Origin of the sequence: Streptomyces sp. CB01373, assembly GCF_002803075.1 — a bacterium.
Classification (GTDB): Bacteria; Actinomycetota; Actinomycetes; order Streptomycetales; family Streptomycetaceae; genus Streptomyces.
Window position 1 is genome coordinate 158,136 of record NZ_NNBK01000009.1, and the last position, 115,039, is coordinate 273,174.

A 115,039-nucleotide genomic window follows, 5' to 3' on the forward strand; every position below is an offset into this window, starting at 1 on the left:
CGGACGGGGTTGGCGGGCCCCGTCGATCCGCCGCCCGGCGTGCGGGTTAGCCTGTTTTGTCCTACGAGTGCGGGAGGCAGTGATGGCGAGGGTTCCTGCGGCAGTGGTCGCCGCGAGCGGGCTGGTCGGTGGGTACGGCGTGGCCCGCTGGACCGGGAAGCGGCAACTGGGCGGGGCCGTGCTGGCCGTCGCCGGGGCCGCGTCCGCGTGGCAGTGGCGGCAGCGGGCCGGCGGGAAGGCGGCAGGGGCGCTCACCGCCGCCTACGTCGCCGCCTTCGCCGGATCGCATCCGCTGGCCAGGAAGATGGGCGCCTGGCCGTCCGTGTTCACCGTCGCGGGCGCGGTCGCCCTCACCTCCTGGGCCGTCGCCGACCGGCGGGACGCCCGGTAGGCCCCGTCGGGAGCACCGGTCGGAGTGGTGGCGGGAATCCGTTGACCCCTGTCACTCCCGCCACTTCTTCAAGATCGGCTGGGTGTCTAGCGTCGGGGCGTGACCAAGTTCCTTCTCGCCGTGCACGTGCTGGCCGCGATCGTCGCCATCGGGCCCGTCACCGTCGCCGCCAGCATGTTTCCGCCCGCCGCGCGCCAGGCCTTGGCCGCGCCCGAGGATCCGCGGGCGGTGCAGACCGTGCTGTTGCTGCTGCGCATCTGCCGGGTCTACGCCGTCGTCGGGGTCGCCGTCCCGGTGTTCGGGTTGGCCACGGCCAAGAACATGGGCGTGCTCGGCGACACCTGGCTGATCGTGTCGATCGCGCTCACCGCGCTCGCCGCCGTCGTCCTCGTCGCGCTGGTGCTGCCCCGGCAGACCGCCATAGCCGAGGCGCTCGACGAGCAACGGCCCGTGGGGCAGGGCGGTGACGAGCGCAGGGCGACGGTTCGGCTCGCCATGTTCACCGGCATGTTCAACCTGCTGTGGGCCGCCGTGACGGTCCTGATGATCGTCAGGCCGGGTTCCACGACAGGAGCCTGACGGCGACCTGCCGGGACAGCACAGCTAGGGCAGCGCCTTCGGCTCCGGTGTCTTCACCGCCGTCAGCGGTGTGGCGATGTCCTCCAGGGAGCGGCGTTCGGCCTTGACCGCGAGGAAGGCGGCGACCAGGCCCGCCGCGCACATCAGCGCCGCGCCGATCTGGAAGGCGAGGACCGTGTCGCCGACCCTGCCGGTGCTGGTGAGGTCGGCGAAGAGGAGCGGGCCGCTGATACCGCCGGCCGCGGTGCCGAGGGCGTAGAAGAAGGCGATGGACATCGCGCGGGTCTCCATCGGGAAGATCTCGGAGACCGTCAGATAGGCGCTGGAGGCGCCGGCCGAGGCGAAGAACAGCACCACGCACCAGCAGGCCGTGAGCGTGCCGGCGTTCAGCGTGCCGCGGCCGAAGAGCCAGGCCGTGCCGAACAGGAGCAGGCCGGACAGCAGGTAGGTGGAGGAGATCATCACCCGGCGGCCGACCGTGTCGAAGAGGCGGCCAAGCAGCAGCGGGCCCATGAAGTTGCCGGCCGCGATGACGGCGAAGTAGTAGCCGGTGCGGTCGGCGGGCACGTGGAAGAACTTGGTCAGGATCGCGCCGAAGCCGAAGGTGATGGCGTTGTAGAGGAACGCCTGGCCGACGAAGAGGGAGAAGCCGAGGGCGGCGCGCCTGCGGTAGGCGGCGAAGACCGTGCGGCCGATCTCGACGAAGCTCACGCTGCGGCGCTGGCGGATGGTGATCTCGCCGTGCGGTGCGGGGAGCGGCTCGCCCCGCTCGGCCGCGATCCGGCGTTCGATGTCGGTCACCACCTCCTCCGCCTCCCGGTCCCTGCCGTGGATCAGCAGCCAGCGCGGGCTCTCCGGGACGTGCCTGCGGACGAGGAGGATCACCAGGGAGAGGACCGCGCCGAGCGCGAACGTCAGCCGCCAGCCCACGTCAGCGGCGAGGATGCCGGTGTTCAGGGCGAGGATCGACAGCAGGGAGCCGCCGACGGCGCCCACCCAGAAGCTGCCGTTGATGATCAGGTCGACGCGGCCCCGGTACGCGGCGGGGATCAGCTCGTCGATCGCGGAGTTGATGGCCGCGTACTCGCCGCCGATGCCGAAGCCGGTCAGGAAGCGGAAGAGGAAGAACCACCAGGCCTCGAAGGAGACGGCGGTCAGGGCGGTGGCCGCCAGATACACCGCGAGGGTGATCATGAAGAGCTTCTTGCGGCCGTAGCGGTCGGTCAGGCGGCCCCAGAAGAGGGCGCCGACGCAGGCGCCCGCCACATAGAGGGCGGCCGCGGTGCCCGTGACCTGTGCGGAGCTGATCGACAGACCGCTGCCGGGCTCCGACAGCCGGCTGGCGATGTTGCCGACGACCGTGACCTCCAGACCGTCGAGGATCCACACGGTGCCGAGACCGACGACGATCGTCCAGTGCCAGCGCGACCATGGGAGGCGGTCCAGGCGGGCGGGGATGTCGGTGGTCACGGTACGGCCGGTCTCGGCCTCGGCGGTGGCCATGGGCTCCCTCCACGACGACGGCGGCACGACGAGCGGAACGCCAAGCGGGTTCCCCCGAACCGCGTGGATCACGCCCCGCGCACGGCCGACCGGCCCAGCGGCAACTCGGCCGACAAGTCCGCAAACGAGCAGAATGGCCCCCCATCGCCGGAGCCCGGCCCTACGCCCCCAAGGCCCGGGTCACCGTGTAGATCAGCACTCCCGCCAGCGAACCCACCACCGTGCCGTTGATGCGGATGAACTGGAGGTCGCGGCCGATGTGGGCCTCGATCTTGCGGGTGGTGTGCTCGGCGTCCCAGCCAGCGACGGTGTCGGTGATCAGGGAGGTGATCTCCTTGCGGTAGGTCGTCACCACGTAGACCGCCGCACCCTCGACCCAGGAGTCGACCTTGCCCTGCGCCTTGGGGTCCTCGGCCATCCGGGCGCCCAGGGACAGCAGCGAGGCGCGGACCCTGAGGCGCAGCTCGCTGCGCTCGTCCTCGGCCGCCGCGACGATCATGGACCGTACGGCCGTCCAGGCGGAGGCGATCAGGTCCTGGACCTCGCCGCGGCGCAGCACCTCGCCCTTGAGCCGCTCGACACGCCCGCGCGTGTCGGTGTCGGACTGGAGGTCGGAGGCGAAGTCGGTGAGGAAGCGGTCGAGCGCGCCGCGCGCCGGATGCGAGGGCATGTCCCGCATCTCGGTGATGAAGCGCAGCAGTTCCTTGTAGACCCGCTCGCCGACCTTCTTGTCGACGAACCTCGGGGTCCAGCCGGGCGCGCCGCCCTGCACCGCGTCCATCACGGAGTCGCTGTGCAGCACCAGCCAGTCGTGCGCGCGGGAGACGACCAGGTCGACGACCCGTTTGTGGCCGCCGTCGGCGACGACCCGCTCCAGCAGCTTGCCGATGCCGGGCGCGATCTCCTGCGTGTTGGCTCTGCGGGTGATCGCCTCACCGACGACGGCCTGGATGTCGGAGTCACGCAGGACGGCCAGGGCGCCGCGCAGCGCGGTCGCCAGTTCCGCGGTCACCCGGTCCGCGTGCTCCGGCTGGGCGAGCCAGGCGCCGAGGCGGCTGCCGATGCCCACGGCGCGCAGCCGCTGCCGTACGACGTCCTCGGAGAGGAAGTTCTCGCCGACGAACTCGCCCAGCGAGACGCCGAGCTGGTCCTTCTTGTTGGGGATGATCGCGGTGTGCGGGATGGGCAGGCCGAGGGGGTGGCGGAAGAGGGCGGTGACCGCGAACCAGTCGGCGAGCGCGCCGACCATGCCGGCCTCGGCGGCCGCGGCGACGTACGACGTCCAGGCGCCGGCGCCGGTGTGCTCGCCCCACTTGGCGAGCACGTACACGACGGCGACGAACAGCAGCAGCCCCGCGGCGGTCAGCTTCATGCGGCGCACCCCGCGTTGCCGCTCCTCGTCGGCGGGGCTGAACACGGTCATCGCGCGGTGGGATACGGCGTCCGCCGTTTCCGGGCCGGCCTGGGTCGTCTGTTCCATCCACTCCACCCGTTCGGTGATACCGCACACAATTGTCCCTTCCTGACCGACTCCTGGAACGGAACAAGAGTTCCCGGCGTCTGTCGGAAGGGGGGTTGGGCAGGATCCTGTCAATTGTTCCCGGGCCCATCCGCCACCATGTGCCCATCAGTTCGGAGCCCGGGGGCTCCGGCCGGCTCCGCCCGAGGAGAGCGTCACCAGCATGACAAGACGGCACGGTTACGCCCTGCTGACCGCGATCGTCGCACTGATCGTCGTCGTTTCCGCCGCCCTCTGCGCCGGCGGCGCCTCCGGCACCGGCCGCCTGGCCGCCGCTCCGGCCACCGGCCACGCGCCGGGCCATTCCGCCGCACCGGCCGCCGCCGGCACCTGGGTCGCCACCTGGGCCGCCTCACCGGCCGCCGCCGAACCCGGCACGGAGACCACGGGCATGGGGGGCCGCTCGGTGCGCAACGTCGTGCACACGAGCGTCGCCGGGACGAGTGCCCGCATCACGCTGTCCAACCTCTACGGCCACTCGCCGCTGCGCGTCACCCACGCCACGATCGCCGTCGCGGCCGGCGACGCCACCGCGGCCGCCGCCACGCGCACCATGCGGCGGCTCACCTTCGCCGGCGCCCTCTCGGTCGTCGTACCGGCCGGCGGGCAGGTGATGAGCGACTCCGTGTCCATCGCCGTACCGCGGGGCGGCGACGTCCTGGTCACCACCTACTCCCCCACCCCGTCGGGCCCGGTCACCTACCACCCGCAAGCCCGCCAGATCTCCTACGTCGCCCAGGGCGACCGCACCGAGGACGTGACCGGGACGCCGTACGCCGAGCAGACGGCGGTCTGGCGCTGGCTGAGCGCGCTGGACGTGTTCAGCGACGAGGCCGACGGCACGGTCGTCGCCCTCGGCGACTCGATCACCGACGGCATCACCTCCACCGTCGGCGCCGACCGCCGCTGGACCGACGTCCTGTCCGGCCGGCTGCGGGCGGCGGTCGAGGCGGGCCGGGACGTGCCGCGCTACAGCGTCGTCAACGAGGGCATCAGCGGCAACCAGGTGCTGGCCGACGGGCTCGGGCGGCCCTCGGACAACCCCAGCGGGCTGAACCGGTTCGAGCGGGACGTGCTGGAGCGGACCGGGGTCAAGGTCGTCGTCATCGACCTCGGCGTCAACGACATCCTGCGCAATCCGGGGCGCGCCGACCCGGAGCTGATCACCGGCGGACTGCGCACCCTGGTGACGCGGGCGCACGCGCGCGGGCTGACGGTCGTCGGGGCGACGCTGATGCCGTTCGAGGGGTACCGCATGTACACGCCCGCCCGGGAGGCGGTACGGCAGCAGGTCAACGCGGAGATCCGGGACGGGCAGGTGTTCGACGCCGTGGTCGACTTCGACCGGGCGCTGCGGGACCCCCGTGATCCGCGGCGGTTGCTCAGCGCGTACGACTGCGGGGACCATCTGCACCCCAGTGACCTGGGGTACCGGACGATGGCGGAGGCGTTCGAGCTGGACCTGCTGAACGGGGCGGGGCAGGCGCAGCTGTAGGGAGCCGGCCGGCCGCGGCTGATCGAGCCTGCGGCAAGCCGTGCGGCCGGGGGCTATTCGAGCCTGCGGCGTTCCGCCCTGCGTTCCAGCTTCTCCTGGCGGCGCTCCTCCTTGAGCCGGCGCCGCTCCGCCTCGGTGTTCTTCCGCCTGATGCTCACGCCGCCCCAGAAGGCCACACCGGTCACGATCACACGCGGGGCCCCCGGCTCGCCCCCCACGCCCTCCTCGCGGTGGTCGAAGCCGCCCATGATGCCGATGCCGCGCACCACGACCTCGACGCCGGGCGGGACGATCACGTCCACACCGCCCATGATCGCGACGCAGTTGATCTCGACCTCATGGTCGGCGAAGTCGGCGTCGCGCAGGTCGACGACGCCGCCGCCCCAGAAGGTGAAGCAGCTGAACTTCTTGGGCATGGTCCAGCGCCCCTTGCGCTCGAACCCGCCCATGATGGCGACGGCCCACGACGAGGTCCCCCCGCCGCCGACCACCCGCGACGCCCAACTGCCGTCCTGTGCGGGCCGCTTGACCATGTTCACCGCCGGTGCGGCCACCCCGGGCACGGGCAGGTCCCGGGTGAGCGGCGTGAGTTCGCCGTAGGTGCGTGCCCGGTACGCCGCGTCCAGTCGCTCCTCGAACTCGCTCATGTCGAGGCGCCCCTCGGCCACGGCGTCCCGCAGTTGCTCGGCGACTCGTTCACGATCGGCGTCGGAGGCGCGAAGCTCCGGCAGGTCCTCGGTCATGGCAGCAGCCTACGAGACCGCTTTCTCGGCGTACATCCTCGCGATGACCGCCTCGATGTCGGGCTCCCTCACCGACAGGTCCACCAGCGGATACTCCGCCGCGATCCGCGCCACCAGAGGCGCCGCCGACTCGGCGGCCGGGAAGGCCAGCCACTGCCGGGGCCCCTCGACCCGCACCACGCGCGCGGACGGCAGCTCGATCGGCGGCAGCTCGCGCTCCAGGTCGACCACCAGGGTGCGCTCGCTCTCGCCCGCCTGGTGCAGACCGGTGAGCGGGCCGTCGTACATCAGGCGCCCGTGGTCGATGACCATCACCCGCGAGCAGAGCTGCTCGATGTCCTGGAGGTCGTGCGTGGTCAGCAGCACCGTCGTACCGCGTTCGGCGTTCAGATCGCGCAGGAACCCACGGACCTTGGCCTTGCTGATGACGTCCAGGCCGATGGTCGGCTCGTCCAGGTAGAGGACCTCCGGATCGTGCAGCAGGGCGGCCGCGATGTCGCCGCGCATCCGCTGGCCCAGCGAGAGCTGCCGTACCGGCACGTCCAACAGGTCGCCGAGTTCGAGGAGTTCGACACAGCGGTCGAGGTTGTCGCGGTAACGGGCGTCGGGGATCCGGTACATGCGGTGCATCAGCCGGTAGGAGTCGATCAGCGGCAGGTCCCACCACAGGGTCGTACGCTGCCCGAACACCACCCCGATGCGCCGGGCGAGCCGGGTCCGCTCGCGGGACGGGTCGATGCCTGCGACCCGCAGCCGGCCGCCGCTCGGCGTCAGGATGCCGGTGAGCATCTTGATCGTCGTCGACTTGCCCGCCCCGTTCGGGCCGATGTAGCCGACCATCTCGCCGCGCGCCACGCTGAAGGAGATCGAGTCGACCGCCCGCACCTGCCGCCGCTCGCGCCTGAGGAACCCGGTCTTCTTCCGTACGTCGAAGACCTTCTCGACCCGGTCGACCTCGATGAGACCACCGCCCGCGCCGGCCGCATCGCCCGCGGTGTCCCTGCCCTCCACGCCGTCCGCCGTCATCGCCATGCGCTTCTACGTCCCTTCACCTTCGTGCCTTCACCTTCGTGCCTTCGCCGTCTCAGTTCCCGGTACTGCGGTACGACCGCAGGCCCACCCGCCAGGCCGCCCCCGCCAGCGCGCAGCACGCCACCGCGACCAGCGGCGGCGTGAACGCCGTCCACCGGGGCAGGTCGAGCGGATAGGGCCGCCCCAGCACGTACAGCGCGGGCAGCCAGTTGACGAAGGCCAGCGGCAGGACGAACGTCACCCCGCGCACCAGCTCCTTGGCGAACACCGTCGGCGGGTACTGGAGCAGCGTGGTCCCGCCGTAGGTGAACGCGTTCTGCACCTCGGAGGCGTCCTGCGCCACGAACTGGAACGCCGCCCCGGCCACGAACACCGCGCAGAAGATCACGCAGCCGCTGATCACCATCACCGGCATCAGCAGCAGCTTCAGCGGCGTCCAGTCGACGTTCAGCCGGGCCAGCGCCCAGCCCAGCACCAGCGCCCCCTGCGTCACCCGGCCCAGCCGGCGCAGCGCGAACCGGTCGGCGGCCACCTGCGCCAGCACCGGCGCCGGCCGGACCAGCAGGGTGTCGAGGGTGCCGTCGCGCACCCGCCGCCCCAGCCGGTCCATGGAGCCGATCGCCAGGTCGGCGAGCCCGAAGGACGTGGCGGACAGCCCGTACAGGAAGGCGATCTCGGGCAGCGCGTACCCGCCGAGCGCGTCCACGCGGGAGAACATCAGCACGATCGCCACGAAGTCCAGCGCGTTCGCGACGAAGCTCCCCGCCGTGGTCATGACGAAGGAGGCCCGGTAGGCCATCGTCGAGCGGATCCACATCGCGGCGATCAGACGGTAGGCGCGCAGCCCCTCCACCAGCCGGTTGCCGGCGGCCCAGGCCGCGGTCGGCTCAGCCACCCTGCACCACCACCCGTCGGGTCGCCGCCGACTGGACCAGCCGCCCCAGCGCCAGCAGCGCCACCGCCCAGGCCCCCTGGAAGGCGTACGTGCCGAGCGGGTCCGCGTGCCCCAGCAGGATGTCCGCGGGCGCCTGGAGCAGCGAGGACCACGGCAGTGCCCGGACCACCTCGCCCAGCGCGCCCGGGAAGACGTTCAGCGGCAGCAGCATCCCCGAGCAGAAGTACCCGGCCAGCACGGCCATCTGCGCCACGCCCGCGCCGTCCAGCAGCCAGAACGCGCTCATCGCCACCAGGAAGCGGATCCCGAAGCCCACCAGCAGCGCCAGCGGCACCGCGCCGAGGAACGCCGCCCAGGTCAGCGGGTCCGACGGCAGGTACACCGGGAAGAACAGCGCGCCGAACAGGAAAGGCAGCACCCCGCGGCCGAGCAACTGGAACATCGCCCGGCCCGCGTCCGCCGACAGCCACCACAGCTGCAGGTCGGCCGGCCGGTACAGATCGACGGCGATGTCACCCGTTCGGATGCGTTCCATCAGCTCGTCCTCGACGCCGCCCCCGCCGATCGCCAGGGCCGCCAGGAACGCCTGACCGAGCCACACGTACGTCACCGCCTGTGCCTGGTCGTAACCGCCGAGGTGCGGCCGGACATCCCACAGCGCGAGGTACGTGTACACCAGGATCAGCCCGAATGCCGTATTGGTGAACACCCCGGCCGCCGTCGCCGCCCGATACGTCGCGTACCGTCTGAATCCCCCCGCCGCGACGGCCGCGTACAACCGTCCAGCGCCCACGTGTGTCTCCTCCCAGGCCAAGACATCGAAAGCGCGAGAGCGTAGTGCGCCCAGACGTGACATGCCACGCATTTTCCGGCCCGGGGCAGTGCCCGGGATGGGGAACGGAACGGTTGCTGCGAGAGTCTTCATCTGGGGGCGCCGATGGCGCATGTGGGCGTACGGGGACGTACGACGTGGATCGTACGGAGACGTACGACGTGAAACAGGAGTCCGAGCACGACATGAGTGACGAGCCGCAGCAGCCGAACCAGGGCGTGGCCGACCACCAGCCACCGGCGGCACCCGAGACCAGGGGCGAGGCGGAGAGCGGGACGGAAAGCGAGACGGAGAGCGGGACGGAAAGCGGGAAAAGGAGCGAGGCGGAGAACGAGGCCAGGGGCGAGACGGCGACCGCGACGGGGAGCGCGCCGATGAGCCGGACGGCGAACGCGACCGGGAGCGCGGCCGCGAACGAGCCCCCGGACCGGACGCCGAACGCGACCGGGAACGCGACGCCGAACCAGAGGGCCTACCCGACCGCGAACACGACGCCGGACCGGACGCCGAACGCGAGCGGGAGCGCGCCGATGAGCCCGACGGCGCACGCGACCGCGGACGCGGCGGGGAGCCCGGCAGCCGACGAGGCGGGGATCGCGACCGCGGACGCGGCGGGCGGCGGGAAGGGCAAACGGCCCCGGCGCACCGGCTGGCGCCGCGCCCTGCCGACCTGGCGGATGGTGCTCGGCGGCTTCCTCACCGCCATGCTGCTGGTCATCGGCGCGTTCCTCCTCGGCTACTCCATGGTGAAGATCCCGCCGGCCAACGCCATGGCCGTCAAGCAGGCCAACGTCTACCTGTACGCCGACGGCTCCGAGATCGCCCGGGACGGCGAGATCAACCGGGAGAACGTCTCGCTCGCCCAGGTCTCCAAGGACGCCCAGCACGCCGTGCTCGCCGCCGAGGACCGCGACTTCTACACCGAGCCCGCCGTCGACCCCAAGGCGATGCTGCGCGCCGGCTGGAACACCGCCCTCGGCAAGGGCAAGCAGTCCGGCTCGACGATCACCCAGCAGTACGTGAAGAACTACTACCTGGGGCAGGAGCAGACGGTCAGCCGCAAGGTGAAGGAGTTCTTCATCTCGATCAAGCTGGACCGCACCCAGTCCAAGGACGAGATCCTGCAGGGCTACCTCAACACCAGCTACTTCGGGCGCAACGCCTACGGCATCCAGGCCGCCGCCCAGGCGTACTACGGCGTCAAGGCCAAGGACCTCGACCCGGCCCGCGCCGCCTACCTGGCCGCGCTGGTCAACGCGCCCAGCGAGTTCGACGTCGTCGCCCACCCGGAGAACAAGTCCGTGGCCCTGGCTCGCTGGAACTACGTCCTTGACGGCATGGTCAAGAAGGGCTGGCTGCCCGCCTCGCAGCGGGCCGGGATGAAGTTCCCGATGCCGAAGGACGCCACCGCCCCCACGGGCATGTCCGGGCAGCGCGGCTACATCGTCCGCGCGGTGAAGGACTACCTGGCCACGAACAAGATCCTGGAAGAGAGCCAGCTCGACGCGGGCGGCTACCAGATCACCACGACCCTGCAGAAGCGCAACCAGGACGCCCTGGTCAAGGCCGTGGACGACCAGGTGATGAACAAGCTCGACCGGAAGAACCGCAAGGTCGACAACTACGTCCGGGCCGGCGCGGCGTCCGTCGACCCGAAGACCGGCGAGCTCGTGGCCATGTACGGCGGCATCGACTACGTCAAGCAGTACACGAACAACGCCACCCGCCGGGACTTCCAGGTCGGCTCCACCTTCAAGCCGTTCGTGTTCACCTCCGCCGTGCAGAACGGCTCCGCCACCCAGGACGGCCGCCCGATCACCCCGAACACCTACTACGACGGCACCAACAAGCGCCCCGTCCAGGGCTGGGGCGGCTCCTACGCCCCCGAGAACGAGGACCAGCGCTCCTACGGCAACATCACCGTCCGCGAGGCCACGGACAAGTCCGTCAACTCGGTGTACGCGCAGATGGCCGCCGACGTCGGCTCCGACAAGGTCAAGGACACCGCCGTCGCCCTCGGCCTGCCGGCCGACACCAAGGACCTGACCGCCACCCCGTCCATCGCGCTCGGAGTGGCCACCGCCAGCGTCGTCGACATGGCCGACGCCTACGCCACGGTCGCCAACCACGGCAAGCACGCCCCGTTCACGATGATCAAGAAGATCACCAAGGACGGCGCCGACACGATCGAGCTGCCCAAGCGCACCGAGTCCCAGGCGGTCAGCCGCGAGGCCGCCGACACCACCACCTCGATACTGCGCAGCGTCGTCCAGAACGGCACCGCCACCGCCGCCCAGGCCGCCGGCCGGCCCGCGGCCGGCAAGACCGGCACCGCCGAGGAGGACAGGGCGGCCTGGTTCGCCGGCTACACGCCCGAGCTCGCCACCGTCGTCTCGGTCATGGGCCAGGACCCGGACACCGCCGGCCACGAGTCGCTCTACGGCGCCATGGGTCTTCCCCGCGTCAACGGCGGCGGCCCGCCCGCCCAGATCTGGGCGCAGTACACCGGGGACGCCCTGAAGAACACCCCCGTCACCGACTTCGACCTCCAGCTCCAGCCGGGTGCCGACCAGATCCAGCCGCCGCCCTCGGAGCCTGGCGACAACCCGGGCGACGGCGGTCCGGACGACGGCAGTACGCCCGGCGCCGACACCGGCGGCCAGGACCAGGGGCAGGACCCGGGCCAGGACCAGGGGCAGAACCAGGGCCAGGGCGACGGTGGCACGGGTGACACCAACGGCGGCGACCCCACCACCGGCGGGGCCGGCGACGGCACCCCGCCGGGCGATCCCACCGGCGGGGAGTCCGGCGACGTCGGAGGCACCCAGCCGGGCGGCCAGGGAGGCGTGCCCGGCGGAGCGGGCGGCACCACCCCGGGCGGGGCCGCGGGTCCCTCCGGCGACGGCGGCGCGAACACCGGCCTGCAGGGCGTGTTCAGTGGCCGGACGTCACCTTGAGCCCCACCACGGCCACGAGCAGCAGACACACGAAGAAGATCCGGGCGGCGGTCGCCGGCTCCCCCAGCACCACCATGCCGACCACCGCCGCACCGGCCGCCCCGATGCCCACCCACACGCCGTAGGCGGTGCCGATGGGCAGGGAACGGGCGGCGTAGGACAGCAGGATCATGCTGGTCACGATCCCGGCGCCGGTGAGCACGCTGGGCAGGGGGCGGGTGAAGCCGTCGGTGAACTTCATACCGATCGACCAGCCCACCTCGAGCAGACCGGCGAGAATGAGCAGGACCCAGGCCATGACGGGCACCTCCGGGACGACGTGAGAACGGAACGGGGGTGCGTCGTCTTTGCGTTCATCCCGGTACGGCGCGTCTCGTCGGGTCGCTCCCGAGGCTAGCAAAGGAACGACAAAGGGGCTGGTGACCATGGTCACCAGCCCCTTGGCGATGTACGTACCGCTACAGATACAGGCCGGTGGAGTCCTCCGAGCCCTCGAAGCGGTCCGCGGCCACCGCGTGCAGATCACGCTCGCGCATGAGCACGTACGCGACTCCGCGCACCTCGACCTCGGCGCGGTCCTCCGGATCGAACAGCACCCGGTCACCCGGCTCGACGGTCCGCACGTTCTGTCCCACCGCGACGACCTCGGCCCAGGCCAGCCGGCGTCCCACCGCCGCTGTCGCGGGAATCAGGATGCCACCGCCCGAACGCCGCTCGCCCTCGCTCTTGTCCTGCCGGACGAGCACCCGGTCGTGCAGCATCCGGATGGGCAGCTTGTCGTCGTGGCTGCTGTGCTCAGTTCTCTTGGCGCTCACGCCTCGAACCTACCTGCCTTGGGCACGTCGTCACGCGGTGGGGCGTCGCGCCGCTCAGCCACGGCGCCGGCGGGAGCCCAGGGCGAGCAGCCCGACCAGGCCGACGGCGACGAGCGCGACCGGTACGACCCGCTCCAGGCGCGGGGCGCCGTCCTCGTCCACGAACTGCGCCCGCACATCGCTCACGACCCGGTTGACCTGTACGTAGGCCCGGCCGAGCGTGTGGTCGATGTTGGAGGCGACCTTGGCCTTGGCGTCCCCGACGATGGTCTTCGGATGCACGCGCACTCCGATCTCGTCGAGCGTCTCGGCCAGCACCTCGCGGCGGCGCCTGATGTCCGCCTCGATCTCAGCCGGGGTTCTGGTGTCCGCGGTGTCCGCCACCGTGCCGCCTCCGAAGTCAACTGATGCCTGTTCGGGACAGTCTGTCAGTTCTCGCTCCGACCGCGCTGTCGGCACCCCCGGTTACCCTCGGAGCGACACGGTATCCGCACGCACGAGGAGACGAGCTTCGATGACCGAGCGACTCCAGCCCGGGGACGTGGCCCCCGCCTTCGCCCTCCCCGACGCCGACGGCAAGGAGGTTTCGCTGGCCGGCCACAAGGGCCGGAAGGTCATCGTCTACTTCTACCCGGCCGCCCTCACCCCCGGCTGCACCAAGCAGGCCTGCGACTTCACCGACAACCTGGACCTGCTGGCGGGCGCGGGGTACGACGTGATCGGCATCTCCCCCGACAAGCCGGAGAAGCTGGCGAAGTTCCGCGACAAGGAGTCCCTCAAGGTCACGCTGCTCGGCGACCCGGACAAGAAGGTCCTCGAGTCCTACGGCGCCTTCGGCGAGAAGAAGCTCTACGGCAAGACCGTCGTCGGCGTCATCCGCTCCACGATCGTCGTCGACGAGGAGGGCAAGGTCGAACGAGCCCTCTACAACGTCAAGGCCACCGGCCACGTGGCCAAGATCATCAAGGACTTGGGCATCTGAGGGCAGCTCGCCCCATCTGTACGGCCCGCACCGGCACGCCCGGCGCGGGCCGTTCCGCATTCGCGTGCGTGACTGTCCGATAACCCGTTCGTTACTCCGTGTGAGCCATGAACATGCGGCCGAGAACGGAGGGAACCATGGGGGCCAGCACATACACCAAGGAGCGCCTGGAGCAGGCGGCGGACCCGTACAGCAAGGACCGGCTTGCGCGGACCGTCGCCGAGGCTCGCAATTGGGCAGACCTGATGAGACGACTCGACCTTCGCGCAAGCGGAGGTCAACGGCGGGTACTTCAAGAGAAGGTCGCCATTCATGGGATCGACACCAGTCACTTCGTCAAACGCAGCCCGTGGCGCAAGTACCCTGACGCCGCCATCGCAGAGGCGGCGTCATCCTCATCCTCACTCCGTGAGGTAGCCCTGAAGCTGGGCGCCACACCGGCCACCGGGACGCTGTCCCACATCCATCGACGAATCAAGGCAGCGGGAATCGACGTCCGCCATTTCCCCGGATTGAACCAACCCGAACCGGACCTTCCCTTCACGCCGGAGGAGTTGGGAGCCGCCGCAGCAACGGCGACGAGTATCCGTGGTGTGGCCCGGGCCTTGGGCCTGCCGGACGACAGTCGCTCACGCGCAACCCTGAGCCGCATGCTGCGCGCCCAGGCCATCAGCACCGAGCACTTCTCCCACCGCCGCGTAGCGATTCCTGAAGACAGACTTCGTGACGCCGTGAAGCACTCAACAAGTTACGCCGACGTGATGCGAAGCCTCGGTCTGGACGTCAACGACACCAACCATCGACGCATCCGACGCACGGCAGCTCGACTCGGGCTTGATACGAGCCACTTCAAACGCCGTTCGTGGGCTCGGCCAGAGCGTCCCGCACCTGCACCCATCGCTCATCGGGTGCTGGTCGTCCTGCCCTTCGACGCCGGGCGGACGAACAGGACTCAACTCCACCGTGCCCTGAACGAGATCGGCGTGCCGTATGCGTGTGAGTCCTGCGGCAATGCCGGGGAGTGGCTGGGGCAGCCCATTACCCTGCAGATCGACCACATCAACGGCGACTGGCGCGACAACCGACGAGAGAATCTGCGGTATCTGTGCCCCAACTGCCACTCGTTGACGGAGACGTGGTGCCGCCAGAAGGTGAGGCCACCTCTCGCCGCGTAACGAGCTCGGCCCGTACACTGAACGCTGCCGGTCGAGCGCGAGGACCGTTTTTGAGCGGCCGTGATGGAATTGGCAGTCATGCTGGGTTTAGATCCCAGTGGGTTCACGCCCGTGTGGGTTCGAATCCCACCGGCCGCACCGCCCCCCACCTTTAAATCGAAGGCGGGGGGCATTTTGCAATCAGTCCAACAGTTCCCGCACCACCGGTACCAGGGCGCGGAACGCCTTGCCGCGGTGGCTGATCGCGTTCTTTTCCTCGGGGGACAGTTCCGCGCAGGTGCGCGCCTCGCCGTCGGGCTGGAGGATCGGGTCGTAGCCGAAGCCGTTCGTGCCCGCGGGCTCGTGGCGCAGGGTGCCGCGGAGTTGGCCCTCCACCACCCGCTCCGTGCCGTCCGGCAGGGCGAGCGCCGCCGCGCAGGCGAAGTGGGCGGCACGGTGGCCGTCAGCGATGTCGGAGAGCTGGGCCAGGAGCAGGTCGAGGTTGGCCTTGTCGTCGCCGTGGCGGCCGGCCCAGCGGGCCGAGAAGATGCCGGGGGCGCCGCCGAGGACGTCGACGCAGAGGCCGGAGTCGTCCGCGACCGCGGGCAGGCCGGTGGCCTGGGCCAGGGCGTGGGCCTTCAGCAGGGCGTTCTCGGCGAAGGTGACGCCGGTCTCCTTGACGTCGGGGACGTCCGGGTAGGCGTCGGTGCCCACGAGTTCGTGGGGCAGGCCGGAGTCGGCCAGGATCGCCCTGAGTTCGACGATCTTGCCGGCGTTGCGGGTGGCGAGGATCAAGCGGGTCATGCGGGGCTGCTCCTCTACTTCGCCAGGGCCGTCTCGAGTGCCGTGCGCTGGATCGCCGTGAGGTCGGCGCAGCCGGCCACGGCGAGGTCGAGGAGGCTGTTCAGCTCCTCGCGGGCGAAGGGCTCGGCCTCCGCGGTGCCCTGGACCTCGACGAAGCGGCCGTCCCCGGTGCAGACGACGTTCATGTCGGTCTCGGCGCGGACGTCCTCCTCGTAGCAGAGGTCGAGCAGCGGCACGCCGCCGACGATGCCGACGGAGACGGCGCTGACCGTGCCGGTGAGCGGCTGGCGGCCGGCCTTGATCAGCTTCTTGCCGCGGGCCCAGGCGACGGCGTCGGCCAGTGCCACGTAGGCGCCCGTGATGGCCGCGGTGCGGGTGCCGCCGTCGGCCTGGAGGACGTCGCAGTCCAGGACGATGGTGTTCTCGCCCAGCGCCTTGTAGTCGACGACCGAGCGCAGGGAGCGGCCGATGAGGCGGGAGATCTCATGGGTGCGGCCGCCGATCCTGCCCTTGACCGATTCGCGGTCGCCGCGGGTGTTGGTGGCGCGCGGCAGCATGGAGTACTCGGCGGTGACCCAGCCCTCGCCGCTGCCCTTGCGCCAGCGCGGGACGCCTTCGGTGACGGAGGCGGTGCAGAAGACCTTGGTGTCGCCGAAGGAGACGAGGACGGAGCCCTCGGCGTGCTTGCTCCACCCGCGTTCGATGGTGACCGGGCGGAGTTGTTCGGGGGTGCGGCCGTCAATACGAGACATGGCGTCGAGCGTAGTCCCCCACGCACAAGGGGCTCCTCCCGCATCGGGAAGAGCCCCTCGAAGGTGAACCGCGGCGGACCGCGGGGTTCACATCATGTCTTCGATCTCCGCGGCGATCGGGTCGGCGTCGGTGCCGATGACGACCTGGATGGCGCTGCCCATCTTGACGACTCCGTGGGCACCGGCGGCCTTGAGGGCGGCCTCGTCGACCAGGGAGGCGTCGTGCACTTCGGTGCGGAGTCGGGTGATGCAGCCCTCGATCTCGTCGATGTTCTGGATGCCGCCGAGCCCGGCGACGATCTTCTCAGCCTTGGTGGCCATGTTCCTTCTCCCCTGATCCGATCCGCTTTGTCGCAGTAACCCACACTTGGACCACCTTTGCGAGCGGTCGTGCTATGTGTGCAGAATGGTGCGCTCACGGCAGCGGAACCGTCGCCAACTGGTCTACACCAGCGTACGCGTGGATCATGCGCGCTCGACGCCCACCGCTCCCTCTCATCACCGACACAGACCTCGAATCCACACGGTGCGTAGTGGTTCGGTCGCGGAATCACGGGTTCCTCGGCCCCCTTCATCGTGCTACAACAGGTCTACACCAGTGAGTGGTGTAGACCACCACCCGATGGAGGACGTCAATGACCACCGCCAGCGCGACACCGACGGCGGCACCCGTGAAGAAGCGGGGTTCCGGCCTGATCCAGGGCCTGCAGAAGGTCGGCCGCAGTCTTCAGCTGCCGATCGCCGTACTGCCTGCCGCGGGCATCCTGCTGCGTCTGGGCCAGAACGACGTGCACGACAAGCTGCACCTGCCCGACAAGGTCACGGCGGTGTTCGCCACAGCCGGCGGCGCGATCTTCGACAACCTGCCGATGCTGTTCTGCCTCGGCGTCGCGATCGGCTTCGCCAAGAAGTCGGACGGCTCCACCGCGCTGGCCGCACTGGTCGGATTCCTGGTCTACAGCAACGTCCTGAAGGCCTTCCCCCTGACCGAGCAGCACATCGAGGGCGGGAAGATAGTCGAGGCCACCTACAACAACCCCGGGGTGCTCGGCGGCATCCTGATGGGTCTGCTGTCGGCGGTGCTGTGGCAGCGCTACCACCGCAAGCAGCTCGTGGACTGGCTCGGCTTCTTCAACGGCCGGCGACTGGTGCCGATCATCATGGCGTTCGTCGGCACCGCGATGGGCGTCATCTTCGGCCTGGTCTGGAAGCCGATCGGTGAGGGGATCTCCGACCTCGGCGAGTGGATCACCGGGCTCGGCGCTCTCGGCGCCGGCCTGTTCGGTCTCATCAACCGCGCGCTGATCCCGGTCGGCATGCACCAGTTCGTGAACACCGTCTCCTGGTTCCAGATCGGCGACTACAAGAACGCGGCCGGTGACATGGTCCACGGCGACCTCAACCGCTTCTTCGCCGGTGACCCGACCGCCGGTCAGTTCATGTCCGGCTTCTTCCCGATCATGATGTTCGGTCTGCCGGCCGCCGCCCTCGCGATCGCCCACTGCGCACGTCCCGAGCGGCGCAAGGTCGTGACGGGCATGATGGTCTCGCTCGCGCTGACCTCCTTCGTGACCGGTGTGACCGAGCCGATCGAGTTCGCGTTCATGTTCATCGCGCCGGTGCTCTACGCGATCCACGCGGTGCTGACCGCCGCCTCCATGGCGATCACCTGGGCGCTCGGCGTGCACGCCGGCTTCACCTTCTCCGCCGGCTTCATCGACTACGCCCTCAACTGGAATCTGGCGACCAAGCCATGGCTGATCATCCCGATCGGCCTGGTCTTCGCGGCCATCTACTACGTGACCTTCCGGTTCGCGATCATCAGGTTCAACCTCCCCACCCCGGGCCGCGAGCCCGAGGAGGAGACCGAGGAACTCACCAAGGCGTGAGCCCGGCCACGGCATGAGAAGGCCCCCGGAGTCCCATGACTCCGGGGGCCTTTCGTTCGCTGGGCGAGGGCCTAGAGGTCGTACGTCACTCCGGGCGCCGCGAGCTCCACCGGGCCGTCGTAGGCAGTGCGGGCGTCGGCGAGGTTGATCTGCGGGTCGGTCCACGGGGGGATGTGGGTGAGGACCAGGCGGCGGACTCCGGCGCGCGCGGCGGTCTCACCTGCCTCGCGGCCGTTGAGGTGCAGATCGGGGATGGTCTCCTTGCCGTCCGTGAAGGCGGCCTCGCACAGGAAGAGGTCGCTGTCCCGGGCGAGATCCTCCAGCGCCTCGCTCACCCCGGTGTCCCCGGAGTACGTCAGCGCGCGCCCCCCGTGCTCGACGCGGATGGCGTAGGCCTCCACGGGGTGGGCCACCCGCTCGGTGTGCACGGTGAAGGGGCCGATCTCGAAGGTGCCGGGCTTGACCGTGTGGAAGTCGAAGACCTCGCTCATCGAGGAGGCGGTGGGGGTGTCGGCGTAGGCCGTGGTCAGCCGGTGCTCGGTGCCCTCGGGCCCGTACACCGGGATCGGCTCGCAGCGGCCTCCGTCGTACCGGTAGTAGCGCGCGACGAAGTAGCCGAGCATGTCGATGCAGTGGTCGGCGTGCAGATGACTCAGGAAGATGGCGTCGAGGTCGTAGAGACCGCAGTGGCGCTGCAGTTCGCCCAGGGCGCCGTTGCCCAGGTCGAGAAGCAGCCGGAAGCCGTCGGCCTCGACGAGGTAGCTCGAGCAGGCCGATTCCGCGGACGGGAACGACCCCGAGCAGCCGACGACGGTGAGCTTCATGAAGCAGAAACCTCCGCTGGCGGGAAAACTTCAAAAAGAGGAAGGTGACGGGGGTCGTGCGGTCCGTCGAGCGTAAGGCGGGATACGTCCGGTCGCTCCTCCGCCAAGGGCTGTTGTGGGCGAACTCACCTGTGGTGTCACCGGTTCGGCTGGACCTGGGGCTCAGGAGGAGCGCTCAAGGGCGCGCACCGAGGGTCGCGCGCCGGTAACGTCATGGTTGTGGACACGTCCTGGTGGCTGGCGCTCGCGGCGGTGGTGCTGCTCGCTCTCGTCGCCACGCTCGTCGACGGCTGGGGGCGGGGCCGCCGGCCGCCTCGCGGGAGGTTGCGTCCCGGTCGCCCGGCGGGCCGCCGAGCCGCGGCGCGTCCGCACCCCGGGGAGATCTGGTGGGCCGACATGCCCCACGGCGAGGGGCCGGGGGTGAAGGACCGGCCGTGTCTGGTGCTGGCGGTGCACGGCAAGCGTGCCCGGGTCGCGGAGATCACCAGCAGGTACCACGACAAGCGCTCCGGAGTGATCCCGCTGCCGCCGGGCTCGGTGGGGGACGCGCAGGGACGGACCAGTTTCGTGGAGACGGCCGAGGTCCGGGAGGTGCCGCTGTGGGACTTCCGCCGCCGGGTGGGCGTCGTGGACCCGGTGCTCTGGGACCAGGTGCGGTACCTGGCGGGCTGACGGGAACGCGCGCGGCCAAGCTGATCGGGACGGCCCGGCGGAACGGGACGCCCTGACTGAACGGGACCGGCGCGCCGCTGCCATGTCCGTGAGCCCAGGCGTACCGGGCTCACGGCCCCGTCACCCGCACGGTGACCGTCCACTGCCGGATGCCCTGGCACGCGGTCCGGCCGTGGCCCGCCGCGCACAGCGGGCGGACGGAGGTCAGCCGGGCCGTTCCGGGCGTGACGGCGTCGAAGGCGGCGACGGCGTCGCCCGGCAGGAGCACGATGCCCGCGTTGGCGGCGCGCAGGGCGGTGCCGCCGGCCCTGACCGGTGTCCAGGGACGGTCCTCGGTGCCTTCGAGGGTGAGCCGTACCTGTCCGCCGACGGTCAGGCAGAGGGTGCGTCCGGAGTCGGCGGCGGTGAGTTCGGCGCGGTCCGTGCAGGCGGGGGCGGATGCGGGCGGGGAGGCCGGCCCGGCCGTCGGCCGGGAGGGGGCGCCGTCCTTGCCGGAGCCCGCGCCGTCGTGCCGCGCGCCGCAGCCGGCGAGGAGCAGGGTCGCCGCCGCGGCGGTGACGATGCCGGCGTGAAGCGTCGAACGGCGCATGGGGGCGGCCGCCTTTCTGCTGAGCCCGGGACACCGATGCCGTGCCCTGTCCCTCTGCCAATGTGACGTACCCGTGTGACGTTTCTCCAGCACATCAGGATCCCGTCCCCCACGCACGCCGGAGCCCCGGCCGATTCGACGGCCGGGGCCCTGTCCGAACACCGAACGAGAGGTCCTACGCCCAGAGCTGCCCCTGGAGGGTCTCGATGGCCTCCTCGGTGGTGGCCGCGGTGTAGACGCCGGTGGACAGGTACTTCCAGCCGCCGTCGGCGACGACGAAAACGATGTCGGCGCTCTCGCCCGCCTTGACCGCCTTCTTCCCGACGCCGATCGCGGCGTGCAGGGCGGCGCCGGTGGAGACTCCGGCGAAGATGCCTTCCTGCTGGAGGAGTTCACGGGTACGGGTGACCGCGTCGGCGGAGCCGACCGAGTAGCGGGTGGTGAGCACGGAGGCGTCGTAGAGCTCGGGGACGAAGCCCTCGTCGAGGTTGCGCAGTCCGTAGACCAGGTCGTCGTAGCGCGGCTCGGCGGCGACGATCCGCACGTCCGGCTTGTGCTCGCGCAGGTAGCGGCCGACGCCCATGAGGGTGCCCGTGGTGCCGAGGCCGGCGACGAAGTGCGTGATCGAGGGCAGGTCGGCGAGGATCTCGGGGCCGGTGGTGGCGTAGTGGGCACCGGCGTTGTCCGGGTTGCCGTACTGGTAGAGCATCACCCAGTCCGGGTGCTCGGCGGCCAGTTCCTTGGCCACGCGTACGGCGGTGTTGGAGCCGCCCGCGGCCGGGGAGGGGATGATCTCCGCTCCCCACATGCCGAGCAGGTCCCGGCGCTCCTGCGAGGTGTTCTCGGGCATCACGCACACCATGCGGTAGCCCTTGAGCTTGGCCGCCATGGCCAGCGAGATGCCGGTGTTGCCCGAGGTGGGTTCGAGGATCGTGCAGCCCGGGGTGAGCCGGCCGTCCTTCTCCGCCTGCTCGATCATGTGCAGGGCGGGCCGGTCCTTGATCGAGCCGGTCGGGTTGCGGTCCTCCAGCTTGGCCCAGAGGCGGACCTCGGCCGACGGCGACAGCCGCGGCAGGCACACCAGGGGGGTGTTGCCCACCGCGGCCAGCGGGGAGTCGTAACGCATCGCTGCTCAGCGGCCGATCAGCGCATGCCGCCGGCCACGGCCGGCAGGATCGTCACGTTGTCGCCGTCGGCGAGCTTGGTGGAGATGCCGTCCAGGAAGCGCACGTCCTCGTCGTTGAGGTAGACGTTGACGAAGCGGCGCAGCTGCGCGCCGTTCGCCTCGTCGACGATGCGTGCCCGGATGCCCGGGTGCCGGGTCTCGAGGTCGGCGAAGAGCTCGGCGAGGGTCTCCCCGTTGCCGTCGACGGCCTTCTGGCCGTCGGTGTACTGGCGGAGGATGGTGGGGATGCGGACCTCGATGGCCATGGTTGCGGGCTCCTGTCGGTAAGGATGTCGTCGGGGTGTGGATCCCCCGGCTCGGACGCGGCCGGGCGCACGATGGGTACCCCCAGGCTTTCGGCACTGGGGAGCGCCGCGGCCCTCACGGCCGTGCGGCGGCGCGGAACGTCAACAGATGGCGCTGTTCAGCCTGCACAGGTCGACGTGCAGCCGCGCCACGAGCAGCATGCCCGGCGTCTTGTCGCTCACGTCGTGGAGAACCATGCGGTCATCGTATCGATTCCCGGTGCGGGACCCGGAGTGCGATCTCGGAACTCGGACACTTTCCATCCACGTCACGAGACGTCCGCGCTCAGTACGCCTCCACCACCTTGACCTCCTCCTCCGTGACCTCGCCGTCGACGATGCGGAAGGAGCGGAACTGGAACTCGCCGAGCCCGTCGGTGTCGGCCGTGGAGACCAGGACGTAGTGCGCGCCGGGCTCGTTGGCGTAGTTGATGTCGGTGCGGGAGGGGTAGGCCTCGGTGGCGGTGTGCGAGTGGTAGACGATCACGGGCTCCTCGTCCCGGTCGTCCATCTCGCGGTAGAGCTTGAGCAGGTCCTGCGAGCCGAACTCGTAGAAGGTGGGCGAGCGGGCCGCGTTCACCATGGGGACGAACCGCTCGGGCCGCCCGGATCCCGCGGGTCCGGCCACCACGCCGCACGCCTCGTCGGGGTGGTCCTTGCGGGCGTGGGCGACGATCTGGTCGTGGAGGGCCTGGGTAAGGGTCAGCATGGCGGCCAGCATAGACAGGCTGGGAAATGCAGGGCCGCGCGATGGGGGTACCCCCGGGCGTTCAGCCCTGGGGGAGCGTCAGGCAGGGTGGTGGCGGGCGACGGGTGGGCCGTTCCGTACCGGAGTCCGGTACGGAACGGCCCACATCGCGGACGTCTTGAGCGGCCGCGGGAGCGGGTTGGGGGCCCGCTCCCGCCGGCGACGTCCGGTCATGGAGATCCGCGGGGTCAGCCGACCTTCTCGAGCTGCTGCTCGCCGCTGTCGGCGACCTGCGGGTTGCGGTTCTTGAGGATCGCCCAGCCGATGGCCAGGGCGGCGGTCCACCCGGCCATCACGTACAGGCAGACACGGGAGTCGGCGTCGTACGCGATCAGGCAGGTGACGAAGAGAAGGAACACGATGGCGACGTAGGAGCACTTGGAGCCGCCGGGGGCGGGGAAGGAGGAGGCGCGCAGCCGGCCCGCCTCGACTCCGCGGCGGTACAGGACGTGGCTGATCAGGATCATCAGCCAGGTCCAGATGCCGGCGGCGGTGGCGACGGAGGTGACGTAGCCGAAGGCCTTCTCCGGGACGATGTAGTTCAGCACCACGCCGATGCCCATGAAGGCGACGGAGACGGTGATGCCGAGCGCCGGGGTCTTGGTGCTGGACAGGCGGCTGAAGAACCGGGGGGCCTCGCCGTTGTCGGCGAGGGTGCGCAGCATGCGGCCGGTGGAGTACATGCCGGAGTTGCAGGAGGACAGGGCCGCGGTGAGCACCACGAAGTTCACGATGCCCGCGCCGGCCGGGATGCCGATGACCGCGAACGCCTTCACGAAGGGGCTGACGCCCGGGGCGAACTCGGTCCACTTCACCACGCACAGGATGACGGTGAGGGCGCCGACGTAGAACAGGGCGATGCGCCAGGGCAGGGTGTTGATCGCCTTGGGGAGGGTCTTCTCCGGGTCCTCGGACTCGCCCGCGGTGACGCCGACCAGTTCGACGGCGAGGTAGGCGAACATCACGCCCTGGAGGGTCATCAGGGAGGAGCCGACGCCCTTGGGGAAGAAGCCGTCGAACGCCCAGAGGTTGCTGACGGCGGCGGTGTCGCCTGCGGCGCTGAAGCCGAAGGTGAGGACGCCGAGACCGATCACGATCATGCCGATGAGGGCGGTGACCTTGACCATCGAGAACCAGAACTCGATCTCGCCGAAGAGCTTCACGGAGATCAGGTTGGCCACGAAGAGGACCACCAGGAACACCAGCGCGGTCACCCACTGCGGGACGGCGGGGAACCAGTAGTGGACGTAGATCGCGGCGGCCGTCAGCTCGGCCATTCCGGTCACCACCCACATCAGCCAGTACGTCCAGCCGGTAAAGAAGCCGAAGAACGGGCCGAGGAACTCGCGGGAGTACTCCGCGAAGGAGCCCGAGACGGGGCGGTACAGCAGGAGCTCGCCGAGCGCCCGCATGATGAAGAAGATGATGAGGCCCGCGAGGGCGTACATGACGATGAGGCTGGGTCCGGCCTTGGCGATGTTCGCCCCCGCGCCCAGGAAGAGTCCGACGCCGATGGCGCCGCCGATGGCGATCATCTGGACCTGGCGGCTGCCGAGACCGCGCTCGTACCCCTCTTCGGGGGCTTCCGTGACCTGCTCTGAGGTCATGTGGTGTGCGCCTTTCTCCATGCCGACCCGGGCCCTAGTTCGGCCCCCGGATCGGGTTTCGATCCCCCCGGATTGATGGAGTGCGTGCCCGGGTCTCCCCGGATCCGCCGTGCCTGGCCGGCTGTTGCCGGCTCGGTGGCGCACCCGGCCGGACATGGGTGGTGTCCGCCGGGCGATCGTGAAGATTTATCACGGCCGCAACACTGATCGACGGGGAACTGTGTGATGCATCCCACGAGAAGAAGCGGACGAAGCGCTTGGGGCGCACCCATACCCGGCCGTCGCAGTGACATGATCGTTATCCCGATTTGAGCGTCCTCTGAGCGAACGCGAAATCCGGATATACCGGGGCGGATCACGGCATGCAGTTATGGCGCATGACTACGGCACGCGAGTGCTCGAATACGCGGCGCGAGGATCGGGGCGCAGCGGGGGACTAGGCCATGAGCGTGGTGACGAGGGTCTCCTGGAGGCCGCCAAGCCAGAGGTAGGCCATCACCATCGGCTTGCGCGGGTCCTCGTCCGGCAGCAGGTAGAAGTCGTCCGTGTCGTCCTCGTCGGTGATCTCCAGCCGGGCACCGATGGCGAGGCGCAGGTCGTTGAGCGCGCCCAGCCACCGCCGGGACTCGGCCGTCGTCAGTTCGAGGACCGCGAGACCCCCTTCACCGGGGGTGAGCGCGTTGAGCGAGTGGATCACCGCGAGGGCGTTCTCGCGCTTGCCGGCCCGCAGGTCGTTCTCGGTGTAGCGGCGGAACTCGGCGGAGTGGGCACGCTGCTCGGCGGCCTCTCGCGGGTTGCCGTCGGTCTGCTCGGGGTCGCGGTAGGCGTCCGGGAAGAGCCGCTTGAGGACGGGGTCGGACGGCGGTTCGCTCGGACCCTCGGCGAACAGCTGGGCGAGCGGGTCGGCGGGGACGTCGTCCTCGGCGGGGCCGGGGCCGATGAGCTCCAGGAGCTGCACCGCCAGCGAGCGGATGATGGAGATCTCGACGTCGTCGAGGGCGACGGACGCGCCGCCGCCGGGGAGCGGTTCGAAGGTTCCGGGCATGGAGGCAGTCGCTACTTCCGGTCCTGCTGGAGGGTGGCCCACAGACCATAGCCGTGCATGGCCTGCACGTCCCGTTCCATCTCCTCACGGGTCCCGCTGGAGACGATCGCCCGGCCTTTGTGGTGGACGTCGAGCATGAGCTTGGTGGCCTTGTCCTTGGAGTAGCCGAAGTACGTCTGGAAGACGTACGTCACATAGCTCATGAGATTGACGGGGTCGTTGTGCACGATCGTCACCCAGGGCACATCGGGTTCGGGTACGGCGAAGACCTCCTCCACCGACTCGGTCTTCTCGATCTCCATGGGTGCGGCTGCCGTCACAGGCCCCATGCTGCCACCCCGAGGGGGTACTCGCATAAACGGTGGGCCAAATCGTCAGTCTGACGAAATGGGAGTACGATTCTTCGCCAGGCATCATCCGGGGACCGCCCCCGGACCCCCGGCCGGGCGTCGGGGGCACCCGCACGACATGGCTAGGAGAGCTTCGGTGGGCGTTGCTGACCTTGGGCTGCCGGTGGACGTTCCCTCGACGGCTCTGTTCACCGATCACTACGAGCTGACGATGCTCCAGGCCGCGCTGAAGTCGGGGACGGCCGGGCGGCGCAGCGTGTTCGAGGTCTTCACCCGGCGGCTGCCCGACGGGCGCCGCTACGGGGTCGTGGGCGGTACCGGGCGGGTGCTGGACGCGGTGGAGAACTTCCGCTTCGACGCGGACGTCCTCAGGTTCCTGCGCGAGCGCCGGGTGGTGGACGAGCAGACCCTGGAGTGGCTCGCCGGCTACCGGTTCGGCGGGGACATCTGGGGCTACCCCGAGGGCGAGGTGTACTTCCCGGGCTCGCCGATCATGCGGGTGGAGGGGTCGTTCGGCGAGTGCGTGCTGCTGGAGACGGTGATCCTGTCGATCCTCAACCACGACTCGGCGATCGCGGCCGCCGCCTCGCGGATGTCCTCGGCCGCCCAGGGACGCCCGCTGATCGAGATGGGCGCCCGCCGCACCCATGAGCTGGCCGCGGTCGCCGCCTCGCGGGCCGCCTACCTCGGCGGCTTCACCTCCACCTCCGACCTGGCCGCCGGCTTCCGCTACAACATCCCGACGGTGGGCACCTCCGCGCACGCCTTCACCCTGCTGCACGACAGCGAGCGGGACGCCTTCCGGGCGCAGGTCGACTCACTCGGCCGGGACACCACGCTGCTGGTGGACACATACGACGTGGCCGAGGCGGTCCGTACGGCCGTCGAGATCGCGGGACCCGAGCTGGGCTCGGTACGCATCGACTCCGGCGACCTGCTGCTGGTCGCGCACCGGGTGCGGCACCAGCTCGACGAGCTGGGCGCCCGGAACACGAGGATCATCGTCACCTCGGACCTGGACGAGTACGCCATCGCCTCGCTGGCGGCGGCGCCGGTGGACGCCTACGGCGTCGGCACCCAGCTGGTCACCGGCTCCGGGCACCCGACGGCGTCCATGGTCTACAAGCTGGTCGCGCGCGCCGGGAGCGGTGACGCCGGGGCGCCGCTGGTGCCGGTGGCGAAGAAGTCCACCGGCGGGAAGACCTCCATCGGCGGCCGCAAGTGGGCGGCGCGCCGGCTGGACGCGTACGGGGTCGCGGAGGCCGAGGTCGTGGGCACCGGTCCGGTGCCGGACGCGCTGACCGGCCGGCAGCTCCTGGTGGAGCTGGTCAAGGGCGGCGAGGTGGTCGCCCGCGAGCCGCTGGACGCGGCCCGGGAGCGGCACGCGGCCGCCCGTGCCAACCTGCCGCTGTCGGCGACCCAGCTGTCCAGGGGGGAACCCGTCCTTCCGACGGAGTACGTGCACCGGGGCTCGGGTAGCTAGTGCTGTGACCGGAAAGGTTCACCGGCTCGCGACGCCCGGCACGGCACCTCGCCGCGTTGTCGCATCACCCGAGTACATCCAGTACACGGGCGATGCTCCGCCTTGCGATGCACCGCACCGGACGCCGCGAGCTTTCCGGCAAACCTTTCCGGTCACAGCACTAGGGGGTGTCTGACACCCCCTGAAGCACGTGCCCCCGCTTCGGTACCCCCCGAAAGGTCCCCTCCCGTCCCAGTGGCGGAGTTCCCGGTCCCATGGCCTCACGACCGGACTCGTGCCTTCTCCGCCCACCAATCCGACAGCCGAAGGACACCGCCCATGCGTCGCGCCTTGATCGTCGTCGATGTGCAGAACGACTTCTGCGAGGGGGGCAGCCTCGCGGTGGCCGGGGGCGCCGACGTCGCCGCCGCCGTCACCGAGCTCATCGGGCATGGGGGTCCCCCCTGCTCGAGCGAAGCCGAGAGCTTGGGGGATCCCGCGGGCTACCGGCACGTGGTGGCGACCCGGGACCACCACATCGCGCCCGGCGGCCACTTCGCCGACAACCCCGACTTCGTCCGCTCCTGGCCGGCGCACTGTGTCGCGGGCACCGAGGGTGTGGGCTTCCATCCGAACTTCGCCCCCGCCGTCGCCTCGGGAGCCGTCGACGCGGTCTTCGACAAGGGCGCGTACTCGGCGGCCTACAGCGGCTTCGAGGGCACCGACGAGAACGGCGAGACGCTGGCCGACTGGCTCAGGGCCCGGCAGATCGACGAGGTGGACGTGGTCGGAATCGCCACGGACCACTGTGTCCGCGCCACCGCCCTGGACGCCGTGAAGGAGGGCTTCCGCACCCAGGTCCTCCTTGACCTCACGGCCGGGGTCTCCCGGTCCACCACGGACCGGGCCCTGGAGGACCTGCGCCAGGCAGGCGTGACCCTCACCGGCGAACCGGTGGTCGCCTAGCCGGTACCAAGGCCTGTCCGGGGCCCGGCTGTCACGAGGGCTGGTGGTGGGCCGGGGGTCTGCGCAGCAGGGCTCTGATCGGGTGCCACAGTTCCGGGGCGCCGACGGTGTCGCCGGGGGACGTGCGCCAGATCAGGCCGTCGGGGTGGTGCAGGACCGCGGTGACCTCGTCCGGGGTCGGCGGGGCCGCGTTGCCCCGCAGGTAGACCGCGCGCAGGCCCAGGTTGCGCAGCCGGGTCAGGGCCCGGGCGCGGTTCTGCGCGTGGACGAGCACGCGCACGCCGCCGGTGCCGTCGACGGCGGGGCTGGGCAGGTTCAGCGCCACCACCACGGTCCCGTTCGGCAGCTTGCAGAAGCCTCCTGCGGCCATGCGGTCACTTCCCCGTTCCGGTCGGTGTCAATAAGCGGGTCACAGAACGCACCTAAACACGATCGGCGGCAACCCGCCAGGGGGGTTGCCGCCGATACGCGCTTGACCTGCGCTGATGCCGATTACTTCAGCGCGCTGCCGACCTCGAGCTCGATCGTGGAGCCGTCCTTGGCCTCCTTGGTGATCTTGATCTTGGTGTTGGTGTCAGTGATCTTGACACCGCCGGCCGGGTTCGCCGGGTCGTAGTAGGTGTTGGTGCGGTCGTTGAAGACCGACACCCCCTTCGACGACTTGATCTTCGTCGCGACGCCCGCCTTGTGCAGCGTGATGCCGTCCGTGCCGTACAGGCTGAACGTCGAGTCGTAGGTCTGGATGCGGTTGCGCATCAGCGTGCCGTCGGACCACCGCAGCGCGTCCGGGTGCGAGTCGACCGGGAGGATCCGGCCGACACCCGGGTGCTTGCTGGTGTTGTTGTCGGCCTGGGAGGTGTCCCACTTCCAGATCAGCAGGCCGTTCTGGTACGCGTAGTGCTCCACCCAGTCCGGACGGTCGGCGAAGCCGAAGTTGTACGGGCCGGTCTCCAGCGTGGTGTCGTACGACACGTACTGGCGGTTCTCGGCTATGTAGTACTGCTTGTAGTCCTTGCTGAAGGACGCGCCGATACGGGAGAAGCCGTTCGCCGTCCACGCCGGGTCCGCGGTCTCGGCGTCGTCCGCGAAGACCACCGAGCCGTCGGCGGTCAGCGTGATCCGGTCGGCCGTGAAGCCCTTCAGCGCCACTCCGCCGTCGGTCTGGTAGCGGAAGCGGAGCAGGACCTTCTGGCCCGCGTAGGCGTCCAGGGAGTACGACAGCTTCTTCCAGCCGTCGACCGAGCCGTGCAGGGCCGGGTTGCCGCTGCCGTCGCGCGGGATCGGCTGCCCGTTCACCGTGCCGTCCAGGGCGGTGTAGTTGGCGCCGCCGTCGGTGGAGACCTCGGTGTAGAGGAAGTCGTAGTTGGCCTCGATGTCGTACCAGCCGTCGAGCGTGAGGGCGGCCGACGTCTTGCCGGTGAGGTCCACGGACCGGGTCAGCGTGTTCTTCAGGTTGTTGGCGCTGCCGCTCCACCACTGCATGGCACCCTGGGCCGGAGTGACGATCGTGGTGGTGACCGCCTTGTCGGGCAGGGAGACCACCACGGCCTGCCGGTGCTTGGTGTTGTACTCGGACAGGCCCAGCTTGTGCGCCGAGTTCACGCCCGCCTTGGCGACGTCGTAGTTGAGCCAGCCGAGCTGGAGCTTGTCCCAGGCGTTCATGTCGCCGGGCAGGTCGCCGATGGCTTCCTTGCCGCGGCCGAGCCAGGAACCGGAGGACATCAGCGTCCAGAAGCCGGTGGAGTTCTCGCCGCCGGCCGTGTCGTACTCGTCCGGCAGGCCGAGGTCGTGGCCGTACTCGTGCGCGTAGACGCCGAGGCCGCCGTTCTCCGGCTGGATGGTGTAGTCGCCGACCCAGATGCCGGTGTTGCCGATCTGCGCGCCGCCGAGCTTGTTGTACTCGGGGCCGGTGGCGCCGGCGTCCGTGCCGAAGGCGTACCAGCGGTGGGCCCAGATCGCGTCGGTGCCCTGGGCGCCGCCGCCGGCGGACTCGTCCTCACCGGCGTGCACGATCTGGAAGTGGTCGATGTAGCCGTCGGGCTCGTTGAAGTTGCCGTCGCCGTTGTAGTCGTAGCGGTCCCACTGGTCGTACTGGGCCAGGTCCGCCTTGATCTGGGCGTCGGTCCGGCCGGCCGCCTTCTGCTGGGCGACCCAGGCGTTCACACCGTCGCTGACGATGTTCCACACACTCGGGCAGTTGGTGGAGCCGCACGCGTTGTTGCCGTAACGGGCCTCGTTCCAGGGCACCTTGACCCAGTCGGAGACCGTGCCGTCGACCGAGTATCGGCCCGAGGACTGGGTCTCGTAGTACTTCTTCACCGACTCGGTGTTCTTGCCGGTGCCGAAGTACAGGTCCTGGAAGTGCTTCTGGTTGTAGTCCTTCTGCCAGGCCGTGGAGTTGTCCTTCTTGCGGTCCGGCGCGGCGATCTCGTTGTGCAGCGGACCGGGGGTGCCGCCGAACTTCGGGTCCGCCTTGTCGCCGAACTCGACCAGGATGGTGAAGATCTTGTCGGTCTTCTCCCGGCCCAGCTCGACGTACTTGGTGTCGCCCTTCTTGCCCTTGAGCTCGACGACCTTGGAGCCCTTGCGGTCCTGCACCTTGGCCTTGCCGGCGATGACCTGGCTCAGGGCCTCCTGGCGCTGGGCCTTCTGCGTCTTGCTCAGCGGGCCGTCCAGGTCGTGCGAGTGCTGCGCCACCGGCTGCGGGTCGTGCCGGTTCACGGAGGCGGAGTCGGCCGTCGTCGCGGCCTCCGCCACGGCGAACGTCGAGAACGTGGCGGTGGCCGCCGCGAGCGCGACACCGATCGCGGTCGTTCTGAACGTCCAGCGTCTACTGGTCACTTGTGGTCCTCCCGTACCGCGTCCGTGCGCGCGCAAGGGGGATCACGGGCCATGGGAAGGTCCGCGCGCGATGGACGGGGTGTAGTCAAGTGACGTCATTCGACTAGACGTTCGTAAGAAAAAACAGTCTTGACTTGAACCCGTCAAACATATTATGCAAGGCGGGCGATCGTTCCGCGGACCCGGACGAGCCAGGGCCGAACGGCCCCCGTGGGCGCGTGCGCCCGTCCACTGGGTGGACGGCATGACTCCGTGCGCCCCCCGTGCACCGGCACCAGGGGTTAGGTCGCGCTTACCAGCGGTTCCTCTCGGGCACACAGGCGAATAGAGTCGATTGACGGACCGCCAGGAAACCGGTGGGAAGCCAGGCCGACACCCGCGTCACACCTGCAGATGCCTGTCCGCACCCTCCCCCGCAGCGAGAGGCACGGGGGGAGACCCCCACTTCCGAGGACCGATTGCCATGCCTCGTCCGACCGCCGCACAGCTCGCCTACGGTTCCTGCACCGTGATCCTCTCGACGCTCGCCATGCTGCTGCTGTCCCGGACGAGTTCGGGCCCGGGGATCGTGGTCATCGCCCTCGCTGCACTCGCGCTGGGGCTCCTGGTCGCCATGACGGTGCCGATGCCGAAGGCACGCGCGACCGAGTCGGCCGGCGCCCGGAAGACCGACGGCCGGCAGGCGCGATCGCAGGCACGGGCCCGGGTGCGGGCGCGGGCACACCGGCAACCCGTCCCGGCCGGAGTCGAGCCGGTACGGGGGCCTACGGCTCCCTGACCACCCCGGCGCCCGAGGTCAACCGGTGCTGACCACCACCGTCTTGGCCGCCTTGTCGTGCAGGCCCTGCTTGTAGGGGCGGTCGAAGAAGCTCCAGCCGCCGCTGATCGCCAGCCACAGGCAGGCGCAGCAGAACCAGAACGGGATCCAGAGCACCGCCGCGCGTGCCAGCGCGGTCGGGACGGACGGGGTGGAACCGTCGTCGAGGTTGGCCACGCGCATGCCCAGCCACTTCTTGCCCAGGGTCTGCCCGTACCGGGAGATCATGAAGGTGTCGTAGGCCATGTAGAGCACGAGGCCGACCGCCGACTGCGCCACGGACTTGCCGACCTCTACGTTCCCGGCGTTGACCGCGTACTCGTTGACCCGCAGGCCCCAGGTGACCAGGGTGACGACGATGCCGACCAGGACCAGGTCGATGATCCGGGCGAGGGTGCGTTTGCCGCTGTCGGCGAGCGGGGGCATACCGGCGAGCGGGTCGCCGCCGTAGGGACCGCCGCCGTAACCGCCGCCCTGAGGGCCGCCTCCGTAGGGACCGCCGCCGTAACCGCCGCCCTGAGGGCCGCCTCCGTAGGGACCGTCTCCGTATCCGCCACCCTGCGGGCCGTAGGGGCCACCGCCGCGCTGCTGCCCACCGCCGTACGGCCCACCGCCGGGAGGCGGCTGCTCGCCGGGGGGCGGGGGTTGCTCGCCGGGAGGCGGGGGCATGGCTGCCGACGGGTCGCCGTAGTACGGGCCGCCACCGGACTTTCCCTCACCCTGACCGCCGCCCCACGCGCCGTCGCCGTGGGGTGGTCGCCGTCCTCCGGGGGAAGGGGGCCGCTGTCCGGAGCCGGGGGGCGGTTCGGTGCTCATGCGCCGAGTGGATCGCGGCCCCGGCGGCCTCGCATCCGGTGCGCGGCCGTACGGATGAGCAGGGAATCCACGGGACCGGCGCGCGGGGTCGGAGTCGCCCCCGCCGGGCCGGTCAGCCCTCAGCCCGCCACGAACGTGTGCGCCGCCTTGTCGTGCCAGCACTGGCGCCACGGGCGGTCGAACAGGCACCACGCCATGCCCACGAGGCCGATGCCGAGCAGCCCCGGGATGCCCCAGACCAGCCACCGGCGCAGGGCCGGGCCGAACGACGGGGGCTCGTGGCCCTCGATGTCCCGCACCTCCAGTCCGCACAGCTTCTTGCCCAGGGTGCGGCCCCACTTGGCGGTGGGCAGCACCTCGTAGACGACGCCGACGAGCAGCAGGACCGCGAGAACGACGGCGAGGTAGGTCCCCGTGGTGCCGTCCAGGAGCCAGACCGTCACCGTGCGGCCGGACAGCTTGGCCTCGTCGATCTTGCCGTTGACGTGGTCGATCGCCTTGGTGCCCAGCGGTACGGCGGCCACGGCGGTCACGCCCCCGAGGACGACTGAGTCGACGAGCCGGGCGGCCAGCCTCTTGCCGAGTCCGGCGGGCCGGGCCGCCGCCTGCCGTCGCGCCGCCGCCTGGAACGGGTCCTCGACCGGCGGCTTCCAGGGCGCGCCGGGCTGCTGCTCACCCGACCCGGCGAGCCGGTGCACCTGCTGCGCCCAGGACGACTGCCCTCCACCGGAACCACTGGACATCGGCGACACACCGGGACCCGACGCACCGGGCGGGACCGACGCGGCCCCCGCTGACGCGACCGAGGCAGAAGCGGAGGCGCCCCCCGGCCCCTGCGCGGCGGCACCACCCGGCCGGGACCCGACCTGCCCCGGCCGCTGACCCAAGGCAGCGCCCGGCCAGGAACCGGCCTCGCCCGCTTCCTGCGCGGAACCGGCCTGACCCGCTGCCTGCGCGGCGGCAGCACCCTGCTGAGGCCCGACCCGCCCCGGCGCCTGACCAGAGGCAGCGCCCGGCCAGGAACCGGCCCGAGCCGGCCCCTCCGAACCAGCGGCACCCGGCGGGGGGCCGACCTGGCCCGGCGCCTGGGCCGAGGCAGCGCCTGGCTGCGAGCCGGCCTGACCAGGCCGGTGCACGGCGGCAGCACCCGGCCGGGGCCCGGCCTGCTCCGACGCCTGACCAGAGGCGGCGCCGGGCCAGGAACCGGCCTGAGCCGACCCCTCCGAACCAGCGGCACCCGGCTGGGGGCCGACCTGGCCCGGCGCCTGGGCCGAGGCAGCGCCTGGCTGCGAGCCGGCCTGACCAGGCCGGTGCACGGCGGCAGCACCCGGCTGCGATCCGGCCTGCTCCGACGCCTGACCAGAGGCGGCGTCCGGCCAGGGACCGGCCTGGCCAGCCCCCTGCGCGGAAGCGGTACCCGGCCGCGAGCCGGCCTGGGCCGCCTCCTGTGCGGCGGCAGTACCCGGCGGGGGTTCGAACCGGCCCGGCGTCCGGGCCGAGGCGGCGGCCGGCCGGGAACCGGCCTGGCCCGGTGCTTGCGCGGCTGCCGCCCGCGCGGCGGCAGCCTTCCCGGCCCCGAAACCGGGGCCGCCGGACGGGACCCCGGACGCGGGCGCGCCCTGGCCGGGGACGCCCGGCGCGCCTGCCGCCGGGGTCCTGGGAGGCACCGTTCGGAAGGTCACCGTGCCCTCGTCGACGGGCGCGCCCGGCCCCGGAACCCCGGGAGCGGCGTCACCCGGGGACCCCGCGGCGTCTCCCGCCGTAGGCCGTCGGAAGACGAACGTGCCGTCGGGGTGGCCGGTGTCGGCGGGGTGGGCCGCGGGGTCCGTCGTGTGGGCGAGCCTCGGGTCGGCCGGGGCCGGGGCGCCCCAGGAGACGCGGTGGTCCTGCTCGCCGAAGCCGGACTGCCGGTTGCGGTCGGCGCCCCACGACGACGCCGGTTCGGACCCGCCTCCCCGCGGTGCCGCGACGGGGTCCTCGTCGAAGAAGTGCGGCCCCGTCTCCTCGACCGCCGGGACCGCCGCGGAGCCCGCGCCGGGCGGCGGGCCGAGCGGCTCGCCGTCGGCCGGCGCCGGGCGGCTGGTGCCCGGCACCCAGGCGGCGCCGTTCCAGTACCGGACGTAGCCAGGGATGGACGGGTCCGGGTAGTAGCCCTCGCGGGGCCTGTCGTCACCGGGTGCCGGGGTTGGGGCGCTCATGTCCGTCGTCCCGTATCTGCTCGGGGGCCGTATTGGGGGCCTCCACATCTATCAGACCGAGGCAGGCGACACGTCCGGTCCGGCCGGACCCACTCCTTTCCGGGCAACCTCGTACACCTGCTTCACGATCACGCGACATTCGGATCGAAAAAGTTCGGGTGACTCGCGTAATGCCCGGTGTCCGGCGCCCTCTCCCTTCACACGGGCCCGCCGAGAGGCCCGTGTGGAGAGAGGAGAGGGCCCATGCGGCACACCGTGGTCGAGCGCGAACTGGAACTGAGAATGATCGTGTCGCCCGAGTACGACGTCCCCGTCCCGGCGCGGCTCGCCTACCGCACCGACGACCCCTACGCCGTGCACGTCGTCTTCCACGTCGGCTCCGAGCACCCCGTGCACTGGACGTTCGCGCGGGACCTGCTCGTGGAGGGGGTGTTCCGGCCGTGCGGGGACGGCGACGTGCGGGTGTGGCCGTCGAAGGCGCTGGGCCGCAGCGTGGTCCTGCTGGCGCTGAGCGCGCCCGACGGCGAGGCCCTGCTGGAGGCGCCCGCCGCGCAGGTGGCGGCCTGGCTGGAGCGCACGCTGCGCCTGGTGCCGCCGGGCAGCGAGGGCGAGCAGCTCGGCATCGACGACGAGCTGGCCGGCCTGCTCGCCCAGTGAGCGCGCGGGCGTCAGAACAGCTTGCCGGGGTTGAGGATGCCCAGCGGGTCGAAGGCGTGTTTGATCGCCCGCTGCATCTCGACCCCGACCGGCCCGATCTCGCGCGCCAGCCACTCCTTCTTCAGTACGCCCACGCCGTGTTCACCGGTGATGGTGCCGCCGAGTTCGAGGCCGAGGGCCATGATCTCGTCGAAGGACTCGCGGGCGCGCCGCGACTCGTCGGGGTCCTGCGCGTCGAAGCAGACGGTCGGGTGGGTGTTGCCGTCGCCCGCGTGCGCGCAGACACCGATGGTGAGCTGGTACTTCTCGGCGATCCGTTCGATGCCTTCGAGCATCTCGCCGAGCCGGGAGCGGGGCACGCACACGTCGTCGATCATCGTCGTGCCCTTGACGGCCTCCAGCGCGGTGAGCGACAGCCGCCGTGCCTGCAGCAGCATCTCGGACTCGGTGGCGTCGTCGGCGGGGACGACCTGGGTGGCGCCGGCCGCCTCGCACAGCTCGGCGACCGCGGCGAGGTCGGCGGCCGGGTCCGGGGTGTCGAAGGCGGCCAGCAGCAGCGCCTCGGTGGTCTCCGGCAGGCCCATGTGGGCGAGGTCGTTGACGGCCTTCACCGTCGTACGGTCCATGAGTTCCAGCAGGGAGGGCACATGCCCTCCCGTCATGATCCGGCACACGGCGTCGCAGGCGGCGGCCGCGGAGGCGAACTCGGCGGCCAGTACGAGCTGCTGCGGCGGCTGCGGCTTGAGCGCAAGGACGGCCCGTACGACGATGCCGAGCGAGCCCTCGGAGCCGACGAACAAACGGGTCAGGTCGTATCCGGCGACGCCCTTGGCGGTGCGGCGGCCGGTGGACATCAGCCGCCCGTCGGCCAGCACGACGTCCAGGCCGAGCACGTACTCGGCGGTGACCCCGTACTTCACGCAGCACAGACCGCCGGAGGCGGTGCCGATGTTGCCGCCGATGGTGCACATCTCCCAGCTGGAGGGGTCCGGCGGGTAGTACAGGCCGTGCTCGTTCACCGCGCGGGAGAGCGCCGCGTTGACGACGCCCGGCTCGACGACCGCGATCCGGTCGACCGGGCTGATCTCCAGGACGCGGTCCATTCTGGTCAGGGACAGCACGATGCAGCCCTCGGAGGCGTTGGCCGCGCCGGACAGGCCGGTGCGGGCGCCCTGCGGCACGACCGGGATCCGCAGTTCGGTGGCGGTGCGCATGATGTGCTGGACCTGCTCCACCGTGCGCGGCAGGACGACGACGGCCGGGACGCCGGACGGGCAGAAGCTCGCCATGTCGTTGGCGTAGGAGGCCGTGACATCGGGATCGATGAGGACAGCCTCGGCCGGAAGGCCCGCGAGGAGCCGATCAGTGAGGAGATTGCCCTGTGCTTCGTCAGGTGCGGCTTCAATGCGGCTCACGATCACAGCCTCGCACCCGCGGCCATCGGTGTGAACCCCGTCGGCCCCGCCCCTCGGCCTGCCGGGTGACGGCCGCCGTCCTGACGCACAGTGTGCGCCATGGAGAACCGTCTGCCGAGCCCGGACACGTCCGTGACCAGCGACCCGCGGCGGTGCCTGTCCCGCCGGGTGCGCCGGGTGCTCCTCACCCTGCTCGTGGCGGCCGGCGCGCTCGGCACGGTGTGGCTGATGCTGCCGGCGCAGCGGGACGGGACGATGGCGCCAGGGCCGCCCCGGCCGCCGGTGCCGGCCCCCGGGGTGGCGCCGGCCGCGGTGGATGCCGGGGTGCCGGCCTCGCTGCCCGGTCCGACGACGCTGATCATCGAGCGGGAACGGCACCTGCGGGCGCGCCCGTCGGACGCCGGGGCGTGGACCGTGCTCGGGGCCGCCCACGTCGAGCGGGGGCGGCGCGCGGCGGGTGTCGCCCCGGCCCGGTGAGCACCGCAACGCGGCCCGCCCGCCGCGCGGGTGTCGCGGCGGGCGGGCGGACGGGGTGCCGGGAGCGCGGCGGACGTGCTCGCGGCGGCGGGCTCAGAGGTTGCCGCGGCGCTCCTGCTCGCGCTCGATCGCCTCGAACAGGGCCTTGAAGTTGCCCTTTCCGAAGCCCATGGAGCCGTGCCGTTCGATGAGCTCGAAGAAGACGGTCGGGCGGTCCTGGACCGGCTTGGTGAAGATCTGCAGCAGGTAGCCGTCCTCGTCGCGGTCGGCGAGGATCTTCAGTTCGCGCAGGGTCTCCACGGGCACGCGGGTGTCGCCGACCCACTGGCCGAGGGTGTCGTAGTAGGAGTCGGGGGTGTCCAGGAACTCGACACCGGCGGCGCGCATCGCGCGTACGGTCTGCACGATGTCGTTGGTGTTGAGCGCGATGTGCTGGACGCCGGCGCCGCCGTAGAACTCCAGGTACTCGTCGATCTGGGACTTCTTCTTGGCGACGGCGGGCTCGTTGATCGGGAATTTGACCTTGAGCGTGCCGTCGGCCACGACCTTCGACATCAGCGCGCTGTACTCGGTGGCGATGTCGTCGCCCACGAACTCCTTCATGTTCGTGAAGCCCATGACCTTGTTGTAGAACTCGACCCACTCGTTCATCCGGCCGAGTTCGACGTTGCCGACGCAGTGGTCCACGGCCTGGAAGAAGCGCTGGGCGGGCGGCTCCACGATGGGGGCGGCGGCCGCGTAGCCGGGCAGGTACGGGCCCTCGTAGCCGGACCGCTCGACCAGGGTGTGGCGGGTCTGCCCGTAGGTGGCGATCGCGGCGAGGACGACGGTGCCGTGCTCGTCCTTCATCTCGTACGGCTCGGTCACCGAGCGGGCGCCGTGCTCGATGGCGTACGAGTACGCGGCACGCGCGTCCGGGACCTCGATGGCGAGGTCGACGACGCCGTCGCCGTGCTCGGCCACGTGCTGGGCGAGGAAGGTGCCCCACTCGGTGGCGGGCTTGACCACCGAGGTGAACACGAACCGGGCGGAGCCGCTCTCCAGGACGTAGCTCGCGGTCTCGCGGCTGCCGTTCTCCGGTCCGGAGTAGGCGACCAGCTTCATGCCGAAGGCGGTGGAGTAGAAGTGCGCCGCCTGCTTGGCGTTGCCCACGGCGAAGACGACCGCGTCCATTCCCTTGACCGGGAAGGGGTCGGCCTGCCGGGCGGTCGCGTCGGGAGTGAGGTGTGTGGTCTGCGTCATAGCGGAAGGGTCACCCGGTCTCGCAAGGTGCGCAATAGTTCGCTCACTCACTGGGCAATGTGCTCAGCGGAAGCGGGGAGCCTTCGGGCTTTCTGTACAGGATGACCATCAGGGAGGCGGAACGTGGCGATCGATCATCTGGACGGCCGCATCATCGTGCTGCTGGCGCGTGAGCCGCGCATCGGCGTGCTGGAGATGTCGCGGCGGCTGGGGGTGGCACGGGGGACGGTCCAGGCGCGTCTCGACCGCCTCCAGGTGCGCGGGGTGATCCGCGGTTTCGGCCCGGAGGTGGACCCGGCGGCGCTCGGCTACCCGGTGACGGCGTTCGCGACGCTGGAGATCCGCCAGGGGCAGGGGGCGGACGTACGGGCGCATCTGGCGGCCGTGCCGGAGGTTCTGGAACTGCACACCACCACCGGCTCGGGGGACATGCTGTGCCGGCTGGTGGCCCGTTCGAACGCCGACCTCCAGCGGGTGATCGACCGGGTGGTGGACTTCGAGGGCATCGACCGGGCGTCGACGGCGATCGTGATGGAGAACCCGGTGCCGCTGCGGATCATCCCGCTGGTGGAGCAGGCCGCGTCGGAGGAGTGAGACCGAGTTACAAAGAACCCGTTGCAAAGCTCTCTTTGCAACGCTATCTTTGCATGCATGGACGAGCCCCCGGACCCTCAGGTCCACCCTCTCGACGCCCGCTCGCTGCGCGGTCTGGCGCATCCGCTGCGTATGCGGCTGCTGACCACGCTGCGGCACGGCGGGCCGGCCACCGCTTCCCAACTCGCCGCGAAACTCGGTGAGTCCAGCGGAGCCACCAGTTACCACCTGCGCCAGCTCGCCACGCACGGCTTCGTCGAGGACGCGCCCGAGCACGGCAAGGGACGGGAGCGCTGGTGGCGGGCGGCCCACGGAGGGGTCAGCTTCGACGAGACGCTGTTGAAGGACCCCGACCCCCAAGTGCGCGGCGCCGCCGACCTGTTCCTGCACGAACTCGCCAACCAGCGCACGCAGGAGCTGTCGACCTGGCTCGGCACCAGGCACGACTGGTCCGAGGCCTGGACCGGCGCCTCGGACATGAGCTCCTGGACCCTGCGCCTGACGCCCGAACTCGCCCTCGGCCTCATCAAGAAGATGCACGAACTCCTGGAGAGCTACCGGGCCCTGGCCCCCGAGGACGGCACCCCGGACGCCGAGGCGGTGCGCATCCACACGCACGTCTTCCCCACCCGCACGGACTGAGAGGCCATCCCATGCATCCCGAGATCCACCTCGCACTGCACCGCACCCGCGCCGCCGAACTCCAGGCCGAGGCGCACCGCCCGGCCGCCCCGGCCGACGCACCCGGCGCCCTGCGCACCCGGCTGGGCTGGACCCTCGTGGAACTCGGCCTGCGCCTGGCCGCCGGGCCGAGGCCGGCCCCGGCTCTCTAGTGCTGTGACCGGAAAGGTTCACCGGCTCGCGACGTCCGGCAAACCTTCCCGGCCACAGCACTAGGGGCGATGGAGGAGCGGCTCTAGCAGCTCGGGACCTTGTCCAGGCCCTTCTCCATGACGACCAGGGCGTCGACCGCGCCCTTGAGGGTGGTCACCGGGACCAGGCGCAGCCCCTTGGGCAGTTCGGCCTTCGCGTCGGCGCACTCGGCCCTCGGGACCAGGAAGACGGTGGCGCCGTCCCGGTGGGCGGCCTGGGTCTTGAGGGCCACACCGCCGACCGCGCCGACCGTGCCGTCGGCGTTGATGGTGCCCGTACCGGCGATGGTGCGGCCGCCGGTGAGGTCACCGCCGTTGCCGTCGCCGTGCAGCTTGTCGATGATGCCGAGGGAGAACAGCAGGCCCGCGCTGGGGCCGCCGACGTCGGCGAGCTTCAGCGTGACCCTGACCTTCTTGTCGCTGACGCCGAGGTACCTCAGAGCGGCCCGGGTGGCCGCGTCCTGGGACTGCCTCATCTGCTGCGCGTTGTGCTGCTCGATCTCCTTGACGCTGTTGCCGCTCGGGTAGACCGCGTCACGCGGCATGACCGCCCGGTCGGTGGCGAACCAGCCGTCGATCACGTCCCCCAGCGAGACGCGCGCGTCCGGGCCGGTGGCCTCGATGGTCGTCATCCGGAGCTGCCCGCTGGTCGTGCGGGTGGGCGCTCCGGAGATGGTGATGACCTGGGTGCCCTTGTTCTCCCCCAGCACGTTCGCCGTCATCCCGGGCTGCGCCACCGAGAACGGCAGCGGCGCGAGCACCGCCGTGGCGATCAGGGCCGCGACGGGCAGCGCACAGACGGCGAGGGCCTGGGAGCGTGTGAGACGAGAGAGCACGGGATCAATCTATCCCCCGCACGAGATCCGGCCAGCGGGCGATGGCTCCCCCCACGACCGCTCCCCCGCGCCCCCTTCGACGACCGCTCCGACGACCGCTCCACCGCGACCGCGAGGAGCCGTGCCGCACAGGCCCGGGGGCGGCGGTCAGCGCAGGGCCTCCGCCACCTCGCGGGCCGCGTGGACGACCCGGGGTCCGACCCGTTCAGGTACGGCGTCCGCCAGCATGACGACCCCGACGCTGCCCTCCAGGCCGGTCACGCCGAGCAGGGGTGCCGCCGCCCCGCAGGCACCGGCCTCCAGCTCGCCGTGGGTCAGGGTGTAGCCGGGTTCCGCGGCCGGCCGGCGCCGGGCCTCGAGGATCGCCTTGCCCGCGGCGCCCCGCTCCAGGGTGTGCCGGAAACCGGCCCGGTAGGCCACGTGGTACTCGGTCCACGTCGGTTCGACCACGGCGACGGCCAGCGCCTCCGCGCCGTCCACCAGCGTCAGATGCGCGGTCGCCCCGATGTCCTCGGCCAGCGACCGCAGCGCCGGCAGCGCCGCCTCCCGTACCAGCGGATGCACCTGGCGGCCCAGCCGCAGCACTCCCAGCCCGACCCGGGCCCGGCCGCCCAGATCACGGCGGACGAGCATGTGCTGCTCCAGAGTGGCGAGCAGCCGGTACACCACCGTCCGGTTGACGCCCAGTCTGATCGACAGCTCGGTGACGGTCAGCCCGTGGTCCGTCTCGGCCAGCAGTTTGAGGACCCTCAGTCCCCGGTCGAGCGTCTGGGAGGTCTCCGCGGTCACGACGCCCACTCCTTAGTGGTGAGGTCGGCGGCCCTCTCCGCGTCGCGCGCGTCACCGGGTCCCGTCGGTGACGCGCAGCGGAGGCCCCCGATCGGCCGACGGTCCGGGCCGCCCGGACTGAAGTCGCTTCACGGCTGCGCTCCGTGGCGGCTCTGCCACGGTGCGTCGGCGTAGCCGGACACTAGCGAAGGAGTTCGCTGAGCGGAAGCCTCCGTCCAGAATCCGGTCACCGACCGGTAGGAAGTGCGGAGTTCATCCCGATATGCACTCGCGGTGGTGCCGGGGGGCCACGCATCAGGAACGCGCGGCCGCACCCCGGGTCACTTCATCCGTGTCGCCCACTCCTGCACCTTGGCGATGCGCTGGCGCAGCTGCCCCGGCGTCGCCTCGGCGCTGGGCGGACCACCGCACACCCGGCGCAGCTCGGTGTGGACGACCCCGTGCGGCTTGCCGCTCTGGTGGACGTACGCGCCGACCATCGTGTTGAGCTGCCGGCGCAGCTCCATCAGCTCCTTGTGCGTCACCACCGGGCGCCGGTCGGCGGGCAGTTCGAGCAGGTCGGCCTCGGTGTCGGGCCGCTTGCGGCTGTGCGCGATCTGCCGGGCCTGCCGCTTCTGGAGCAGCATCTGCACCTGCTCGGGTTCGAGCAGGCCCGGGATGCCGAGGTAGTCCCGCTCCTCGTCGCTGCCCGGGTGTGCCTGCATGCCGAACTCGGCGCCGTCGTAGAGGACCCGGTCGAAGACGGCGTCGGACTCCAGCGCCTCGAAGGGCAGCATGTCCTGCTCACCGGTGTCCTCGCCCTGCTCCCGGTTCGCCTCGTCCATCTCCTTCTCGGACTCGGCGTACGGGTCCTCCTCGCCGTCCTTCTTCGGCTTGTCGAGGGCGTGGTCGCGCTCGACCTCCATCTCGTTGGCGAAGGTCAGCAGGTCCGGGACGGTCGGCAGGAAGACTGAGGCGGTCTCGCCGCGCCTGCGGGACCGTACGAAACGGCCGACGGCCTGGGCGAAGAAGAGCGGGGTGGAGATGGTGGTGGCGTACACGCCGACCGCGAGCCGGGGTACGTCGACGCCCTCGGAGACCATGCGGACGGCGACCATCCAGCGGTCCTCACTGCCGCTGAAGTCGTCGATCCGCTGGGAGGCGCCGGCGTCGTCGGACAGGACGAGGGTCGCGCTGCTGCCCGTGATCTCGCGGATCAGCTTGGCGTAGGCGCGGGCGGACTCCTGGTCGGAGGCGATGACCAGGGCGCCGGCGTCCGGGATGGCCTTGCGGACCTCGGTCAGCCGCTGGTCGGCGGCGCGCAGCACGGCCGGCATCCACTCGCCGCGCGCGTCGAGCGCGGTGCGCCAGGCCTGGCTGACGGCGTCCTTGGTCATCGGCTCGCCGAGCCTGGCCTCGATCTCGTCGCCCGCCTTCGTGCGCCAGCGCATGTTGCCGCTGTAGGAGAGGAAGATGACGGGCCGGACGACGCCGTCGGAGAGGGCGGAGCCGTAGCCGTAGGTGTAGTCGGCGGAGGAACGCCGGATGCCGGCCGAGTCCTCCTCGTACGTGACGAACGGGATGGGGTTGGTGTCCGAGCGGAACGGCGTACCGGTGAGGGCGAGGCGGCGGGTCGCGGGCTCGAAGGCCTCCAGGCACGCCTCGCCCCACGACTTGGAGTCGCCGGCGTGGTGGATCTCGTCGAGGATGACGAGGGTCTTGCGCTGCTCGACGCGGTTGCGGTGCAGCATGGGACGTACGCCGACGCCCGCGTACGTCACGGCGACGCCGTGGTACGACTTGCCGAGCGGGCCCGCGCTGTACTCCGGGTCGAGCTTGATGCCTATCCGCGCGGCGGCCTCGGCCCACTGCTTCTTCAGGTGCTCGGTCGGCGCGACCACGGTCACCTGCTGGACGACGTGGTGGTGCAGCAGCCAGGAGGCCAGCGTCAGTGCGAAGGTCGTCTTTCCGGCGCCGGGGGTGGCCACCGCCAGGAAGTCGCGGGGCTGGTTCTGGACGTACTTCTCCAACGCCCCCTGCTGCCAGGCACGCAGCTTCCCGGCCGTACCCCAGGGGGCGCGACCGGGAAAGGCGGGCGAGAGATGGTGGGAGTGGGACGAGCTGGCAGACATAGGGGTGGGCCCGGAGGGCTCTCCGTTGAGGGTGGTGGCGGGTGACGGGCGGGCAGTAGTCACGGTCTCCGGTTCGCTGTGCTGGGGGTCTCGGCTACGTATGACGACCGGGCCACCCTATCGGTGCCCCCACCCGGCACTCAGGGCAACAACGCCACATCCGGCGCGGGTGCGACAGGCGTCACAGATCAGCGAGCGAAGCGCGGCAGCACACGGTGTCACCGGGGCTCTGTCCGCAGCCGCCGTGTCACCCATGCCCCCGTCAGGGCCACCGCCGCCATCGGGAGGAAGACCACCGCGAACGCCGCCGAGTGGGAGGCGGAGGCCGTGGTGGCGGTGGTGTGGGCCACCGTGCCGCCGCCCAGCGCGGCGAAGGCGGCGCCGCCCGCGGCGAGCAGGACGACGTTGGAGAGGGCGTCGGAGATCTGCAGGGCCGCGGAGTTGGTGCCGGCCTCCTCGGGGGCCGACAGCCGCAGCAGCAGCACGCTGGTGGAGGCGATGACCAGGCCCATGCCGAAGCAGCCGAAGGCCCAGGCGACGGCGACCGTCCAGACCGGGACGGCGGCGATCAGCACACTGGGCGCGGCGGCGATGGCCGCGGCCACCAGCACCATCCCGATGGTCATCAGCCGCTCCCGGTACGGCGCCATCCGCGGCTGCGACTGCACCCACGAGCCCAGCGCCCAGGTGACCCCGCCGGCCGCGAGGGAGAACCCGGCCAGCGTCGGGGACAGCCCCCGCTGGGTGACGAGCATCAGCGGCACGAAGGACTCGGCGGCGATGAAGGAGCCCGCCGCGACCCCGCGCAGCAGCACGACGGACGGCAGCCCGCGCGCCGCCCGGTACGTGCCGCGCGGCAGCAGCCCCCGCACGGCCGGGACCAGCAGCGCGGCCCCGGCCGCTCCGGACAGCAGCGACAGCCAGCGCAGGTCCTGGGCCGCGTACTGGAGCAGCCCGGCGCCCAGGGAGATGCCGAGGGCGAGCCGGATGCGGCGCAGGTCGAAGGAGGACTGCCCGGCGCCCTCGCCGACGCCCTCGCCCACCGGGCCGCCTGCCCGTCGCCGTATCTGCGGCAGGGCGATGGCCAGCGGGAACACCACGAGCACCGGAATGCCGACGAAGACCCAGCGCCAGCCCAGATGCTCGGTCACCGCGCCCGAGGCGAGCGGGCCGACGATCGACGGGACCACCCAGGCCGCCGCGAACGCCGCCATGATCGACGGGCGCAGCCGCTCGGGGTAGGCCCGCCCGACGACGACGTACAGGGCGACGATCACCAGGCCGCCGCCGAGCCCCTGCACGGCGCGCCCGGCGATGAACACCCACATCGTGCTCGCCGTCCCGGCCAGCAGCAGCCCGGCCACGAACGAACCGATCCCCGCGGTCAGCGGGGCCAGGGGACCGCGCCGGTCCGACCACTGTCCGGAAAGCACCATCCCGAACAGGCTGGTGGTGAAGAACCCCGAGAACGCGAACGCGTACAGCGACACCCCGTCCAGCTCCCGCGCCGCCACGGGCATCGCCGTGCCGACGGCCGTCGCCTCGAAGGCGATCAGCAGGACAACGGAAACGATCCCGATGCTCAGCGCCCGGTGGTCGCGGCTCAGCACGGTGCCGGCCGGCACGTCGTGGGGACCGGATCTGTCGGAGATGTCGGCGACCTCAGCGTCGCGCGGTTCCAGGGCGCTCATGGTCGCCAGAGTAAGGTGCGCAGCCTGCTTTGGCCCCTGTCGGGAGTACCCTCACGGCCGGGACCTTGGTCGTACGACCACCGCCCGAGCCCCCATTCATGAACGCCGCATGGCAGTCGCGTTGCGACCCCCGCCCTGCCCTTGAGCCCCGGTCGCCCGCGCCCTACGGTCGATTTCACCGATTCCGGGCCGGCGAAGCCCCTTCCGCCCCGACACGGCCGTGTGCCCGAATGGTTCAGGGACTCGCCTGCAAAGCGAGTTACGCGGGTTCGATTCCCGCCACGGCCTCTCAGTGGGCGTCTGAAATCCGCCGGCGGCGCAGGAGCCAGAAGGTGAAGGCGAGGGTGGAGACGTCCTTGGTGAGGGGGGCCGGCGCGGATTCGGGGCCGGTCCAGGTGAGGACCTCGCCGGTGGTGCCGTCGACCAGCAGGCTGCTGCCGTCGGCGAAACGGCCGAGGCGTATCAACTGGTGAGCGCGGGCGGGGAGTTCGTCGGGCCAGAAGTCGTCGGGGCACTCGTCGGCGCAGAACTCGGCGAGCGTCGGCAGGGGCACGTCGGTGTCGGACTGGAGGAGTACGCCGTCCTCGGGCAGACCCGTGTCGCGCAGGAAGCGGCGGGTGGGCTCGTGGGTGAGAGTGGCGGGAAAGTCGACGTCCTCGTAGCGCGCGATCCGGCCGCGGCCGAACTCACGGTGCAGCAGGTGGGCGCGCAGGTCGAGGGTGAGTCCGGAGGCCGTGCCGGGCCTGACGGCCGGAACCGCCGGGCGGACGCGGGCCGCCGGGCGGACGGGAGCCGCCATCGGGCGGAACGCGAACTCGCCGTAGGAACGGCGCAGTTCGCGGGCCCTCTCGGGCAGGGTGATCACCCTGACAACGGTGTCGGTCATACTCATCGTTCCCCCGTGCGGTTCAGTTCAGGTGCCGGGGCGGACCGCGTCCCGGGCTGGTTCGGGGCCGGGCGCTCCGTCTCGGGCGGCGGCCCTCGTCACCACTGCCCGAAGACTACGCCCCCTCACTGACAACGTCCCAAAACGGAAGACGCCGGGCGGCCGCCCGGCGTTCCTTTCCAGCCTGTCTCACCGCGGGCGGACGCCCCTCACTGCGCGGTCACCACCGCGGCCTGCGGACGGATCGGCAGCCGGTTGACCGGACGGCCCGTGGCGGCGCGTACCGCGGAGGCGACGGCCGCGGGCGAGGTCACCACCGGTACCGCGCTGACCGCCTTGGCGCCGAAGGGGGCGACGACGTCCCGCTCCTCGACCAGTTTCACGATCCGGATGTCCGGCGCGTCCAGGGCGGTGGGCAGGGCGTAGCCGGTGAGGTCGGGGTGGCGGACCAGTCCGCGCGGGGTGCGCAGGTTCTCGGTGAGGGCGATGCCCACGCCCTGGGTGACGCCCCCCTCGATCCGGGCGGCGAGCTGGGCCGGGTTGAGCACCCGGCCCACGTCCTGGGCGAGGGCCATCTCCACGACCCGTACCGAGCCCAGCTCGATGTCCACGTCCACCACCGCGCGCACGGCGCAGAAGGCCAGGCCCACGAAGGCGTCGCCCTGACCCGCACCGTCCAGCGGCTCGGTGGGGTGCGGGCGGCACTGGGCGGTGGCCCACAGCTCCTTGCCGTCCAGCGCCTCCGTGACCGTGGTGGACAGCACGCCGTCGTACGACGTGATCTTGCCGTCGGTGATCTGGAGCAGCTCGGTGGACATGCCGAACTTGTGGGCGAGGGGCTGGAGGAGCTGGGTGCGGACCATCTTGGCCGCGCGTTCCACCGCGCCGCCCGACACCCAGGTGTGGCGGCCCCGGCAGCCGGCGCCGGCCGGCGGCTGGTCGGTGTCGACCGCGGCGACGTGCACCTCGTCGATGCCGAGGGTCTCCTGGACGATCTGCCGGGCGAGCGTCGTGAAGCCCTGGCCGGACTCCACCGCCGCGCACAGCACCGTCGCCACGCCGCCCTGCACCCGCACGGTCGCCGTGGAGACCTCGTCTGCGCCCTCAGCGCCGAGCATGTGCACCATGCCCAGGCCGTAGCCCACGCCCCGGCGCACCGCGCCCGGTTCGCCCGCCCCCTCCAGGCCGCCGGGCAGCAGCCACTCCTCCTCGGGGACGTCCTTGGGCAGCGGCGGCAGCGGGTGGTCCCGTACCGCCTGGAGCAGTTCGGCGACCGGGGCCGGGCACGTCACCGTCTGGCCGGTCGGCAGTACGTCGCCGGTCGCCATGACGTTGCGCAGGCGCACCTCGGCCGGGTCCAGGCCGAGCTTCTTGGCCAGCTTGTCCATCTGCGCCTCGTAGGCGGCGCACACCTGCATCGCGCCCTCGCCGCGGACGTGCCCGGACGGCGGGTTGTTGGTGCGTACGGCCCAGCCCTCGATGAAGGCGTTCGGGACGACGTAGGGGCCGCAGGCGAAGGAAACGGCGGCGGCGAGGGCCTCGGAGGAGGTGTCGGCGTAGGCGCCCGCGTCCAGCAGGATCTGCGCCTCGACCTTGACCAACGCGCCCTCGGCGTCGGCGTGGTGACGGTAGCGCAGGAGCGTGGGGTGGCGGTGCGGGTGACCCAGGAAGGACTCCTCGCGGGTCGCGGTGAGCTTCACCGGGCAGCCGGTCTTCAGCGCCAGCAGGCCGAGCGGGAGCTGGAAGCCCTGGTCCTCGCGGTCGGCCGTGGCGCCGGGCACGCCGGTGACGACGATCTTCACGCGATCGGGTTCCAGGCCGTAGCAGGCGGCGAGCGCGTCACGGTCGGTGTGCGGGTCGGTGGAGGCCAGGTACAGCTCCACGCCGCCGTCGGGGCGGGGCACCGCGAGGCCGGCCTCGGCGCCGATGGGGGCCGGGTCCTGGCGGCCGATGCGGTACAGGCCCTCGACGACGACCTCGCCGGCCGCCTCCGGGTCGCCGTGGCGCAGCGGGATGTGCCGGATCAGATTGCCGTCGGGGTGCAGCGGCTCCGCCTCGAAGGCCTGTTCGGGATCGGTCACCGGGTCGAGCACCTCGTACTCGACGATGACGGCGGCGGCGGCCATCCGGGCGGTGTCCGGGTGGTCGGCGGCCACGGCCGCGATGGGCTCGCCGTGGTGGCGCACGACCTCGGAGGCGAACACCGGGCGGTCGGGCGTGCCGCGGCCGTGGACCTTGCGGCCCGGGACGTCCTCGTGGGTGACGACGGCCCGGACGCCGGGCATCTCGCGCGCGTGTGCCGTGTCGATGGACACGATGCGCGCGTGCGGGTGCGGCGAGCGCAGCACGGCCGCCCACAGCAGGCCCTCGGCCCACAGGTCGGCCGCGTACGGGAAGGTGCCCTCCGTCTTGGCGCGGGCGTCGGCGGCGGGCAGTGAGGAGCCGAGACCGTGCGGCAGCGGTTCGGGTGCCGGGGCGGTCTCCGCGGCGGCGGTGGCGGCTTCGTTGCTCACGCCTGGCCTCCGTCCTGGCCGTAGGGGTCGTGCGGTGCCGGGGTGTCGAACGCGGAGGGGTGGACGCCGCCGGCGCCCGGACCCGCCTGGTGCGGAATGCGCGGCTCGTCGGCGTCCTGCTCGGCCTCGCCCGCCGCGGAGTGCGCCTCGCGTTCGGTGACGACCTCCTTGACTGCCTGGAGGACGCCGCGGTAGCCCGTGCAGCGGCACAGGTTGCCGCACAGCGCCTGGCGGGTCTCCAGCTCCGTCGGGTCCGGGTTGCCCTCCAGCAGGTCGTGCACGGTCATCGCCATGCCGGGCACGCAGAAGCCGCACTGCACCGCGCCGCACCGGGCGAGCGCCCGCTGCACGTCCGAGGGCTGACCGTCCACGGCCAGTCCCTCGACCGTGCGCACCTCGCTGCTCGCCGCGGTGACCGCGGGCACCAGGCAGGAGGCGACCAGGCGTCCGTCGACCTGCACGTTGCAGGCGCCGCACTCGCCCTGCGAGCAGCCGTCCTTGGCGCCCGCGAGCCCGAGCCGCTCGCGCAGCACGTACAGCAGCGACTCGCCGATCCAGGCGTCGGTGACGGGCCGGTCCGCGCCGTTGACGCGCAGCACGTACGAGGCGAGCGGGTGCTCGTCCTGCGGGGCCGCGGAAGGCGGGGCGTCCTGGGTGGCGGCGTCCGCGTCGTCGGGGGTCGCGGAGCCGGAGTCCGTGGCGGGCTCGTCGGCGGCCCCGGAGGGCGGTTGGGCGTCCTCGGCCTGGCCGGGCCGCGCGGGGCGCCCGGTGGGCCCCTCGGCGGCCTTGACGGGCCCTCGGCCGTCCTCGCCCGCGCCGGAAGCCGGGGACTCGGGCCGGGACGACGAGTCCTGAGCGCCTCGCTCCGCTCGGAGTTGGGCCTCCCGCGCCGCCGGGGCACCGCTGCCGTGCCGTTGGGCGGCGTCCGCGCCGGGTCCGGTCACGGCCGGCGGCAACGGTCCGGCCGAGGCGGCCCGCGGCCCGGATCCCCCGGCCGCGCGCCCGCCCTCCGCCGGACGGCCGTCCAGGCGGCCCGCGCCCGACGCCGACGCGCCGTCCCCGTACATGCCTTCCGGCGTCCCGGCACCGTGCCCGCCCTCGCCTGGCCGCCCGGCCGGGAAGGCGCCCCCGGTCGGGCCGCCCGCGGCGGGAGCCCCGGGCATCCGCCCGTCTCCGCGCGTGCCGTACGCCGCGGCCCGGTAGGCCGCTTCAGCCGCCTCGGCGGCAGGCCCGCCGCCGCCCGGACGCCGCGCGTCCGTGGGCGCACCGGCCGCCCCGGCGCCGTGCGCGCCGGCCGGGAAGGCACCCCCGGTCGGGCCGCCCGCGGCGGGAGTCCCGGGCATCCGCCCGTCTCCGCGCGTGCCGTACGCCGCTTCGGCCGGGCCCGCACCGGGTCCGCCCGGGAATCCGGCGTCGGCCGGGCCGTTCTCGTAGGGGCCGGGGTCCCCGGAATCGGGCCGGGGGCGGCTCCAGGCCTGGCCGACCTCCTCCGTTGCCCAGGGGGCGGCCGCGCCGCCGGGGAGGGTGGACGGAGGGGTGCCGCCCCACTGCTGGACCAGCGACGACGTGGTGAACTCGCCCGATTCGTCCGGGATGTCACCCCCGGCGACGGGGATCGACCACTGCCCGGTCACGTCCTGCCCGGAGCCGGGCGGGACCTGGCCCGTCCGGCCCTCGTCGAAGTGCCACTGCTGGGTGGCCTCCGGGCGATAGGTGAACCGGTCGTCCGCGCCCGCGTCCTGCGGCACCGCGTTGGGGTCGGGCCACTGGGCGCCCTGTGCGGGCGCGCCCGGCGCGGCCCAACCGCCGGGCGCCGCCGGGTCGGTGCCGTCCGCCGGGGCGGGCGTGACCGCTATCTGCGGCGGCACGTAGCCGTGGCCGGGCGCCGCGAGCGGACTGTGGGCGGCGAGGAGGGCGTCGATGCCGCCCTCGGGCAGCTTCACGAACGCGGTGGCGCCGTCGTCGTACTCGCCCTGCGGGAGCGGGTCCCATCGGCCGCCGCTGCCCGGCGCGCCCTCCGCGTGCTGATCGTCGGTCACGACAGCGCCCTCCCCAGTGCTCGTCGGGCCAGCGCGGCGACGGTGCGCCGCAGATGCAGTACGGCGGGCGGAAGCTGCTGCACGGAGCCGTCCTCGGCCGGGACCGGATCGGGGATGCAGGCAGCGGCCACGTACTCGCCGAAGGCGGTCTGCGCCTCCGGGACGATCACGCGGCCGGCGTCCCAGTCGATGAGCTGGGCCACCCAGTGCTCGGCGTCCAGCGGCCGCAGCGGCATCGGCGCTATGGCGCCCACCGCGCACCGCACCCCGCGCCGGGCGGGGTCGAGGACCAGCGCCACGGACGCGACCGCGCGGCCCGGTCCGGTACGGCCGGTCGCCTTGAGGAAGACCTGGGGCGCGTGCAGCAGCGGCACGCGCACGAAGCCGATGAGCTCGCCCGCGCGGAGCATCTCCACGCCGGCCAGCAGGTGCGACACCGGGATCTCCCGGCGGGCTCCGCCCGGGCCCGCGATGATCAGGGTCGCCTCCAGGGCGGCCAGCACCGGCAGCGCGTCCCCCGTGGGGGCGGCGGAGGCGATGTTGCCGCCCAGGGTGCCCGCGTTGCGGATGTGCGGCGGGCCCGCGGCGCGCGCGGCGGCGGCCAGCGCCGGGATCAGGGCGGCGAAGTCGGGACGCCCCATGCGCGCGTGGGTGAGTCCGGCGCCGAGCAGCGCGTGGCCGTCCTGGTACTGCCAGCCGCGGATCTCGCTGATCCGGCCGAGCCCGACCAGCGCGGTGGGCCTGAGCTGCCCGGAGTTGACGGCGGTCATGAGGTCGGTACCGCCGGCCACGGGCACCGCCGCGGGCATGGCGGTGAGTGCCGCCACCGCCTCGTTCAGTGTCGTGGGCAGCGTGACGGCCTGCGCCGCCTGAGGTGCGTGCGTGGTCAAAACCGGCTGCCCCTTCCCGCTGCCCCCGCTGGTCCCACCTGTGCTGCCGTACGGTACGTGCTGACAGGCCGGACGTGGCAACTCTGGCACATCTTCGCAGGGCCCGAAGACAGGGGTCCGCTAGGTGGCATTCGCCCACCTCATCGGGGACATGGGCCGATTTGGCACGCCATCACCGGTGCGAGCGAATTCCCACTCTTCGCTGACTCTTGCGGACTTTTTCCGCCACCTGTTCGAGACGGCGGAAGCGGCGAGCGGGGCCGCGGACGGAACCGATCATCCCGCCGCCCCCGCGTACCCCGGCGGCTACCTCGACGGCGGAGGGCCCTCCAGAGGCCGCCCGAGGACGCCGGGGCGCCGCTGCCACGGGCGCGGCCCGGTGGGCGGCCGGTACCCGACTCCCAGGGCGTCCAGACGCCCGTAGTGGGCGGTCATCCGCCGCCCGAAATCCGCGAAGTCCCGTTCCGCCGGGGCGGGCAGGGCGCTCCAGGCGACCTCGGCGAACGCGGCCAGCCTGGGGAAGACCTGGTAGTCCACGCGTGCCTGATCCTCCATCACCTCGGTCCACACGTTGGCCTGCGTGCCCAGCACATGGCGGGCCTGCGCCTCGTCCAGCTCCGGAGGGACCGGCTCGAACCGGTAGACGTCCTCCAGGGTGCGCACGTAGCCGATCGGCACCGGCTCGTCCTCGCCCGGGGCCTGGCGGTGGTCCAGGTACACCTGCTGCTCGGGGCACATGACGACGTCGTGGCCGGCCCGCGCGGCCGCGATCCCGCCCGCGTACCCGCGCCAGGACGACACCGCGGCCCCCGACGCCAGGCCGCCCTCCAGGATCTCGTCCCAGCCGATCATCCTGCGCCCGCGCGCGGCGAGCCAGGCGTCGAAGTGGCCGATGAACCAGGACTGGAGCGCGTCCTCATCGGCCAGCCCGAGTTCCGCGATCCGCGTCTGCGCGGCCGGGGAGGCCCGCCACTGCTCCTTGGGGCACTCGTCGCCGCCGATGTGGAAGAAACTTGAGAACGCCGCGAAACCCGCGGATCCGGTGGAGGCCACAGCGTCCGCGGGGAACAGTTCGAGCAGTTCCTCGAAGACGCCCTCGTAGAAGCGCAGGGTGGCGTCGGTGGGGGCGAGGACGTTCGGGTTGACCCCCCAGTCGTCCCAGACGGTGAGGGCGGAGGTGTCGACGACGTCGGTGTTGCCGAGTTCCGGGTAGGCGGCGATGGCAGCCTGCGAGTGCCCGGGCACGTCGATCTCGGGGACGACGGCGATGTGCCGTTCGGCGGCGTACGCGACGATCTCGCGGATGTCGTCCTGGGTGTAGTGGCCGCCGTGCGGTTTGTCGTCCCACAGCGGGGACGCCCGGTGGCCGAATCTCGTCCGCGCCCGCCAGGAACCGACCTCCGTCAGCCTTGGGCACCGCTTGATCTCGACACGCCAGCCCTGGTCGTCCGTCAGGTGGAAGTGCAGCACGTTGAGTTTGTGCGCGGCCATCAGGTCGAGGTAGCGCAGGACGCCGTCCTTCGGCATGAAGTGGCGGGCCACGTCGAGCATCAGGCCGCGCCAGCGGAAGCGGGGGGCGTCCTCGATCACCCCCGCCGGGACCGCGTGGGCGGCGTCCGGCCGTACGGGGGCGCGCCGGAAGGCGTCGGGGCCGAGCAGCTGGCGCAGAGTCTGCGCACCCCAGAAGACCCCGGCCGGGGAGCCGCCGCGGATCTCGACGCCCCGCCCGGGCACGGCGGCGAGCCGGTACGCCTCGGGCTCCAGGGTGTCGTCCAGGCGCAGCCGTACGGAGTCCGGGTCGTCCTCGGCGCCGGGCGCAAGGGGCAGGCCGAGGGCCGCGCCGAGCGTGCCGCGCAGCCAGCGTTCGGTGCCGCCGGTGCCCTCGGCGGCCCACAGGGTGGTGCCCCGGTCGAGGGGGACGGCGCGGTCCGGGGAGCCGGCCGCGGCGCGCGGGGCCGGAATCACGTCGGTCATGCCCCCATGGGTAGCGCCGGCCGCGACGCGGCGCAACGGGCGTTGCACATGGTGCACAGCCCGGCGACGGCACGGGCCCCCGGGGCGCGCCGGAGCGTGCCTCGGGGGCCCTGAGAGTCTCTGCCGAGCGGGGAGCCGGTTACTTCTTCTTGTCGTCGCCGCCTTCGCCGCCGCCTGTCATGGATTCGTAGATCTCTTTGCACATCGGGCAGACGGGGTACTTCTTCGGGTCGCGGCCAGGCACCCACACCTTGCCGCACAGCGCCACGACGGGCGTGCCGTCGAGGGCGCTCGCCATGATCTTGTCCTTCTGGACGTAGTGGGCGAAGCGCTCGTGGTCGCCGTCGCCGTGGGACACCTGCGGCGTCGGCTCGACGAGGGTCCCCGTACCAGTGCCGCGCTCGGGCTCGAGAGTGCTCATACCGCAAGGGTACTGAAGGCCCCGGGCATCAGTTGAGCGAAGGGTCGTCCGGGTATGTGGCGACCATCGCCAGTTCGCTGCGCTGGCGGCGCAGCACCTCGCGCCAGAGCCTCTCGGGGGCGGGGCAGGACACGTCGCCGGGTTCCGACTCGACGACGTACCAGGCTCCTTCCTCCAGCTCGTCCTCCAGCTGGCCGGGGCCCCAGCCGGCGTATCCGGCGAAGATCCGCAGCGAGCCGAGGGCGGAGGCCAGCAGCTCGGGAGGTGCCTCCAGGTCGACGAGACCGATCGCGCCGTGCACCCGGCGCCAGCCCAGCGGGGCGCCCTCGCCGGAGCCGCCGGGGATGACGGCGACGCCGAGTGCGGAGTCCAGGGACACCGGGCCGCCCTGGAAGACGACGCCGGGTTCCCCGGCGAGGTCGGCCCAGCCCTCCAGGATGTCGCCCACGTCCACCGGCGTGGGACGGTTGAGGACGACACCGAGGGAGCCCTCCTCGTCGTGGTCGAGAAGGAGCACCACCGCGCGGTCGAAGTTCGGGTCCGCCAGGGCGGGCGTGGCCACGAGCAGCCGCCCTGTGAGCGAGGACACCTCGGTCATGCCAGACATGATCCCGCATCTTCCCTTCGCATGGGGAGCCAATCCGGCTACGGGGGTGAGCGCAGCTCACGGGACACGGAAGCGACCGGCGCACGGCGGGGGCGGTGACCGCACGTGCCCGGCGCTCAACGGCGCGTGTCGGTGCGGGATCATGAGCCAACCCCGGGTGCCGCGGACTTTCTGCAGGGGGGCGCACGGCGACTACCCTGTCTCTCCGGCCCCCTCCGCAGTGATCGGCCGGCCACCTGCCCACCTCATCGGAACGCGAGATACATGACCGTCAACGGCACTGACGACGTACTGCTTGTCCATGGCGGAACCCCGCTGGAGGGCGAGATCCGAGTCCGCGGTGCGAAGAACCTCGTACCGAAGGCCATGGTCGCCGCCCTGCTGGGCGGTGAACCAAGTCGCCTGCGCAACGTTCCGGACATCCGTGACGTGCGTGTCGTGCGCGGTCTGCTGCAACTGCACGGCGTGACGGTCCGTCCGGGTGACGAACCGGGCGAGCTGGTGCTCGACCCGACCCGGGTCGAGAGCGCCAACGTCGCCGACATCGACGCCCACGCGGGCTCGTCGCGTATTCCGATCCTGTTCTGCGGGCCGCTGCTGCACCGGCTGGGGCACGCGTTCATCCCCGGCCTGGGCGGCTGCGACATCGGCGGCCGGCCCATCGACTTCCACTTCGACGTGCTGCGGCAGTTCGGCGCGGTCATCGAGAAGCGGGACGACGGGCAGTACCTGGAGGCCCCGCAGCGGCTGCGCGGCACGAAGATCCGGCTGCCGTACCCGTCCGTCGGCGCGACCGAGCAGGTGCTGCTGACGGCCGTGCTGGCCGAGGGTGTCACCGAGCTGTCCAACGCGGCCGTGGAGCCGGAGATCGAGGACCTGATCTGCGTTCTGCAGAAGATGGGCGCGATCATCGCGATGGACACCGACCGGACGATCCGGATCACGGGGGTGGAGAAGCTCGGCGGCTACGACCACCGGGCGCTTTCGGACAGGCTGGAGGCCGCGTCCTGGGCGTCGGCGGCGCTGGCCACCGAGGGCGACATCTACGTCCGCGGCGCGCAGCAGCGGTCGATGATGACCTTCCTGAACACCTACCGGAAGGTGGGCGGCGCGTTCCGGATCGACGACGAGGGCATCCGCTTCTGGCACCCGGGCGGCCAGTTGAAGTCCATAGCGCTGGAGACGGACGTGCACCCCGGTTTCCAGACGGACTGGCAGCAGCCGCTGGTGGTGGCCCTGACCCAGGCCACGGGCCTGTCGATCATCCACGAGACGGTCTACGAGTCGCGTCTGGGCTTCACCTCCGCGCTCAACCAGATGGGCGCGCACATCCAGCTCTACCGCGAGTGCCTGGGCGGCTCCGACTGCCGCTTCGGCCAGCGCAACTTCCTGCACTCCGCGGTGGTGTCGGGGCCGACCCGGCTCCAGGGCGCCGACCTGGTCATCCCGGACCTGCGCGGCGGCTTCTCCTACCTGATCGCGGCCCTGGCGGCCCAGGGCACGTCCCGCGTCCACGGCATCGACCTGATCAACCGCGGCTACGAGAACTTCATGGAGAAGCTCGTGGAGCTCGGCGCCAAGGTGGAACTCCCGGGCCAGGCCCTCGGCTGACCGGGGCTCCCGGCCGGGCCCCGGATGATCCGGTCGGCCCGGCGGGCGCCCGGGAGCGCGTACGACAGTGGGGCGGCCCCTGGTGAGGGGCCGCCCCATTGGCGTTCAGTGGCCTGGAAGGACCGGCCTACAGCGTCTCGTGCGCCGTCCCGCGGCGCACGAGACGGCTGGGTCACTTGCCCTTGGCCGCTTCCTTGAGCTTGCTGCCCGCGGAGACCTTCACGCTGTAGCCGGCCGGGATCTGGATCGGCTCGCCGGTCTGCGGGTTGCGAGCGGTGCGAGCGGCACGGTGGGTGCGCTCGAAGGTCAGGAAACCAGGGATGGTGACCTTCTCGTCCCCCTTGGAGACGATGTCGCCGACGACGTCGGCGAACGCGGCCAGCACGGCGTCGGCGTCCTTGCGGGTCACCTCGGCACGGTCGGCCAGCGCGGCCACCAGCTCACTGCGGTTCATGTTCTTACTCCCGTGTTCTTCTTGCCGTTGCGGCGAGGCCGCATGTTGGGCACAGCGAAGCCGATGCTGCCAGGTTCCTCGGTGAGTCCCCGGACCCGGGTCCGTCGCCGAACCCTCGCGCCCAGGGAGGCATCCTGCCCCCACCTGCGGCGCGAATGCCAATCCGGCACCCATAGGAGTCGTGAGAACACCCTTGGGAGTCACACGAAGAGATGCCCGAGCATGGCCGTCACGATAAGGCTCCGCCGGCGGCGGGGTGCTTCGCGACGCGCCGGTTTCCCGGCACCGTGGCAATCATCACGCCGTCGCCGCCGTCTTCGCGGCCGCCTCCCGGACCGCTCCGGCCACCGCGCCGGCGACCTTGTCGTTGAAGACGCTCGGAATGATGTAGTTCGGGTTCAGCTCGTCCCCGGTGACCACGTCGGCCAGGGCCTGCGCGGCGGCCAGCATCATCTCCGTGTTGACGGTACGGGACTGCGCGTCCAGCAGGCCGCGGAAGACACCCGGGAAGACCAGCACGTTGTTGATCTGGTTGGGGAAGTCGGAGCGGCCGGTGGCCACAACTGCCGCTGTCTGACGGGCGATCGCCGGCTCCACCTCGGGGTCGGGGTTCGCGAGCGCGAACACGATCGCACCCTCCGCCATGGCGGCCACGTCGTCGCCGTCGAGCACGTTGGGCGCCGAGACGCCGATGAAGACGTCCGCGTCGTGCACGGCCTCCTTCAGAGTGCCGGTCAGGCCCTCCGGGTTGGTGTTGTCCGCGATCCAGCGCAGCGGGGAGTCCGGGGCGGCGCCGACGAGGTCCTCACGGCCGGCGTGCACCACGCCGTGGATGTCGGCGACGACGGCGTTCTTCACGCCCGCGGCGAGCAGCAGGCGCAGGATCGCCGTACCGGCGGCGCCGGCGCCGGACATCACCACGCGCACGCTGTCGATCGACTTGCCGACCACGCGCAGCGCGTTGGTCAGCGAGGCGAGCACGACGATCGCGGTGCCGTGCTGGTCGTCGTGGAAGACGGGGATGTCGAGGGCCTCGCGCAGCCGGGCCTCGATCTCGAAGCAGCGGGGCGCGGAGATGTCCTCCAGGTTGATGCCCGCGAAGCCGGGGGCGATCGCCTTGACGATCTCGACGATCGCGTCGCTGTCCTGGGTGTCCAGGCAGATCGGCCAGGCGTCGATGCCGGCGAAGCGCTTGAAGAGGGCCGCCTTGCCCTCCATGACCGGCAGGGCGGCCTTGGGGCCGATGTTGCCCAGGCCGAGGACGGCCGAGCCGTCCGTCACGACCGCAACGGAGTTGCGCTTGATGGTCAGGCGCCGGGCGTCCTCGGGGTTCTCCGCGATCGCCATGCACACGCGGGCCACACCGGGGGTGTAGACCATGGACAGGTCGTCACGGTTGCGGATGGGGTGCTTGGACGCCATCTCGATCTTGCCGCCGAGGTGCATGAGGAACGTACGGTCCGAGACCTTGCCCAGCGTGACGCCCTCGATGCCGCGCAGCTTCTCGACGATCTCCTCGGCGTGGGCCGTCGAGGTGGCCGCGATGGTGACGTCGATACGGAGCCGCTCGTGGCCCGAAGCGGTGACGTCGAGGCCGGTCACCGAGCCTCCGGAGGACTCCACGGCCGTGGTGAGCTGCGATACGGCGGTTCCGCCCGCCGGCACCTCCAGACGGATGGTCATCGAGTAGGAGACGCTGGGCGCCGTTGCCATGGCCGACTTCCTCTGCTTTCACCGTGTCGCGAAGTTCTGCCGTCCGATCGTCGCACCTACCCCTGAGTACGTGGTAGTCGCCCCGGGTTGCGGACGTAGTGTTCACCGGGAGGTGCCGATTTCGGAAACAGAATTTCACCATACGAGAAGTGTCGCGATGGCGAAAGACGCGGGAGCGACAAAAGAGGTCCACGTCACACCGTGACGTGGACCTCTCGGAGGTTTGTGTGACACCGACCCGCCATGCTCGCCTCGCGGCAAGTGGTCGCTCGTAGCGACAAAGGTTGGGCCCGGGGGCTTGGATCGGGCCGGTGCCGTATCCAGGCTAACAAACGGATCCCCGGTGGCCATTCCCGTCGCCGAGGTTCACCCGTTGTTCAGTCCCTCAGCAGATCCGGCACCCCGGCCCCGTCCGGCTCGTCCCGCTCCGCGGAGACCACCGTGAGCTGCTGAGTGGCCCTGGTCAGAGCCACGTACAGGACCCGCAGGCCGGCCGGGGACTCGTCCGCGATCTCCGCGGGCGAGACGACGATCGTCGCGTCGTACTCCAGACCCTTGGCCTCCAGGCTGCCGAGCGCCACCACCCGGTCACCCAGCCCGGCCAGCCAGCGCCGCGCCTCCTCACGCCGGTTCATGGCGACGACCACGCCGACCGTGCCGTCCACCAGGTCGAGGAGCCGTTCCGCCTCCGCCCGCACGCTCTTCTCCAGCGAGCCCCGGACGACGGCGAAGCGCGGCTCCACCCCGGTGGAGCGCACGGCCGTCGGCGCGGTGGAGCCCGGCATGGCCAGGGCGAGGACCTTCGAGGCCAGCTCGGCGATCTCGGCCGGGTTGCGGTAGTTCACGGTCAGCTCGAAGCGGCGGCGCGGCCGGGTGCCCAGGGCCTCGTCGCGGGCCTCGGCCGCCTCGTCCGGGTCGGACCAGGAGGACTGGGCGGGGTCGCCCACGACCGTCCAGGTGGCGTGCCTGCCGCGGCGGCCGACCATCCGCCACTGCATGGGCGTGAGGTCCTGTGCCTCGTCCACGATGACGTGCGCGTACTCGGTGCGCTCCTGCGCGAGGCGTTCCGCCCGCTCCCACTGCGACTCCTCGCGCACCGGCATCAGCTCCTCCAGACCGCTGAGCTGGTCCAGCGGATCCAGTTCACGCTTCCGACGCGGGCGGGCCGGGGTGCCGAGGATCGCCTGGAGCTCGTCGAGCAGGGCGATGTCGTGCACCGAGTGGCCGCCGCGCCGCAGCGAGCGGGCCACCCGGCGCACCTCCCCCGGGTTGAGGATCCGGCGCGCCCAGCGGCCCAGGCGCCGCTCGTCGGCCATGGCGGCGAGCACCGCCGTCGGGGCCAGCTCCGGCCACCAGGCGTCGAGGAAGGCGGCGAAGGAGTCCTCACCGGTGACGTCCTCGTCGAAGGAGGAGCGCAGCTCGGCGGCGAGTTCCGGGTCGGTGTGCCGGCCGGCGGCGCCCGACTTCTCCCACAGGGCGTCAAGGAGCAGCTTGCGGGCGCGCGGGCGCAGCATGTTCACCGGCGCGGTGCCGCCGAGGGCGGTGCGCCGGATGTGGTCGAGTTCCCCGGCCTCCAGCTCCAGCCGGCGGCCGAAGGCGACGACCCGCAGCCGGTCCGGGGTGCCGTTGGACTCCAGCGCGCCCCGCGCCGCCTTGCGCAGCACCTTCAGCATCCGGTACGAGCCCTTGGCCCGGGCCACCGACGGGGAGTCGTACAGCGTCGCCTCGGCGCCGTCGACGAGCGAGCCGATCGCCCGGACGGCGACCTGGCCCTCCTCGCCGAGCGAGGGCAGCACGCCCTCGGTGTAGGCCACGAGCAGCGGTGTCGGGGAGACGATCAGGATGCCGCCCGCGTAGCGGCGGCGGTCCTGGTAGAGCAGGTAGGCCGCCCGGTGCAGGGCGACCGCCGTCTTCCCCGTCCCGGGGCCGCCCTCGACGTACGTCACCGAGGCGGCGGGGGCGCGGATGACCAGGTCCTGCTCGGCCTGGATGGAGGAGACGATGTCCCGCATGGTGTGGCCGCGGGACCGGCCGAGCGCGGCCATCAGCGCGCCGTCGCCGATCGCGGGCAGCTCGTGGCCGTCGAGGTACGCCCTCAGCTCGGGACGCATCAGATCGTCCTCGACGCCGAGCACGCGCCGCCCCTTGGAACGGATGACGCGCCGGCGCACGACCCGGCCGGGGTCGACCGGGGTGGAGCGGTAGAAGGGGGCGGCGGCCGGTGCCCGCCAGTCGATGACCAGCGGGGAGTAGTCCTCGTCGAGGACGCCGATACGGCCGATGTGCAGGGTCTCGGCGATGTCCGCCGTGCCGTCCTCGCGGACCACGCCCTCGGCCGGCTCCACCGCCGTGTACGCGCCGTCCGGGCCCTTCCTGCCGTCCTTGCCGAGCAGCAGGTCGACACGGCCGAAGAGGAAGTCCTCGAACTCGTTGTTCAGCCGATTGAGGTGGATGCCCGCCCGGAACACCTGCGCGTCGCGCTCGGCCAGCGCGCCGGGTGTGCCCACCTGGCCGCGCTGGGCCGCGTCACGCATGAGGAACTCGGCCTCGTGGATCTTCTCCTCGAGGCGGCGGTACACCCGGTCCAGGTGCTGCTGTTCCACACTGATCTCACGGTCCCGTACGGAGTCGTGCGCCGCTTCGTGCGCTGCGCCGTGGACCGATCCGACCGCGGAATCCTGTTGAGCCTGTGCGGCCACCGGGCCCCCTTCTGACGTGCTGGGCAGCCGTCAACCGTACGCGAAAGGGGGCCCTGGGCGGAAGCTAGGACGCGGGTACCTCGACGAGTTGCTTCCCGTCGAAGGTCATCACCTCGAAGTGATCGATCTGGTTCGGCTCCAGGGCCGCGCCGCCACGGACGTAGAGAGGGTTCTTGGCCTGCTCCGTCTTGGCGTTCGGGACGCCGTAGCCCCACTCCGGGACGGACCAGGACGTGACCGTCTCACGTTCGCCGTTCTTGCCGACGGCGATGAGCGAGCACTTCTGCGAGCCGGTGACGTTGCTCAGCTCGAGAACGGCGTTCGTGCCCCAGTCCTTCTTCTCCACGGCGACCGTCGCGGAGACCTTCGTCGTCGGGTCCGTCGCCGTGACCTTCTCGGGCATCGACGCGAACGCGGACTGCGCGGTACTCGCGCCCGCCGTGGTGTTGTCGCCGCCGCCCGAGCCGCTCACCGCGAACACGGCCAGCGGGCTGCCGATGATCAGCGCTGCCGCCGCGGCGACCATGTAGAAGCTGCGCCTGCGCTTCTGGGCGCGGCGCTCGGCGACCTCGTCGACGAGCTTCTCCACCAGGCGCGGGCTCGGCTTGGCCGAAAGGGACTCCCCGACCGCGGGTGTGCCGGAGCCCGGCAGGTCCGCGAGCGCGGCGAACATCGGCTCCATGCCGGCCAGTTCGTCGAGCTGCTGGGCGCACCACTCGCAGCCGGCGAGATGCGCCTCGAAAGCGGTTGCCTCGGTGTCGTCGAGGATCCCGAGGGCGTAGGCGCCGACGGTCTCGTGCTCGTTCGGAGCCGGGGTTCCCTGCATGGCCCCAGACATACCCGCACCACCCGTTCCGAATCCCCCGTACACGCTCATCACGCCGTCACCCCCCGCTCCTCCAGTGCCAGCTTCATCGACCGCAGGGCGTAGAACACCCGTGAGCGGACGGTGCCGCTGGGTATGCCCAGTGTCTCGGCCGCCTCGTTGACGGTACGCCCCTTGAAGTACGTCTCGACGAGCACCTCCCGGTGGGCCGGGGTCAGGTCGTCGAGCGCGTCCGACAGCGTCATCAGCCACAGCGCCTTGTCGATCTCGTCCTCCGCGGGGATGACCTCCAGCGGCGACGGATCGACCTCCTGCGGCCGGGCCTGCCGGCTGCGGTGGCCGTCGATGACGATGCGTCGGGCGACCGTCACCAGCCAGGGGCGTACCGAACCGGTGGCTCGATTGAGCTGACCGGCGTTCTTCCAGGCACGGATGAGCGTCTCCTGCACCACGTCCTCGGCACGCTGCCGGTCGCCGGCCACCAGCCGGAGGACATACGCGAGGAGAGGTCCGGCGTGCTCGCGATAGAGGGCACGCATCAACTCCTCATCAGGTTCCGAGGACTGGGACATGCGATGTCGGGCCCTCGCTCCACGTTCATTGGCCACGGCCGCATCCTTGCGCACGCCCACCTCCGGTGTCCGGGGCTTCCCCCCAGTCGGTCGCTCGCCGACGGGTACGGATCCAGGGCACGCGGCGTTCAAAACAGGCCGACGGTTTTCTGTCGGGTGACGTGACGAGGGAGGACATGGGCGCACATTCCCCCCGCCCGGTCTTCACATTTCCGACACAGTTTTGAAGGCGGGCGCGCTGCCCGCACCCGGAGCGGGCCAAACAATGTGTTACGCAAATCACTTCGGCACGGAACACCCACAACCGGCAAATGGGATGCGGGAGTTGTCGCGTGTGCTTTCTCTAGCTCCTTGAAAGTGCAGCGCGTCGGCGGTGGCGGGCCACCCGTTCGCGGTTCCCGCAGACCTCGCTGGAGCACCAGCGCCTCCGGCGTCCCCGGGACGTGTCCAGGTACACGATCGGGCAGTTGTCGCCCTCGCACTGGCGCAGGGCGGCCCTGGCCACGGGGTCGGTGAGCAGTTCCACGGCGTCCCGGGCGACGGCCGCGAGCAGGGCGGCGCACTCGGGTGGCCCGGCCAACTCGCGCACGAGGGTGCCGTCTTCGGTGGGTACGGCGCGGGGTGCGGGTGGTGCCGTGCGGGCGATGTCGTTGACGCGGGCGAGCGCGAGGTCGTAGGCCCGCGCCTCCTGACCGAGATATCCGCGCACCAACTCGCTCATGTCCCGCCTCAGTTCGCGGAACCCTGAAAGCCAGGGCGCGTCGGCGTGCGTCAGCGGGCAGCCGGGCGGCACCAGCCCCGAGCCGGTGATCCACGCGCGCAGGGGCGGGAGGGAGTCCAGCCGTTCCACGGGGTGGGTGGTGGAGAGGAGATCCAGGCAGACCCGCCCGGCGTCGAACCTCAGCTCGTACGGGACCGTGGCCGCAGCCAGTGCCATGTGCGTGTCACCGCCTAGGCTCACCCCGGCCGGCATCCTCGCCGGGGCATCGTCGGAGGCCGGAAATCCGTTCCCTCCCACAGTGCCCGCCCACCGCCCGGACCGGTAGCCCCCGGACGACGCGGGGGCGGCTGCCTACTGCGGGGGGTGAGGCCCGTTGCCGTAGGGTCCTTGGCCGTACGGGCCCTGGCTGTAAGGGCCTTGGTCGTAGGGACCCTGCCCGTACACCCCCTGCCCATAGGGTCCCTGCCCATACGGTCCGGCCTGCCATGCCGGCCCCGGCCGGTACCGCACCCTCCCGCGCTCCTCCGTCACCGGCACGAACCCGGCGGCCTGCAGCAGTGCCACGGCCCTGGCGTGGCGCCGCCTCAGGGACAGGAACCCGCCGGCGGAGGCGACCAGGAAGAAGACCCACAGCACCCCGATGATGAGGAGGAAGAGCCCGTCCCCCGGGGCCTGCACCGCGCAGTAGGCGCACCCGAAGGTCGCGATCACGCCGACGAGTGCCATGGCTATCTGGTAGCTGTCGCCCGACATGTCGACGTTGATGCGCGCCGTCATCACCTCGAACGCGGCCGGCACGAGCGGCGGCAGCGACACCCCGTCCGCGGCGTTCGGATACCGCGCCCAGCTCTGCGCGGCCCGCGCCTGGGCCTGCGGGCTGGGGTCGGGCGCGAGGACCAACAGCATCTTGTTGTCGCGCACGCGCTCGGCATGCACGTACTCGTACCCGAACTGCTCGGCGAAACAGGCGAGTCCGGCGGCCTTCGCCACGGACGACTTGCTGAGGCGCAGCTCCACGCGTTGCCCCTGCCGCACCTGCTCAAGCACCTTCCGAACCCGCCACCTGTTCACCGCGGCGCCCCCCTGTTTCGGTTGTCCGACTCCTGCTCAGCGGTTCACGGCCTGGATCTCCTGCACCATGACGTCCTGGGTGGCGCCGAAGGTTCCCTCGGGCAGCTCCCCGCCCGCGACGCCGGTACCCGTCCAGTGAATCTTCCAGGTGATGGTGGCCCTCAACCGGTACGAGCCGTCGCCGGACGACCGCAGGTACTTCACCCCGCAGGGCGGCGTCCGGTCGGCCTTCCCCTTGGCGTACGCCTCGCCGATACGGTCACCGACGATCGCGCAGACGCCCGACGCGGGGTAGGTCTCGGCGTCCGCCGTACCGGGGTCGATCCTCAACGAGACCGGCTCGGCGGTGGTCGTCGCGGAAATCCCCAGCACCGGCACGGAAGCCGTCACGGAGACCGGCCGGAACCGCGCCCCGTCCAGCCACGCCCAGGTAGGCAGATTCACCTTCGTCACCCCCGCCGGCGCAAGCGTCACCTCGGTACCGGGGACACGGATCTCGTTGTAGGCGAGTTCCGCGAGGATGCGCGGCGTCACCGCGTTCTCGATGTTCGCGGGTGGAGCAGCGCCCTGGTCGACCCAGAAGATCGGCTCTTCGCACTTGTCCCAACCCGGCGGGAAGTCCTTGTTGACGTACGAGTCCCACCAATAGCCCTTGCCGGCCTTGTCCTTGTTGAAGTCCTTGTACGGGTGGCCGTCGACGTACCGGTCGCGCTGCGCGGCGTCCCACTCGTACCCGGTGGACTCGGCCTCCCAGATCGGCTCCAGGTACTTCTGCAGTTGCTCCGGCGTGTACTTCGGGGCATACCAGCAGGCGGGCGGCGTCCAGGACGAAACCGGGGCGACCGGTCCCGCGGAACGGCCGGTGCCGTTCTTTGAACGATCGAAGACAACGCCACCGGCGGTCGCGGAGATCGTGTCACCGTCGGCGCCACCTGAAGCGCTCGCGTCGCCCCCGCCATTGGTGCTGTCGCCATGGCCGAAGCCCGCCCATGCCTGTGCCGGGCAGAGCAACAGTGCGACTGCGGCGGAGACGACGCACGCGCGTCGCAGATTGCTCACGGCTGACATACGGAGCTCCCCCGCTGCGACGCCAGCTTCTCAGTGACCCAGATGCCTTGCTTGTTGACTCGCAGGCGGCTGCTGTAGACGACGTAGTTGCCCTTCGACTGTGGGGTCACCTCCGTCTTTCCGGTCTTCAAGCTCTTGTTGTACGCCTTGTTCTGGTCTTCGCAGTAGACGAGGCTCGCCGTTCCGCCATCGTTGACCTGGACCTTGGCCGCGTAGAACCGCCTGACGCCGGTGATCCGGTCCTTGTAGTCCACGAATTCCTGGATGAACTTCTGACTTCCCGCCGCCGCCTCGCCCTCCGAGTAGAAGCGATACCCCGCGTCAAGCGGCTTCTGCTCGGCGATCGCCATGTCCACAGCCTTGATGAATTGCTGACTGTCGTAGAGGACGGCGTCCTTGGCCTTGTCCCCTGTCTTGGGCCACTCGAAGGTGTAGATGAGATCCGACGGCAACTCGATCCTCGGTCGCCCCGCCGTCGCGGACGGAGTCGGAGAGGTCGGCGTCTCCGTGCCCGTGTCCGCGCCTGCGATCTTGTCGTTGGCTTTCGAGCCGCCGCCGTCTCCTCCGCCGCAACCGGCGAGGAGCAGGACGGCCGTCGTGCCGGCGACGGCTGTGGTGAGAAGGCGAGTTGGGCGGCGGATCACAGCAGGCTCCCGGTGAGGCAGGTGGGCAGGGCGAAACAGCCGACACGCTACCGAGACCCCCACAACCGCACCAGCGCGACGCTCACGGCTCACCTGCCCCGTGGGCGGGGGCGGTGAGCCGTGAGGGGCGGTGCGTCAGCCGAGGGTCGGCAGGGATCTGCGGGGCGGGACCGCGCGCAGCAGAGTCGCTGCCAGTGACTCGCCGGTGTGCGCGTCGATGTAGTTGACGCGGACCGCCGGGTCGCCAGGGGTGTCCCGGCCGGCCGTGGCGTCCAGGGCGAAGACCACCGACACCGGCCGCGCGTTCTCCCCCGCGCCGTACACACCCGAGTACAGCAGGATCCGCCAGCCGTCCTCCTCCCAGTGGTCCAGCAGACCCGACCGGACCACCGGGAAGGCGGTCTGCCAGGCGAGGGAGTTCTCCAGCAGTTCCACGCTGGCGGCGACCGGCACCCGGTCCCCCGGCTCGCTGCCGAAGAGCGGATGCCCGAAGACACGCAGCCTCAGCCGGCGCAGCGGCAGCAGCCACCACCGGTCGAGATCGACGGACAGCGCCACCAGGACGGCCGCGGCCAGGGTCACGAACACCACTGAGCCACCGGGCCGTTCGGTGAGCGTGGACCACCAGGAGCCGTGCGCCACCGCCGCCGTCGCACCGCCCACGAGCACCAGCGCGGCGCGCGCGAACGCACGCCAGGTGATCGGGGTGTCCTCGTTCGCCGTGCAGCCGCAGGAGGACTCCGGTGCCAGCGCCCGGCCGTAGCCGAGATAGCCGAGGAACCCCGCCCCGAGGACGGCCGTCGCCGCGCCCGGCACCGGGCTCGCCGGCACGGCCAGCAGCGCGGCCGCGAGCAGGAGTTCCACGGCGCCGGTGCCGCGCAGCACCAGCGCCGCCCGCTCGCTGCTGCGCAGCATCCGGGCCAGCGCCGTCTTCGGTGCCTGGCGCACGGTGTCCCGGTCGAAGAGCTTGACCGAGCCGGTCCACCCCAGCAGGCCCGCGAGGACCAGCGGTACGAGGCCCGTTGTCAGTGAGAGCATCCTTCCCTCCCCTTCGTCTCTTCTCCTCCTCGGATCCGGCCGTCAGTGCCCGACGGAGATGCGGACGACGTCCACCGAGTTGTCGGACGGCCGCCAGGCCCCGAGCACTTGGGCGCTCTGCCCGATGCGCAGCCGGGACAGGTCCGAGGTGAGCGCACGGCCCGCGTACGAGGCGTTCGTCGTGTCCTGGTGGACGTGGCCGACGATCTCGTGCTGTCCGTGGGAGAGGTGCACCCGGTTCTTCGCGATGCCGCGGATCGTGGTGTCGAGGTTCACGATGTTCACCCACACCGCGTCGGCCGCGACGGTGCCGTCCGGCATCGGAACGCCCCGCGCGTACAGCCCGTCCCCGATCTCGATGTCGGCGGCGGTGGTCGGCCGGACCTTCCATACGCTGGTGACGTTGGTCATCTGGACCCGGGAGTGGTCTCCGTAGGATCCCGCGACCTCCAGGACGCTGCCGGTGATGCCGGTGATCCGGCCCTCCACGAAGGCCGACTTGGGGATCGCCGGGTCGAGCGACGGCTCGGCGGCGAAGGCCGCGTCGGCGTCGAAGCCGCCGAGGGCGGACGCGCCGACGATGGTGGCGCCGCTCAGCGCGGCCGCGGTGAGGAAGCGCCGGCGGCCCAGGCCGCCGCCGTCGTCCTTCTGACGGTACGTCATGACGAACTCCCCCTCACTCGTAGATGTAGACCGGCAGCTTGCCGGAGCTGAGGTTGCCGATCGCCGAGAAGGCGGCCGGGGTCAGGTCCAGGACGCGGTTGGTGCGGCAGGCGCCGTTGCAGCAGGTGGCCTCGCCGCACCAGTCCTTGGTGCGCGGTCCGCAGTCGGTGATCGTGATGCAGACGGTGGCGCCGGAGCACTGGTGTCTGATGTTCATCACCGCACCGCAGCCGCGTCTGGGGATGTTCTCGCCGCACAGGTCGGGCCGGGTGATGTTCCAGCATGCCTGTGACGCGTTCGGCCAGGCGCCGTGATTCGCGCTGGACTGGCAGTTGCCGCAGGCGCCGCCGCCCGCGCTGCCGCACGGACCCCAGGAGGATCCGCAACAGAACCAGCTCGTTTCACCAGCCCATAGGCTGGTCGATCCGCAAGCCATCGTGCCGTCTCCCTCTGTCGCTGAATGACGCGTATGGATGGGCGCGCATGCACCACGTTTTGACGAGTGCATGACAATTTCAGTGCCAGGGTCGTGCGTGCAGAACACCCCCATGATGCGCCCGTCTACGCGCGTTGGCCAGAAGGCGGCGGATGTTCGGCTGTTCAATTTCGGCACCTCGGAGAGATGCCCGATCCTCACTTTTCAGCCATAGATCACGACAGTTCAGCCTCTGCATCCTCAAAGGATCTTCACGGCTTTGACGTGCTCATGCTATGAATTCCTGCTCCCTCGGCCCACGAGGGACCAAGGCAAAGGAGCAACATGCTTCGCAGACCCTCACGCGTGAGGTGGGGTTCCAGACCGGGCCGCACAGCGGTGCTGCTCGCGTTGGCCATGGCCGCGGAAGCGGGAACCGTGGCGCTGACCTCCGGCCAGGCCTTCGCCGTCCCGACGCAGTCGGCGGCGGCGAGCATCGCGCCACAGGTTCCGAGCAGCTGGGGACTGAGCCCCAGCTCCGTGAACGCGTACAGCGGAGGCCGTTTCACCACCCGGGGCACACCCACGCTGTGGGCCAACGGGGTCGTCGGCGACGGGGGCACGTACAAGGCACAGTTCGAGCTGACCGCCGATCCCGCCTTCGCCGACACGACTTACTCCTACACGGGCACGTCGGCGAGCACCGCCTCCGGTGTGAACGCACTGCTCTCCGTGCCGTCGGCCAACGCCCTGCCGGATGCGAAGCATCTGCGGCTCCGCGCGCGTTCCTACGACGGCACCACCTACAGCGGCTGGACCGCTTACACCGTCTTCGCGGTCGACACGACTCTGCCCGCCGCCCCCGGCATCAGTTGCGCCGGATTCAAGGAGGGCGACTGGAACGCACCTCTGTCGAACGGGGCCACCTGCACGTTCACGACCACGGCGACGGACGGCCAGGGCTACGTCTGGGGCCTGGACGACCCCAACACCCCGCAACGGCTGGACGACCAGACCAACGGCACCGGCGGTGCCGCCAAATCCGTCACCGTGACCGCCGACCTCGGCTGGCACACCCTTTACGCACGGACCGTCGACAAGGCCGGCAACCACTCGGCGAAGGCCACCGCCTACAGCTTCGGCGTCGGCAGCGACGGCGTCGCCCTGACGTCGCCCATGGACGGACAGCGCACCGCGCGCCGCGTCTCGCTCTCGGCGATCGGCAAGTCCGCGTACACCAACGCCGTCTACGAGTACCGGCGCGGTGAGACCGACACGTGGAAGACGATCCCGGCGTCCGACGTCACCGTCTCCTCCAGCGGTGCCGCCGTCACCTGGCCCGTTCCGGTCACGAGCGGTAAGCCGGCCACGCTGGCCTGGAAGACCACCAGCACCCTGGGCGAGGACGGACCGATCGACGTCCGTGCCAAGTTCAGCAACAGCACCGGGAGCGGCTACAGCCAGACCGTCCCCGTCACGGTGGACCGTATCGCCGGCGACGCTCCCAAGGAGGACGTCGGTCCCGGCACTGTGAACCTGCTCACCGGTGACTACTTCCTTTCCGCCGGTGACCTCTCGGTGTTCGGCCTGAGCATTTCCCGGACGGCGTCGTCGCGCCGCCCGGACGCGGGTGCCCAGCAGGAGGGGCAGGTCCCGATCTTCGGCCCCGAGTGGGTGTCCGGTGTCGTCGCCGAGAAGAGCGGCTCGACCTGGAAATACCTGCAACGGACGTCCAGCACCTCCGTCGCGGTCGTGGACGCCGACGGCAACGCGACCGGGTTCGCCGCGACCTCGGGCGGTGGTTGGTCACCGGAGACGGGATCCGGTTCACTCACCCTGACAGGCTCGCTGACCGGCTCGTTCACGCTGTCGGAGACCAGCGGCACCGTCACGACATTCGCGAAGGCGGATGGTTCTTCCTCCGTCTGGAATGTCACCACGGCCTCCCTGCCGACCGACGACTCCACGACGACGGCCGTCTCGGAGACGGTGACCAGCGGTGGCACGACCCTGGCCCGCCCCAAGTACCTGATCGCGCCGAGCGGAGCGGTGTCCGCCGCCACCTGCAGGACAACGCCGTCCGTACAGGGCTGCCGGGTCCTGGAGTTCGTCTACGCGACGTCCACCACGGCCACGTCCTCGGCGCTCGGCGACTACACCGGCCGCCTCTCGCAGATCAGGCTGTGGGCCACCGCTCCCGGTGAGACCGTGTCCAAGGCCACCACCGTCGTGAAGTACCTCTACGACAACTCGGGACGGCTGCGCGAGTCATGGGACGCGCGGCTGAGCACCCCGCTGAAAACCGCGTACAGCTACGACAGCGCGGGGCGCGTCACCACGCTCACCCCGCCCGGAGAGCTGCCGTGGACCTTCGAGTACGGCAAGGCCGGCAACAGTGCCACGGCCGGCACCGGCATGCTTCTGTCCGTGTCCCGCCCGACCCTGGCACCGGGCACCAAGTCGACGGTGAACGGAACCGCGAAGACCGACTTCGTGTACGACGTACCGCTCGGCGGCAGCGCCGCGCCCTATGCGATGGCGTCCGGCGACACCGAAACCTGGGGGCAGTACCAGGGCCCGGCGGACGCCACAGCCGTCTTCCCCGCCGACCAGGTGCCCTCGTCCCACGACGGTGGCTCCCTGACCTCCGGCAACTACAAGCGCGCGACCATCGTCTACATGGACGAGTCCGGACGTGAGGTCGACACGGCCGAGCCCGGCGGGCGCATCAGCAGCACCCAGTACGACCGCTTCGGCAACGTCGTTCGCAAGCTCACCCCGGCCAACCGTTCCCTCGCGCTCGGCCTGACCCCGGCCGACGAGAGGCAACTCTCCGAGCTGGGCATCACCGGGCTGACCAGCGCGCAGCGCGCCGAACTGCTGTCGTCCTACAACTACTACAGCAACAACGGCCTCCGTCTGCTGGAAGAGTTCGGGCCGCTGCATCGTGTGGAGCTGACGAAGGACTTCAAGAACGGCAACAAGGTCCTCCTCCCGGCGGGTACCACCGTGTCGGCCCGCTCCTGGAAGGTCAACGAGTACGACCAGGGACGCCCCACCGACGGTTCCGCCAAGGTCAAGGACCAGCTCACCATCGTCACCTCCGGCCTGCGCGTCGACGGCTACGACTCGATCCTGGCCGACAAGCGGGTCACCGTCACCCAGTACGACTGGGCCAAGGGCCTGCCCACCCTCGTGACCGAGGACGCCGGCGGGCTGGCGTTGAACACCAACAAGGGCTACGACTCCAGTGGCCGGGTCACCGGTGTCATCCTGCCGGGCGGCAACGGCAATGACGCGTCCAGCAAGGTCTACTCGTACTGGAAGGCGACCGGCACGGGATCCTGCCAGGGCCACCCCGAGTGGGAAGGTCTGTTGTGCTGGATGGGTCCGGCCGGTGACATCACCGGGGGCGGGAGCAACCCGAAGACCTCGGTCGACTCCACCATCACGTACGACCTGTTCGGCCAGGTGCTGAAGATGGTCGACACCTCCGGCGACAGCTACCGGACCGCGACCCGCACCTACGACGCGGCGGGCCGCCTGGCCACCTCCCAGGTCACCGGCAACCTCGGCCAGTCCGTGCCCGCGATCACCAACACCTACGACGCCGACTCGGGCCAACTGGTGAAGACCACGTCGTCCGACGGCGGGACCATCACCCACGACTACGACAAGCTCGGCCGTCTCATCTCCTACACCGACGCCGACGGTGGCACGACCACCACGCAGTACGACGACCTGAACCGACCGGTGAAGAGCACGGACACCGCGCCGTCCACCACCACCTTCACCTACGACACATCCTTGGACCCGCGCGGCCTGGTGACCAAGCTGACCGACTCCGTGGCGGGCTCCTTCACGGCGGCCTACGACGCGGACGGCGCGCTCACCAGCGAGAAGCTGCCCGGTGGCTACACGCTCGACCAGGCCGCCGACCCGACCGGCGCGCTCACCAAGCGCACCTACACGCGGGACAGCGACAGCACTCCCGTGTTCGCCGAGTCCGTCGTCCGCTCCGTCCATGACCAGGTCACCAGCCGGGCCTCCAACACCGCGGGCACACAGCACTACGCCTACGACGGTGCGGGCCGACTGAACACGGTCAACGACACCAGCAACAACGGGGTGTGCACCACGCGCACCTACACGATGGACAAGCGGGCCAACCGTGTCGCCCAGGCCACCGCCTCCGCCGCCGCGTACGCCGCCTGCCCGTCCACCGGGTCGGGCGCCACGCACGCCTATGACAGCGGGGACCGGTTGGTCGACTCCGGTTACGTCTATGACGACTTCGGCCGCACCACCAGCCTGCCCGGATCCACGATCGACTACTACTCGACAGACCTGGTCCGCCAGCAGACGACCGGCAACAAGCGCCAGACCTGGACCCTGGACTCCGACTACCGGTTCCGTTCCTGGACCGAGCAGTCGCAGTCCTCGGGCACCTGGTCGACCACCGCCACCAAGGTGAACCACTACGCGAGCGAGGGCGACTCGCCCAAGTGGACCGTAGAGGGCTCCAACGGCGATCTCACCCGCAACGTCCTGGGGATCGTCGTCGGACTGGCGGCGATCACCGGCAAGTCGGGTGACGTGAAGCTCCAGTTCACCAACATCCACGGTGACGTCGCCATGGTGCAACCGCTGACGGCCGGTGCCACGGCGACCGTCCTCAATACGGACGAGTACGGCAACGTCACGTCCGGATCGGTGGGACGCTACGGCTGGCTGGGCGGCTACCAGCGCCCGGCGGACACTCCCTCCGGGCTGCTCCTCATGGGCGTCCGCCTCTACAACACCCAGACCGGCCGCTTCCTGTCCACCGACCCGATCTTCCAAGGCAGCGCCAACGCCTACGAATACTGCTCGGGCGACCCGGTCAACTGCCTGGACCTGGACGGACGCAGCAAGCACAACTACAACGGCCACAAGTGGCACTGGTGGGGCCTTGAGATCGACATGACGCGCAAGCGGACCGTGAGCGTCATCGACCAGCTCTGGAGCAACGCCTCCAAGGCCACGATCCTCGCCGTGCTGTTCGGAGCCATACCCGGCAGCAACATCGGCTCGGTCGTGCTCGGCGCCATCGCCGGCTACTACAGCTGGATCGCCTCGAAACTCCAGCACATGCTGAACATCCAGTCGCACGGCGTCATCCTGGACATATACCTCGGCTACCCGCGCGTGAGGCACGAATGAGGGACGGCGTACCCCCGCTCCGGGGCGGGGGTACGCCCGCTCCAACACCTACAGGAGACGGCAGGACAATGGGAACGTTCGATTCGGCTGTGGTCATCGTGGTCGGCCTGCTCGTGGCCGGGGCCGGGGTACTCGCCGCCGTGACGGGCCAGGCTCCCGGGTGGCTCGAGGGAACAGTCACCCGCCCGCGCGTCTGGGGTGCCGGTATCGCGCTCCTGGGCCTGTTCGCCGTGTCCGTGAGCCGCCCGCTCCTGTCATGGGCACCGGCAGGCGCGGCCATCGGCGAGGTGACCCGGGCCGGCTTGATCCTGATCGGTCTGGCGCTGCTGTGGCGGGGACGGAGCTGAGCACAGCCGGGACCAGACTGATCCGTCGGTGACACGGCCTCACGCGACCTCGTCGGTCCGAACCGCCGCCGGGTCCTGCCTCTCAGTGAGAGGCAGGACCCGGCTTGTCTATCCGCGGTGGGAGGCGGCCCGTCCCTTGGCCGGCTTGCGGGACGAACCGTCCGGCCACAGCTGTGGCTTGCGCTTGGCTGCCACGTCCTCCATCCAGCCGAACCAGACGACGCAGCCGCCGATGAGCAGCCAGCTGAGGCCGAGAAGGGGCCAAGAGCTGCGCAGGAGCCAGGCGAAGTGCTCCTCCAGCACGCCGATGTCCCACAGCCTGTCCCACATGGCGGAGGCGGCGAGGATGCAGACGTTGTGCCACAGGTAGATGGTCACCGCTCGGGAGTTGAGCAGTGTGATCAGCCGGTCGAAGGGGCGCAGCCGGCGGGGCCACTGCGACCAGGACGGGCTGATGTGCAGAAGCAGCAGCACCGCCGCGAAGGACCACAGGCACTGGGCGAACGCGATGTCGTCCATGTCGTGCCCCTCCCTGAAACCGTGCGAGAGCGCGTACCAGAGTCCTAGGCACGCGATCGCCGGAACCACGGACGGGACGATGTAGCGGGGGAGGCGCTGCAGGACGCCTTGCTGGTAGGCCATGCCCAGGATCCAGCAGGCGCCGAAGGTGCTGAAGTCGGTGAGTGCGGTCGTCAGGCGTTCGCCGGGCAGGTGGAGGTGGCCGAACTCGAACGCCGCCGCCAGGGCGATCGGCGAGGCAATGGTCACCCACGGCAGTGCGCGCAGAGCCTTGAGGAAGAGCGGGGACAGCAGGACGAACCAGAGGTAGGCGCGGATGTACCACAGGGGTATGCCGATCTCCGAAGCCCAGTCGTCCCCGAGGAGGCCGTGCAGACCGTCGGCGTACGGCGGATCGCTCAGCGGAACGATCCAGTACGTGAGGTGGAACCACCACCAGCCGGGGTGCCCGTCGCTGTTCGGACCCCAGCCCTGCAGCACCATGCCGCCCACACCGATCGCGCCGAGCAGCCACAGCGGCGGCAGCAGACGGCGCATCCGGCCGCGAATGACCTGGACGGGCGGACGCTTGAGGGAGCGGGCCATGAGGTTGCCCGCCAGGGCGAACATCACTCCCATGGACGGGAAGACCACCGGCAGCCAGGCCCAGCCCATCAGGTGGTAGAGGACGACGCGGAACAACGCGACCGCGCGGAGGAAGTCGAAGTAGCGGTCGCGGGCGGGGCCGCCGGGGGGCTGCTCCGCCGGTGCCGGCCGGGCGGGGTCGTCCGCCGCGTGCGGCAGGGTACGTGCGGTCACGTGCGAGGCTTCCTCGGTCGTCGGCGTCGGAACGGACGACGTCGGCCAGGGCGTCGGAGGAGGCGTCGGCCGCGGAGGCGTCGCCTGGTACTCGAACGGCGGATTCGACATCAGGCCGTCCTTCCGCCCATGGCGGGCTCATGCTGGGCGGCCCCGTTCGGCGGTGTGGACACTCCGCCTGTGCGCCGCAGTTTCTGCCAGCGCAGCCGGCCGCCGGTGAGCGCCGTCATCCAGGACCGCAGCAGGACGATGTACATCAGCTGCCGGTAGAGGATCTGCTGGAGCGGCAGTGAGATGAGGTGGGTCATCCGCTCGCGGTCCAGCCGGAAGGCGTACGCCGCGCAGACCACCTGCACCGCCAGTACGCCGAGCCAGGCACCGATGGTCTTCTCCGTGGGGCCGAACACCAGCCCGTACAGCAGGAACACGTCGATCAGCGGGGCCAGCAGCGGCGCCACCACCATGAACAGGGAGACCAACGGCAGGCCGACACGGCCGAAGCGCCCCGAAGGACCCCGCTCGATGATTGCCCGGCGGTGCTTCCAGATCGCCTGCATGGTGCCGTACGACCAGCGGTAGCGCTGGGACCACAGCTGCTGCACGGACTCCGGGGCCTCGGTCCAGGCGCGGGCGTTCTCCGCGTACACCACCCGCCAGCCGTCGCGGTGCAGTGCCATGGTGACGTCGGTGTCCTCGGCGAGCGTGTCCTCGCTCATGCCGCCCACCCGCTCCAGCGCGCTGCGCCGGAAGGCGCCGACGGCTCCGGGGATCGTCGGCATGCAGCGGAGCATGTCGTACATCCGGCGGTCGAGGTTGAACCCCATCACGTACTCGATGTGCTGCCAGGCACCGATGAGCAGGTCCTTGTTGCCCACCTTCGCGTTGCCGGCGACCGCGCCGACCTTCGGGTCGGCGAAGGGCTGCACCAGCTCACGGACCGTGGACGGCTCGAAGACCGTGTCACCGTCCATCATCACGACGATGTCGTGACGGGCGTTCGCCAGGCCCCGGTTGAGCGCGGCCGGCTTGCCCGCGTTGAGCTGCCGGATCACCCGCACACCCGGCAGGTTCAAGTCCTCGACGATGCGGGCGGTACCGTCGCTGGAGCCGTCGTCGATGACGAGCACCTCGATCGGGTGATCACTGGCGACGAGGGAACGCACCGTGTTCTCGATGCACTTGGCCTCGTTGTACGCCGGGACGAGGACCGACACGGGCTGCGTGATCGGCGCGTCGGGGCCCCAGCGGAAGTTCTTGCGGCGCACCCGGCGGGCGTGCGCGCCGGAGAGCAGGAACATCAGGCCGAAGCGGGCGAGCACGAGAGAGCCGACGACGGCGAGGCCGACGATCAGCACACTGGTGAGCTTGTCCGAGGCCTTGACCAGGAAGATCCAGGCGCGGCCCTTCCACAGCTCGACGCCGGTGACGGGGGTGTGCGCGCTGGGCGCCCCGAGGGCCTCGGTGAGGTTCTGGAACTTGTAGCCCTTGGCCTGGAGTTCGGGCAGGAACCGGTCGAGCGCTTCGAGGGTCTGTTCCCGGTGGGCACCGCCCGAGTCGTGCATCAGGACGATCGCGCCGTCGCCGTTCTTCGGGGTGGCGTTGCGGATGATCTGGTCGACGCCCGGCCTCTTCCAGTCCTCGCTGTCGGTGTTGTTGAGGACCGTGAGGTAGCCGCGGGAGCCGATGTACTTGACGACCGGCCAGGACCTGTTGTCCAACGCGTCCGGGAAGGACGAGTACGGCGGCCGGAACAGCGACGTACGGACACCGGCGGCGCCCTCCAGGGCCAGTTGGTTCTGGGACAGCTGCCAGTCGATGCCGCGCTGCGACTTGTAGGTCAGGTCGGGGTGGTTGAAGGTGTGCAGTCCGATCTCGTGACCCTCGCGCACGATGCGCTTGATCAGGTCCGGGTGCTGCGAGGCCATGGTTCCGGTGATGAAGAACGCCGCGTGCGCGTCGTGCTTCTTGAGCACGTCGAGCACCTTCGGGGTCCAGACGGGGTCGGGCCCGTCGTCGAAGGTGAGGACGAGCCGGTGCTTGGGCAGGCTCAGGCTGGTGGTCTTGCCGTTGCGGGTGTCGATGATCGGGCCGCCCGTGGAGATCTCCTTGGGCACCTTGTCGAAGGCTCCCACGGATCTGATGCGGTAGTCGGCGAGGATCTCGCTGCGCACATAGCCGCGCAGCATCAGCATGGCGGTCATGGCGAGCAGCAGCATGACGGGCAGCACCCAGCGCATGGGCAGCCGGTAGCGCCGCGCGTTGACACGGGCCGGGGCACGACGGGAGCGGCCGTCGGCCCTGCCTGAGCGGCGACGGTTGGAGCTGGAGGCCATCAGAAGGCGTTCTCCGGGGACTTGTGGGATGGGGCACCGGGCCGACCCGCAGCCCGGCCGTGGGAGGCGACCGGAGTCGTGGTGGCGGCTTTCGCGGCGTTGTTGTTGGTGGTGACGGCGGGGTCACCGGACCTGCCGGGGGCGGCCGGCTCCGTGCCCTGTCCGGGGTCGCTGGGCTGTGCGGGCGACGGCGGGTCGGTGTCCGGGGTCGAGGTGCTGCCCCCCGGGGCGGCCGGCGCGGTGCTGCGGTCCGGGGCGGCCTTCTTCGTGGCGGACACGGACGGCTGGGGCTGAGCGGGGACGGCAGGCGTGCTGCCGGGCTGGGCCGGCACTCCCGGTACGGCGGTGGCGCTCACGGACGGAGTCACCGCCGCGGTGTCCGGGGCGCCGGGGGCGGTGGCGGCTCCGGTCGGGCTGTCGGCGGGCGCGGACGGGTCGGCGGACTCCGAAGGCCGCGGGGACTCCTTGACCTTGCTCGCCGGGTGGTCGTCGGCGCCCGGATCCGGGAGCGGCACCCAGGGTGCGGCGGCGTTGCCGGACAGCAGAGTGACGACGATGACGACCGCGTACACCGCGCAGGCGAGACCGACGGCCAGGCCGAGGCGGCGGAAGCGGCGGCTGCGGCGGCCGGACTCGTCGACGAAGACGGGCCGGTCGGCCTCCTTGCCGCCCTCGGAGCCGCCCGTGGCGGCGAATGTGCCGCCCGGCCGCAGGCTCACCGCGTCGAGCTGCACGGTGACCTCGTGCGGGTCGTGGGTCTCCCACGGGTCCTCGACCTGGACCCGAAGGGGGCCGGTGCCCGTGGGGCCGGTACCGGCGGAACCGGTGCCGGCGGAACCGGACGGCTGCGTGCCCGCGCCTGCCCGGCCCCCGGACGCGGCGGCGTTCTCCGTTCCGGCCAGCACCTGGGTCTCCGCCGCGGCCGCGTGTCCAGGGAGCATCCGCGTCTCGGCGGCGGCTGCCGATCCGGGCAGCATCCGCGTCTCGGCGGCGGCCGCGGGGTCGGCCGTCATCCAGGAGTCCGCCTTCGGCCCCGGGCCGGACAGTAGCTGCGTCTCCGCCGCGGCGGCCGGTTCGGCGGGGCGACCCTTGTCGAACCAGGAGCCCGCACCCGGGGCCTGGCCCTCGCCGGCTCCTCGCGGGTGTCTTTGCACACCACCACCAGAACCGCCAGAACCGGCACGACCGGTCGTCGGCCAGGCGGTTTCCGGCCACATGCCCTGGTCACCGAGTTCCGGCGCCACTCCCGAGAGGTGGCCTGATTCCGATTCCGAGCCGAGGGTGTCGCCGGATATGAGCGACTCACTCGGGTCCGCGGCCCCGCCCGTCTCCCGGCCGCCCCCGGACGTGAATCCGGAGCCGCTCGGTTGGGCGTGATCTGGCCATTTGTCGACGCGCACGTACTTCCCCCCCAGGGGCATGACTTCCAGAATCCGGGCCTATGCACTGTCGTCGGACCAGGGCCCCCACCCGGCCCGAGCGTCCCCTTTACCACGGTGCGCCCGGGTCCCCGAATGTATCGCATGTGGCCATGCCGTGGAGATGGGTCTCAGATGTGCGCACCCATCACGATCGCGTCCATGGCCGGAATCCATCCGTCCACCGGCCTGCGCAACCATCCTTCTTCGTGCGTCAGTTCGGTAGCAGAACGCCTGAGCGCATCCAATCCGGGGTGAATCAGCCCTTTCCGCCAGACCAGTGATACAGGAGACAACGGAACGGGGTCGACGAGCGGCCGCAGAACCGTCTGAGGCATGGCCGGAAAGTCGACCACGGCGAGAATCGGATTGCGGTACTTGGCCATGACCCGCCGGAACTCGGCCACACCGATCGCGAGGGGGGCGGGCGGTGCGATGCCGATGCCGCGCCCCTCGAACAGCTCACGCGCGAGGTCGGTCCACTCCGGCGTGCGGGTGTTGCCCGCCCCCGCGTACACGGTCTCCCCGGCGAGGGCGTCGAGCGGCACCTGCTCCAGGTCCGCGAGCCGGTGCCCCTCGGGCAGGATGACGGCCATGGGCTCGTACCGTACGGGCTGGTGCAGCAGTCCCCGCCGGACCGCGGGGTCGAGCCCGGCGAACCGTCCGAACGACGCGTCGAGCCGGCCGGCCAGGATCTCGGCGGCGGCACCGGTCAGGCCGCTCTCGAAGCGGGTCATCAGTTCCAGGTGCGGGACCCGGGAACGCGCCCGGTCCAGCACCCGCTCCCCGAACAGCCCCGGGCTGTTGACGTCGACGAGCAGCGGCCGTTCCGGCTCGCCCCGGCCGAAGGCGTCGAGCAGCGCGCGCTGCGCCTCGAGCACCCGGCGGGCGTACGGCAGGAGTCGGGTGCCCTCCGCGGTCAAGGTGACCTGGCGCGTGGTCCGTACGAACAGCTCGGCGCCCAACTCCCGTTCCAGCCGACGGATGTCGCGGCTGAGGGCCTGCTGAGCGACGTACAGCCGCGCGGCGGCGCGTGTGAAGTGCAGTTCCTCGGCGACGGCGACGAAGGCGCGCAGCAGTCGGGGGGCGATCTCCCCGGCGGGGAGGTACGGCGGTCCGGGTTCGGCAGGCATCGGCCGAACTTACAACCCAGGTGCGTCAATCGCATCCGATCAGGTGTTGGACCGCAGGTCGGTGCGGGGGTGACGGTGACGGCATGCCGAAACCCCCCGCCCGGGACACTACTTCGACCACCGCCCCAGCCGCCGTCTCGGCCGACAGCGCGGCCGCTGCTTCAGCCGCCGGGCCCGGCCACGCCGCGACCGCCGTCCCCGCCGCTGCCCCCGCCGATGCCGACTCCGCGGCCGACACCGCCACTACCTCGGCCGCCGGGTCCGGCCGCACCCCGGCTGCCGTCCCCGCCGCTGCCCCGGCCGCTGCCCCGGCCGACGCCCGGGCCGCCGTGGAAGGCCGTGCCTCCCTCTTCGCCCCCTACCGCCGTCTGTTCGCCCTCCCCGGCACCCGTGCCTTCACCGCCGGGAACCTGATGGCCCGGCTGCCGTCGGGCATGTTCGGCGTGAGCGCGGTCGTCATGATCGCCGGTACGCGCGGCTCGTACGCGCTGGCCGGCGCCGTCACCGCCACCGGCCTCGCGGCGACCGCGGTGACCGCCCCCTGGGTCGCCCGGCTGGTGGACCGGTACGGACAGGCCCGGATCGCCGTGCCCGCCACCGTCTGCGCGGTCCTGGGCAGCCTGGCCCTCCTGCTCTGCGTGCACTACGACGCTCCCGACTGGACCCTGTTCGCCGCGTACGCCGCCACCGCAACCACCCCCAACACCGGGGGCATGTCCCGCGCCCGCTGGGCACATCTGCTGAAGTCCTCCCCGGAGGACCTGCACACCGCCATCTCCTTCGAACAGGCCGCGGACGAGCTGTGCTTCATGCTCGGCCCGGTCCTCGCGGCCTTTCTCACCGGCACGTTCTTCCCGGAGGCCGGCACGCTGGTCGGCGCCGTACTGCTGCTGACCGGCATCCTCCTGTTCACCGCCCAGCGCTCGACCGAGCCGCCACCGAGTCCCCGCACTCCCGCGCGGGCGCCTCTGCGTGCCCCCGGTATGCCGGCCCAGCTTGCCGTGTGCCTCGCCATGGGCGCCGTGTTCGGCGCGATGGAGGTCGTCACGGTGGCGTTCGCGGACGAGCGGGGCCATCGTTCGGTGGCGGGGATCGCACTCGGCCTCCAGGCGGCCGGTTCGTGTGTGGCCGGACTGGTGTACGGGGTGATGAGACCCGCGGGCCCGGCGGGGCGGCGACTGCCGTGGTGCGTGGCGGCGATGACGGTCCTCATGACCCTCCCGCTGCTGGCCGCCGCCCTGACCGGCTCCCTGCTCGCGCTGTCCGTGGCGCTGCTCATCGCCGGTACGGCCACCGCGCCCACCATGGTCACCAATATGACCCTGGTCCAGCAGCGCTCCCCCGAGGGCCGCCTCAACGAGGGCATGACCCTCGCGGTGACCGGCCTGCTCGGCGGCATCGCCTGCGGCAGCGCGACCGGCGGCTGGATGGTCGAACACGTCTCGGCGACGGCGGGCTACGCGGTCCCGGTGACGGCGGCCGCGGTCGCGCTGCTGATCTCAGTGAGCGGCGTACGCGAGGAACTCTGACCAGGTGTCGGCGTCCACCGCGAGGCGCGGGCTGTCGACGCCGAGCTTGGAGTCGCGGACGTGGATGGTGCGGGGGGTGGCGGCGACTTCGAGGCAGGCGCCGCCCTGCGAGTCACTGTAGCTGGACTTGAACCATGCCAACGGTTCGTTCATAGCTCCTTCGCCACCTTCCGGATGAACGCGGCCGACTCCTCAACTCCGAGAGCCTGCATACGAATCATCCCATGCACCTGCATCAGGTCGCTGACCCTGTTTGCGTCAGCGTGGAGCACGCTGGTCTCCGGACCCTCAACGTACGCGAAGCGTTCGCGTTCGTCAGTCTCAAGCAGGATGAACGAGCCGTTGAGCGCGAGGCCGCTGCACTTCCCGAAGGGCAGGATCTGGATGGACACGTTGCGCCACCCGCCGATCTCCGGCAGATGGAGCAGCTGCTGACGCATCACCTCCCGTCCGCCCACCTCCGTGCGGAGCGCGGCCTCATGGATCACGAAGCCGTAGACCACCTTGGTACGACGCGTCAGCGCCTCCTGCCTTTCCAGTCGCGCTCTGACCCGCTCCTCCACTGTCTCGTTGTCCAGCGGTGGACAGCTCTCACCGATCAGTGTCCTCGCGTACTGCTCAATCTGGAGGAGGCCGGGAATCAGCCCGAGCGAGTAGTCGTGCACGGCGATGGCCTCGGCCTCGATCGCCATGTACTCCTGCGACCGCGCGGGGAACGGCTCAGGCTTCAGGAACTCGTGCGCGGCGACCAACTTCCCACCCGCCCGGCACAGTTGATCAGCGACTTGCAAAAGCCGCAGCGTCGGCCGACGGCGACCGCACTCCATCGACTTGACGTACTCGTAGTCGTAGCCTGCCTCTTCGGCGAGGGCCTGCCGGGTGACCTGGGCCTCCTCCCGCCAGAGCTTGATCTGTGCTCCGCAGTAACGCCAGTTCTGCTGCGTCTGCTGGGATTCCCCCGTAGCCACGCGCCCTCACCCGCCTCCCGCCGCCGCACCGTGTACATCACGCTGCGTACCCGACCCGCTACTTCAGAGGCTAGGCACAGGCCACCACCCTTATCCCACCGAACGACGGAGAATCACACGCAAGGAACCAGCCCGTATGCCGACACCGCACCGCTCACCCACCGCGCTCCCCCAGGACATCGAGTTCCGCTCCCCCCGCGACGCGCGGAGCGTGGGCCGGGCCAGGCTGCTCCTGCGCGAACAGGCAATCTCGTGGAAGCTGCCCGACGAGGTGACAGAGACGGCGGTGCTTTTGCTCAGCGAGCTGATGACGAACGCCTACCGCCACGCGAAGGCACCCGGCCGAGAGATCCGGGCGCGCTGCGTACTGAACGACGACGGCAACCTGCGCATCTCGGTCACGGACGCGAACGACGTCCTGCCCACGCCCCGAGAGGCGTCACCGGAGGACGAGTCGGGCCGGGGCCTGGCGCTGGTGGAGGCGCTGGCGGACGGCTGGGGCGCTGAGCCCCGCCCCGGCCGCATCGGCAAGACGGTGTGGTTCGAGCTCGAACTCGATGCGGAAGCAAGGGCAAAGAGGTGACGTCACTGCCGGTCGACGTCGGCTTCGCGCTGCTCTTGGCGGCGCCGTTCCGCCAGGGGCCCCGCCTCACCGACGAGGCACGTGGCGTGGGCCTGCGGCTGTCACCCTGTGTTCTTCCTCCGCTCCCTCATTCTGGTACCGACATAAGCGCCGGATCCGATGGAAGCCAGCGTCATCACAGCCTGACTCGGAAGGCCACCACCGAGCAGCAGGGCCAGAGCGCCTCCTGCAGCCAGGACGCCTACGAAGATGAGCAGATCAGAAAGTTTCATCGTTCCTCTGTAGCCGTCCGCGATGCCTCGGTCGACTTTGAATCCCATCAGGCGGTGCGGAGCCCGAGAAGTGAAAACTTCACGCACCTGCGGGAGAAGGGGCCGCGCTCACGTCAGGCTCGTGCCGCCCGCCTCGTCGTGGACCGCCTTGCTGACATGCGGCTCGAAGACCTTGAGGACGGTCCAGCTGGCGCCATCGTCGAGGCGTTTCCAGGTGGCCGTGGGGCGGGCGTCCATCATCACGGTCGCGGCGTCCCGGTCCGTCGTGATGGAGACGTGGAACCTCACCGGGAGCCTCAGCGATTTCCTGCAGATGAGGGTGAGTTCGCCATGCGTGAATTCCTTGACCTCGTCGATTTCGGGGGCCGGGAGCTGCTTGAGGGCGTACAGCACGCTGTCGGTGAGCTGGTAGGCGGTGATGCCGGGACGTATCGGCACGCGGATCTCCGCGGTACACGGCAAGGGCACGGCCTCGGCGGACAGCGTCAGACCATGGCGCGAGACCGTACGGGCGGCGTGCCACGTGTTCGACGCGGGGAGCACGACGGCCATGAAAGCGCTCAACACGAGGAATCCGAGCGTCCCCTGGAGCAACGCGTCCGCCCAGGCGCTCGGATCCTCCCAGATGATGACACCAGCCATGAAGACGCCCAAGCAGGCGCCGATGATGGCGATGACCACGGCGGCACGGCGTATGGTCGCGAGCCAGTAGCTGAGCATGGGTGAAGCTCCCGATTTTCTGTGTGAGAGGTGAACCGCACAGGAGAGGTGGGGATCTTACTTCTTGCCGAAGCCTGTGATATGGCCGCCGGGAGCAGGCGGGGCTGCTCCCCACTGCGCCACCACGGCCTACAGCCAGCCGCGGCGTTCGGCGATGCGGACGGCGTCGACGAGGGTGCGCGCGTGGAGCTTGCCGACGGCGGACGAGAGCCGGTTGCGTACCGTGCCCAGGCTCAGGAAGAGATCGGCGGCGATCTCACGGGCGTGGGTGCCCGAGGACGCCAGCCGCAGCACCTCGGTCTCCCGCTCGGTCAGAGGGCTCACTTCGCCGGCCCCGCCGTCCCGCATCCGCGGGTCGATCACGCGTCCACCGGCGGCGACCCGGCGAATCGCGTCCACGGTCTCGGCGGGGGTCGCGGACTTGAGGAGGTAGCCGGAGGCTCCCGCCCCCATGGCACGCCCCAGATGCCCGGGCCGGTCCAGCGCCGTGAGCATCAGGGTGCGGCACTCAGGCAGTTGCTCGGCGAGCGCGGAGACGACGGTGATGCCGTCCACGACGGGCAGGTCGATGTCGAGGAGAACCACGTCGGGCCGCAGCCGTTCGGCCTCCGTGAGCGCCGAGGAGCCGTCGGCGACCTCGCCGACGACGCCGATACCCAACTCCCTCGAAAGCAAGGCCACCAGCCCTGACCGCACGACAGCGTGGTCCTCGACCACGAGCACTTCGATCACCGATCAATTATGCCGTGCACGTGTGCGGCGACAGGTCGTGGACGCGAGTGGGTACCACGGAGTCCGGCGGGAACTGGAGGCACATCGCCGTGGATCGTGCAGAGAAGTTCGCTACCGAGAATTACCGGAATCCTCCGACTCCGACCGTCTTACGCTTCGCCGGAGAGTACGAAGCCCCTCGCGCGTGTTGGTGATGTCGAGCAGGGCGAGCACGGCTCTACCGGCAAATTTCAACCCACGAACGGTGACTGAAACTAGATCTTCCATGCTTTCTCCGAATTTCCGTGCAATGCGGATGCCGTCACGAATCCGCCTCGGCGGAAGCAAGGTCGGCCCGGATCTGCAATCCGGGCCGACCTCACACTCCGCAATCATGACACGCAGAGCTGGTGAGGGCTCGAGTTCACCCTAGGTACACTGCCCCCTGCCTCGGTATCCCGTGTATTTACGGCAGACGCTCTGCCGCCCTGCGTGGGGTTGTAGAGGCGTATGCCCATCAGGACCAGGACGGTCAGGGTCTCCGACGAGCGCCGTTTGGCGCCTAGCCAGTTGTAGCGTGTGGGCTCCAGCCCTGGGCGCGGGTTGCCGTACTCGTCCAAGTCCAGGGCGACACAGTCCTGCTACATCGTGGGCTATTCTCCCGATCGCCTCCTTTTCACCCCTTCCCAAATTTCCTTGGCCGCACCCACGGAAATAGCAACCCCCAGGGCAATTTCGAGCGCCCCCCAGACCGGCGACCACCCATCACTGGAAAGCCTGCTCGCTCCACTCACCAGCATGAACGGAACAAAAAAGAGAAGACACGTCAGCTTGTACCTATGCATTACACTTCCAGGATTCATGACATTTCGACCAACGCCCTGACGGGGGACCGACAGATCCGGACCCCCGTCAGATTTTCACTCCGGTCACCAACAACTCGATTTTCCGGTGTACTTTCTACAGACCGAACGGCGGCCGTTCGACGTCAGGGAATCATTCCAATCGTTGCGGAATCGGCGATTGTTGTTCCAGTTGTTGAAGTCATTCACCGCTGTCTGGACTCCCCAGCCAGCTCCAGCGCAGTGAACAGCCCTACTAACGGATTTAGCGCATCGTCTCAGCGTGCCATGCGGACTCTTGGCGGCCCTCCATACATTTCTGGCCGTCTTTACCCGACCGAACGGTGCGACGAGTGCCGCCACGCCGATCGCGAACTTTCCAGAATGATAAATGCCGCGCCAATTAGGGTTGCGTCCCACGCGGTGGCGCTTGTTGTTGAACCGGTTCCACTGCTTCCTCACCCAGCTCGACCGCCCGTCCAGGTCGAATCGGTTGAGCGGGTCGGCGTGGGCGTACTCGTAGGCGTTCAGGTTGCCCCCGTACACCGGATCCACCGACAGGAAGCGGCCGGTCGTGGGGTTGTAGAGGCGTACGCCCATGAGCACGAGGCCTGTGAGGGTCTCGGCGGAGCGCCGCTTGGCGCCCAGCCAGCTGTAGCGGGCCGGGGTCTGGCCCTCACGGGGGTTGCCGTACTCGTCGCTGTCCAGGGCCACTGGCGCCTGCCCCTGGTCCAGCGGGAGCTGGAGTGCCACATCGCCGTGGATCGTGGAGAGTTGGAGCACCGTGCCGCCCGTCTTCGACGTCACGGCCGCGAGGCCGCCGGATGCGCCCTCGACGTTACGGCTCACTGCTCCGGTGGCGGTGTCCTCGACGATCCAGCGCGGGTTGTCGCCGTCGCCGTCGTAGTGGTTGAGCTTGGACGCGTTCTGTGTCCAGGTCGAGCCGCTGCCGGTCTCCACCTTCCACGACCGGAACCGCAGGGCCGCGTCGAGCTGCCAGGTCTGACGCTTTCCGCCGGAGACCTGCTGGTATGCGAGGTCGTTGGCGTAGTAGCCGATGGTGCTGCCCGGCAGGGCGGTGGTGCGGCCGAACGCGTCGTACGTGTGGCCGGCGTCGACGAGGCGGTCGGCACTGTCGTAGGTGTGGTTGGTGGTGGTGCCTCCCGAGGAGGTGCAAACGGCACCGAAGCCGGCGGTGCTCGTGGTCAGGGAGGTGCGGTTGGTGCGCTTGTCGAAGGTGTAGGCGCGTCGGGTACAGACCTCGCCGACGATGTCGTCGACACCGGTCAGCCGGCCCACGCGGTCGTAGCGGTAGGTCTGGCTGGACCAGCCCTGGTGGCTGGTCACCTGCCCGTGGACCGACTCGCTGACCCGGTCGCTGTAGACGGTCGTGCCGTCGCTGTCACGGGTGTAGATCCGCGAGGCGGCGGAGCCGGTGGGGTCCTCGGTGACGGTGAGGGTGTAACCGCCGGGCAGTTTCTCGGTGGCCACCGACCCGTCGGCGTCGTAGGTGGCCGAGAAGGCGCCCGCGACGGAGTCAGTGGTCTTCGTGGCCAGGCCGCGCGGCTCGGCCGCGTGGTCGTAGGTGTACGTGAGGGTGGACGGGACGGAGTCGGTGACCTTGACCGGGCGGTCGAGCAGGTCGTACTCGGTCTTCGTGACACCTCCGTCGGCATCCGTGTAGGAGATCAGGCGGCCGAGCTTGTCGTACGCCTTGGTGATCGTCCCGCCGGTCGGCGAGCTGATCCTGGTCACCGCGCCGGTGGCCGGGTCGTACTCCGTGGTGGTCTCCGGGACCGCCTGGCCGAGACCGCCGGTGATCTTGGAGGAGACGGGACGGCCCGCCGCGTCGTACGTGGTCGTGGTCGTCCGGTACACCCCGCCGACCTCGTCCGTGACGGTGGCCGGGTTGCCCCAGCGGTCGTATTCGGTCGTGGTGTTCACCAGCTTGTTCGGCTGCGAGCCGCCGCCGGTGATGTCACCGGCGGGACCGGTCCAGCACACCTGGTCCGCCCACTCGGGACGGCCCTTGCACCAGCCGGTGCCGGTCGCCGACCAGTACTCGGTGACACGGGTCGCGGCATCGTTGCCCGTCCCGCCCGGGAGCACCTGGTCGGTGACCCGGCCCTGGGAGTCGTACCCCGTCGTGGTGGTGAGGTTCAGACCGCCCGAATCCTTGGTGGTGTACCTGGGCAGACCCTTGGCCCAGTCGTACTGGGTGGTCTCGACCCGCTTCTCGCCCATGACCGAGTAGTAGTCGCGGACCCGGGCGCCGGTGACGGACACGGTGACCTGGTCCTTGACCGTTGCCGTGCCGTCGGTCGGACGGCCCTCGTCGTACTCCTTGACCGTCCACGAGCGGGCCGGGACCGAGGTTCCGGCCTCGACAGGGGATGTCCGCAGCCGCGTCAGGGCTCTTGGGCGTACTCCTGTCGGCTGTCTGCCGGGTCTTCTCCCGGTTGAGTGCCACCGCCTGACCGGTGGTGGCGACCGCCACCGCCGCCTCCGCGGCAAGCACCATCGCGGTCAGGGCCGCGATGTGGGGCAGCAGCCGTCTGCGCCTCTGCGAGGCGACGGCCGACCCCTCCCACTCATCGGTGGGTGGTATTCGCTCTGACACGTTCAGTAACCCTCTGTTGTCGTGAGCATGGGCAGCCGTGATCAAAACAGGGTTGGCGCAGCCGAAGAAGTGAAGGCTTCACCAGTTGGGGAGATTCCGCGAAGCCCCTCAACACCGCAGGCCGGAGCCGCTGTTGCTGCCCTGCGGGTCCGCCCGGCCCTCCCCGGCAGGTCCATAATCGACCGTTGGTGATCAAGACCGGAGCAGGCAGGGATGTGGAGCAAAGCGGTAAAGGGCGTGACGGCTCCACCAGGAGCGCGGGTCGCAGCGGGCGCGCTGGCCGTGGTGGTGATCGGATCACTGGGGCTGGTGGCGCTGGATGTCGCCGCTTCGCCGTTCCACCGGCGCACGGTCACCGCCGGTCTGACCGTGCTGGTGCTGACGCCGGCTGTTCTGCTCGGCCAGTACGCGCCTCCGCCCTACCGGCTGCCGTACCGCTGGAGGTGGGTCCTGCTGCTGGTGCAGGCCGTGCTCACCTACGTGCCCATCGTGGTCTTCCAGCACCGGTGGTTCACTCTGCTCGGCTTCCTCGCCGGCGCCGTGATGCTCACTCTTCCTCCGGCCAACTCCGTTCCCGTCGCCCTGGCGGTCGTCGCCAGCGGACCGCTGCTCATCCACACGGGCGTGGTCGACAGCAGCCGCGGTTCACTGGTCGCTCTGCTCAGTGCGACGATCACGGCGAGCACGGTCTTCGCGGTCACCCATCTCGCCCTGCTCTCCTCGCGGTTGTACGGCAGCAAGGAGCAGACGGCCCGGCTCGCCGAGCAGCGCGCCCAGGCACGTATGCGCCATGACCTGCACGATCTGGTGGGGTCGTCGCTGGTGGCCATCGCGATGCGGGCGGAGAACACCCTGCGCGCGGACGCCTCCGCCGAGTCCGCCAGGGCGGCGCTGACCGAGGTCGTCGAGCTGGCCCGGCGGACACAGGAGGACGTACGGCTCATCAGCAGCCCCGGGGCGCCCCGCTCGCTGGCCGACGAGTTCGCCCGGGCGCAGCGGCTGTTGACCACCTCGGGGATCGGGGTGCACGCCTCGCTGCCACCGCGCCTCGAACTGGACGACGCGGTGACGGAGTGCCTGCGGTCGGTGCTCCACGAGGCGGTGGGCAACCTGCTGGAGCACAGCCGTGCCACGTTCTGCGAGATCGAGCTCCACGCCGACCCGGACGACATCCGCCTGACCGTCCGCAACGACGGCGTCCCCACCGGCTCGCCCCCGCCCTCCGCCGCCCCCGGCCGCGGCACGGGCCTGGCCGGCCTCAGAGGCCGGGTGGTCGCCCTCGGCGGAACCCTCCGCACCACCCCGGAGGACCGAACCTTCTCCGTGACAGCCACCCTGCCCCTGCCCTGACACCACCGCCGGCGCAGGGCCTCACTGCCAGAAGACCTCTTCCACGACGATCTGTGGATCCTCTACGCGCTGCACGAAGGTGTACCTCATCCATCCATGACCGCTGTCGAAGTAGAGGATGCGGGGCCCTTTGGGGTCACTTGACCTCGCGGGTTCGACACGCATGCCCTCGGGCAGGCCGACATCGGCGTCGATGCCTCGGAAGTAGGGGTCCGTCGCCGTGACCAGTTCGGCGCGTGCAGTGTCGATCGCCTTACGGACGTGCTCGGGGAGCGCGTCTCGTGCGGCTTGGGCCTTGAGCGTCCAGTCCATCTGCCACGGCGGTCCCATGAACCCCTCGTGCGTCACTGACCCGGCTCCGTCCGGGCCGCCGAGTAACGGATGTTGGAGGCTTCCTCGAGGAGCGCTCTGGCTTCGGCGGCGTTGGTGCACTCGTGGGCCGCCCGGTGTTCGAGGTCAGTGACGTGCGCGTCCAGTTCCGGGTCACGGGCGATGGCGTACTCGCCCCACCAGCGTGCCATGAACGCCGGCACGGTGGAGACGTCGTAGGCGTCCGCGACGTACCGCTTCCAGTGAGCGTCGAAGTCCGGCAGCAGCTTCGGCGCGTGCTGCGCGATCGCGGCCCGCAGAGCTTTCGGATTCCGGTCCGGCATGGGCGGGACACCCGGCGTGTGTGAGGCGGCTGTCGTCATCGATCCTCCGGAGCAGCGCGAGGCGTACGGGGCGCTATGTCTCACACCGTACCGCCCGAAGCGCCGCCCTCGACGACAAAGGCCCCGCCGCTTGGTAGCGGCGGGGCCTTTCCCGCATGGGTGATGAAGGAGGCTCGGGAGCCTCCCGATCGTGGAGATGGCGGGAATCGAACCCGCGTCCAACGGTGCGGAATCAGGGCTTCTCCGTGCGCAGTCCGCTTCGATTTTCTCGGCCCCGGAGATCACGCGGACAAGTCTCCGACGGGCTCAGTCACTGTTAGGTTTCCCTCTTCACCCCGTGACCGGGATCAAGGTTTAGTCCCCTAGCTGATGCCAGGATCCGGGTCGGGAACAGCCCCGGGCTGACACTCCCTTTGTAGGAGGCTCGCTCTGCTACCTGAGATCAGGCAGCGAGGGCGAAGGCCTGCTGGGAGGAATCGCGCTTGGTGTTGGCGATTATTTTTTCGGCCTGTGGTTTACGAGATCATGGCCGCTTCCTCGACACGCTTCCCCTGCTTCGACAACCGCTGTCGAAACCGATCATCCCCATGTTGATTTTTCAAAACCCCTCTGCGAGGGGATCCGCACCGGCCTCGCGGTGCTGATGTCATCGTACGTGACCAACGCAGGTCCGTGCCAGCGTATTCCCCGCGTCCCGGGCCCGCCGTTACGCCCGCTGCCTGCGGCGCGCCGCCGACACCGCGCGGTCCGTCTCGCGGCGGTCCTGCTTCTCGCGGAGCGTCTGCCGCTTGTCGTACTCCTTCTTGCCCTTCGCCAGCGCGATCTCGACCTTGGCCCGGCCGTCCTTGAAGTACAGCGCCAGGGGGATGATCGTGTGCCCCGTTTCCTGGGACTTCGACTCCAGCTTGTCGATCTCCTCCCGGTGCAGCAGCAGCTTCCGCTTGCGGCGGGCGCTGTGGTTGGTCCAGGTGCCCTGGCTGTACTCGGGCACGTGCACGTTGTGCAGCCACGCCTCGTGCCCGTCGAGCTGCACGAAGCCGTCGACCAGCGACGCCCGCCCCTGACGCAGCGACTTCACCTCGGTCCCCATCAGCACCAGACCGGCCTCGTAGGTGTCGATGATGAGGTAGTCGTGCCGCGCCTTCTTGTTCTGCGCGATCAGCTTGCGCCCTTTTTCCTTAGCCATAGTGCCGTCCATTTTGGCACTACGCGGGGGGTGTGCGGAAAGCGTATTAAGGGGTGTGCCCGCCGGGCCGGGACAGGGACCGGGCCTGGGCTAGGACGCCTCGCCCAGGCCCGTCAGGACCGTCTGCGCGCGCCGCAGCCCGTCCTGCCCGGCATCCAGGTCGGGGGTGATGCCGTGGCCGTCCACGGCGTGCCCGCCGGGGGTGCGGTAGTGCCCGACCGTGAGCTCGGCGACCGAGCCGTCGGGCAGCCGGCTCGGCATCTGCACCGAGCCCTTGCCGAAGGTGCGGGAGCCGACGACGACCGCGCGGCCGCGGTCCTGGAGGGCGCCGGTGAGCAGTTCGGCCGCGCTCATCGTGCCGCCGTCGACGAGCACGACCAGGGCCCGGGCGGTGTCCCCGCCGGAGCCGGCGTGCAGGGCGCGCTGGTCGCCGACGACGTCGTAGGTGGCGACCAGGCCGCCGTCGAGGAAGGCGGAGGCGGTGGTGACGGCCTCGGTGACCAGGCCGCCGGAGTTGCCGCGCAGGTCGAGGACGATCCCGCCGGCGGCCGGGGACCGGCGTACGGCGGTGCGGACCTTCTCGCCCACGCCCTTCGAGAACGCGGCGATCTTGATGACGGTCACGCCGTCCGCCGACCGCCGTACCGTCACCGGGTCCGTCGACAGGCGGGCCCGCAGCAGCGTCCGGCTCCACACGCGCTTGCCGCGTTGCAGGCCCAGGGTCACGGGGGTGCCGGCGGGCGCGTCCTCGGCGTCGCCCCGCAGCAGCGCGACCACCTCGGTGACCGGAAGACCGTCGGTCCGCTCGCCGTCGACGCTGCGCAGCCGGTCGCCCCGGCGGATGCCGGCGGCCGCCGCGGGCGAGCCCGCCTGGACCCTCGCCACCTCGACCCGGCCGTCCCGCCGGCGCCGCGTCGACAGCCCGACGCCGGTGTACTGGCCGTCCAGGGCCTCCTGGAACTCCTCGTACTCGCCTCGGGAGTAGACGGCTCCCCAGCGGTCGCCGCTGCGGCTCACGGCGCGTTCGGCGGCCTGCATGGGGGATTCGCCGTCGGCCATGGCCTCCGCCGCCGCCCGGGTCACTTCCTCGGGCCGGCCGGCGGGCGGGGCCGAACGGAACTGGTCCGGAAGGGACTTGCGGTCGTCATGGCCTGGCAGGGAGCCCGTCACCGCGCCCGCCACCAGCACGCTCGCGAAAACCAATGTCAGGGCGGCCCCGGCGCGGCCGCGGCGGGGCTGGCGAAACAGGTCACGGCCTGACATGGCGGTGAGTCTAGGACAACGCCCGGAGGCCGCACGGTTGCTCGACCGTACGACCTCTTTGGCGTGCGTCACACCTTCAGGTACTTGCGCAGCGCGAAGAACCCGGCCAACGCCGGCATCAGCACGCTCGTCGCGAGGATGAGCGGCAGCTTGGTCAGCACCGCGTCCCAGCCGATGAAGTTGATCAGATTCAGCTTCTCGGACAGGGCGAGACCGTGGTCGATGATGAAGTACCGCGCGGTGACCAGGAATCCGCAGGCGACCCCGCCCCCGATCAGTCCGGCGACCGCCGCCTCCATGATGAACGGCGCCTGGATGTAGAAGCCGGAGGCGCCCACCAGACGCATGATCCCGGTCTCACGCCTGCGGCTGAACGCCGAGACGCGCACGGTGTTGACGATCAGCATCAGCGCCACGACCAGCATGAGTGACATCACCGCGCGCGCGGCCCAGTTCATGCCGTTCAGCAGCCCGAAGAGGTTGTCCAGGATGCCCTTCTGGTCCTGCACGGCGTACACGCCGTCGCGGCCGTTGAAGGCGCTCGCGATGACCTTGTACTGCTCCGGGTTCTTCAGCTTGATCCGGTACGACTCCTGCATCTGGTCCGGCGTGATGGTGTTGGCCAGCGGGGTGTCGCCGAACTGCTCCTGGTAGTGCTTGTACGCCTCGTCCTGGGACTCGTAGGTGACGTCCTCGACCACCGACATCTTCTTCAGGTCGGCCAGGATCGTCTTCTTCTGGTCCTCGGTGACCGCGCCCTTGGCGCAGTTGGCGTCGCTCTGGGCGTTGCTCTTGTTGCAGAAGTAGATCGAGACGTTGATCTTGTCGTACCAGTAGCCCTTCATCTGGTTGACCTGGTCGCTCATGAGGAGCGACCCGCCGAACAGGGCGAGCGACAGGGCGACGGAGACGATGACGGCGAAGGTCATCGTCAGATTGCGACGAAGACCGACACCGATCTCCGACAGGACGAACTGGGCGCGCATGGCGTCTGGTCAAGCCTTTCCGTCGTGGACTGGTCAGTGCTGGTAGCCGTAGACGCCGCGCGCCTGGTCGCGGACGAGACGGCCCTTCTCCAGCTCGATGACGCGCTTGCGCATCTGGTCCACAATGTTCTGGTCGTGGGTCGCCATCACCACGGTGGTGCCCGTCCGGTTGATGCGGTCGAGCAGCTTCATGATGCCGACGGAGGTCTGCGGGTCGAGGTTGCCGGTCGGCTCGTCGCAGATGAGCAGCTTGGGCCGGTTGACGAAGGCGCGCGCGATGGCGACGCGCTGCTGCTCACCACCGGACAGCTCGCCCGGCCTGCGCTCCTCCTTGCCGCCGAGCCCGACGAGGTCGAGCACCTGCGGCACGGACTTGCGGATCTCGCCCTTGGACTTGCCGATGACCTCCTGCGCGAAGGCCACGTTCTCCGCGACCGTCTTGTTGGGCAGGAGGCGGAAGTCCTGGAAGACCGTGCCGAGCTGGCGGCGGATCTGCGGGACCTTCCAGTTGGAGACGCGTGCGAGGTCCTTGCCCAGGACGTGCACCTGACCGTGGCTGCACCGCTCCTCGCGGAGGATCAGCCGCAGGAAGGTGGACTTTCCGGAGCCGGAGGACCCCACGAGGAACACGAACTCACCCTTCTCCACCTCCAGGGTCACTTCCCTGAGGGCTGGGTGGGTCTGCTTGGGGTAGACCTTGGAGACACTGTCGAATCGGATCACGGATGCACCACGGATCGCCGGGGGTAGATGAGCGTGACCTTACGCGAACCGGGGAGGGGTGCGCAGTCGCCGGTCAGGGTTGGGTGTGGGTTGTGTGTTTTTGTGCGGGGCATATTCTCGCGGAGCCGGTACCGCGAGGATTCGGTGCGGGGCCCGTGCGGGGCCCGCGTTTGTGGAGCGACCCGCGCGCCGTCCCGGCGAACCTGGCATTGTGGGGGAGGGAACGTTCACGCGCGCGTGGGCGTTGACTGAGTAGGACCGGTGCAAGGAGGGCGAGCGCATGACGTACGACCGGCTGGTGTGCGCGAACTGCGCGGCGCCCGTGAACGAGGGCCGGTGCCCCGTGTGCCGTGCGAACCGCGAGCGGCTGCAGCAGGAGAACTTCCTCTCGGGGCTGAACCCGATGACGCTGGTCGCGCTGCTGGTGGTACTGATCGCCGCGGTGGCGCTGCTGGCCCACCAGACGGTGTAGGGCGCATCCCGAGGACGCGAGACGCGAAGGGGCCCGGAGCTTGCCGCTCCGGGCCCCTCGTCGTTCACTCAGCCGTACGCGCGTGTGTACCTACCGTGCGTACGTCGCCGACCACGCTCAGGCAGCGGCGCCGCCGCGGCCCTCCATCAGGCGCGGCAGGAACCGGAAGCCGATACCGCCGGCGATCATCGTGGCGGCGCCGACCAGCAGGAACGTGGTCTCCGCCGCACCGGTCTCGGCGAGCTCCTGGCCGTTGCCCTGCGCGGACGGGTTGCTGTCCGAGCCGGTCTCGGTCAGCGCCGAGGAGCCCTGCTCCTGCGGGACGGTGTTGTTGCCGCCGCCGTTGGGGGTGGTGCCGCCGGTGGAGCCGCCGTTGCCGCCGCCGTTACCGCCGGTGGAGCCGCCGTTGCCACCGGTGGAGCCGCCGTTACCGCCGGTGGAACCACCGTTACCGCCGGTGGAACCACCGTTGTTGCCACCGTTGCCACCGGTGGAACCACCGTTGCCGCCGCCGGTCTCATTACCGCCGGTCTCGTTACCCCCGGTCTCGTTACCCCCGGTCTCATTACCGCCGGTCTCGTTACCCCCGGTCTCATTACCGCCGGTCTCATTACCGCCGGTCTCGTTACCCCCGGTCTGGCCGCCGTTCTCGCCCTCACAGACGCCGACGACGTCGCAAGGGTCGGTCGGGTCTTCGTCGCCCACGGACGCGACCGCCTTGATGCCGGTGCCGCCGACGCCGGCGCTGACACCGAGGTCGAGGGCCGAGGCCGCGCCCGCGGCGGTCAGCGAGGCGCCGGCGGCGATCACGGCACCGGCCGCGATGCGCGCGACACGAACCCGCGTCTTCTTCGTCATATGGTTGCTACCCCCAGTAGCTGAATCGTCTTCGAGCGGCGCGCGGGGCAGTGATCGACGGGGGTGGTTGGCGCAGTGCAGATCCCCCCGGTTCACATGCGCCCCAGAAATGCGCATGCCACGCTTCACCTTTGCCGCTTTTTGAAGGACCGTCAAGGTCGTTGCGGGCGCGATGTCCAACTGTGCGCTGTTTGCACGTGGTTGAAGTATGTGAGCGTGACGTAAAACCCGGACATCGGGCAATAGAAAAGGCAACTGCCGCTGGAAGAGCGGCAGTTGCCTTGTCGACAAAGAGTCTGCTTGCGGTGTCCCGGGCTGTTACTTGCCCTGGTCCTGCTGCTTGCGCCAGCGAATCCCGGCCTCCAGGAACCCGTCGATCTCGCCGTTGAACACGGCCTCGGGGTTGCCGACCTCGTGCTCGGTGCGCAGGTCCTTGACCATCTGGTACGGGTGCAGGACGTAGGAGCGCATCTGGTTGCCCCAGGAGTTGCCGCCGTCGCCCTTGAGGGCGTCCATCTTGGCCTGCTCCTCCTGGCGGCGCCGCTCGAGCAGCTTCGCCTGGAGGACGTTCATGGCCGTGGCCTTGTTCTGGATCTGCGAGCGCTCGTTCTGGCAGGAGACCACGATGCCGGTCGGGATGTGCGTGAGGCGGACCGCGGAGTCCGTCGTGTTCACACCCTGGCCGCCGGGGCCGGAGGAGCGGTAGACGTCGACGCGCAGCTCGGACTCGTCGATGTCGATGTGGTCGGTCTGCTCGACGACGGGCAGGATCTCGACACCGGCGAAGGAGGTCTGGCGGCGCCCCTGGTTGTCGAAGGGGGAGATGCGCACCAGGCGGTGGGTGCCCTGCTCGACGGAGAGGGTGCCGTAGGCGTAGGGCACCTGCACGGCGAAGGTGGTCGACTTGATGCCGGCCTCTTCGGCGTACGACGTCTCGTAGATCTCGGTCTTGTAGCCGTGCCGCTCGGCCCAGCGCAGGTACATGCGCTGGAGCCGCTCGGCGAAGTCGGCGGCGTCGACGCCGCCGGCCTCGGCCCGGATGTTCACGAGCGCCTCGCGGGAGTCGTACTCACCGGAGAGCAGCGTCCGGACCTCCATCTCGTCCAGCGCCTTCTTGACGTCGGCGAGCTCGGCCTCGGCCTCGGCGCGGGTGTCCGGGTCGTCCTCGGCCTCGGCGAGCTCGAAGAGCACATCGAGATCGTCGATCCTGCCGCGCAGCGCCTCCGCCTTCCGTACCTCCGCCTGAAGGTGGGAGAGCCGGCTGGTGATCTTCTGCGCCTCGTCCGGGTTGTCCCACAGAGAGGGCGCGGCCGCCTGCTCCTCGAGCACGGCGACGTCTGCCCTCATCTTGTCGAGGTCCAGAACGGCCTCGATCGACTCCATGGTCGAGGAGAGGGACTTCAGCTCTTCGGATACATCGACGACTGCCACGCATCCAGCGTAACGGCTCCGCCAACCGGCAAACGCCGCGCTCCCCCGGTACCTCGGGCCTCAGCGGTCCCTCGGGACCCACCAGCGCCGGGCGTGACCGCCCCCGCGCTCCGCGCCCCGGGGCGCGCTCCCGGAGGCCGCGGCGCCGTCACGGAGACGCCGATCGGCCCGGTGTCCCCGGGGTCCCGTCCGATCCGTCCCCCGACGACGCCCACCACACGCCCGCCCCGAGCACCCCCGCGACCACCACGCCCGCGACGCCCAGCGTCAGCCTTCGCCGCCGCGCCGCGGCCCGGTGGCGGGCGGCGGAGCCGGGGCGGGGCGCACCCGCCGCTCGCGGCACCCGGGCCGTGCCCCGCGCGCCTCCCGCCAGCTCGTCGGGTGCCGGCACCCGCATCGACGTGTGCGTGTCCCGGTTGGAGTCCGGCTTCGCCCCGGGCACCAACGGGACCGCTCCCCGCCGTACCCGCTCTCCGGCCCTGGCAGGCGGCGCCGGCCGGTCGGACGACGCCTCCTCGCCCGCCTCCCGCGAAGCCTCCGCGTCCGGCTCGTCCACGTCCAGCGGCGGCATCCCCGCGAGCATCGGCTGAAGCTCCCTGAGCCGGGCGCCCAGCTCCGAGGCCCGCAGCCGTGACGCCGGCGCCTTGGCCAGGCACTGCACGATCAACCGCCACAGCTCGTCCGGGATGCCCGGCAGCGGCGCCACCGTCTCCGTGACGTGCCGGCGCAGCACCGCGCCCTGATGCCCGCCGCCGAACGGGGTGAAGCCCGCCAGCAGCTCGTACAGGACCGTGGCCAGCGCGTAGATGTCGACGGCCGCCCGCGGGGGCAGGCCCTCCACGATCTCCGGCGCGAGGTAGTCCGGGGTGCCGATGATCTTCGTCGCCCGGGTCCGCTTCGGCGAGTCGATGAGTTTGGCCACACCGAAGTCGGTCAGCAGCGCCGGATGCGCGCCGCCGGGGCCGAGCGGTCCCTGCATGTCCAGCAGCACGTTCTCCGGCTTGACGTCCCGGTGCACGACCCCGGCCGCGTGCGCCGCCGCGAGCCCGTCGGCCACATCGGCCACGATCGCCACGGCCGCCTCGGGCGCCAGCCGCCGCTCCCGCTCCAGCCGGGTGCGCAGATCCGTGCCGCGGACCAGGTCCATGACGAGGGCCAGGTCGTTGCCGTCGACCACCAGGTCGCGTACGGAGACCACATTCGGGTGCTCCAGGCCCAGCAGCGCCGTCCGCTCCTGCACGAAGCGGCCCACGAGTTCCTGGTCGGACGCGAGGTCCTCGCGCAGCAGCTTGACGGCGACGGGGCCGTCGGGTCCTTCGCCGAGCCACACCGTGCCGGCGCTGCCCCGCCCCAGGATCTGGTTGGCGGTGTACCGGCTACCGATCTTCCGTGCCAAGACTGCTCCTACAGACGCGTGTTGCCGACAAAGCTACGCGTCCGGCGAGCCAACCCTCACCAGGGAGCCGGAATTCACCCGCCGCTTGTCGACAAATCCCCAGACTCGCGCCTAGTTGCTGCCGCTCCCGAGGTCCCTGATCCAGCCACCCACAGTGCCGGCCCAGGAGCTCAGTAGGTGCCAGTAGCTCCCACCGGTCCCGAACCAGGTGTGCAGCGGCGTCAGTTCCCAGACGAGCCAGCCGGCCACCACCAGGATGATGATCGTGAACAGGCAGCCCTTGAGGCAGCCGAGTCCGGGGATCTTCATCGGGTTCGCGCTGCGCTGCCGCGGCGGCCTCGGCTCGCGGACCGGCCGCCGGGGCTCCGGCTGGGCGGGGGGCGCGTACCGCTGCGGCTGGGGTGCGTACCGCTGCGGCTGTTGCTGCGGCTGTTGCTGCTGGTAGCCGCGGGGCTGCGCCTGGGGAGCCTGCGACCGCCGCGGCGGCTGCTGCTGAGGCCGGGCGACCTGCCGCTGCGGGCGGCGGCGCAGCGGATCCTCGCCGGGGTCCAGGTACTGGACCTGCGTCTGCTCGTTGCGGTCGCGGGCGGCGCGGAGCTGGTTCTGCCAGGGGTGCGGCTGCTCGGGCTGCTGGTCCCCGTACGGCCCGCCGGCGCCGTTCATGTCGCCGGGCGGCCCCTGCGGCATCGGCGGCATCACGCGCGTGGAGTCGGCGCCGCCGTGGGCGGGCAGCACGGTGGTCGGATCGGCCGCGCCGGGCACGCCCGTGTGCGGCAGGACGCTGGTCGCGCCGTTCGGGTCGTACGACGCCGCGCCCTGCGGCAGCACCTGGGTGGGGTCGGCGGCGCCGGGCACGTCGGGAGCGGGCACGGTCGCGGGTGCCGGGTCCGGCGCCAGCAGCGCGCCCACGGCCTCCGCGGCGGCGATCTGCGCGGCGCCCGCGTGCACGCCCACGCCGTCGGCGACGACCCGCAGGCCCCGGGCGAGGTTCTCGGCGCTGGGCCGTTCGTCGGGGTTCTTGCGCAGGCAGCGCTCGATGACCGTCCACAGCGGGTCCGGGACGGTGGACGGGCGGCGCGGCTCGGCGCTCAGGTGCTGGTGCAGGACCTCGAGCGCCGACCCGCCGGAGAACGGCGGACGGCCGGTGACCAGCTCGTACAGCAGGATTCCCGCGCCGTAGACGTCGACCGCGGAGGTCTGCGGCCGGCCCTCGGCGGACTCGGGCGCGACGTACGCGGGCGTGCCCACGAACTCGTGGGTGCGGGTGAGTCCGGGCGAGTCGGCCAGACGGGCGATGCCGAAGTCGGTGAGCATCGGGTGCATCTGCCCGCCGTCCTGCCGCAGCAGGACGTTGGCCGGCTTCAGGTCGCGGTGCACGACCCCGTCGGCGTGGCTCGCCGCGAGCGCGTCGGCGATCTGGGCGGTGAGCAGCGCGGCGGCCACGGGCGTGAAGGGGCCGTTCTCGCGCAGGTAGCGGTGCAGGTCGGGGCCGTCGACGAGGTCCATGACCAGTGCCAGCAGATCGCCCTCGACCACCAGGTCGCGCACTCGCACGATGTTCGGATGGGTCAGCCGGAGCAGGACGGACCGCTCCCGCAGGAACCGCATCACGATGTCGGAGTCGTTCGCCAGCTCCTCCTTGAGGACCTTGATGGCGACGGTCTCACCGGGCTGCCCGGGCACGGCCGCTTCCGCGCCCGCCGCCTCCCTCCCCCAAGCTCCTGCGACGAGCTCCGGAGCAGGGGGTGCCCCCATGCGGGCTCGCCAGACGGTCCCGGTGGCACCGCGTCCGAGCGGCTCCTCCAGGAAGTACTTGCTGCCTACCGGCCGCACGTCATGTGCTCCCTGCTGCTTGCTTGCCTGAACCCGCGCTCCCGGGGCGTCCCGCGGGTGCCGCGACCCGCCGTGCGGGTGTTCCGACCCACTTTAGGGCCTGCCTCCGCGGTGCCGGGCGGTCAAGCTGACGCGCCCGGTGCCGCGGCCGCGCCGCGCCGGCTCCTTCCACGGCGACGTACGCACGGGGCCCCGTACATGTTCGACGGAAAGACGCTCGGCTCGGGTCGGTTGGTTGCCCCGTACGGTCATGAACGATCTCAAGCAGGCATCGAGCGGACATTCGATGGGCATGGGCCGGGAACTTTTGCGGGCAGAGCCGACCAATCAAGATCACTTGGCGGTGGGCGGCAGGCGCGCTGTCGGTGGTAGGTGCGAGGATGCCTCCAGAACTGGCCGACGTGCTCGTGCGGTGGTGGGGGAAAGTCCGCGGTGGGGGACCGCGGGGCGGTTTCGCCCCACGCCGGTCGCGGGTGCCCGCGCAGAAGGGACCGCTGACGGCGATGCAGATCCGGCTGACCGTCGTAGATCCGCTGGGCCCGCCCTCCCCCACGGTCTCGGCCTCGCAGGAGCGAGGCGGCCACCCACCGGCGCGCGACCTCGCCGCGCGTTGCGACGTACTGGTCACGGCGCCCGCCGGCACCGCCCTGGCCGCGGTGGCGGCGGCGCTGGCCGCGGCGGTCTGCGGCGAGGGGACCTCGGCGTCCGAGCGGGGCGCGTCCGGCGGCCGGGAGCCAGGAGCGGGCCCGGTGGTGCTGTACGCGGGCGCGGAGCGGCTGGACGCGCAGCGCTGCACGCTCGGCGAGCCCCCGCTGCTCGACGGCGCGGTGCTGTCCCTGGGCGCCCCCGCCGACTCCGAGCCGCACCCCGAGCTCGACGACGTGCCGACCCAGCTGCACGTGGTCGCGGGGCCGGACGCGGGCGGGGTGCACCTGCTGCACGGCGGGCAGATCACGGTGGGCCGTTCCGCCGACGCGGACGTGCCGCTGGACGACCCCGACGTCTCGCGCGTGCACTGCGCGGTGACGGTCGCCCCCGACGGCGGCGTCTCGGTCGCCGACCTGGGCTCCACCAACGGCACGGTCCTGGGCGGCAGGCCCGTCGGGTCCCGCCCGGTCCGCTTCGCGCCGGGAGCGCTGCTGCGCATCGGCGAGTCGGCCCTGCGCCTGACACCGGCCGCGGGACCGGACGCCCGCGTACGGACGACACCCGACGGGGAGGGCCATGTGCGGCTCCCCGCCGGGAACACCCCCGCACCCGCCACCACCACTTCCGCACACGCGCGCGTACGGGACGGCGTGGGCGACGGCGACGGCAGCGGTGCTCAGGCGGCGGCCACGCGCGCGTACGGCGACGCCGCGGGCCCGACCGTGACCCACCGGGGAACGTTCGCGCCGCACCCGCCGGAACCCCAGGCGCAGGGGCCCGTCGACCCGACCGTGGTTCCCTCGCAGGCGGGCCCGCCGCGGATCGAGAGCGGTCAAGGCCCGCACGGCTCGGCGCGGCCGCCCGTGCCCTTCGCCATCACGGCCGACGGCGGCACCGGCGTGCCGCAGGTGCTGCGGCGGCGCGGCGGACTCGGGGCGTGGGCGCGGCGGCTGACCGGCGGGCGCGGCGAGCAGGCGTCCGAGCGGCGTGGGACGTACGACGGCGGCGCGGCGAACACGCGCGCGCAGGACGCGCCCGCGTGGTCCGCCGCGCCGCAGCAGCCGGAGACCTGGCCGGACCCGGCTGCCCTGCTGCTCGCGGCGCTGGGCCCGGGGCCGCGGCTGTGGGAGCGCGGGCCGGGGCACCCGGAGGCGCTCACCGTGCGGCTCGGCACGGCCGACCGGCCGGCGCCCGACGGCTCGGGACTGCTGCCCGCGGTCCCCGTCACCGCCGACCTGCGCGAGGTGGGGGCGCTCGGCCTGGCCGGACCGCGCGCCCGTCTGTCGGGGCTGGCCCGCGCGGTGCTCGCCCAGCTCGCCGCGGCGCACTCCCCCGACACCCTTGAGATCGTGCTGATCAGCGCCGACGGCGGCCGCCCGCTGGAGGAGCGCACCGCCGAGTGGTCCTGGCTCGGCTGGCTGCCCCACGTCCGCCCGGCCCACGGCCAGGACTGCCGCCTCCTGCTCGCCCACGACCGCGAGCAGGCCGCGGCCCGCACGGACGAACTCCTGCGGCGCGTCGAGGACCACACGGCGCACCACTCGGACCACACCGCGGACCACTTGGGCGGCGCCCCCGCTTCCGGGACGGACGACGCGCACTCCGGCCCACGGCGGCCCTCCTGGGCGCTGGACGGAGATCCGGCGGGCGAGCAGGGCTTCGCGGGGCCGTACACCGTGGTGGTCGTGGACGGCGACCCCGGCGGCGCCGCGGCGCGCGAGGCGGTGGCTCGCCTGGCGCACGACGGCCCGCGGGCCGGGATACACGTGGTGTGTCTCGCCGAGACGACGCCCGCCTCGCCCGCGTCCCCGGTGACGGACACCTACGAGTCGGCGTGCGCGGTGTCACCGGGGTTCGGGGAGTGCGGGGCCGTCGCGCTGCTCAGCGGTGACGTGGCGACGGCGTTGCGGCTGATGCGCGTCGCGGGGCACCCGCCCGCGGCCCGTCCGGACAGCGGGGCCGAGCGGATCCGGCAGCACCCGGACGACCCCCTTCGCGCCCCGCGCGCGGACGCCGGGGCCCCGGCGGCACGGGCCCCGCACCGCGACCCCATACCCCCCGGCACCGTCGCCGTCGTCGACGCGGTGTCCCTGGCGTGGGCCGAGCGGTTCGCGCGGGCCCTGGCGCCCTTGCGGACGGACGGGCCCGGAACGGACCGGCCGGCCCGGGTGTCGGCGCCGCTGCCCCTGTCGGCGCGGTTGCTCGACGAGCTGGGGCTGGCCCGGGCCACCCCGGCCTCGCTCCAGGCCCGCTGGGCGGACGCGGCCGACGACACGGCGGCCCTGGGCGGGCGCGCCTGGACGATACTGGGCGCCGGTCCGCGTGGGCCGGTCTGCGCCGACCTCGTGGCGGACGGACCGCATCTGCTGATCGAGGGGCCGGCGGGCAGCGGCCGTACGGAACTGCTGCGGTCCGTCGTCGCCTCGCTCGCCGCCGCCGAGCGCCCCGACCGCCTCGGCATCGTGCTGGTGGACGGCCGGGACGGCACCGGCGCGGGCGGCGGGCACGGGGACGGCCTGCGGGTCTGCACGGACGTGCCGCACGTGACCACCCACCTCACCGCCAACGATCCCGTCCGTATGCGGGAGTTCGCCCAGTCGCTGAGCGCCGAGCTGAAACGCCGGGCCGAACTGGTGGGGCTGACGGACTTCGCCGAGTGGCACACCCGCCGCGAGGTCTCCGGCCGCATCGTCCCCCAACGCACACCGGCATCCTCCGGCACACCCGGCCCGACCTCGACCTGCACGGGCGCGGCCGACTCCCACACCACGGGCACCTCGCAGCGAGCGACAACACCCCGCAGCGCGTACGAGCCCGGCCACAGCGGCGCAGGCACGGCTCACACGGCTCTGCCCGGCCCCAGGACGACCGGCACCCCGCAGCCAGGGGCGGCGCCCCGTGGCACGTACGAGCCCGGCCACACCAGCACGGGCACGGCCCACACGGCCCCGCCCGGCCCCAGGACAACGGGCGCTGATGCGGCCGGCTCCCACACCGGCACCTCTCAGCAGGGGACGTCGGCCCGCCGCACGTACGAGCCCGGCCACACCCCCACGGACCCCACCGGCCCAGGCACGGCTCACACGGCTCTGCCCGGCCCCAGGACGACCGGCGCGGACGCGGCCCGGGCCGCCCAGCGCGCGGCGGCCGTCCACGGCGCGTTCCCCCCGGGGCACACCGGCACGAGCCCGACCGGACCGGGCGCCGACGGTGCGGGAGACCTCGACAGCCCGCCCAGTTCGACGATGCGGCTGAGGCCCGCCTCCGCCCGCCGGCAGGCGGAGACCGCGCCGCCGCTGCCCCGGCTGGTGGTGGTCGTCGACGACCTCGACGCCCTGGTCTCCCCCTCGCTCGGTTCGCCCGGCCGGCCCTCGGCCGGGTCGGTCATCCGCGCGCTGGAGGCGGTGGCCCGCGAGGGCGAGCGCCTCGGCGTCCACCTGGTGGCGGCCACCACGCCCGGCGGCCGTACGGCGCAGACCGAACCGGCGCGCCGGGCCGCGCTGCGGGTCACGCTGGACGCGCCGGCCCAGGGGCTGGACGAGCCGGCGCCCGGACGCGGCCGGCTGGCCTGTGCGGACGGCCGGGTGACGGCGTTCCAGGGCGGCCGCGTCACGGGCCGTATCCCCCGCACCGCGACCCAGCGCCCCATGGTCGTCCCCCTGGAGTGGCACCGCATGGGCGACCCGCCCACCCGGCGCTCGGTACGGGAGTTGGGCAACGGGCCGACGGATCTGGCCCTGCTGGCAAGCGCGTTGGAGCGGGCGGCGCGGGAGGTGTCGGCGGCCCGCGTTCCCTCGTTGCTGTAACCGGGCCCCGTTGCCACCGACAGTTCCGTTGCCGTCATCGGCCCCGCCACCGTCACCAGTCCCACGTCACCGGCTTCCGCCACCGTGATCAGTAGCTGACTCTGCGTCACGACGTGGTCACGATCGCCCGGTTGACACCGTGGGCGCCCTTGCCGACTCCCGGACCCCGGCGTACACCAGAGCCCACGGGGCAGCGCTCGGACGTTCGACGAGAAGCGGAGAACGGGGCAGTCATGCGCAGCACGAGCAGCACCATCCTCAGCCACAGGGCCGCCAGGACCGCGGCGGCCGTCGCCGCGGGAGCACTGGCCCTCTCCCTCACCGCGTGCGGCGGCGGAAGCGACGACAAGAAGAGCGGCGACGACCAGAGCATGGGCACGAAGCCCGGCGCCGCCGTCACTCTCCCCAAGCTGGACGGCGCGACTCTGGAGGTCGCCGCCGTGTGGACCGGCGGTGAGCAGAAGAACTTCAAGCAGGTCCTCGCCGAGTTCGAGAAACGCACCGGCGCCAAGGTCACCTTCGTCCCCGCCCAGGACCCGATCATCAACTTCCTCGGCTCCAAGATCGCGGGCGGCCGGCCGCCGGACGTGGCGCTGCTTCCGCAGCCCGGTGCCATCAAACAGGCCGTGGACAAGAAATGGGCCAAGCCGCTGGGCCCGGAGGCACAGGCACAGCTCACCAAGAACTACTCGCAGGGCTGGCAGGACATCGGCAAGGTCGACGGCACGCAGTACGGCGCCTACTACAAGGCCGCCAACAAGTCGCTGATCTGGTACAACGCCAAGGTCTTCGAGGACGCGGGCGCGAGCGAGCCCAAGACCTGGAAGGACCTGCTGAGCGCCGCGCGGCAGGTCTACGACTCCGGGGTCACCCCGTTCTCCGTGGGCGGCGCCGACGGCTGGACCCTCACCGACTGGTTCGAGAACGTCTACCTCTCGCAGGCGGGCCCGGAGAAGTACGACCAGCTCGCCCAGCACAAGATCAAGTGGACGGACCCGTCCGTCAAGGACGCGCTGACCACGCTCGCCCAGATCTGGTCCAAGAAGGACTACATCGCGGGCGGCCCGGACGGCGCGCTCCAGACCGAGTTCCCGGCCTCGGTGACCCAGACCTTCACCGGCGGGGACCAGCCGAAGGCCGGCATGGTCTACGAGGGCGACTTCGCCCAGGTCAACATCGGCGAGACCAAGGCCGAGGTGGGCACGGACGCGAAGGTGTTCCCGTTCCCGGCCGTGGGCTCCACCCCGCCGGTCGTCTCGGGCGGCGACGCGGCCGTGATACTGAAGGACTCCAAGGCGGCCCAGGCCCTGGTCACCTTCCTGGCCTCGGCGGACGCGGCGACGATCCAGGCGAAGCTCGGCGGCTACCTGTCGCCGAACAAGAACGTGCCCGACTCGGCGTATCCGAACGCGGTCCAGCAGAAGATCGCCAAGGCGCTGATCGACTCGGGCGACGACTTCCGCTTCGACATGTCCGACCAGGCCCCGCAGGCCTTCGGCGGCACGCCCGGCAAGGGCGAGTGGAAGGAACTCCAGGACTTCCTGAAGAACCCGTCGGACGTCGCGGGCACCCAGGCGAGGCTGGAGAAGGACGCGGCGGCGGCGTACGGCGGCGGGAGCTGATCCGGCGATGGCGCCGGCCACGGCGGCGGGAGCCCCGACGGGTCCCGCCGCGCCCCGTCGTCGCAAGAGCGTGACCGGCACCCGCAGGACCGTGGCGGCCCTGTTCCTGCTGCCCGCCCTGGTGCTGCTCGGCGCGCTCGTGGTCTACCCCATCGGGTACTCGGTCGTCCGCAGCTTCTACAACGCCTCCGGCGACGGATTCGCCGGATTCGACAACTACAAGGCCCTGTTCACCGACGACGGCATCCGCACCGCGCTGAAGAACAACATCGTGTGGGTGGTGTTCGCGCCCGCGGTCGCCACCGCGCTCGGCCTGGTCTTCGCGGTGCTGACCGAACGGGTGCGCTGGGGAACGGCGTTCAAGCTGGTCGTCTTCATGCCGATGGCGATCTCCATGCTGGCGGCCGGGATCATCTTCCGGCTGGTGTACGACCAGGACCCGGACCGGGGCGTCGCCAACGCGGTGTGGGTCGGTGTGCACGACACCTTCGCGCAGTCCTCGGCGTTCCCGAAGGCCCACCCGGGCCGCGACTCGCCGCTGAGGCCGGACCGGGGCGGCTTCGTCACCTCGGCCACGGTCCGCACCGGCGAGTGGGTGGCCCTGCCCCTCGTCGGCGTCGCCCCCGACCGGATGCCGAAGAGCGCGAAGAAGGCCGTACAGGCCGAGCCGGAGGCCGGGAAGATCACCGGCACGGCCTGGCAGGACTTCACGCGCGGCAAGGGCGTCGGGAGGCTCGGCGCGGTCGACCCGCCGGAGTTCGGCTACGCCGGGATGCGGATCGAGGCGGTCAAGGACGGCAGGGTGGTCGCGTCCACGAAGGCCGCCGACGACGGCACGTTCACACTGCCCGCCCAGGCGGACGGCGCTCGACTGAGGCTTCCGGCCGGCAACTTCAAGGCGCCGTACAACGGCGTGGACTGGCTGGGCCCGACGCTGGTGACCCCGGCCATCATCGGGGCGTACGTGTGGATGTGGGCCGGGTTCGCGATGGTGCTGATCGCCGCCGGGCTCGCGGGCGTGCCCAGGGAGTTGCTGGAGGCGGCCCGGGTCGACGGCGCCAACGAGTGGCAGGTGTTCCGCAGGGTCACCGTGCCGCTGCTGGCGCCCGTGCTCGCGGTCGTCGTGGTCACCCTGATGATCAACGTGCTGAAGATCTTCGACCTGGTCTTCATCATCGCCCCGGGCTCCTCCCAGGACGACGCCAACGTGCTGGCGCTGGAGCTGTACCGCAAGGGCTTCTCGGAGGGTCAACCCGGCATCGCCAGCGCCATCGCGGTGTTCCTGCTGCTGCTGGTCGTCCCGGTGATGCTGTTCAACATGCGGCGGCTGCGGCGGGAGGTACGGCGATGACGGCGCGAGCCGAGAGCCCGGCGGGGACGGCGCCCGTTCCCGAGGCCGTGGCGGCCGAGCGGTCCCTGGGGGCGCGGCTGGCGGAGGCCGTCAGCGGCGGTGCGGTGCGCGTCTTCCTGATCGTGGTGGGCCTGTTCTGGCTGGTTCCCACGATCGGCCTGCTGCTGTCGTCGCTGCGTGCGCCCGAGGACATGAGCGCGAGCGGCTGGTGGACGGTCTTCAGCAAGCCCGCGCAGCTCACCTTCGGCAGTTACCGGAAACTGCTGGAGAACGGCGACATCACCGACTCCCTGGTGAACACGGTGCTGATCACCGTGCCGGCGACGCTCCTGGTGGTCCTCGTCGGCTCGCTGGCGGGCTACGCCTTCGCGTGGATGGAGTTCCCCGGCCGGGACTGGTGGTTCCTGGCCGTGGTCGGCCTGCTGGTCGTGCCGGTACAGGTCGCGCTCATCCCGATCGCCGAACTGTTCGGCAAGCTCGGCCTGTTCGGCACGATCTTCGGGGTGATCCTGTTCCACACGGGCTACGGCCTGCCGTTCGCGGTGTTCCTGCTGCGGAACTTCTTCGCGGAGATCCCCCGCGAGCTGCTGGAGGCGGCCCGTCTCGACGGCGCCGGTGAACTGCGGCTGTTCGCCCGCGTGGTGATGCCGCTCGGCGGGCCCGCGATCGCGAGCCTGGGCATCTTCCAGTTCCTGTGGGTGTGGAACGACATGCTGGTCGCGCTGGTGTTCACCAAGTCCGGCACGCAGCCGATCACGGTCGCCCTCCAGACGCAGGTACGCCAGTTCGGCAACAACATCGACGTCCTGGCGCCCGGGGCGTTCATCTCCATGGTGATCCCGCTGGCCGTGTTCTTCGCCTTCCAGCGGCAGTTCGTCTCGGGCGTGATGGCGGGCGCGGTCAAGTAGCGGCGTGCGAGCGGGACTTGGGGGCGGGCCGGCACCGGCCCGCCCCCGATCCGACACCCGCTCGCAACCGTGTGGCAACCCGCCGGCCGGCAGACCGTCACCCGGAGCCTTTGAACACCGTTTGCTCTTTTGGGAGTCCGTATGCACACAGCGGACCGAATCAACACAAGAAAGAGCAGAATGCCCCGATTCAGCATCGTCGTCCCGTCGCATGACGTCGCGGGCCGGCTGTCCCTGGCGCTGGACTCGGTCCTCGCCCAGTCCTTCGGAGACTTCGAGCTGATCGCGGTGTGCGACGGCCCGGCCGCCCCGGCCGCCGGCGTCGCCGCCGACCACGCGACGCGGGACTCGCGGGTGGTCCTGGTGCACTCGCCCCCGTCCGAGGGCCTCGGCGCGGCGCGCAACGCCGGGGTGCGGGCGGCGAGCGGCCTCTACCTGCTGTTCCTCGACGGCGACGACGTCCTGGCGCCGGGCGCGCTGGCCGCGCTGGCCGCCCGCCTTGAGGAGACGGGCGAGGTCGACGTGCTGTATTTCGAACACGAGCGGAGCCCCTGGTGGGACGGCGAACCCGCCACCACGGCCGGGCCCGCGCCGGTCACCGTCCGCGCACCCGCCTTCTCCCCCGCCGAGGCCCCGCAGCTGACCGGCGTGGCGCTGCCCGCGTGGAGCGCGGCCTACCGGCGCTCCTTCGTCACCGCACACGACCTGACCTTCCCCGACGGGCACTTCACCGATGTCGGCTGGGGCGGCCTGGTCACCGTCGCGGCCGAGCGCGTCGCGGTACTGCGCCGGGTCGTCGTACGGCATCTGCTGCGCCGGCAGGGCAGCCGGCTCGACCTCCCCGGCGAGCACCAGTTCGACCTCCTCGACCAGACCGAGCGGGTGCTCGTCCGGGCCGCCGCCGGGAAACTGCCCACAGAACGGTTCACGCCCCTGTTCGAGCAGCTCTTCGACACGGTGCTGGCGGTGGCCGCGGACCGGGAACGGGTGCCCGCGGGGCGGCGCCGCGCGTTCTTCCGCCGGGCCCACCGCCTGTACCGGCGCCACCGCCCGGCCGGCCACCGCACCCCGCGCGGCCGGTCCGGCGTGCCGCACCGGCTGATGGCGGCCGGTGCGTACACGGCGTTCCGCGTACGGTGCGCGGCCGGCCTCGCGGCCGTGGCCGCCGCCCGGCGCCTGCCGCGCGCGGGCCGACTGCGCACCCGCCTCGCCTACCGCCTGCACCTGCGCCGCCCACTCGACAAGAACCTCGTCGTGTACTGCGCCTACTGGGGCCGGGGATACGCCTGCAACCCGGCCGCCCTGCACGCCAAGGCCCGCGAACTCGCCCCGCACCTGAGTGGTGTGTTCCTGGTGGAGCCCGGCCAGGAACACACCGTCCCCGAGGACGTCGAGTACGCGGTGATCGGCAGCCGCCGCTACTGGAAGGTGCTGGCCCGCGCCAAGTACCTGGTGAACAACGCCAACTTCGCCGACGCCGTCGTCAAACGCCCCGGCAGCGTGCACCTCCAGACCCAGCACGGCACCCCGCTGAAGACGATGGGCTGCGACCAGTCGACGTACCCGGTGGTCGCGGCGCGGTCCGGCAGCTTCACCAAGCTGCTGCGCCGCGTGGACCGGTGGGACTACAACGTCTCCTCCAACCGCCACTCCACCGAGATGTGGGAACGGGCCTTCCCCGGCTCCTACGAGCCCCTGGAGTACGGCTACCCGCGCAACGACGTCTACTGCACGGCCCGCGCCGAGGACGTGGCCCGCGTCCGCCGCGAACTGGGCGTCCCGGAGGGGAAGACGGCCGTCCTGTACGCCCCCACCCACCGCGACCACCACACCGGCTTCGAGCCCGGCCTCGACCTGGAGGCCTTCTGCGCGGCGGCCGGCGAGGACGTCGTCGTCCTGCTGCGCGCCCACTACTTCTACGACCGGGGCGGGCCGCGAAGCAGCGGCCGGATCATCGACGTCACCGCGCACCGCTCCGCGGAGGACGTGTGCCTGGCCGCGGACGCGCTGGTCACCGACTACTCGTCGATCATGTTCGACTACGCCAACCTGGACCGCCCGATCGTCGTGTACGCCGACGACTGGGAGGTCTACCGGGAGATCCGCGGGGTCTGCTTCGGCCTCATGGACACACCACCCGGCCCGGTCGTCCGCACACCGGGGGAACTGGCGGCGGTCTTCCGCGACGGCGGGTACGCGGGCCCGGAGTCGGCGGCGCTGCGCGCCCGGTTCCGGCGGCGGTTCTGCCAGTTCGACGACGGCCTGGCCGCCGAGCGGGTCGTCCGCCGGGTGTTCCTCGGCGAACCGCCCGAAGCGCTCCCGCCCGTGATCCCGCTCGCCGAGCGTGTCCCGGCCCCCGCCGCCACCCACTAAGGAGCTGACGCAGCCGTGCCCCGCCTCAGCATCATCGTCCCCTGCTTCAAGGTGCAGGGGTTCCTGCGCGAATGCCTGGACTCGGTCCTGACGCAGTCCTTCGCCGACGTCGAGGTGATCGCCGTCGACGACTGCTCCCCCGACGGCAGCGGCGCCATCCTCGACGAGTACGCCGCCCGCGACCCGCGCGTCCGGGTGCTGCACCTGCCGGAGAACGTCGGCCTCGGCCGTGCCCGCAACGCCGGAATGCCGCTGGCCACCGGCGACTTCCTGTTCTTCCTCGACAGCGACGACACCCTCACCCCGGGCGCCCTGCGCGCCATCGCCGACCGGCTGGAGGAGACCGGCGACCCGGACGTGCTGGTCTTCGACTACGCCCGCACCTACTGGTGGGGCGGAACGCGGCGCAACGTACTGGCCGCGGTGCTCGCGGAGGCTCGCTCCGGCACCTTCACCGCCGCCGAACACCCGCGGATCCTGGACCTGCTGATGGTGGTGTGGAACAAGGCCTACCGCCGCGGCTTCGTCGAGGAGCACGGGTTCGCCTTCCCGCCCGGCTACTACGAGGACACGCCCTGGACGTTCCCCGTCCTGCTCACCGCCCGGCGGATCGCCACGCTCGACCGGATCTGCCTGTACTACCGCCAGCGCCGGCAGGGCAACATCCTGTCCACCACCAGCCGCAAGCACTTCGACATCCACGACCAGTACGAGCGGGTCCTCGCCCATATCGACTCCCGTCCCGAGCTGGCGAGTTGGCGACCTTTCCTGCACCGGAAGATGGGCGAGCACTGCCTGGACATCCTCGCCAAGCCGGACCGGCTGCCGCCCTCGGACAAGGCCGAGTTCTTCCGCCGTACCGCCCGGATGTTCCGCGCCCACCGGCCCCCGGACGCGGACACGAGCGGTCAGGTGCGGATGCTGGAGGGCGGTTGGGCCGCCTACCGGGTCAGGCGGCAGGCCGGGCGGGCCGGCCGGGAACTCGGGCGCCGGGCACTGCGGGTCCGCCGCGCGGCGGCCGGACGGGTCAAGGGCGGCTGGGCCGCGCTGCACACCCGCCGGACCCTGGACCAGGACCTCGTCCTGTACTCGGCGTTCTCGCACCGGGGCATGCTCGGCGACCCGGCGGCCGTCCACCGCAAGGCACGTGAGATCGCGCCGCATCTGCGCGGGGTGTGGGTGGTCGGCGACCGGGAGCAGGCCGCGCTGCTGCCGCCGGACGTGGAGTACGTCCTGCCCGGCACCCTGCGCCACCGGCAGCTCGCCGCCCGGGCCGCGTTCTTCGTCAACAACGTCAACTGGCCCTCCGTCCCGGCCAAACGGCCCGGCAGCACGCACATCCACACCCATCAGGGCACCCCGCTGAAGTTCATGGCGGCCGACCTGCTGGGCAAGCCGGGCGCCCGGCACGGCGTCGATGTGCCGGGCCTGCTGAAGCGCGCCGACCGCTGGGACCACAGCCTGGTCGCCAACCGCCACTCCGAGCTGGTCTGGGAGCGGGCCTACCCGTGCCGGTTCACCTCCGCGCGCACCGGCAGCCCGCGCAACGACGTGCTCGTCACCGCGCGCGCGGACGACGGCGCCGCCCTCCGCGACCGGCTCGGCATCCCGCCCGGGCACACGATGGTGCTGTACGCGCCGACCCGCCGGGACTACCGGCGCGGCGGCCACGTCGAACGCTTCGACCTGGCCCGGTTCGCCGCGGACCTCGACGAGGGCCACACCCTCGTCGTACGCCTGCATCCCTCGCTGGCCACCGGGCCGGCGCGCGGCCTGGGCCTGGCCGAGCTGCACCGGCGCGGAGTGCTCGTCGACGCGACCGACGAGCCGCACGTGGAGGAGCTCATGCTCGCCTCCGACGTGCTGGTCACCGACTACTCGGCCCTGATGTTCGACTACGCGAACCTGGACCGCCCGATCGTGGTGCACGCCGACGACTGGGACGCGTACACCGCGAGCCGGGGCGCCTACTTCGACATCACCGCCGAACCGCCGGGCCATGTGTCGCGCACTTACGAGGAGTTGGCGCGGCTGTTCACCTCCGGCGACTGGCGGGACGCCGAGTCCGCGCGGCTGCGGACCGGCTTCCGGGAGCGCTTCTGCGAGTTCGACGACGGCTGGGCGGCCGAGCGGGTGGTGCGGACCCTGATCCTCGGGGACAAGGAGTGGACCCCGGATCCGGCGGCGGCGCCCGCGGCCCCCGGAACGGTCGCCCACCTGCCCGCCCAGGCCTCCGGCCGCGATCTGCTGGCGCCCTCGTGAGACGGCCCCGTTGGAAAGCGCGCGCGGGGCGGCCGGGCACCTGGGTGCTGGTCCTGGCCGCCCTGTTCGCGCTGCTCCAGCTCGGCACGGTCACCGGCCGGGACACCCCCGACACCAAGAACTACCTGTCGTACGCGCTGAGTCTGCGCGGCGCGGACAAGCGGGAGGCGGCGGCCGTCACGATCGACTACGCGTGCGCCGGGAAGGCGGCCCGGGCGAGCCGGGCACGGAGCGTGGACGTGCTGCGCTTCCGTGAGCCGAGTCCTGCGGCCCGGGTGGCGGACTCGTGCCGGTCCGGGCTGCGGCGCGAGGTGGAGGCACGGTTGCGGGCCGGGCGGACCAGCGGGCACACCCTGCCGTTCATGCCGGAGCGCTTCATGCGGATCTTCGAGGCGCGCCCGGGCTATCCGGTGTTCCTGATCCCCTTCATCACGGTGTTCGGAGTGACGTGGGGCGTGTGGGCGGCGGGCGTCGTCGTCACCGCGGTGGGCGGCGTCCTCGTCTTCCTGGTGCTGCGTGGCCGGCGTGTGCCCGCGCCCCTGGCGCTGACCGGCCAGGCCCTCTACTACGTGCTGCCGTGCGGCACGACGGCCATGCGCCCGATGACCGAGGGCCTGATGCTGGCGCTGACCCTGGCGGCGCTGTGGGGCTGCTCGCTGGCGCTGGACGGGCGCGTACGGGCCGGCACCGTCCTGGTCGCGGGCGCGCTGCTCGCGCTGTTCACGGTCAAGCACTCCCAGGCGCTGTTCCTCGGCCTGAGCCTGGCTGCCGCGGGCGCGGCCGTCGCCGTACGGCGGTGGACGCGGCGGCGCCCGGCGGGGCGGGGCGTCCTGGCGGTCACCGCGTTGGCCTGCGGAGCCGCCGTCAGCACGGTGCTCCTGGCGCGGGCGCTGCGCTACCCGACCGGGACCGACAGCGTTCAGGACCTGCTCACCGGCCACTACGCCCTGCCAGACCGCGACCGCCCCTGGCCGGAGCTGTTGCGGCTGGAGGGCTCGTTCTGGCTGGAGTGGGTGCGCCGGCAGCTGTGGCAGCCGCTGTTCGCCGCCCTGCTCGCCGCCGGCGCCTGGGGTGCGCTGCGGCGGCGGGGGGCGTTCGGGCTCTTCGTGGTGGCGACGGCGTTCACCGGGTTCCTCACCCAGGCTGCGCATCCCGACATCACCGTGTGGGGCGAACGGCTGATCGTCGTGGCCTGGCTGCTGCCGGTGCTGGGGGTGCCGCTGCTGCTGGAGCGTGCGGCGCTCCGGCCGGCGGCGGACGTCCCCGGCCCGCGTCCCCGCGGCCTGCCGGACGAGCGGAGCCCGGTCACCCGGTGATCCCGAAGAACCCGAAGAACCCGGTGAGGGTGCCGGGGCCGGTTTGGTCCACTTGGCAGGCTCTTGCCGACACCAGGACGCGTATCAGCACATATGCGGCTTTCCATCGGATTACGATCCGCCGTGATGAGTGCCTTCCAGAGCGTGACGCGTCTTCCCGCGCGTCCGTCGACGAGACACCGCCTCCTCGGCCTGACGGCCGCCTGGCTCCTCACGCGCGCCCTGATGCTGTGGCTGCTCGCCCACAACGGACTGCCCCTGCTCGGCCGGGGCTCGGTGGCGCGCGAGGTGTGGAAGCTGTACCAGCACTGGTACGTGCTGCTGTCCCACGGCGCGTTCCCCGCGCACGAC

General features: G+C 71.2%; 98 protein-coding genes, 2 tRNA genes, 1 other RNA gene, 3 pseudogenes and 1 riboswitch (1 of these 105 running past the window's edge). Of the genes and pseudogenes, 33 read left to right on the forward strand and 71 right to left on the reverse strand.

Annotated features, from left to right (window positions below):
• Nucleotides 1–82 precede the first annotated feature (82 nt).
• Nucleotides 83–391, forward strand: coding sequence for a hypothetical protein (locus CG719_RS15885; protein ID WP_100569274.1), 309 nt, complete (start codon nt 83–85; stop codon nt 389–391).
• 99 nt (nt 392–490) lie between these two features.
• On the forward strand, nt 491–970 hold the full coding sequence (locus CG719_RS15890; RefSeq protein ID WP_100569275.1) for a DUF2269 family protein: 480 nt from the start codon (nt 491–493) through the stop codon (nt 968–970).
• Nucleotides 971–994: 24 nt separating this feature from the next.
• Here CG719_RS15890 and CG719_RS15895 read toward each other — a convergent pair whose 3' ends face one another.
• Nucleotides 995–2,473, reverse strand: a complete 1,479-nt coding sequence (locus CG719_RS15895) for an MFS transporter (protein ID WP_100569276.1) — start codon at nt 2,471–2,473, stop codon at nt 995–997.
• A gap of 160 nt (nt 2,474–2,633) precedes the next feature.
• Nucleotides 2,634–3,953, reverse strand: a complete 1,320-nt coding sequence (locus tag CG719_RS15900) for a DUF445 domain-containing protein (protein ID WP_234375604.1) — start codon at nt 3,951–3,953, stop codon at nt 2,634–2,636.
• A gap of 202 nt (nt 3,954–4,155) precedes the next feature.
• Between CG719_RS15900 and CG719_RS15905 the strand changes: the two genes are divergently transcribed.
• Nucleotides 4,156–5,487, forward strand: coding sequence for an SGNH/GDSL hydrolase family protein (locus tag CG719_RS15905; protein WP_100569277.1), 1,332 nt, complete (start codon nt 4,156–4,158; stop codon nt 5,485–5,487).
• A gap of 53 nt (nt 5,488–5,540) precedes the next feature.
• Here CG719_RS15905 and CG719_RS15910 read toward each other — a convergent pair whose 3' ends face one another.
• Genes CG719_RS15910 through CG719_RS15925 form a run of 4 tightly spaced genes read right to left on the reverse strand, consistent with a single transcriptional unit; the run spans nt 5,541 to nt 8,950 of the window.
• On the reverse strand, nt 5,541–6,230 hold the full coding sequence (locus CG719_RS15910; RefSeq protein WP_100569278.1) for a DUF1707 SHOCT-like domain-containing protein: 690 nt from the start codon (nt 6,228–6,230) through the stop codon (nt 5,541–5,543).
• Nucleotides 6,231–6,239: 9 nt separating this feature from the next.
• Nucleotides 6,240–7,256, reverse strand: coding sequence for an ABC transporter ATP-binding protein (locus tag CG719_RS15915; protein ID WP_100569402.1), 1,017 nt, complete (start codon nt 7,254–7,256; stop codon nt 6,240–6,242).
• 58 nt (nt 7,257–7,314) lie between these two features.
• Nucleotides 7,315–8,157, reverse strand: a complete 843-nt coding sequence (locus CG719_RS15920) for an ABC transporter permease (RefSeq protein ID WP_234375605.1) — start codon at nt 8,155–8,157, stop codon at nt 7,315–7,317.
• On the reverse strand, nt 8,150–8,950 hold the full coding sequence (locus CG719_RS15925) for an ABC transporter permease (protein ID WP_234375606.1): 801 nt from the start codon (nt 8,948–8,950) through the stop codon (nt 8,150–8,152). The genes CG719_RS15920 and CG719_RS15925 overlap by 8 nt, the downstream gene beginning before the upstream one ends.
• A gap of 224 nt (nt 8,951–9,174) precedes the next feature.
• Here CG719_RS15925 and CG719_RS15930 point away from each other — a divergent pair, with 224 nt between their 5' ends.
• A complete protein-coding gene (locus CG719_RS15930) occupies nt 9,175–11,946 on the forward strand; it encodes a transglycosylase domain-containing protein (RefSeq protein WP_442802731.1) in 2,772 nt (923 codons plus the stop codon).
• On the opposite strand, the gene CG719_RS15935 is transcribed toward CG719_RS15930, so the two are convergent.
• The 3 genes from CG719_RS15935 to CG719_RS15945 form a co-directional block, all read right to left on the reverse strand.
• The gene (locus CG719_RS15935; RefSeq protein WP_100569280.1) at nt 11,924–12,244 is read right to left on the reverse strand and encodes a DMT family transporter; all 321 of its coding nucleotides are present in this window, start codon (nt 12,242–12,244) and stop codon (nt 11,924–11,926) included. The two genes, CG719_RS15930 and CG719_RS15935, sit on opposite strands and share 23 nt — an antisense overlap.
• Before the next feature lie 37 nt (nt 12,245–12,281).
• Nucleotides 12,282–12,349: riboswitch (guanidine-III (ykkC-III) riboswitch) on the reverse strand.
• Between the two features lie 55 nt (nt 12,350–12,404).
• A complete protein-coding gene (locus CG719_RS15940) occupies nt 12,405–12,761 on the reverse strand; it encodes a GroES family chaperonin (RefSeq protein WP_100569281.1) in 357 nt (118 codons plus the stop codon).
• A 54-nt stretch (nt 12,762–12,815) separates the two neighbouring features.
• Entirely contained in the window at nt 12,816–13,145 is a 330-nt protein-coding gene (locus CG719_RS15945; protein ID WP_100569282.1) for a DUF3618 domain-containing protein, read from the reverse strand.
• A gap of 130 nt (nt 13,146–13,275) precedes the next feature.
• On the opposite strand from CG719_RS15945, the gene bcp reads away from it, so the two are divergent.
• From bcp to CG719_RS15960, 3 genes are all read left to right on the forward strand, one after another.
• A complete protein-coding gene (gene bcp / locus CG719_RS15950) occupies nt 13,276–13,743 on the forward strand; it encodes a thioredoxin-dependent thiol peroxidase (RefSeq protein WP_100569283.1) in 468 nt (155 codons plus the stop codon).
• A 137-nt stretch (nt 13,744–13,880) separates the two neighbouring features.
• Complete coding sequence (locus CG719_RS15955) at nt 13,881–14,918, forward strand: HNH endonuclease signature motif containing protein (RefSeq protein ID WP_100569284.1); 1,038 nt, start codon at nt 13,881–13,883, stop codon at nt 14,916–14,918.
• 54 nt (nt 14,919–14,972) lie between these two features.
• Nucleotides 14,973–15,056: transfer RNA gene (locus CG719_RS15960), tRNA-Leu, on the forward strand.
• A gap of 42 nt (nt 15,057–15,098) precedes the next feature.
• Here CG719_RS15960 and rdgB read toward each other — a convergent pair.
• The 3 genes from rdgB to CG719_RS15975 form a co-directional block, all read right to left on the reverse strand.
• Nucleotides 15,099–15,701, reverse strand: a complete 603-nt coding sequence (gene rdgB / locus CG719_RS15965; RefSeq protein WP_100569285.1) for an RdgB/HAM1 family non-canonical purine NTP pyrophosphatase — start codon at nt 15,699–15,701, stop codon at nt 15,099–15,101.
• A 14-nt stretch (nt 15,702–15,715) separates the two neighbouring features.
• Nucleotides 15,716–16,453 (reverse strand): ribonuclease PH, encoded by a 738-nt coding sequence (rph, locus tag CG719_RS15970; RefSeq protein WP_100569286.1) that lies wholly within the window; start codon nt 16,451–16,453, stop codon nt 15,716–15,718.
• A gap of 87 nt (nt 16,454–16,540) precedes the next feature.
• Nucleotides 16,541–16,774, reverse strand: coding sequence for a glucose PTS transporter subunit EIIB (locus CG719_RS15975; protein WP_100569287.1), 234 nt, complete (start codon nt 16,772–16,774; stop codon nt 16,541–16,543).
• 314 nt (nt 16,775–17,088) lie between these two features.
• On the opposite strand from CG719_RS15975, the gene CG719_RS15980 reads away from it, so the two are divergent.
• Nucleotides 17,089–18,342, forward strand: coding sequence for a PTS transporter subunit EIIC (locus CG719_RS15980; protein ID WP_100569288.1), 1,254 nt, complete (start codon nt 17,089–17,091; stop codon nt 18,340–18,342).
• Nucleotides 18,343–18,413: 71 nt separating this feature from the next.
• Here CG719_RS15980 and CG719_RS15985 read toward each other — a convergent pair whose 3' ends face one another.
• Complete coding sequence (locus CG719_RS15985) at nt 18,414–19,166, reverse strand: MBL fold metallo-hydrolase (RefSeq protein WP_100569289.1); 753 nt, start codon at nt 19,164–19,166, stop codon at nt 18,414–18,416.
• A gap of 219 nt (nt 19,167–19,385) precedes the next feature.
• On the opposite strand from CG719_RS15985, the gene CG719_RS15990 reads away from it, so the two are divergent.
• The gene (locus CG719_RS15990) at nt 19,386–19,838 is read left to right on the forward strand and encodes a type II toxin-antitoxin system PemK/MazF family toxin (protein WP_100569290.1); all 453 of its coding nucleotides are present in this window, start codon (nt 19,386–19,388) and stop codon (nt 19,836–19,838) included.
• A gap of 109 nt (nt 19,839–19,947) precedes the next feature.
• On the opposite strand, the gene CG719_RS15995 is transcribed toward CG719_RS15990, so the two are convergent.
• The 8 genes from CG719_RS15995 to clpS form a co-directional block, all read right to left on the reverse strand.
• The gene (locus tag CG719_RS15995; protein ID WP_100569291.1) at nt 19,948–20,427 is read right to left on the reverse strand and encodes a hypothetical protein; all 480 of its coding nucleotides are present in this window, start codon (nt 20,425–20,427) and stop codon (nt 19,948–19,950) included.
• 175 nt (nt 20,428–20,602) lie between these two features.
• On the reverse strand, nt 20,603–21,553 hold the full coding sequence (locus tag CG719_RS16000; RefSeq protein WP_100569292.1) for a PLP-dependent cysteine synthase family protein: 951 nt from the start codon (nt 21,551–21,553) through the stop codon (nt 20,603–20,605).
• 17 nt (nt 21,554–21,570) lie between these two features.
• Nucleotides 21,571–21,858 carry a MoaD/ThiS family protein gene (locus tag CG719_RS16005; protein WP_100569293.1) on the reverse strand — a complete coding sequence of 96 codons (288 nt, stop codon included), beginning with the start codon at nt 21,856–21,858 and terminating at the stop codon, nt 21,571–21,573.
• A 141-nt stretch (nt 21,859–21,999) separates the two neighbouring features.
• Nucleotides 22,000–22,095 carry a putative leader peptide gene (locus CG719_RS37360; protein WP_322741148.1) on the reverse strand — a complete coding sequence of 32 codons (96 nt, stop codon included), beginning with the start codon at nt 22,093–22,095 and terminating at the stop codon, nt 22,000–22,002.
• 88 nt (nt 22,096–22,183) lie between these two features.
• The gene (locus tag CG719_RS16015) at nt 22,184–22,606 is read right to left on the reverse strand and encodes a Mov34/MPN/PAD-1 family protein (protein WP_100569405.1); all 423 of its coding nucleotides are present in this window, start codon (nt 22,604–22,606) and stop codon (nt 22,184–22,186) included.
• A gap of 227 nt (nt 22,607–22,833) precedes the next feature.
• Entirely contained in the window at nt 22,834–24,252 is a 1,419-nt protein-coding gene (locus CG719_RS16020) for an amino acid permease (protein WP_100569295.1), read from the reverse strand.
• A 436-nt stretch (nt 24,253–24,688) separates the two neighbouring features.
• Nucleotides 24,689–25,297 carry a DUF2017 domain-containing protein gene (locus CG719_RS16030; protein WP_100569296.1) on the reverse strand — a complete coding sequence of 203 codons (609 nt, stop codon included), beginning with the start codon at nt 25,295–25,297 and terminating at the stop codon, nt 24,689–24,691.
• A gap of 11 nt (nt 25,298–25,308) precedes the next feature.
• A complete protein-coding gene (gene clpS, locus CG719_RS16035) occupies nt 25,309–25,626 on the reverse strand; it encodes an ATP-dependent Clp protease adapter ClpS (RefSeq protein ID WP_100569297.1) in 318 nt (105 codons plus the stop codon).
• Between the two features lie 157 nt (nt 25,627–25,783).
• Here clpS and CG719_RS16040 point away from each other — a divergent pair, with 157 nt between their 5' ends.
• Nucleotides 25,784–27,130, forward strand: coding sequence for a nicotinate phosphoribosyltransferase (locus CG719_RS16040; RefSeq protein ID WP_100569298.1), 1,347 nt, complete (start codon nt 25,784–25,786; stop codon nt 27,128–27,130).
• A 318-nt stretch (nt 27,131–27,448) separates the two neighbouring features.
• Entirely contained in the window at nt 27,449–28,075 is a 627-nt protein-coding gene (locus CG719_RS16045) for an isochorismatase family protein (RefSeq protein WP_100569299.1), read from the forward strand.
• Between the two features lie 31 nt (nt 28,076–28,106).
• Here CG719_RS16045 and CG719_RS16050 read toward each other — a convergent pair whose 3' ends face one another.
• Together CG719_RS16050 and CG719_RS16055 are read right to left on the reverse strand one after the other, a co-directional pair.
• Nucleotides 28,107–28,445 carry a hypothetical protein gene (locus CG719_RS16050; protein ID WP_100569300.1) on the reverse strand — a complete coding sequence of 113 codons (339 nt, stop codon included), beginning with the start codon at nt 28,443–28,445 and terminating at the stop codon, nt 28,107–28,109.
• Nucleotides 28,446–28,567: 122 nt separating this feature from the next.
• Nucleotides 28,568–30,916 (reverse strand): immune inhibitor A domain-containing protein, encoded by a 2,349-nt coding sequence (locus CG719_RS16055; RefSeq protein ID WP_100569301.1) that lies wholly within the window; start codon nt 30,914–30,916, stop codon nt 28,568–28,570.
• A 463-nt stretch (nt 30,917–31,379) separates the two neighbouring features.
• On the opposite strand from CG719_RS16055, the gene CG719_RS16060 reads away from it, so the two are divergent.
• The gene (locus tag CG719_RS16060; RefSeq protein WP_100569302.1) at nt 31,380–31,694 is read left to right on the forward strand and encodes a hypothetical protein; all 315 of its coding nucleotides are present in this window, start codon (nt 31,380–31,382) and stop codon (nt 31,692–31,694) included.
• A gap of 18 nt (nt 31,695–31,712) precedes the next feature.
• Here the strand turns inward: CG719_RS16060 and CG719_RS16065 are convergent, their stop codons facing one another.
• The 3 genes and pseudogenes from CG719_RS16065 to CG719_RS37370 all read right to left on the reverse strand — a co-directional run.
• Nucleotides 31,713–32,549 (reverse strand): RDD family protein, encoded by an 837-nt coding sequence (locus CG719_RS16065; protein WP_100569303.1) that lies wholly within the window; start codon nt 32,547–32,549, stop codon nt 31,713–31,715.
• Nucleotides 32,550–32,668: 119 nt separating this feature from the next.
• Nucleotides 32,669–33,295, reverse strand: a pseudogene (locus CG719_RS37365) (RDD family protein); the annotation flags it as partial.
• A gap of 1,356 nt (nt 33,296–34,651) precedes the next feature.
• Nucleotides 34,652–34,795 (reverse strand): annotated as a pseudogene (locus CG719_RS37370) (DUF2510 domain-containing protein); the annotation flags it as partial.
• 195 nt (nt 34,796–34,990) lie between these two features.
• Between CG719_RS37370 and CG719_RS16075 the strand changes: the two are divergent.
• Nucleotides 34,991–35,404, forward strand: coding sequence for an SsgA family sporulation/cell division regulator (locus tag CG719_RS16075; protein WP_100569305.1), 414 nt, complete (start codon nt 34,991–34,993; stop codon nt 35,402–35,404).
• 11 nt (nt 35,405–35,415) lie between these two features.
• On the opposite strand, the gene CG719_RS16080 is transcribed toward CG719_RS16075, so the two are convergent.
• Nucleotides 35,416–36,825, reverse strand: a complete 1,410-nt coding sequence (locus tag CG719_RS16080) for an FAD-binding oxidoreductase (protein ID WP_100569306.1) — start codon at nt 36,823–36,825, stop codon at nt 35,416–35,418.
• Nucleotides 36,826–36,918: 93 nt separating this feature from the next.
• Between CG719_RS16080 and CG719_RS16085 the strand changes: the two genes are divergently transcribed.
• Nucleotides 36,919–37,296 (forward strand): hypothetical protein, encoded by a 378-nt coding sequence (locus CG719_RS16085; protein WP_100569307.1) that lies wholly within the window; start codon nt 36,919–36,921, stop codon nt 37,294–37,296.
• A gap of 93 nt (nt 37,297–37,389) precedes the next feature.
• Here the strand turns inward: CG719_RS16085 and hppD are convergent, their stop codons facing one another.
• A complete protein-coding gene (gene hppD, locus CG719_RS16090) occupies nt 37,390–38,538 on the reverse strand; it encodes a 4-hydroxyphenylpyruvate dioxygenase (protein ID WP_100569308.1) in 1,149 nt (382 codons plus the stop codon).
• Between the two features lie 123 nt (nt 38,539–38,661).
• Here hppD and CG719_RS16095 point away from each other — a divergent pair, with 123 nt between their 5' ends.
• From CG719_RS16095 to CG719_RS16105, 3 genes are read left to right on the forward strand one after another with little or no spacing between them, the layout of a single operon-like run.
• Nucleotides 38,662–39,132 carry an Lrp/AsnC family transcriptional regulator gene (locus tag CG719_RS16095; RefSeq protein WP_100569309.1) on the forward strand — a complete coding sequence of 157 codons (471 nt, stop codon included), beginning with the start codon at nt 38,662–38,664 and terminating at the stop codon, nt 39,130–39,132.
• A 57-nt stretch (nt 39,133–39,189) separates the two neighbouring features.
• Complete coding sequence (locus CG719_RS16100) at nt 39,190–39,774, forward strand: ArsR/SmtB family transcription factor (protein WP_100569310.1); 585 nt, start codon at nt 39,190–39,192, stop codon at nt 39,772–39,774.
• An 11-nt stretch (nt 39,775–39,785) separates the two neighbouring features.
• Nucleotides 39,786–39,965, forward strand: a complete 180-nt coding sequence (locus CG719_RS16105; protein WP_100569311.1) for a hypothetical protein — start codon at nt 39,786–39,788, stop codon at nt 39,963–39,965.
• Between the two features lie 83 nt (nt 39,966–40,048).
• Here the strand turns inward: CG719_RS16105 and CG719_RS16110 are convergent, their stop codons facing one another.
• The 4 genes from CG719_RS16110 to CG719_RS16125 all read right to left on the reverse strand — a co-directional run bounded on the left by CG719_RS16110 (nt 40,049) and on the right by CG719_RS16125 (nt 45,431).
• The gene (locus CG719_RS16110; RefSeq protein WP_100569312.1) at nt 40,049–40,840 is read right to left on the reverse strand and encodes a S16 family serine protease; all 792 of its coding nucleotides are present in this window, start codon (nt 40,838–40,840) and stop codon (nt 40,049–40,051) included.
• Nucleotides 40,841–40,987: 147 nt separating this feature from the next.
• Nucleotides 40,988–41,629, reverse strand: a complete 642-nt coding sequence (locus tag CG719_RS16115) for an IclR family transcriptional regulator (protein ID WP_100569313.1) — start codon at nt 41,627–41,629, stop codon at nt 40,988–40,990.
• A gap of 320 nt (nt 41,630–41,949) precedes the next feature.
• Nucleotides 41,950–43,740: a DEAD/DEAH box helicase gene (locus CG719_RS16120; protein ID WP_100569314.1), complete on the reverse strand. Its 1,791-nt coding sequence runs from the start codon at nt 43,738–43,740 to the stop codon at nt 41,950–41,952.
• A gap of 218 nt (nt 43,741–43,958) precedes the next feature.
• A complete protein-coding gene (locus CG719_RS16125; protein ID WP_100569315.1) occupies nt 43,959–45,431 on the reverse strand; it encodes an MFS transporter in 1,473 nt (490 codons plus the stop codon).
• A gap of 216 nt (nt 45,432–45,647) precedes the next feature.
• Between CG719_RS16125 and CG719_RS16130 the strand changes: the two genes are divergently transcribed.
• Nucleotides 45,648–45,719 (forward strand) — tRNA-Cys (locus tag CG719_RS16130).
• Nucleotide 45,720: 1 nt separating this feature from the next.
• On the opposite strand, the gene CG719_RS16135 is transcribed toward CG719_RS16130, so the two are convergent.
• The 7 genes from CG719_RS16135 to CG719_RS16165 form a co-directional block, all read right to left on the reverse strand.
• The gene (locus CG719_RS16135) at nt 45,721–46,317 is read right to left on the reverse strand and encodes an SUKH-4 family immunity protein (protein ID WP_442802729.1); all 597 of its coding nucleotides are present in this window, start codon (nt 46,315–46,317) and stop codon (nt 45,721–45,723) included.
• A gap of 209 nt (nt 46,318–46,526) precedes the next feature.
• Nucleotides 46,527–48,830 carry a xanthine dehydrogenase family protein molybdopterin-binding subunit gene (locus CG719_RS16140; protein ID WP_100569317.1) on the reverse strand — a complete coding sequence of 768 codons (2,304 nt, stop codon included), beginning with the start codon at nt 48,828–48,830 and terminating at the stop codon, nt 46,527–46,529.
• The gene (locus CG719_RS16145) at nt 48,827–50,869 is read right to left on the reverse strand and encodes a 2Fe-2S iron-sulfur cluster-binding protein (protein ID WP_100569318.1); all 2,043 of its coding nucleotides are present in this window, start codon (nt 50,867–50,869) and stop codon (nt 48,827–48,829) included. Before CG719_RS16145 ends, CG719_RS16140 begins: the two co-directional genes overlap by 4 nt.
• The gene (locus tag CG719_RS16150) at nt 50,866–51,759 is read right to left on the reverse strand and encodes an FAD binding domain-containing protein (protein WP_100569319.1); all 894 of its coding nucleotides are present in this window, start codon (nt 51,757–51,759) and stop codon (nt 50,866–50,868) included. Before CG719_RS16150 ends, CG719_RS16145 begins: the two co-directional genes overlap by 4 nt.
• Nucleotides 51,760–52,065: 306 nt before the next feature.
• On the reverse strand, nt 52,066–53,733 hold the full coding sequence (locus CG719_RS16155) for a beta-N-acetylhexosaminidase (protein ID WP_100569320.1): 1,668 nt from the start codon (nt 53,731–53,733) through the stop codon (nt 52,066–52,068).
• 139 nt (nt 53,734–53,872) lie between these two features.
• The gene (locus tag CG719_RS16160) at nt 53,873–54,154 is read right to left on the reverse strand and encodes a DUF3039 domain-containing protein (protein ID WP_100569321.1); all 282 of its coding nucleotides are present in this window, start codon (nt 54,152–54,154) and stop codon (nt 53,873–53,875) included.
• A gap of 28 nt (nt 54,155–54,182) precedes the next feature.
• On the reverse strand, nt 54,183–54,752 hold the full coding sequence (locus CG719_RS16165) for a YqgE/AlgH family protein (RefSeq protein ID WP_199836654.1): 570 nt from the start codon (nt 54,750–54,752) through the stop codon (nt 54,183–54,185).
• A gap of 273 nt (nt 54,753–55,025) precedes the next feature.
• Between CG719_RS16165 and murA the strand changes: the two genes are divergently transcribed.
• Nucleotides 55,026–56,372, forward strand: coding sequence for a UDP-N-acetylglucosamine 1-carboxyvinyltransferase (murA, locus tag CG719_RS16170; protein WP_100569323.1), 1,347 nt, complete (start codon nt 55,026–55,028; stop codon nt 56,370–56,372).
• Between the two features lie 172 nt (nt 56,373–56,544).
• Here the strand turns inward: murA and CG719_RS16175 are convergent, their stop codons facing one another.
• The 12 genes from CG719_RS16175 to CG719_RS37375 form a co-directional block, all read right to left on the reverse strand.
• Entirely contained in the window at nt 56,545–56,826 is a 282-nt protein-coding gene (locus CG719_RS16175; protein ID WP_003990598.1) for an HU family DNA-binding protein, read from the reverse strand.
• Between the two features lie 297 nt (nt 56,827–57,123).
• Nucleotides 57,124–58,539, reverse strand: a complete 1,416-nt coding sequence (locus tag CG719_RS16180; protein ID WP_100569324.1) for an NAD-dependent malic enzyme — start codon at nt 58,537–58,539, stop codon at nt 57,124–57,126.
• Between the two features lie 377 nt (nt 58,540–58,916).
• Nucleotides 58,917–61,238 (reverse strand): HelD family protein, encoded by a 2,322-nt coding sequence (locus CG719_RS16185; RefSeq protein ID WP_100569325.1) that lies wholly within the window; start codon nt 61,236–61,238, stop codon nt 58,917–58,919.
• 64 nt (nt 61,239–61,302) lie between these two features.
• Complete coding sequence (locus CG719_RS16190) at nt 61,303–62,115, reverse strand: anti-sigma factor family protein (RefSeq protein ID WP_376492241.1); 813 nt, start codon at nt 62,113–62,115, stop codon at nt 61,303–61,305.
• Nucleotides 62,115–62,636 (reverse strand): sigma-70 family RNA polymerase sigma factor, encoded by a 522-nt coding sequence (locus CG719_RS16195; protein ID WP_019056398.1) that lies wholly within the window; start codon nt 62,634–62,636, stop codon nt 62,115–62,117. Before CG719_RS16195 ends, CG719_RS16190 begins: the two co-directional genes overlap by 1 nt.
• 343 nt (nt 62,637–62,979) lie before the next feature.
• Entirely contained in the window at nt 62,980–63,573 is a 594-nt protein-coding gene (locus CG719_RS16200) for a CGNR zinc finger domain-containing protein (RefSeq protein WP_100569328.1), read from the reverse strand.
• A gap of 135 nt (nt 63,574–63,708) precedes the next feature.
• Complete coding sequence (locus CG719_RS16205; RefSeq protein ID WP_234375607.1) at nt 63,709–64,392, reverse strand: hypothetical protein; 684 nt, start codon at nt 64,390–64,392, stop codon at nt 63,709–63,711.
• Between the two features lie 72 nt (nt 64,393–64,464).
• Nucleotides 64,465–65,496, reverse strand: a complete 1,032-nt coding sequence (locus CG719_RS16210) for a hypothetical protein (RefSeq protein WP_199836655.1) — start codon at nt 65,494–65,496, stop codon at nt 64,465–64,467.
• Nucleotides 65,484–66,140, reverse strand: coding sequence for a hypothetical protein (locus tag CG719_RS16215; protein WP_100569330.1), 657 nt, complete (start codon nt 66,138–66,140; stop codon nt 65,484–65,486). The genes CG719_RS16210 and CG719_RS16215 overlap by 13 nt, the downstream gene beginning before the upstream one ends.
• A gap of 135 nt (nt 66,141–66,275) precedes the next feature.
• The gene (locus CG719_RS16220; RefSeq protein ID WP_100569331.1) at nt 66,276–67,178 is read right to left on the reverse strand and encodes a MauE/DoxX family redox-associated membrane protein; all 903 of its coding nucleotides are present in this window, start codon (nt 67,176–67,178) and stop codon (nt 66,276–66,278) included.
• A gap of 42 nt (nt 67,179–67,220) precedes the next feature.
• On the reverse strand, nt 67,221–67,841 hold the full coding sequence (locus CG719_RS16225; protein ID WP_100569332.1) for a cell wall protein: 621 nt from the start codon (nt 67,839–67,841) through the stop codon (nt 67,221–67,223).
• A gap of 13 nt (nt 67,842–67,854) precedes the next feature.
• Nucleotides 67,855–68,058: an RlpA-like double-psi beta-barrel domain-containing protein gene (locus tag CG719_RS37375; protein ID WP_324838204.1), complete on the reverse strand. Its 204-nt coding sequence runs from the start codon at nt 68,056–68,058 to the stop codon at nt 67,855–67,857.
• A gap of 543 nt (nt 68,059–68,601) precedes the next feature.
• Here CG719_RS37375 and CG719_RS16235 point away from each other — a divergent pair.
• Together CG719_RS16235 and CG719_RS16240 are read left to right on the forward strand one after the other, a co-directional pair.
• On the forward strand, nt 68,602–73,458 hold the full coding sequence (locus CG719_RS16235) for an RHS repeat-associated core domain-containing protein (RefSeq protein WP_100569334.1): 4,857 nt from the start codon (nt 68,602–68,604) through the stop codon (nt 73,456–73,458).
• Nucleotides 73,459–73,526: 68 nt separating this feature from the next.
• Nucleotides 73,527–73,805 (forward strand): hypothetical protein, encoded by a 279-nt coding sequence (locus tag CG719_RS16240; protein ID WP_159024887.1) that lies wholly within the window; start codon nt 73,527–73,529, stop codon nt 73,803–73,805.
• A 108-nt stretch (nt 73,806–73,913) separates the two neighbouring features.
• Here the strand turns inward: CG719_RS16240 and CG719_RS16245 are convergent, their stop codons facing one another.
• The 4 genes from CG719_RS16245 to CG719_RS16260 all read right to left on the reverse strand — a co-directional run bounded on the left by CG719_RS16245 (nt 73,914) and on the right by CG719_RS16260 (nt 80,006).
• Entirely contained in the window at nt 73,914–75,122 is a 1,209-nt protein-coding gene (locus tag CG719_RS16245) for an acyltransferase family protein (protein ID WP_234375608.1), read from the reverse strand.
• Nucleotides 75,123–75,232: 110 nt separating this feature from the next.
• The gene (locus CG719_RS16250; protein WP_100569337.1) at nt 75,233–77,455 is read right to left on the reverse strand and encodes a bifunctional polysaccharide deacetylase/glycosyltransferase family 2 protein; all 2,223 of its coding nucleotides are present in this window, start codon (nt 77,453–77,455) and stop codon (nt 75,233–75,235) included.
• On the reverse strand, nt 77,455–78,468 hold the full coding sequence (locus CG719_RS35825; protein WP_199836656.1) for a hypothetical protein: 1,014 nt from the start codon (nt 78,466–78,468) through the stop codon (nt 77,455–77,457). The genes CG719_RS16250 and CG719_RS35825 overlap by 1 nt, the downstream gene beginning before the upstream one ends.
• Before the next feature lie 536 nt (nt 78,469–79,004).
• Nucleotides 79,005–80,006: a LysR family transcriptional regulator gene (locus tag CG719_RS16260; RefSeq protein ID WP_100569338.1), complete on the reverse strand. Its 1,002-nt coding sequence runs from the start codon at nt 80,004–80,006 to the stop codon at nt 79,005–79,007.
• 83 nt (nt 80,007–80,089) lie between these two features.
• Here CG719_RS16260 and CG719_RS16265 point away from each other — a divergent pair, with 83 nt between their 5' ends.
• The gene (locus CG719_RS16265) at nt 80,090–81,535 is read left to right on the forward strand and encodes an MFS transporter (protein ID WP_234375609.1); all 1,446 of its coding nucleotides are present in this window, start codon (nt 80,090–80,092) and stop codon (nt 81,533–81,535) included.
• Here the strand turns inward: CG719_RS16265 and CG719_RS16270 are convergent.
• Together CG719_RS16270 and CG719_RS16275 are read right to left on the reverse strand one after the other, a co-directional pair.
• Nucleotides 81,506–81,688, reverse strand: coding sequence for a DUF397 domain-containing protein (locus CG719_RS16270; RefSeq protein ID WP_100569339.1), 183 nt, complete (start codon nt 81,686–81,688; stop codon nt 81,506–81,508). The two genes, CG719_RS16265 and CG719_RS16270, sit on opposite strands and share 30 nt — an antisense overlap.
• Entirely contained in the window at nt 81,685–82,503 is an 819-nt protein-coding gene (locus CG719_RS16275) for a helix-turn-helix domain-containing protein (RefSeq protein WP_100569340.1), read from the reverse strand. The genes CG719_RS16270 and CG719_RS16275 overlap by 4 nt, the downstream gene beginning before the upstream one ends.
• Nucleotides 82,504–82,639: 136 nt before the next feature.
• On the opposite strand from CG719_RS16275, the gene CG719_RS16280 reads away from it, so the two are divergent.
• The gene (locus tag CG719_RS16280) at nt 82,640–83,086 is read left to right on the forward strand and encodes an ATP-binding protein (RefSeq protein ID WP_100569341.1); all 447 of its coding nucleotides are present in this window, start codon (nt 82,640–82,642) and stop codon (nt 83,084–83,086) included.
• 380 nt (nt 83,087–83,466) lie between these two features.
• Here the strand turns inward: CG719_RS16280 and CG719_RS16285 are convergent, their stop codons facing one another.
• The 3 genes and pseudogenes from CG719_RS16285 to CG719_RS16295 all read right to left on the reverse strand — a co-directional run.
• Entirely contained in the window at nt 83,467–84,078 is a 612-nt protein-coding gene (locus CG719_RS16285; protein ID WP_100569342.1) for a hypothetical protein, read from the reverse strand.
• A gap of 129 nt (nt 84,079–84,207) precedes the next feature.
• The gene (locus tag CG719_RS16290) at nt 84,208–84,810 is read right to left on the reverse strand and encodes a response regulator transcription factor (RefSeq protein WP_100569343.1); all 603 of its coding nucleotides are present in this window, start codon (nt 84,808–84,810) and stop codon (nt 84,208–84,210) included.
• Nucleotides 84,811–85,718: 908 nt separating this feature from the next.
• Nucleotides 85,719–88,028: pseudogene (locus CG719_RS16295) on the reverse strand (RHS repeat-associated core domain-containing protein); the annotation flags it as partial.
• A 460-nt stretch (nt 88,029–88,488) separates the two neighbouring features.
• Here CG719_RS16295 and CG719_RS16300 point away from each other — a divergent pair.
• Nucleotides 88,489–89,601: a sensor histidine kinase gene (locus CG719_RS16300; RefSeq protein WP_234375610.1), complete on the forward strand. Its 1,113-nt coding sequence runs from the start codon at nt 88,489–88,491 to the stop codon at nt 89,599–89,601.
• Between the two features lie 21 nt (nt 89,602–89,622).
• Here the strand turns inward: CG719_RS16300 and CG719_RS16305 are convergent, their stop codons facing one another.
• From CG719_RS16305 to ftsE, 7 genes are all read right to left on the reverse strand, one after another.
• Nucleotides 89,623–89,949 (reverse strand): hypothetical protein, encoded by a 327-nt coding sequence (locus CG719_RS16305; RefSeq protein WP_324838205.1) that lies wholly within the window; start codon nt 89,947–89,949, stop codon nt 89,623–89,625.
• Complete coding sequence (locus CG719_RS16310; protein WP_100569345.1) at nt 89,946–90,254, reverse strand: hypothetical protein; 309 nt, start codon at nt 90,252–90,254, stop codon at nt 89,946–89,948. Before CG719_RS16310 ends, CG719_RS16305 begins: the two co-directional genes overlap by 4 nt.
• A 188-nt stretch (nt 90,255–90,442) precedes the next feature.
• Nucleotides 90,443–90,841: a transfer-messenger RNA gene (ssrA, locus tag CG719_RS16315) on the reverse strand.
• Between the two features lie 119 nt (nt 90,842–90,960).
• Nucleotides 90,961–91,440 carry an SsrA-binding protein SmpB gene (gene smpB, locus CG719_RS16320; protein WP_100569346.1) on the reverse strand — a complete coding sequence of 160 codons (480 nt, stop codon included), beginning with the start codon at nt 91,438–91,440 and terminating at the stop codon, nt 90,961–90,963.
• A gap of 90 nt (nt 91,441–91,530) precedes the next feature.
• Entirely contained in the window at nt 91,531–92,703 is a 1,173-nt protein-coding gene (locus tag CG719_RS16325) for a S41 family peptidase (RefSeq protein ID WP_100569347.1), read from the reverse strand.
• Nucleotides 92,704–92,771: 68 nt separating this feature from the next.
• Nucleotides 92,772–93,689: a permease-like cell division protein FtsX gene (gene ftsX / locus CG719_RS16330; RefSeq protein WP_100569348.1), complete on the reverse strand. Its 918-nt coding sequence runs from the start codon at nt 93,687–93,689 to the stop codon at nt 92,772–92,774.
• Nucleotides 93,690–93,722: 33 nt separating this feature from the next.
• Nucleotides 93,723–94,412: a cell division ATP-binding protein FtsE gene (gene ftsE / locus CG719_RS16335; protein ID WP_100569349.1), complete on the reverse strand. Its 690-nt coding sequence runs from the start codon at nt 94,410–94,412 to the stop codon at nt 93,723–93,725.
• 280 nt (nt 94,413–94,692) lie between these two features.
• On the opposite strand from ftsE, the gene CG719_RS16340 reads away from it, so the two are divergent.
• Complete coding sequence (locus CG719_RS16340; protein WP_100569350.1) at nt 94,693–94,884, forward strand: hypothetical protein; 192 nt, start codon at nt 94,693–94,695, stop codon at nt 94,882–94,884.
• A gap of 117 nt (nt 94,885–95,001) precedes the next feature.
• Here CG719_RS16340 and CG719_RS36450 read toward each other — a convergent pair whose 3' ends face one another.
• The 4 genes from CG719_RS36450 to CG719_RS16360 all read right to left on the reverse strand — a co-directional run bounded on the left by CG719_RS36450 (nt 95,002) and on the right by CG719_RS16360 (nt 100,402).
• Complete coding sequence (locus tag CG719_RS36450) at nt 95,002–95,742, reverse strand: hypothetical protein (RefSeq protein ID WP_234375611.1); 741 nt, start codon at nt 95,740–95,742, stop codon at nt 95,002–95,004.
• Between the two features lie 318 nt (nt 95,743–96,060).
• A complete protein-coding gene (gene prfB / locus CG719_RS16350) occupies nt 96,061–97,173 on the reverse strand; it encodes a peptide chain release factor 2 (RefSeq protein WP_100569352.1) in 1,113 nt (370 codons plus the stop codon).
• A 148-nt stretch (nt 97,174–97,321) separates the two neighbouring features.
• Nucleotides 97,322–98,569: a serine/threonine-protein kinase gene (locus tag CG719_RS16355; protein ID WP_100569353.1), complete on the reverse strand. Its 1,248-nt coding sequence runs from the start codon at nt 98,567–98,569 to the stop codon at nt 97,322–97,324.
• A 111-nt stretch (nt 98,570–98,680) separates the two neighbouring features.
• Nucleotides 98,681–100,402 (reverse strand): serine/threonine-protein kinase, encoded by a 1,722-nt coding sequence (locus CG719_RS16360; RefSeq protein WP_100569354.1) that lies wholly within the window; start codon nt 100,400–100,402, stop codon nt 98,681–98,683.
• Nucleotides 100,403–100,905: 503 nt separating this feature from the next.
• Between CG719_RS16360 and CG719_RS16365 the strand changes: the two genes are divergently transcribed.
• From CG719_RS16365 to CG719_RS16400, 8 genes are all read left to right on the forward strand, one after another.
• On the forward strand, nt 100,906–104,856 hold the full coding sequence (locus CG719_RS16365; RefSeq protein WP_100569409.1) for an FHA domain-containing protein: 3,951 nt from the start codon (nt 100,906–100,908) through the stop codon (nt 104,854–104,856).
• A 233-nt stretch (nt 104,857–105,089) separates the two neighbouring features.
• Complete coding sequence (locus CG719_RS16370; protein WP_100569355.1) at nt 105,090–106,478, forward strand: ABC transporter substrate-binding protein; 1,389 nt, start codon at nt 105,090–105,092, stop codon at nt 106,476–106,478.
• 7 nt (nt 106,479–106,485) lie between these two features.
• Nucleotides 106,486–107,829 carry a carbohydrate ABC transporter permease gene (locus tag CG719_RS16375; protein ID WP_199836658.1) on the forward strand — a complete coding sequence of 448 codons (1,344 nt, stop codon included), beginning with the start codon at nt 106,486–106,488 and terminating at the stop codon, nt 107,827–107,829.
• The gene (locus tag CG719_RS16380; protein ID WP_100569356.1) at nt 107,826–108,737 is read left to right on the forward strand and encodes a carbohydrate ABC transporter permease; all 912 of its coding nucleotides are present in this window, start codon (nt 107,826–107,828) and stop codon (nt 108,735–108,737) included. Before CG719_RS16375 ends, CG719_RS16380 begins: the two co-directional genes overlap by 4 nt.
• A gap of 180 nt (nt 108,738–108,917) precedes the next feature.
• Entirely contained in the window at nt 108,918–111,110 is a 2,193-nt protein-coding gene (locus CG719_RS16385; RefSeq protein WP_100569357.1) for a bifunctional glycosyltransferase/CDP-glycerol:glycerophosphate glycerophosphotransferase, read from the forward strand.
• Nucleotides 111,111–111,125: 15 nt separating this feature from the next.
• Complete coding sequence (locus tag CG719_RS16390; RefSeq protein WP_100569358.1) at nt 111,126–113,372, forward strand: bifunctional glycosyltransferase/CDP-glycerol:glycerophosphate glycerophosphotransferase; 2,247 nt, start codon at nt 111,126–111,128, stop codon at nt 113,370–113,372.
• Nucleotides 113,369–114,688 (forward strand): hypothetical protein, encoded by a 1,320-nt coding sequence (locus CG719_RS16395; RefSeq protein WP_100569359.1) that lies wholly within the window; start codon nt 113,369–113,371, stop codon nt 114,686–114,688. The genes CG719_RS16390 and CG719_RS16395 overlap by 4 nt, the downstream gene beginning before the upstream one ends.
• 126 nt (nt 114,689–114,814) lie before the next feature.
• Nucleotides 114,815–115,039 carry the 5' end (the start) of a glycosyltransferase 87 family protein gene (locus CG719_RS16400; RefSeq protein WP_100569360.1) on the forward strand. The gene runs 1,062 nt beyond the window's last position, so only the first 225 of its 1,287 coding nucleotides appear in the window; its start codon is at nt 114,815–114,817; its stop codon lies off the right edge, out of view.

Bases quoted from the DNA above. Each gene is read 5' to 3' on its own strand.
- CG719_RS16340 (WP_100569350.1), top strand. From the start codon at position 94,693: ATGACGTACGACCGGCTGGTGTGCGCGAACTGCGCGGCGCCCGTGAAC.
- murA (WP_100569323.1), top strand. From the start codon at position 55,026: ATGACCGTCAACGGCACTGACGACGTACTGCTTGTCCATGGCGGAACC.
- CG719_RS15915 (WP_100569402.1), bottom strand. From the start codon at position 7,256: ATGACGGCGGACGGCGTGGAGGGCAGGGACACCGCGGGCGATGCGGCC.
- CG719_RS16195 (WP_019056398.1), bottom strand. From the start codon at position 62,636: ATGTCCCAGTCCTCGGAACCTGATGAGGAGTTGATGCGTGCCCTCTAT.
- CG719_RS16060 (WP_100569302.1), top strand. From the start codon at position 31,380: ATGCCTCGTCCGACCGCCGCACAGCTCGCCTACGGTTCCTGCACCGTG.
- CG719_RS16100 (WP_100569310.1), top strand. From the start codon at position 39,190: ATGGACGAGCCCCCGGACCCTCAGGTCCACCCTCTCGACGCCCGCTCG.
- CG719_RS16190 (WP_376492241.1), bottom strand. From the start codon at position 62,115: ATGAGCGTGTACGGGGGATTCGGAACGGGTGGTGCGGGTATGTCTGGG.
- CG719_RS16165 (WP_199836654.1), bottom strand. From the start codon at position 54,752: ATGACCGAGGTGTCCTCGCTCACAGGGCGGCTGCTCGTGGCCACGCCC.
- CG719_RS16280 (WP_100569341.1), top strand. From the start codon at position 82,640: ATGCCGACACCGCACCGCTCACCCACCGCGCTCCCCCAGGACATCGAG.
- CG719_RS16225 (WP_100569332.1), bottom strand. From the start codon at position 67,841: ATGACGTACCGTCAGAAGGACGACGGCGGCGGCCTGGGCCGCCGGCGC.
- CG719_RS15955 (WP_100569284.1), top strand. From the start codon at position 13,881: ATGGGGGCCAGCACATACACCAAGGAGCGCCTGGAGCAGGCGGCGGAC.
- rdgB (WP_100569285.1), bottom strand. From the start codon at position 15,701: ATGACCCGCTTGATCCTCGCCACCCGCAACGCCGGCAAGATCGTCGAA.
- CG719_RS16250 (WP_100569337.1), bottom strand. From the start codon at position 77,455: ATGGCCTCCAGCTCCAACCGTCGCCGCTCAGGCAGGGCCGACGGCCGC.
- CG719_RS16030 (WP_100569296.1), bottom strand. From the start codon at position 25,297: ATGCCCGGAACCTTCGAACCGCTCCCCGGCGGCGGCGCGTCCGTCGCC.
- CG719_RS15885 (WP_100569274.1), top strand. From the start codon at position 83: ATGGCGAGGGTTCCTGCGGCAGTGGTCGCCGCGAGCGGGCTGGTCGGT.
- CG719_RS16370 (WP_100569355.1), top strand. From the start codon at position 105,090: ATGCGCAGCACGAGCAGCACCATCCTCAGCCACAGGGCCGCCAGGACC.
- CG719_RS16135 (WP_442802729.1), bottom strand. From the start codon at position 46,317: ATGACCGACACCGTTGTCAGGGTGATCACCCTGCCCGAGAGGGCCCGC.
- CG719_RS16015 (WP_100569405.1), bottom strand. From the start codon at position 22,606: ATGCTGACCCTTACCCAGGCCCTCCACGACCAGATCGTCGCCCACGCC.
- CG719_RS15995 (WP_100569291.1), bottom strand. From the start codon at position 20,427: ATGCGCCGTTCGACGCTTCACGCCGGCATCGTCACCGCCGCGGCGGCG.
- CG719_RS16075 (WP_100569305.1), top strand. From the start codon at position 34,991: ATGCGGCACACCGTGGTCGAGCGCGAACTGGAACTGAGAATGATCGTG.
- CG719_RS16180 (WP_100569324.1), bottom strand. From the start codon at position 58,539: ATGGCAACGGCGCCCAGCGTCTCCTACTCGATGACCATCCGTCTGGAG.
- CG719_RS16050 (WP_100569300.1), bottom strand. From the start codon at position 28,445: ATGGCCGCAGGAGGCTTCTGCAAGCTGCCGAACGGGACCGTGGTGGTG.
- CG719_RS16005 (WP_100569293.1), bottom strand. From the start codon at position 21,858: ATGGCCATCGAGGTCCGCATCCCCACCATCCTCCGCCAGTACACCGAC.
- CG719_RS15985 (WP_100569289.1), bottom strand. From the start codon at position 19,166: ATGAAGCTCACCGTCGTCGGCTGCTCGGGGTCGTTCCCGTCCGCGGAA.
- CG719_RS16125 (WP_100569315.1), bottom strand. From the start codon at position 45,431: ATGAGCGCCCTGGAACCGCGCGACGCTGAGGTCGCCGACATCTCCGAC.
- CG719_RS16085 (WP_100569307.1), top strand. From the start codon at position 36,919: ATGGAGAACCGTCTGCCGAGCCCGGACACGTCCGTGACCAGCGACCCG.
- CG719_RS16385 (WP_100569357.1), top strand. From the start codon at position 108,918: ATGCCCCGATTCAGCATCGTCGTCCCGTCGCATGACGTCGCGGGCCGG.
- CG719_RS16155 (WP_100569320.1), bottom strand. From the start codon at position 53,733: ATGACCGACGTGATTCCGGCCCCGCGCGCCGCGGCCGGCTCCCCGGAC.
- CG719_RS37360 (WP_322741148.1), bottom strand. From the start codon at position 22,095: ATGGTTCTCCACGACGTGAGCGACAAGACGCCGGGCATGCTGCTCGTG.
- CG719_RS36450 (WP_234375611.1), bottom strand. From the start codon at position 95,742: ATGACGAAGAAGACGCGGGTTCGTGTCGCGCGCATCGCGGCCGGTGCC.
- CG719_RS16240 (WP_159024887.1), top strand. From the start codon at position 73,527: ATGGGAACGTTCGATTCGGCTGTGGTCATCGTGGTCGGCCTGCTCGTG.
- rph (WP_100569286.1), bottom strand. From the start codon at position 16,453: ATGTCTCGTATTGACGGCCGCACCCCCGAACAACTCCGCCCGGTCACC.
- CG719_RS15905 (WP_100569277.1), top strand. From the start codon at position 4,156: ATGACAAGACGGCACGGTTACGCCCTGCTGACCGCGATCGTCGCACTG.
- CG719_RS16020 (WP_100569295.1), bottom strand. From the start codon at position 24,252: ATGACCTCAGAGCAGGTCACGGAAGCCCCCGAAGAGGGGTACGAGCGC.
- CG719_RS15975 (WP_100569287.1), bottom strand. From the start codon at position 16,774: ATGGCCACCAAGGCTGAGAAGATCGTCGCCGGGCTCGGCGGCATCCAG.
- CG719_RS16120 (WP_100569314.1), bottom strand. From the start codon at position 43,740: ATGTCTGCCAGCTCGTCCCACTCCCACCATCTCTCGCCCGCCTTTCCC.
- CG719_RS15910 (WP_100569278.1), bottom strand. From the start codon at position 6,230: ATGACCGAGGACCTGCCGGAGCTTCGCGCCTCCGACGCCGATCGTGAA.
- clpS (WP_100569297.1), bottom strand. From the start codon at position 25,626: ATGGGGCCTGTGACGGCAGCCGCACCCATGGAGATCGAGAAGACCGAG.
- CG719_RS15900 (WP_234375604.1), bottom strand. From the start codon at position 3,953: ATGGAACAGACGACCCAGGCCGGCCCGGAAACGGCGGACGCCGTATCC.
- CG719_RS16220 (WP_100569331.1), bottom strand. From the start codon at position 67,178: ATGCTCTCACTGACAACGGGCCTCGTACCGCTGGTCCTCGCGGGCCTG.
- CG719_RS35825 (WP_199836656.1), bottom strand. From the start codon at position 78,468: ATGACGGCCGACCCCGCGGCCGCCGCCGAGACGCGGATGCTGCCCGGA.
- bcp (WP_100569283.1), top strand. From the start codon at position 13,276: ATGACCGAGCGACTCCAGCCCGGGGACGTGGCCCCCGCCTTCGCCCTC.
- CG719_RS37375 (WP_324838204.1), bottom strand. From the start codon at position 68,058: ATGAACATCAGACACCAGTGCTCCGGCGCCACCGTCTGCATCACGATC.
- CG719_RS16270 (WP_100569339.1), bottom strand. From the start codon at position 81,688: ATGAACGAACCGTTGGCATGGTTCAAGTCCAGCTACAGTGACTCGCAG.
- CG719_RS16105 (WP_100569311.1), top strand. From the start codon at position 39,786: ATGCATCCCGAGATCCACCTCGCACTGCACCGCACCCGCGCCGCCGAA.
- CG719_RS16210 (WP_199836655.1), bottom strand. From the start codon at position 65,496: ATGTCAGCCGTGAGCAATCTGCGACGCGCGTGCGTCGTCTCCGCCGCA.
- CG719_RS16310 (WP_100569345.1), bottom strand. From the start codon at position 90,254: ATGCCGGACCGGAATCCGAAAGCTCTGCGGGCCGCGATCGCGCAGCAC.
- CG719_RS16065 (WP_100569303.1), bottom strand. From the start codon at position 32,549: ATGAGCACCGAACCGCCCCCCGGCTCCGGACAGCGGCCCCCTTCCCCC.
- CG719_RS16160 (WP_100569321.1), bottom strand. From the start codon at position 54,154: ATGAGCACTCTCGAGCCCGAGCGCGGCACTGGTACGGGGACCCTCGTC.
- CG719_RS16265 (WP_234375609.1), top strand. From the start codon at position 80,090: ATGCCGAAACCCCCCGCCCGGGACACTACTTCGACCACCGCCCCAGCC.
- CG719_RS16235 (WP_100569334.1), top strand. From the start codon at position 68,602: ATGCTTCGCAGACCCTCACGCGTGAGGTGGGGTTCCAGACCGGGCCGC.
- CG719_RS15895 (WP_100569276.1), bottom strand. From the start codon at position 2,473: ATGGCCACCGCCGAGGCCGAGACCGGCCGTACCGTGACCACCGACATC.
- CG719_RS16325 (WP_100569347.1), bottom strand. From the start codon at position 92,703: ATGTCAGGCCGTGACCTGTTTCGCCAGCCCCGCCGCGGCCGCGCCGGG.
- CG719_RS15980 (WP_100569288.1), top strand. From the start codon at position 17,089: ATGACCACCGCCAGCGCGACACCGACGGCGGCACCCGTGAAGAAGCGG.
- CG719_RS16380 (WP_100569356.1), top strand. From the start codon at position 107,826: ATGACGGCGCGAGCCGAGAGCCCGGCGGGGACGGCGCCCGTTCCCGAG.
- CG719_RS16285 (WP_100569342.1), bottom strand. From the start codon at position 84,078: ATGCTCAGCTACTGGCTCGCGACCATACGCCGTGCCGCCGTGGTCATC.
- CG719_RS16000 (WP_100569292.1), bottom strand. From the start codon at position 21,553: ATGCGTTACGACTCCCCGCTGGCCGCGGTGGGCAACACCCCCCTGGTG.
- CG719_RS16045 (WP_100569299.1), top strand. From the start codon at position 27,449: ATGCGTCGCGCCTTGATCGTCGTCGATGTGCAGAACGACTTCTGCGAG.
- CG719_RS16200 (WP_100569328.1), bottom strand. From the start codon at position 63,573: ATGGCACTGGCTGCGGCCACGGTCCCGTACGAGCTGAGGTTCGACGCC.
- CG719_RS16375 (WP_199836658.1), top strand. From the start codon at position 106,486: ATGGCGCCGGCCACGGCGGCGGGAGCCCCGACGGGTCCCGCCGCGCCC.
- CG719_RS16175 (WP_003990598.1), bottom strand. From the start codon at position 56,826: ATGAACCGCAGTGAGCTGGTGGCCGCGCTGGCCGACCGTGCCGAGGTG.
- ftsX (WP_100569348.1), bottom strand. From the start codon at position 93,689: ATGCGCGCCCAGTTCGTCCTGTCGGAGATCGGTGTCGGTCTTCGTCGC.
- CG719_RS15935 (WP_100569280.1), bottom strand. From the start codon at position 12,244: ATGGCCTGGGTCCTGCTCATTCTCGCCGGTCTGCTCGAGGTGGGCTGG.
- CG719_RS15930 (WP_442802731.1), top strand. From the start codon at position 9,175: ATGAGTGACGAGCCGCAGCAGCCGAACCAGGGCGTGGCCGACCACCAG.
- CG719_RS16260 (WP_100569338.1), bottom strand. From the start codon at position 80,006: ATGCCTGCCGAACCCGGACCGCCGTACCTCCCCGCCGGGGAGATCGCC.
- hppD (WP_100569308.1), bottom strand. From the start codon at position 38,538: ATGACGCAGACCACACACCTCACTCCCGACGCGACCGCCCGGCAGGCC.
- CG719_RS16365 (WP_100569409.1), top strand. From the start codon at position 100,906: ATGCAGATCCGGCTGACCGTCGTAGATCCGCTGGGCCCGCCCTCCCCC.
- smpB (WP_100569346.1), bottom strand. From the start codon at position 91,440: ATGGCTAAGGAAAAAGGGCGCAAGCTGATCGCGCAGAACAAGAAGGCG.